Origin of the sequence: Marinitoga piezophila KA3 (assembly GCF_000255135.1) — a bacterium.
GTDB lineage: Bacteria > Thermotogota > Thermotogae > Petrotogales > Petrotogaceae > Marinitoga > Marinitoga piezophila.
In genome coordinates this window covers 807,401-922,743 of record NC_016751.1, presented here as the reverse complement: position 1 = coordinate 922,743, position 115,343 = coordinate 807,401, and the positions used below count along the sequence as shown (strand labels likewise).

Genomic DNA, 115,343 nt, shown 5'->3' with positions numbered 1-115,343 from the left:
TTTCTTTCCTCCTGATTATCAAATTCATTTCTAAATTTTTTCTTTGTTAAGAATAAGTGGTGTTAAGTATATTATTCCTATTATTAGTAATATTCCCAATAGTATGTAATACCATTCAGACATTATAAGTACTTCTTTTATTTTTTCGCCTTTAAAAGCAAAAAAATAAATTAATAAAAATAGTACTATTCTTATTATAAATGGATTATCCAGAATCATAAGACTAATTCCCATAATGGCACTTATTACTGTCATTCCTACAGGTATTGTAAGAATTAATGTAATTAAATCAGAAACTGTTGGATATATCCCTGCAGCAAATGGATTTATTATCATCCCTATTGCTATAAGTAAAATTTCTATACCTATTGTAAATATAAATAAAGCTATGATTTTACCTGCAAACACCTCTTTTATATCAAGTGGGGAAGATAATAAATATAAAAGATTCTTATTCTTTTTTTCCTCATTAAAAGCTATCCATCCAAATATATATGGAATAAAAAAAGAAACTAATACACATACAGTAAAATATGGATTGTATATATGTTTTTTTCCTGAATGTATTGTTACTGCCCATATTATCATTGCTATAAAAAATAAATTTCTTTCTTTCTTTTTACGAAAAAATGTTTTTAATTCTTTTTCAATTATAGCCCACATTTTCTTCATCCTCCCTGACAATTGAGATATACATGTCTTCAAGTGTTGTTTTTTCGTCTTCTATTCTTTTTACATCAATTCCTTCTTTTCTGAATATTTCCAATATTTTATCAAGCTTTTCTTCTGGTATAATTGTTGTTTTTTCATCAGATAGATTTATGTTGTTTTCTCTTATTATTCTTTCAGGTATTTTTTGACTAACTATAATTTTTACTTTATCTTCTATTTTTAATGCTTTTTTCATTTCTTTTAATGTTCCATCAACTATTACTTTCCCTTTCCTGAGAAATATTATTCTCGTACAGATCCTTTCTATATCAAATAAATCATGTGATGTTATTATCAATGATTTATCAGTTCCTTTAAAACCTTTCAAAAAATCCACTATATCTCTCCTGGCTTCAGGATCAAGGTTTGATGTGGGTTCATCCATTATTACTAATTCAGGATCATGCGATAATGAATTTAATATTGCAACCTTTTGCCTCATTCCTGCCGAAAGATTTTTTATCAATGTTTTTTTCTTTTCTGTTAATTTCCATCTATCAATTAAATTCCAAATTTCATTATTGTTCTTCTTATATACTTTTTGCCAGAATTTTATGTTCTCTTCTATTGTTAAATCATCATATAATCCCGGTGTATCAAGCACCATACCTATTTTATTCCTTTCTAATTTTTTTATGTTTTTTATGTTTTTTCCAAAGATTTCTATTTCGCCTTCTGTCGGTTTTAATAATCCAAGTATTAATTTTATTAATGTGGTTTTCCCGGCGCCATTGGGACCTATTATACCTATTATTTCTCCTCTTTTTACTGAAAAATGTATGTCTTTTAATGCCTCTGTCCCGCTATAATATCTCTTCTTTACTCCTTTGAATTTTATTATTTCCATATATATCCTCTCCTCTTATTTTAGTATTATCCAGAATAATGTTAATATAATTATAATAACTATAAAATGTTTCAACTGACTTTTTAAATAATATTTCAGTGTCCCTTCTTCATATTCCATTTTTATTCTGAAAATATAATATATTATCACAGCAGTAATAATGATAAGAAATACACTTAACTCCATTTAATCACCTTCTTTACATAATATTTTTCCATTTAATTTTTTAGTTATTTTTGTTTCTATTGCTCTACATTCAAAACAACCAAATCTATATATACATTCTTTACATTTATCTATTTTTCCAAGATGTAATTCCCAATATTTATCTATTTTGTTTTCTAAAAATATTTCTTTAAGAATATTTTCATTTTCTGTAATATCTCCAATTATTTCATTTTCCATTGATGGGCAGGGCAATATTTTTCCTTCTGCATTCAAGGTTATGGTTCCATTCAAACACGGATGATAATAATAATTATTCCAGAAAATTTCGGGAGTTATTCTCATAAATGAATGATTCATAAAACTCTTATTATTTTCATCTAAAAGTTCTGAAATATATATTTTTGTTTTATACTTATTTATTATAATTTCCAGCGTATCTTTAATTTCAAATTCGGGTATTTCATCACTATCCTGTACAAAAGTTAATTCAAAATTTTTCGTATATTTTTTTATATAATTTAACGTTTCCATAAATGAAGAAATATTTTTTTCGTTTTCTTTATCAAAGATATCACTTGTAGAAAATATGATATAGAAATTTATTTTTTTGTATATTTCTTTTTCTAATTCTAATATTTTATTATCTCTAATATGCATCCAATGAAGTAAAATCCAGATTTCTGGTCTTTTTTCATTATTTAAACATATATCTAATAAGTCTTCTGTATTTATATAAGGAAGAGGATTCCCTCCATAAAATATTATGTTATGAACATTTAAATTTAACAATTTATTTAGAAATGTTTTATATATTTTTGAATCAATAGAATTTATATTTGAACTTTTGGTACATACAAAACACGGATAACTTTTCAAGGAAAAACAAAATTTGCAATTTAAATCACAATCTGATGGTATTTGGATATAGCATTTTTGAATTATAGGTGGTAATTTCTGCATACCTTGTGGAGGTAAAATCGTACCTTTACGATTTTTCTCTTCATATATAAAATTATCATAAAATTCTCCCATTGTTTCTTCTTTGATTTTTTCTATGACTTCATATGTATAGGATGATTTTACATTTTCAACTTTAGTGCCATTTTCTAGCTGTACTAAAACGTCAGTCCAAGTTTTCTCTAATTCTATCATATTTCCATCTTTTAAGTCGTAAATTAAACCTTTATTTTCTTTTCCGACAACTAAAATATAATCTTTGTTTAATTTAAAATATTTATTCTTCATATATACACCCCACATTGTTTATATTTTGAAAACTTTATTAAATCAAATATATTAACTCCTTCCTCCAGTAAATTCCAAATCTCTTCGAAAGATTTTTTTATTCCTTCTTTGACATTTTCACAAATATCCGGTGGATCTTTTTTAAATTCTCCATTTCCAGCTAATAGTGCAAAACAAAGAGGACATAATCTTGACACAGGACATATTAAACATTCTGATTTTAACTTTTTATTGTATTTTTTCACGATTTCTTCTATTTTTGAATAATCCAACCAGTTTTCAACATTGCCAATAGGGAAATCATAATTAATTTTTTCACAGCAATGTAAATCTCCAGAAGGTGAAATTGCTATTTTTTCTCCTGGAACACATGTTCCTGTAAACGGAAGAAAAGAAGGTCTAATTTCATATAAATTTACATTTATATTTCTATTGAGTATCGCAAAATACGATAACCCAAATAATAAAGATAAAAATTTATCATTTTCATTTTTTTTAATTTTATGGAAGTATAAATTTTTGAGTTTTCTCATTTGAGAAAAGAATTTTTCTTTTTTTTCTTTTGAGTATTGGTTATACCAATTAGTATAAGAACTTCCTATCATATTAAGTCTGATAAGTCTTTCTGATAAATTACTATTGTCAAAAAAATCCTTCATTTTAAATAAATCTGTTCCATAATCATAACAGGCAATTATAGAACAATATTTTTTATAATAGAAAGGATACTTTTCTTTTATTTTTAATAAATTATTATACACAATTTCAAATGTTCCATTTTGATTTGAAAATACTCGTAATCTATCATGTTCTTCTTTAAAACCATTAAGACTAAAAGCAAGAGAAACTTCATTTTCAGCAAGAAACTTTATTATTTCATCGTTTAATATAGTTCCATTTGTTGTGATAGTAAAATGACATTTGTATTTTTTATTTTTTATATACATTATTGTTTTTTTTATCAAATCAAAATTAATTAAAGGTTCTCCACCATAAAAACCAATAGCTGGAATAAAATATGGGTTTATTTTTTGTGTATTCGAAATATCAGAAAAATATTTATCAATAGCTTTTTTAGCAATATTATAATCCATATATACATTATTATGTGTCCTCATGTTAGAATATTCTCCAGAATATGCACAATATTTACATCTAAGATTACAATCTTCAGTAACAATAAAAAATAATTCTTTACTTCCTTTGTTTTTGATATAATTTTTAATGTTTTTAACATTAATTTTTTTATTATCATAAAAATACTTTTTTCGATAATTACTTTGTAATTTTTTAATATCATTTTTTGACTTTACAAATATAACATTTCCTGTAATATCATCATAAAAATATTCATTTCCTTTTTTTGTTTTAAAAAAAAATCCTTTCATTATTTCACCTCTCGTGTATATTGTTTTCATATTATATGAATAATCAAATTGTTTTTTAAAAAGCCCCCAGGCAATATAAAATATTATTAAAATTTAGTATCTTAATCCATAGCAGCAATATTCCCAGAAATTCCCGCAGCTGCATCCATTACAGGAATTATTGGGGAATCAGTTTGGCATCCTATGCTGCAAATTACTCCACATCCTATAATACATAATAACCCTTCATCTTTGTTATTATCATTAATTATTTTCATAGAAATCAACTCCTCTTTTATAATGATGTTTGTTCTGCTTTAGCATATGTTGCTACACCCATCGCATCTAAAAGCGGTGTAAGAGTATCCAAAGTGCAAATAACAATACATGTACCAGAACAAACAACGAAACATTTTAAACTTTCATTTTTTTCATCATTAACTATTTTCATTATATCTCCTCCAATAAATTATTATTTAGCCCGGGGGATAAATAAAAAGATATACATAATTTATTAGATATGTAATATCAATTCATTCGATTTACTATTAACCTCAAACCTTTTCACTTAAAAATCTCAATTTGGATACGAAGATTGGTTAAATCTATTTTATATTCATCATATTTCCAGCAAAAACAATGTTAGCTGACATTAGTAGTAAAATAACAAATAAGGTTATTATTTTTTTGTTTCCTTACATGATTTTTTCTTATTTTTCTTTCCATTTTTTCTATTTTCTTCTTCTTTTTTCGGTTTTACTTCCTGTAATATTTTTATTTAATCTTTACTTTATTTTCTCTCTATTTTTGAAGAGATTAATAAAAATTATAGTGTCAATTATATAAATGTTTTGTTTACAGGATTTTCACAACATCTTATAAGTATTTTTCAATGTTTATTGATTTTATAATTTTTATAAAATCTGGCACGAGAAAAATTCAGCCGGCTGAGAAATGAAAATTTTTTGATTATAGAACTTGCTCAGTTATATTTAAATAATATTTCTAACTATCCACAAGTGTAATTCAAAATTATTTTTGAAATTTATTTAGGTATTATGTGATTTATTTAATAATACTAGAGATAATATTGTGAATTTTATAACTTAATAATTCAAGATAAAACCCAATAAATGGATAATTTTTATATTATATTATTGTATAATTAAAAGATATTATTTTCACTTATTTAATTCACAATAATTTTAGCAAAAAAAAAAAAAGATGTCAATATAAAATGTAAAATTCGAGTAAAATTACAATTAATTTTTATTTTGATAAATTCGATAAATTTACATAATTATTATATCATCTGATATATTTTTATTGTTATTTTTTTGTTTAATTCAAAGGACAATAATCATTAATTTATTTTATGATTTTTATAAAAAATGACCTGATTATTAGAAAATAAATTTTTTTCCGGGGTTCATTTCAAATTCCATTCTTTCACCTTATTTTTTTATTTTATCCTTTCTAACACGACTTGCAAGTGTTTTTTTAAAAATAAAATTCGCTATTTATCAATATTTTAGAAGGTTTATTTTATGCAAATAAAGTTATTTCGACAACAACAATGTTAAGAGAATTAGCAAGGGAGGATAAGATTATTAAATTCTTCTCTGCTAATTATGAGAAGATGTATTTTTTTTAATGTTATGATAAGTGATTTTGATTTGAAGAAAGCTGAAAGAAGATTATTGAATTCTGAAGATGTTGAAGATTCGGAATATAATATTTCACCATTTTATTTAGCAAGAAAAAACTCATCACTGAGCTTTTTAAGAAAACAAAGAACTTTAAGGAGTTTGTTTTTAATTATTTTAAGCTCAGTGATGAGGAAATGAGAATATTTGATGTGTTTTTAAGAAATTGCGTTCGATACGATATTAAATGGCCCATTACTCCTTATCCAAAAGGTAAGGTTCGTGATTTTGCAATTAAATATGGTCTCGGTCAAAAATGTGTTGCTCTTGGTTATTACTCTTTTGAAGATGATGAAAGAGTTTTGATTGATGATATTATTGAAAGGTTTTTAAAATAACCCTTTCAGAAATCTGGAAGAACTATTTTAATAGAATTATCTTAATTCACTTTCGATGGACTTTCAAAGTTCGTTTTTATAAACCATACATTGATTTTTACTCCATCTATTTCTTCTATTTCATGTTTGAAATCCTCTATTGCTTCTGAATATATCACAAGCCAGCCTTCTTTTAAGCCACTTCTTTTTAAATATTCTACTAATTGTTTTTTTGCCAGTTGAAATTTTCTCGGACCAGGATTCCTTTTTATTTCTATTAAATATTTTTCTTCTTTATATCTTACCAATAAGTCTATTCTTCCTCCTCCTACTTCTACCTCCGTTAATACTTCTCCTCCCAATTCTTCCATATATGTGCTCAAGAATATATCAAGATTATATTGATATACTCCTTCATATAGTTTCTTTCCTTTGAACATTACCGCTCCTCTTTTGTTTATGTATTCTATGTATTTTTTCATTAATTCGTTTATTTTTAATTTTCCTTCTTTTGTAAAGTATTTTGATAGATTTTCATATATGTTTATTATGTAATCTTTTTCTCCGTTTATTTTTGGCTTAAAATGATTATATAATTTTTTGTAGTATAACGGTACTTTTACACAACATTTCCCTTCACAATCATCTATTACTCCATGTAAATACAGAAATTTTATTCTTTCATCACTTATATCAAATTCAACGCTTTCTGGTTCAAATAGTATCTGCATTACTATTTCTTTTTCTTCGTGTGCTTTTGATATTATATTTTCCATATTTTTGTCTATGTATTTTTTTATATAGTCATATAATGTTTTTTCAAAATGCTTTTCTGTTATTATCTTTTTTCCTTTTGCTTTTTTTGCTACTAAATCATATGCAAGACCATTGGTTAGTCCAGGTTGCCCTGCTGCGTTATGCCATATTAATTCTTTTACTTTTTCATCGAATAATTGTCCTGTTTCTTTTTCGTGTTGTGAGAGTAAGTCATATACCTGTTCTTTTGTAAAGTATGGTACTTCCATATGTTCTGCTATATTAAATGGACTTGCGTTGTCTTCTAATATCCCGCTTAAATAGCTTACACTGATTAATACTACACTTCGGAGTTTATATATTTCCTTTTTATGATATACACTTCTTATTACATGTAAAAATTCATTTATTATCTCCTCATTTAATCTTTCAAATTCATCTATCATTAAAATTATCTCTCTTCCAAATTTTTTATATAATTCTTTTAGTAATATTCTTATATTATCTATATTTTTGGGGATTTGTAATTCTATTTTTTCATTATATCTATATTCAATATCATCAACTATATCCATCACTAATGTTTCAAGAAAATCTTCTTTATCTTTTTCTCCATAACTTTCAAATGAAATAAATATCGTTAGGTATTTATCTTTTATCTTTTCTACAATATCCCTCAACAACGTGGTTTTCCCACTCTGTCTTGGTGCAGATACTGTAAAGTATCTCCAGTTTTCTATATGATTAAGCGCTTCTTCCATTATATCCGGTCTTTCCACATAATAGCATGTTTTCTTATCAACTGGTCCTGATGTACAAAACATCCTCATCACTTCCACCTCCTACCCTTCAATTATACCATATCAAAAAAAATGAGGCTTTCGCCTCATTTGATTATTTTATGAAATTATTATTCTATAAAATTTTACAACTCTATTATTTTATCAAAAAAATTCGCTATACTTTTTCTGTGCGTTATCATTAATATTGTCATATCAGGATATGCTTTTATTATTTCCTGAAGTATTTCTTTTTCCATTTCTTCATCAACGGAAGAGAGAGTTTCGTCTAAAAGTAATATTTCTGGTTTTCTTAACAAAACCTGGGCAAGATTTATCCTTGTTTTTTCCCCACCTGATATCTTATCCTTATTTATTATTCCATTTTTTTCTTTTTCCAATTTTTCTAATTTCAATATTTTCAAAATCTTCTTATATTCATCTTCAGAAATATTATTCAATTCCATTAAAATATTTTCTTTTAACGTTCCATTAAATACATATCCTTCTTGATGAACAAGTTTTACCTTTTTTCTCAAATCCTCTATATCAATGTTTTTAATATCTTTATTTCCTATTTTTATCGTTCCATTATAATCTTTTAATATTCCAATTATTGCATTAAACATTGTGCTTTTCCCTCTTCCACTTTCACCAAGAATTAAAATCTTTTCTCCTTTATTTACTTTTATATCAGGGATTTTTACCTTTTTATTTCCATAATTATATTCAAAGTTATGAATTTCTAAATTTCCCTTATTTAACTTATTTTCACCGAGTTTTTCATCTTCCAAACTCAAATGTTCTTCAATTGTTTTTATATATGGCTTTACGCCATAGAAATCGAGAAATTTTTTGTATATTTTCTTGTATGAATTAAAGAATAATGGAGAGAAAATATATATTACAATTAATTCACCCTGAGTAAGCTTAAACGAAGACATATGTGTATTTCCATAATATATTATAATTAATGGTGATAATGCGGTTACTATTAATATTATATTTTCCCATAATGTAGTCAAAACATTGGTGCTTATTGCTGCGTTATTCATATCTTCATGATTCTTTTTAAATATATTTAAAAAATAATCGTCGTTATTATTGGTCTTTATTATTTTAGCCATTGATAATATATCCATTGCATTTCCCATCATCGCTCTATATGAATCAAGCATCTTCTGTTCGTATTTTCTTATTTTCTTTCCTGTATAATAACTTATCAAAATTAAAAAAGGAATAAATAATGAAAGTATTATACCACCGACAATACTTGCTTTATAGATTATATATGTATATACAAATGCTTCTACAATGTCAGCTGGTAAAAAAATTAATGATGTATAAAATATACCAACTCTATTAGGCGGTGTATAAATTTCTCCCCATATTTTTCCTGTTGGATTATTTACAAAATAATTATAATCGGTTTTCAAAACTTTCTTAAATATTTCCTTTCTTATTGCAAGCATTCCGTTATATAGAAATTTGACTGATTCATAGTTCTGTATCAAATTCAGGAAAAATAATCCTATATATAATCCCATAAGGAGAAAAATACTTTCTTTTATTATTGAAATATTGTTATTCACAAATCCTTCATCAAAGAAGATTTTTGTGTATTTTGAAACATACAGTGATACAAAAACCATCAACATTGTAATTACTGTTAGAATAATTATATTCCACTTGTTGTTTTTTACAAAAATTTTAAATCCTTTCATTATATCACCTTTTCCATTGGAGGTAAATATACTTTTTCTGAAATGAATTCTAAAAATGGAGCTTTATTCATAGTTTTATATTTGTATAAAAAATCCTCTTCAAAATTTGTATAAATTCCTTGATTTATATAATTATTTAATTTCTCACCTTTTAATTTAATAATACGATTTTTAAATCGATTAATTTCTTCCAGACAACGCTTTTTATTTTCTTCATTGTATTCAAATACAAACTCATATATTATTTTATCATTTGCTATATTATAATCAAAAAATATTCCAGAAAAATTCTCTTTAAATTCATTTAAATTATATATATTAGCCAAAAGATTATATATTCCATTATATATATCTCCTTGAAAAAATAACACACTAATAAATTTTTCAGAATAGTAATTTTGTTCTTTGATTTCAAACTTATTTATTGTAAATAAATTCTTTAATTCCTGGTATTGATCAAAAACATTATCTTTATAATAATAAGCTAGTTTTATATTGTTTTTTATTGCATAATATTTTACAATAAAATTTTCAAATGGAAAATTGGAAATAATCCTTTCTCTTTTCATTAAATACATATTTTTTATTTCATCTGGCACATCATTGTCAAACATTCTCTTTATTTCAAGAGGTATTTTATAAAAACATTCCATGTGTGAAATTTCTCTATATATATTTTCTGAAATATATATAGAATTATTTTTATATATAAACTCGATATTTTTTTTAGCTAAATAATTAATAATAGCTAAATCCAGAGATTGATTACCGCTATATAGTAATTTATAATTCATTTTTTATCCCTACTTTCTCAAATGATTCATAGATAATTTTTTTTATACAAATATTATTTTTATTATTTTTTTGTCCTTTTCTATATTTATATCTAGCATAAAAACACTGATTTTTATTATGGTAGTATATCCTATTGGCACAAAGATAATAATACTTACATTTATCACAACCTTTTTTTACTAATTCATTCATACTAATATTCAATATTTCTTTTTCAGAAAAATAGTCAAAATCATTATTTTTTGAAAAATAATCTCTTGTAAATGACTCTATTTCTTCAATTTGATTAAAATTATAGATATTAATCTTTTTAAAATCCTGTTTATCATCGGTTTCTGAAAAAAAATGACATGGTGTAATGTTACCTTCCGAAGAAATTGCTATAGCCATATTCTCTTTATCATAGCATGAATCTCTTGAAGCATATACAATTTTTTTTCCTGATTTCAAATGTTTTAAAAATTCATATTCACTCTTTATAATCCAAAAATTTATATTATTTTCTTTTTCACTAATTATATCTTCAACTATTATCTCTATTTCTTTTTTTAATATATCAAGATTAATTATAGAGAAATCAATATTCATATCAACATTCACTTCAACATCTAATCCTAATTTTTTAAAGTAAAAATAATCTCTTGATAAATATATGTAATTATTGATATCAAGAGTTTTTGCTATTTTAAGATTATTTTTATTAACTTTATTTAATAAATTTTTTAAATTTTTTTCTACAATCTCAAAAGTTGGATTATCAAATTTATCCTTTCTATTAATATCATGGGATTCTTTAATCCCATCTAAGCTTATCAAAAGGCTAAATTCATATTTGTTCAAAAAATTTATCATTTCACTATTTAATATTGTTAAATTAGTTGTTAATGAATACTTCTTAACACTATCTTTAGTATTAGAAACTATCTTTTTAATATTATCAAAATTTATTAAAGGTTCTCCCCCAAAAAATTGTACTACATCAGGTTTACTCAAATTTATCATTTCAATAACCCTTTGTGCAGTATATTTATTTAAATTTATACGTGTTTTATTAAAAGACTGATAACAATATCTACAATTTAAATTACAATTTTCAGTAATAGATATCCAAAAAATCTTCATACTATGTCCTCCTAAATGAAATGGGGAATATTTCATTCCCCATTTTTTTATCTGTTACATTGTGCAGTGAATGTTCCATGTTCTTCTATCATTATATAACATGCATCTGGAGTTATAATGACAACTTCCTTTGCTTCATTTTTGTTTTCATCAAAATACATTAAATTCACCTCTTTTTTTCATTTTTTATCAGCCGGCTGAAAAAATTTAAATTTTTGATATAATATCTACGTAGATATAAAATATAAAATAGATTTTAGTTGATTACTCAGAAAATTCAGTTTGAATTTGAGGATTGATTGAATCAGTAGAGTAAACATCATCATTATTTTCATCACTAAAAATACTTATAGAAAACAAAAATATTATTAATATTAATAATATAATTTTTTTCATCTGTTTCACCTCCACAATTTTCATTTTAGCAATAAAATTTTGTGATTTTATTAAGTAAATCCTGAAACCAAAATCCGTTGTTTATCAATATTTGAGATACTGCAAAAATCTTATTTTTAATTAATTTGTTTTTATTTACAAATGTGTAATATTTCTTGTATTGGGCTTATATTAATAATTTAAGTAATTTTATTTTGAATTTTTTACTTTCTATTTTTCTTTGATTTTTAGTTCCTACTTATTTTGAATTTTTATGAAACATTTATATTAAAATTTTTATACGTGGTGATTAAAATGAATGGAATTTCTTTAAAAAAAATTATTAATGTTGTTGAATTTGGTAGCTATTCTATTCCTATTCTTAATTATGTTAAAAAAAATATAGATAAAAATAGTATTTTAAACTTGTATATTAATTTGTTAAAAGCTAAATGGAAAAAGAAATACAATCTTGCTCTTGAATATGCAAATATTATTATTTCAACAACAACAACAACTCTAAAGGAGCTTGCAAGATTTGAAAAGATAAAAATTCTTATTATTCTGGACAAAAAGGATTGTGCAAAAAAAGAGTATTTTCATTTGAAAAAAATTTTTTCTCTTATTTCGGATTATGCCAGAAAGATTATCCTTCCTAGCTTAAAACATTTGAGTTCTATTTATAATGACAATTTAGAAGATATCAATATCTCCAGTAATAAATATAATGAAAGTTATGTTCAAATGTCTTTACTAAAATATTTCAAAGCAAGAAAGTTTTTAAATGAAAAGAAATATAATGAAACATATAAGAAAACTATTGAAGGATATATTTTAGCAAAAAAATTTCCTCATCCAACTATGATCTGTGCAGGTTTAAATAATGCTGCATGGTGGATGAGAAAAAAGGATAAAAATAAAAGTGTATATGCCGCTAATTTACTTGAATATTATCTTGGTTATTATTTTGAAGATTTACCAAAAATGTACAATCAATTTGATACTATTTTTGAGGTTTATTTTATGAATAATGATTCCAGAATTTTTGAAATTTCTGAGATCGTTTCTAAACTACATAATAAATATCTTGATTTTAATATTGATAATAAATTTAACAATTTTCTTTTTAATGATAATATAAAAAATTACGAATTAACAAAAAAATTAAATAATTTTATAGCAAAAAAATCCAAAAAGAAAATTATCATCCATCAAAAAAATCTTCCGAATTAAAAAAAATTATTAATGATTATAATCTTTCATTTAATTCTGATTATCCTTTTGCCATAAATAATGAAATTTATAAGATTCATATTAAAAATACTTTCAATAGTAATATTGAAAAATTCAAAAATATTGCAAAAAATAATATTCCTATATTATTTTTTTCCACATATACATCGTTAATTGAAAAACTGTTTTTTTCAAAAAATTATTTATTAAAGCTGATATTTAGCAAAGACAGAGATAAAATTATAACTTTTTTTTCAAGAGATTATAAGAAGATGTATTTTTTTAATGTTATGATGAGTGATTTTGATTTGAAGAAAGCTGAAAGAAGATTATTGAATTCTGAAGATGTTGAAGATGCGGAATATAATATTTCACCATTTTATTTAGCAAGAAAAAAACTCATCACTGAGCTTTTTAAGAAAACAAAGAACTTTAAGGAGTTTGTTTTTAATTATTTTAAGCTCAGTGATGAGGAAATGAGAATATTTGATGGTTTTTTAAGAAATTGTGTTCGATACGATATTAAATGGCCCATTACTCCTTATCCAAAAGGAAAGGTTAGGGATTTTGCTCTTAAATATGGTTTAGGCTATAAGCGTGTTGCTTTAGGATATTACTCTTTTGAAGATGATGAAAGAGTTTTGATTGATGATATTATTGAGGGATTTTTAAAATAGTTCTTCCAGAATTTCTGGAAGAACTATTTTAATTTATTTTCTATAAATTATATATTAAATTTACATAATTTCTGTTTTTAAATAGAATAATATAATTATAAATTATGATATAATGAAGATGCATAAAATTATGAGAGGAGACTGATAATGCAAGAGTTTGAAGGGCTTGAAAGTTTATTTCAAAATAATATTAGAGATTTAAAAGAAGTACCTGTTGATACATTTGCATATATTGGAGATGCTGTTTTAAATCTATATTTTATTAATTATATAATAGATAATGGAAGAAAAAAAGCAGGGCGTTTGCATAATGAAACTAAAAATTATATAAGCGCTTCTGCTCAATCAAAAATTGTAGATCAATTAAAAGACGTTTTTACTGAAGAAGAATTTGATATATATAAAAGAGGATTAAATTCAAAGGGTGCAAAAAAGAGAGGAAATGATCCTGAATACAGAAAAGCAACGGCTTTTGAAACCGTAATAGGCTATCTGTTCTTGAAAAAGGATTATATTAGATTAAACGATATACTTGAAAAATCAAAAAAATTATTAAAGGAGAGAGAATAAAATGTATGTTTATGGAAGAAATGTATTGAAGGAAATAATAAAAGCAAAGTATCCCGTTAAGAATATATTTTTTACTGATAGCAAAAAAGTGGATAAAACACTAAACGATTTAATTAATCTTGCAGAAAAAAACAAGTATCCTTATTCTTTTGCGCCTGATAAGGTATTGCAGAAAATGTCAGGAATATCAAAACATCAGGGCGTTGTTATAGATATTGGAAAAGAATTTAGATATGCGGATGAGGAGATACTTGAAACATTAAGAGAAGATGCCACAATAGTTATACTTGATCAATTACAGGATCCACACAATTTTGGAGCAATAATTAGATCTTCAATAGCGGCAGATGCTGATTTAATAGTAATTCCAAAGGATAATTCCGTTGAAGTTACTCCGACAGTTATAAAAGTATCTGTGGGATTGGCTTTTAGGATTCCAATATTGAAAGTAACCAATTTATCAAGGTTTATTGAGGAAATAAAAAAGCAGGGATATTGGGTTTATGGTGCAGATATGAGTAATAATGTATATTATAAAACCGATTTAACAGGAAAGGTTGCTCTTGTTATGGGAAATGAAGGAAGTGGAATAAGGGAAAAGGTAAAATCAAAATGTGATGCATTAATTTCAATTCCAATGGCAAATGATGTAGATTCCCTAAATGTTTCAGTAAGTGCTGGAATATTATTGTTTGAAATATATAAACAAAAGAGGGGCGAGTAATATGGCAATAATTAAATTGCCACAATCGGTAATAATGAAAATAGCTGCTGGAGAAGTAGTAACAGGTACCTTTGCAGTTGTAAAGGAATTATTTGAAAATTCAATTGATGCACATGCAGATGAAATTACTGTTGAAATACAGGATGGAGGAAAAACATATATAAAAATTTCAGATAATGGAATAGGAATGTCGGAAGATGAGATATTATTGGCAGTTCAACCACATACCACAAGCAAAATAAAGGATGTTGAAGATTTATATTCAATACATACATATGGGTTTAGAGGAGAAGCTCTGGCAGCAATATCAAGGGTTTCCAGAATGAAAATAACTTCAAGAAGAAAAAGTGATGAAATAGCTACAGCAGTAGAATTTGTTGGTTCTGAGCCTATTAATGTAAAAAAAGTAATGGCACCGTATGGTACAACAATAGAAGTAAAAGATCTCTTTTTTAATCTTCCAGCACGAAGAAAATTTTTAAAATCTTCTGCTGTTGAAGGAAGAATGGTAACTGAAATAATAGAAAAATTTATATTTGCCACAAATGTAGGAATTAAGTTTATAAAAGACAAAAAGAACATTTATAATATACAGAAAGATACACCGCTTATACAAAAAATAAATACTGTTTTTCCGGAAACAAAAGAGGAAGATTTTTTTGAATTAAATTTTGAAGAAAACTGGTATAAAATAAAAGGATATATATCACATCCAAGGGTTACAAGGAACAACAGAAGCGCACAAATATTCTTTGTCAATAATAGATATATACGTTCAGGAGAGTTGTTCGCAGTTTTTGAAGCAGGATATGGCGAAATGCTCGAATCAAGAAGACATCCATATGGAATTGTGTTTTTTGAGATTGATCCATCTGAAGTTGATGTCAATGTTCATCCTCAAAAATTAGAAGTAAAGATTTCAGAATCAAAGATATTATATAATGCATTTAAGCGGCTTGTAAGGCAAACACTTCTTAATGAAACAAAATTTAAAATGCAGATTTCTATTGAAAAGCATGAAGAAAATAACCTAAATTCAGATATTGAAAATAATCAAATAAATTTAAATCAGAATATAATTAATTATGAGAAGGAAAACAAAAATGAATACGCTTTAAAAGAAGAAACAATTGAATATAAGACATTTAATATAAAACGGGAAAATACCGAAAAACCAGGATTAAATATGAATTATGAAAGAACTAATCCAATTAAAAATTTAATATCACCTGAAAGGATAAAAAAAGAAAGCATAATTGAGCATAGCTCAAAAAATAATATTTCAGAAAATAGGAATTATGTAGAAGAAACAAAGGATTTTTCTCAGTATAGGATATTAGGATTGCTTGCTAATAGATATATTCTTTTGGAGGTTAAGGATGCCTTATATTTTATAGATTTTCATGCAGCACATGAAAGGGTTATTTATGAGGATTTAAAAAAAGAGTTTATTGAAAATGGAAATATAACAACGCAATTTATGATGATACCTATAAAATTGAATTTAGATGCTGTGAGAAAGGACATATTGGAAAATAATATTGAAAGGGTTAGAAAGCTTGGTTTTGAAATTTCAAAAATTAATGAAGATTACTATATAAAAGGAATGCCTTCTAACATTAAAATAAACGAGCCAGAAAAAACAGTTATAGAAATTCTTGATGAGTTAAGACTTGAAGGTATAGAAAATGAAAAAAAGATTTTTGATAATGTTATAGCAACTATGTCATGTAGAGCAGCAGTAAAAACGGGTGATGATCCTGTGGGTTTGGAAACATTAATTTCTAAAATAATAGAATACAACATTTTAACCTGTCCTCACGGAAGACCAATTGCAATGGAATTGAAAATAAAAAAAATAGACGATTTTTTTGAAAGAACATAATAAAAAAACAAATCTGCCTCAAATGGCAGATTTGTTTTTTAGGGACTATCCAAAATACTGTGTAAATTAATTATAGTTGGTTATAAGAGATTATTTGTGTTTAGGAATAAATATGATGTTTATTCTTAATAATTCAAGAAAATTCAATACTTTGTGAAATCAAAATATTAGAGTTATAATTTTTAATGAGATATTAAAAATTGTTTGAATAATTTTTTTAATAATCTTTTTGTTTTTTAAGAAGCTAATTTTTGAGTTTTCACTCCTTTTGCACAATTTAGTGCAATCTTTTAAGAAATATTCACTTTTCAAAGTTTAATATATACAGAATTTTGAATTTTCTTTTTAATCGTTTGTTCTGTAAATAGGCACTCTATCATCTCCAAAATATATTCTTAACTCATTTAATATTTGTCCCCAATCCCTAATTCTTGTAGTCCATTTTTCCGTTATTCTCATTGCTGCAAAATATATTGCTTTTATCAATGAGTCATCTGTTGGAAATACGCTTTTGTTTTTGGTTATTTTTCTAAATTGTCTATGAACATTTTCTATTGGATTGGTTGTGTATATCAGCCTTCTTATTGGTTCTGAATATTTAAAATAGGCTGATAATTTATCCCAATTATTTTTCCATATTTGTACTGCCAAGGGGTGAGTTTCGCCCCATTTTTTTTCGAAATCTTCAAGTGCAGCTTCAGCAGCTTCAAGACTTGGAGCTTGATATATAGGTTTTAAATCCTTAACAACAGCTTTTCTATGCTTATGAGGGACATATTTAAATGTATTTCTCAATTGATGGACAATACACATTTGAACTTCAGCATTAGGGAAAGCGGTATGGATTGCATCAACAAAACCATTTAACCCATCAACAGAAGCGATTAAAATATCTTTAACACCTCTGGCTTTTAAATCATTCAAGACATTCATCCAGAATCTTGAGGATTCAGTTTTTTCTATGTATATACCAAGGATATCCTTATATCCATCAAGATTAATACCTATGACGTTATATATAGCCTTTCTTTTAACAACACCATCTTCTTTTACTGAATAAAATGAAGCGTCCAGATATACAATAGCATATATCTCTTCCAAAGGTCTATTTCTCCAATCATTTATTAAAGGCATTACAGAATTAGTAATCATACTGATTTTCTCTGGAGAAACTTCCACATCATATATTTCTTTAATATGGTCTCTAATATCCCTGACACTTAATCCTTTTGAATATAGCGATAATACCAAATCCTCAATAACAGAAATATGTCTTTGTCTCTTTTTAACAATTTGTGGTTCAAATTCTCCATTCCTATCCCTTGGAACTGTTAATTCCATCTCACCATTTTTAGTTATTACAGTTTTTTTAGAATAACCATTTCGATAATTATCGTTATCCTCAGGTTTTCTGGAATACTTTTCATATCCAAGTTCATAATCCATTTCTGCTTTCAACATTTCTTCAAGCATTATTTTTACAAGCTTTTTGCTTATATCCTCAACATCATTCCAATCCTTAATTCCATTTTCTTTTATATATTGTTTTATGAAATTCCTATCCACATTGCCAAGAATCTGTTCATTTTCCTCTTTTCTTTTTCTCGGCATTACTATCCCCCCATGTAACCTTTTTTTCAAAATCCCCTTTCTCTTTCACCACACTACTGGGCTTCCTTTTTTCACATATTCATTCTTTTTATTTTTCTATTTTTTTATTTACACACTTTTTATTATACTACCGTTTTTTATTAAGAATGAAATTTTTCTTTTTGCAGTATCATCTATTTCCAATTTTGAAATATCTGTAATAGGTTTAGAAAGAACGATTTTTTCTGCAGTTTTTTTCCCTATTCCAGGAATTGCAGATAATTCATTTATATTTGCATTATTAATATCAAAAGGATACTTTAATGCTGTAATAGAACGCGCACCATGGTCTATTACAATGGCATCAGTTTTTTCGAAAATATTGAAGTTCCCAATAATACCTGTTTTAATAGGATAAGTTCCAATTTGCCTTCCAAATGAAATCTTTCCTCTTATTTCCTCTATAATTACATTTTTTAAAATACTACCCATAGGGAAAACCTTTTTCAACATCTCATGATTATATGATTCCATATATTCCTTGAATTTTCTAAATTCCTTTTTATGTTGTTTCGGTTTTTCTTTAAATAGTAAAGTGCCTGGAAAAGCCATTGCCTGGCGAACGTTGATTCTTCGTACAAGCAAATCTTCTTTCATTATGCGTTCAAGATATCTTTTATTTATTTCAAAGGTTTCTTTTGTCTCACCAATTAAACCAAATAACAGATTAATGCCCGGGAGAAGTTTAGGAATACCGTTTTCATCTCTAATTCCGCCCACTTCGTTAACAATTCTTATGGCTTCAATAGATTCCTCTGGAAAAATATCCACTCTATTTTTTCTTACCACATTTTCATCAAAAGATTCAACGCCAAAAGAAAGAATATCACCAGCAGTATTGTATTTAACTATAATCTCCAACAATTTTTTAATATCGTTTTTGTGTTTTATTATATAAGCGGGATTTGCATTATCTGTATGCAATATCTCAGCAAACTTAACAGCTTCGCTATATAATTCCTGGAATAATGGTATATTTGGTTTTCCATTATTAAGTTTTGAACCATATGCAAGAAAGTTTGCAGCCCTTCCAAACCTGAAGTTTTTAACACCAACATCTGCAATAGCCTTCATTTCAATTAATAAATCTTCAAGAGGCCTTTCCCTATATTTACCACTAATTAAAGGTTCTGTACAAAAAGAACAAAAACCATTAGTTCTTTCGCAACCACGTGAAAGATCCATTTCTGCAATAATGTCAGGATATCTTGGATGTTGTTTTAAAATTTGTGCCCCTAAAGGAGCTATTTTCGAGATTAAATCATAATCTGATTTATCGTTTAAATTATAATCATCGGAAACAGGATAAACATATAAAAACTTTTCTATATCACCATTTACAATAAAGTCAACATTATCAGGATTAACCGGGATAGCTGCTTTTCCGCCTTTTAATGTATAGCCTTTTACAATAGAGCCACCTAAAACCTTTAAAGGTTCTCTATTTTTCGAAAAAAGTTTGTCTATTTCAGTTAATGAAATGGGGGTTCCGCCCATATAATGTCCAGGAACAGTAACACCGCCTATTATTATTAAGTATTCATAGTGATTAAAAGATTGCCATAAATCTTTATCTCTTACCTGATCAATTGTGTAATAATCAACATCAATTTCGTGATAATATAATGCTCCAGCTGCATATCTAACATATGGAGAAACATATGGCGGAACACCTAAAATTGCTGGTTCATCAACATAACCGTCAATAATTACAGCTTTCAATTTAATTCCCCTTTCATAATCTTTGTGATTTTATTATACCAAAAATTATCTATAATTTTTAGTTAACATATCGAACCTTTTTATTTAACATATAAATGTTAATATTATTTCGTACAAAAATATTTCGCGTACGAAATAAATTGTTTTTTATAAATAGTGAGGTGATGAAATGGATGAAAGAAGCTCTGCTATAGAGGTAATAAAGCTTATCAAAGAAATAAAGGAGTTGCTGAGAAAAGCTATGACTACACAATTTGAAAACATGGAAATAACATCTTCCCAATGGATGATATTAGGGATACTAATGAAGAACGGGAGAATGAAAATAGGTGATTTGAGCAAAGAAGTTGGATTATCAAATAGTACGGTAACCGGTATTATAGACAGGTTGGAAAAACGAAATTTTGTCAAAAGAGTGAGGGATTCAAAGGATCGGCGGGTTATATATATTGAATTAACGGAAGAATTTGAAAAAAATAAAAAAGGATTAAATCTAAGTATGGATAATAAACTCAATGAATTTTTGGAAAATGTATCAGAAACTGAATTAAAAAAGGTTATAGACGGGCTTGGAATATTAAAAGATGTTTTAACAAAAAATTTGAAAGGAGATGATGAAAATAATTAAACTAATGAAATTTATGAAACCATATACTGTGTTATTAATATTATCTATAGGCTTGCTCTTTATTCAAGCTACAAGCGATCTTTCATTGCCTGATTATATGTCAAATATAGTTAATGTTGGTATTCAAAAAAGCGGCATTACAGAAACTATACCGGAAGTTATAAGAGCTACTGAAATGAAAAGATTATTTTTGTTTATGAATAAAGATGAGAAAAAAAGCATATTAAATGGTTATGAATATATAAAAACAGGCAGTGAAGAGGCAAAAAATTATATAGATGAATATCCAATACTTGAAAAAGAATCAGTTTATATTTTAAAGGAGAATGAAAATACAGAAGGATTTGAAAAAATATTTTCAAGGGCTTTTTTTGCAGTTCAGGCAATAGAAAAAGGTGAAACAGAAGGCCTTAAAATAAATAAAAATAGCAAAGTAGATATATTTAAATTACTTATATTTTTACCAGAAAAACAAAGAATAGATTTTGCTGATAATATATATGAAAAATTCAGTAAATTAGGGGATTCAATGATAAGTCAGTCATTGGCAATGGCCATAAAAAATGAATATGAAAAAGTTGGAATAGATTTATATCAGAGACAAAAAAGCTATATTTTAACAACAGGAAGCATAATGCTTTTAATAGCTTTGATAAGTGTAACAAGTGCAGTAATAGTTGGTTTTTTTGCATCTAAAACGGCAGCAGGAATGGCAAGGGATTTAAGAAAAGCCATATTTTCAAAGGTAGAAAACTTTGCAGGAGAGGAATTTGACAAGTTTTCCACTGCATCATTAATAACAAGGACAACAAATGATATAACACAAATACAAAATTTAATGGTTATTTTAATAAGAATAGTGTTTTACGCGCCTATACTTGGTATTGGTGGAGTATTTAGAGCACTTGATAAAAGTCCTTCCATGTCATGGATAATTGGTGTAGCAGTAGCCGGAATACTTACATTGATTATATCAATATTCAGCGTAGCATTTCCAAAATTCAAATTAATACAGAAATTAGTTGATAAAATAAATTTAATTGCCAGAGAAAACCTTTCAGGTATTATGGTTATAAGAGCATTTAACACACAGGAACATGAGAAAAAGAGATTTGATAAAGCAAATGTTGAACTTACAAAGACTTCATTATTTGTAAATAGATTAATGGCTGTAATGATGCCAGCAATGATGCTTGTTATGAATATTACAATGATACTTATAGTTTGGGTAGGAGCACATCAAATAGACAATTTCAATCTTCAAGTTGGAGATATGATGGCATTTATGCAGTATTCAATGCAGATAATCTTTTCATTCATAATGATGTCTATGATATTCATATTATTCCCAAGAGCTTCTGTATCCGCAAATAGAATAGCAGAAGTACTTGCAATGGAACCATCAATAACAGATCCAGAAAAACCAAAACACTTTAAAAAGCCATTTAAAGGAATTGTTGAATTTAAAAATGTATTCTTTAAATATCCTGGTGGTGAAGATTATGCTTTAAAGGATATATCTTTTAAAGCAGAACCTGGAAAGACAACTGCTATAATTGGTTCAACAGGTTCCGGTAAATCTACGCTGGTAAATTTAATTCCACGAATATATGATGTAACAAAGGGTGAAGTATTAATAGATGGAATAAACGTAAAAGAAGTTACACAAAAAGAATTACGAGAACACATAGGATATGTTCCACAAAAAACAACGTTATTTAGCGGCACCATAGAATCCAATATAAAATATGGAAATGAAAACCTTACTGATGAAGAAATGAAAAAGGTTGCCGATATAGCAGAAGCATTGGAGTTTATAGAAAAACTTCCAGAAGGTTTTAAAACAGATGTGTCACAGGCAGGTAAAAACTTTTCTGGCGGTCAGAAACAACGTTTATCCATTGCAAGGGCACTTGCAAAAAAGCCTGAAATATTTATATTTGACGATAGTTTTTCAGCGCTTGACTTTAAAACAGATTTATCAATAAGGAGAAAATTAAGAGAATACACCAAGGATAGTACAATAATCATAGTTGCCCAGAGAATTTCCACAATAATAAATGCTGATCAAATTATAGTTATAGATGAAGGAAAGATTGTTGGAATAGGAACTCATAATGAATTAATGAAGAGCTGTGAAACATATAGAGAAATAGCCTATTCACAGCTATCAGAGGAGGAATTGGCATGAGCGCACGAAGAGGAGGCCCAATGGGCGGTGGTCCTGGAATGAAAGGACCTGTTGAAAAAGCCAAGGACTTTAAAGGTACAATGAAGAGATTAATGCAATATTTAAAAGTATATAAATGGTCATTTATAACAGTTATTGTATTTGCAATGGCAAGTGCAACGTTTTCAATAGTTGGTCCTAAAATTCTTGGTAAAGCTACAACAAAGATATTTGAAGGTATAATTGGAAAAATAATGGGAAAAACCGAAGGAATAGACTTTGCATATATATCAAATATAATATTAATTTTAAGTGGATTGTATATTTTAAGTGCAATTTTTGGATATATTCAGGGTTGGATAATGTCCGGTATTTCAATGAAGGTTAGCTACAATTTAAGAAAAGAAATAATGGAAAAAATACACAGAATGCCATTAAAATACTTTGACGGGACAAATCACGGTGAAGTGCTTTCAAGAATAACCAATGACGTTGATACAGTAAGTAGAACATTAAATCAAAGTATTTCACAATTAATTATATCTTCCACCATGATAATTGGTGTTATTGTAATGATGCTTTCAATAAGCTGGATGATGACTTTAATTGCTTTATTTATACTTCCATTATCAGGATTTTTAATGATGACAGTAATAAAACATTCTCAGAAATTTTTCAAAAAAAGACAGGAATATCTTGGACATGTTAATGGACATGTTGAAGAAATGTATGGCGGTCATACAATAGTAAGGGTGTTTAATGGAGAAGAAAAAAGCATAAAAAAGTTTGAAAATTTAAGCGATCAATTATACGATTCTGATTGGAAATCCCAATTCCTCTCCAGTATGATGATGCCAATAATGAATTTTATAGGAAATCTTGGATATGTTGTAGTTGCAGTGGTTGGTGGATGGTTTGCTGCAAAAAGATTAATAGAAGTTGGGGATATACAGGCATTTATACAATATATGAGATCATTTACACAACCTATTGCACAATTGGCAAATATATCAAACATTTTCCAGCAAACTGCAGCAGCTGCAGAACGTGTATTTGAATTTTTAGATGAAGAAGAGGAAATAGAAGATGTTGAAAATCCAGTTGATGTTTCACAAATAAAAGGTAAGGTTGAATTTAGAAATGTGCGTTTTGGATATAATCCAGATAAAATAATTATTAAAAACTTCTCCGAAATAATTCAACCTGGACAAACAATAGCCATTGTTGGTCCAACTGGTGCAGGTAAAACAACGCTTGTAAAATTGTTAATGAGATTTTATGATGTAAATGACGGTGCAATATTAATAGACGATATAGATATAAGAAAATTTAAAAGAAATGATTTAAGATCATTATTTGGAATGGTATTACAGGACACATGGCTTTCAAATACAACTATAATGGAAAATATAAGATACGGAAGACTTGACGCAACAGATGAAGAAGTAATAGAAGCCGCAAAAATGGCACATGTGGATTCGTTTGTTCATGCATTGCCTGGTGGATATAACATGGTTATAAACGAAGAAATAAATAATATATCTCAAGGTGAAAAACAATTAATTACCATAGCAAGAGCCTTTTTAGCAAATCCTAAAATACTTATACTTGATGAAGCGACAAGTTCTGTTGATACAAGAACGGAATTAAAGGTTCAGCAGGCAATGGAAAAATTAATGAAAGGAAGAACGAGTTTTGTTATTGCGCATAGATTATCAACAATAAAAAATGCAGATCTTATAATAGTAATGAATGAAGGTGACGTTGTAGAACAGGGAACACATGAAGAATTACTAAAGAAAAATGGATTTTATGCAAATCTTTATAACTCTCAGTTTGAAGTTGTGGAAAATTAATAAAATCTAGAAAATCCCGGAATCTTACAAAGTAGGATTCCGGGATTTTGATTAATTATTTTTAATCTGAAATGGGTAAATTAACCATCTTCCTCGGGGTTTCCAAGCAATTAGTTTTTTTCTTGAAATCATTTTTCGAATATTTTCCTGTGTTTTTCCTGATAAATTTGAATATTCTTCAACAGTAACCAATTTTTCTTTATTTTCAGAACATATTAACTTATCATATGTTTCTATTATAGCATCTCTTATAATTTTTGAAAGTTTTTTGGTGTCCTCCTTTTTAAAATGATTATCAATTTGTTCAGGAGTAAAAGATGTGGGTGAACTTTTAAAAATTTCTCTTATTCCTTTTTCTGCAGATTCAAGAGCTAAAATATAATTATTTCTGTCCTTTTCCTTTTCACCTTTTAAAACAATATTTAAATATCCATTTGCTATAAGTAAAAAATTTAAAAGGATTCTGCCAATACGACCATTACCATCTTCAAAAGGATGTATAGATTCAAAAAAAACATGTACTCTTGCAGAGGCTTCTGCAATAGGATGATTAGAAAATGCATATTTTGAGTAATTACACCATAACCTTATCCAATCGGCTATATCATACATAGGAGGATTGATTTTTGCGCCGGTAATTTTTATAGGACCATTTCTAAAATTTCCCAGTTTATCATAATTTTTAATAATATTTTCAAATAACATTCTATGTGTGTTTTTTACGAAGGTTAAACATGGAATTTCTTCATTTGTTCGAGACAATTCAATAGCCATGTTGTAATAATATCTTGCTGTTCTAAAATAATTTGAAACTTCACTACCAGATTTGTATTTTCCTGAAATTGCTGAATCAAGTTCATCTTCGTCTACAAATATTCCTTCAATCATTATTGAATTTCTGGTTTCAGAACCAAGCATATATAACCATTCATTGTTTGGGATTTTAATTACTTGAAGTGAAAAAAGTTTTTTTCTAAATTCAATTAAGTTATCTTTTGCCATGTTACACCTCTGTTTTGTCCTGTTTTAAAAAGGGAGTTATTTTTATTATACACTATAATCTGCTTTTTTTCAATATTATAATGAAAAAAGAAAGTTGTCCTGTTTGATCAAAAAAATAAAAACAGGACAACTTTGATTTTTTTCAATTAACAAAGAGTTTTTTAACTTAAGTATGATATAATTCTTTGAGAATAATAACGAAGATAGGAGAAGGTTTTATGTCAGAAATAACAAAACGAGCATTAGCCGCATCATTAAAGAAATTAATGAAAGAAAAACCATTATCTAAAATTACAGTCAATGATATTGTAAAAGATTGTGGAGTAAACAGAAGAACTTTATATTATTATTTCCATGATATTTATGAATTACTTGAATGGATGTTTATTACAGAAGTAGGCGAAGCAATAGGAGAAAATAAAACTTATGAAACATGGCAAAAAGGATATTTAAGTATTTTAAACTATTTAAAGGAAAATAAGAAAATAGTATTAAATGCATATAATTCTATAGATAGAAATCGCCTTGAAGACCATCTTTATGATTATGTGGCGAAATTAATATATGATGTGGTAGAAGAGCTTTCAAAGGATATAAATGTTCCTGAAAATCTAAAAAAAGACATAGTAAAATTCTATGAAATAGCATTAACAGGTATTATTATAGACTGGATAAAAAACAAAATGGAAGAAGATCCACAAATTCTAACAGATAAAGTAAGCAAGATAATTGAAGGAGATATATCAAGATCGCTAAGAAAATTTGAAAAAAAAGCCCCTTAAAAGGGGCCATTATTTTATATCAATCCTTCTAAAGAGGTATCTTTAAGAAGTTTCTTTACAAAAAATTCTCCAGGTAATGGTTTATTTCCATAGAGAGTTTTTGTTGCGTTTATTACATGTCTAATATCGTATTTACTTGGATAAATTTCTGGAACTTCCTTATCAAGATTTAATAATTTATATACTGCAATAACAGCTGAACGAACTGAATATTCCACGGTAAATACACAGTCGTCTTTGATTTCAACAAATTGTCCGAGGAATGCAAGGTTAACACTACCTTCTGGAACAACTTCTGGTCTGTCACCTTTTACCCTTGGCATGAACTGACTTGTAATATGTGGCATCATTGCAGGAATAACAATAGCGCTGTCAACAATTTCTTCCATTAATTCTCCTTCTACACCAATGTGATACAACAATTCTCTTAATAATTCTTCACCTGTACATTCACTCATCTTTTTCTTTATATAATCTCCTTCATTATCTGCAAATAAACCATATGCCCACATTACCAATACATCGTCTGGCTGATTTGCAAAATGAGGTTGTCTACTAAATGTGAAACTCATACCCCAGTTTGAATCTTTTATAGTAATAATTCCTCCGGTTACAACCCTTCCTGAATAAGGATCTCTATTTGTAATTTCTTTAATTACATCAGCCATTTTTGAGTCTTTGAAAGTAACTGTAAATGATTCCCATTTTGTTTTATCTATATTTTCATAGAACACTTCTGGTCTTCCAAATGCAGGATCCTTTGCTGCGATATTTTTCCATAAACTCCAAACAGGTCCTAATTCTCTGTTTAGTTCAGGTGCTTTATCCATGCTACCCAAAGTGGAATTTTCTGTCATGGAACCGTTAATTACAAATACAAGATCATCTCTTGTTGTTTTTATAACCTGTTCTTTTCCATCTTTTACAATATGAATACCTGTAACAACCTTTTCCTTTTCATTGATTTCAATATCGAGGTCTGTAACTAAAGTATTGTTTTCAAATTTTACACCATGATCCTTTAACCATTTTACCAATGGTAAAACGAATGAATCATATTGATTGTATCTTGAGAATAAGATATTTCTTAATTCTGTCATTCCAGGTAATAAATGAATAAATCTTTCCATGTATCTTTTCATTTCAACAACGCTGTGCCATGGTTGGAATGCGAACATTGAACGCCATAATAACCACATATTTGTTTCAAGATAATCTGGTGTAAAGAATTGTTCAACAGTTAAATCTCCTAAATCTTCTTCTTTTGCTAAAAATAATTTTGTTAATTGTTTTATATGATGTTCCTTTAATCCAAGTGTGGAAGTATCAACTTTTTCACCGCGATTTTGAATAACTCTTTTAGCTGCTACGTTAGGATCCCAATCGTTGATTTCTTTCATATCATCAAGTACTGTTCTTTCAGGATCTTCAAGTGTTGGAATATCTCCAAATAAATCCCATGTACATTCGTAATGTTCTTCCATTTCTCTACCGCCACGAATAATATAACCGTCTTCGAAGTTTCCAGCTCCGTCTAATGCACCACCATTTACATTTTTTCTTTCAAAAATAGTAATATTCTTTCCATCCATATGTCCATCTCTTATTAAATAAAATGCTGCTGCTAAAGTTGCAATTCCTGAACCAACTAAATATGCTTTTTTGTTTTCAATACCTTCTGGTTTTTTAGGATGATACTTTAAATGATAACTGCCCATTTTACTCACTCCCTTTATCTAAAAATTCGATGCAATAAAAGTATATAACTTTTTATTTGATTTGTAAATTATCAAAATTCGCTATTTGTGCAAATTTGCAACAAATTTGGTGATTTGTGAAAAAACAAAATTATAAAAAACATAATAATTAATATTGTACATATATTAGACATAAAATATCATAATTATTAAAACTTTAAAAATAAAAAGTGTGTTTTTTACAAAGATGTAATTATTTATCAATAAATATGGATATATAAATGTAATATAATAATCTGCGAATATGAGAATGAGTTCATAATAAAATTTTAGAGTTAATTTTTGAGAGGTGAAATTCATGAATGGAAATATAATCTATACTGAACCAGAAAAATGTACGTTATGTTATAACTGCATTAGAGTGTGTCCAGTTCATGCAAATAAAGTATATGATGACTATGTAGAACCAGATTCCGATTTATGTATAAAATGTGGACAATGTATATTATCTTGTGAATCACAAGCACGTAGATATAGAAAGGATATTGATATATTTGAAGATTTTAAGAATAAAAACGAATATCTTGTTGCGATAATTGCACCTGCATATGTTGGTGATTTGGAAAATACCACACCTAATCAATATGCAGCAGCATTAAAAAAATTGGGTTTTAATGAAGTTCATGAAGTAGCGTTTGGTGCAGAATTAACAACATTGGAAGTGTTAAAAGAAATGGAAGAAAAGAAACCAGAATATGTTATTATGAGCCCATGTCCATCTTTAATAAATTATCTTGAGAAATGGCAACCAGATTTATTACAATATTTTTCAGAATCATATAGTCCAATGTTGAGTACCGCAGCATTTGTGAAAAAAGAAAAACCAAATGCTAAGGTTGTATTTATTAGTCCATGTACAGCTAAAAAAAGTGAAATTGAACATGAAAGCATAAAGGGATTAGTTGATATTGTATTAACTTTTGAAGAAATAAATGAATTATTTGAAAAAAACAATATAAAACCTTCAGTGTTAGAAGAAGAATTATTTGATGGATATCAACCAAATTATGCAACTTTATTCCCTGTAAGTGGTGGTTTGACAAAAACAGCTGCAAGTTATTTAAAAAACAAAAAAATTGATGATATAATGCTTGAAGAAGATGTTCTTGTAATTGAAGGAAAAGAACGTTCGATTCCGTTTTTTAAGGATTTTGAAAAGAATATAAAAGCCGGTAAAAAAGATGTAACGCCAAAATTTATCGATATACTTTTTTGCGAAGGATGTATAGACGGTCCAGCAACAAGAAAAGATATACCTTTATTTGAAAAAAGAGCGAAGATTATAAAATATACAAAAGACAGATTGGTGAAAAATAAGTTTTTAACCAAAGATGGAAAGCAAGTAGCTCAGAAAACAATTTCTTTAAAAGATACAAAGAAAATATATGAAGAAATGAATTTAAAAAGATATTTCAAAGCAAAACCTGTGAATTATAAAGAACCGCCAGAATCATTTATTGTGAAAATATTAGAAAAAACAAATAGACTTAATGATGAGAGAAATTGTACGGCTTGTGGATATGAAACATGTCGTGAAAGAGCAAAGGCAGTTTATAATGGATTAATGCCAGAAGATTTATGTATTATATACATAATGGAAGAAGCCGAAGAGTTATTAGATAAAATTAGAAAACAAAGAGCAAAAAGCAATGAAATGCTGGAAAGTGTATCTTCTATTTTAAGTGAAGTAAGTGTAGTTGTTGATGAAGTGACTGAACAAGCTGTTTCCTTAAATACAAAAGCTGAAGAAATTACAGAAATTAGTATTAAAGGAAAAGACGTTGTTTCAGAATTAGAAGGGAAAAATAATATTATAGAAAATAATATAGGAGATATAACCGAAAAACTTAATAGACTAACTGATAAAACAAAACAGCTTGTACCAATCCTTGATATGATAAATAAAATAGCAAATCAAACAGGTTTGTTGGCATTAAATGCATCAATAGAGGCTGCAAGAGTAGGTGAGGCTGGAAAAGGATTTTCGGTTATCGCTGTTGAAATAAGTGAGCTTGCAAATACTACAAAAGAATATTCCAATAATATTAATGAAACAATTAATGAAATGAAAGAAGTTGTAGAAATGGTAAATCAAGGAATTGGAAATATGATTGAACAAATAAAAGATGAAAGTTCTATGGTTCAAAATACAACAGACCAATTTGAAAAAATAAATGAAAAAATCAATATATTATCTGAAGATATACAAAAGGTATCAGCTTCTGCCGAGGAAATGAATGCAAGTGTAAATGAAATGGAAACGACTATAAAGAAAATCTTAAAATCTTCTGTGGAAGAATAAATATATAACAAATAAAGGGGCTGTTCATTCAAAAGCCCCTTTATTTGTTATAATTGAAGTGTATGTGATTTAAAGTTATATGGGGTGAAAATATGAAAGTAGGGATAATGGGAATAGGGACGTATATTCCTGAAAATTATATGACAGCAGAAGAAATAGCAGAAAAAAGTGGAATACCGGTTGATGTAATAAAAGAAAAATTTGGAGTGATAAAGAAACCAATACCAGGTCCAGAAGATACAACAAGTTATATGGGAATACAGGCAGCATTAAAAGCAATTAAAGATGCTGAGATTTCTCCAGAAGAAATAGACCTGGTAATCTGGAATGGAGGACAACATAAGGATTATCCAAATTGGTTAGCAGGACTAAAAGTAGCAAATGATATAGGGGCAGTTAATGCATGGTCATTTGATATGGAAGCAATGTGTGGTTCGATGATGGCAGGAATGGAAGTTGCGAAATCAATGATGATAGCAAATGAGGATATAAATACAGTACTTTTGGTGAGCGGATATAGAAATGGAGATTTAATAGATTATAGAGTAAAAGAGACATCATTCATGTTTGACCTTGGAGCCGGCGGAGCAGCAATGGTATTAAGGAAAGATTATAATCGCAATATAATACTCAGTACAGCATTTAAAGGTGATGGTTCATTTGCAGAGGATTGTGTAATAGAAGTCGGGGGAAGCAAAAAATGGCCAATGGAAAAAGAAGATGTAAAAAGAATGCATTTTGTAGTGAGAGATATAGAGAATTTTAAGGAAAAACTAAAAGAAAAAACAATGCCAAATTTTTATTATGTAATAGACAGATCGCTTGAAAAGGCAGAATTAACAAGAAAAGATATAAATTACCTTGCAATACTACATTTTAAAAGATCAGCACATTTAGGAGTATTGGAAGAATTAGGATTAAAAGAAGAACAGAGTACATATTTAGAAGAGTATGGACATATGGGGCAAAATGATCAGATATTATCAATAGAATTGGGATTGAAAACAGGAAAGATAAAGGAAGGGGATAATATAGTAATGGTAGGAGCTGGGCTTGGATTTGTCTGGGCTGCTGCTGTTGTGAAATGGGGAGAAGCTAATAAATAAAAAGTAGGCTGTAAAAATTTTTACAGCCTACTTTTTATTTATTATTTCTTTTTTAACTTTTTTCCTCTAAAAATCTTTAAGTATATAGGTAATGAGATTTCTCTACGTTTAAATAAAGATGGGTTAGATAGCAACCAGCTTTTATAACGTATAGGTTTTTCATATGCTTCAACATTTGTCAAATGCAGTAAAGCATAGATTCTCAATAAAAATCCGGCAAATATTAATAATTGTATTCCATGATATTTGTCGCCAAGTATATAAAATGTTTTATCCTTTAAAATATTTCCAAAAAAACCACCTATATTTGAAGCTATAATTGCTGTAACTCCTGAAGTTAAAGCATATGCAGCAACATAATTTTCAGCAGGTTCTGAAATGGTTTCAAGTAATAGATTGAAAAATGTAAGGTTTATAGCAGCCCACGCAAATGCTGAAAACACACTATCAAGCAATAATAAACTTCTATAATTATAATCTGTCATAACAAAATATAATAATGGTGCAATAGTTGCAAGAGAAATTCCAATCATAAGTATGCTCTTATTCCCATATCTATCGCTTAATTTTCCATAAAATGGATATAATACTAATGAAATTATTCCGGTTATAACACTCATTTTACCGAGAAATGTTGTATTAATGTGTAATATAGCAACCTGGAAATATGAAAAATATGGTCTTGTTAATTCTATTGCAAATGTCCATATTCCAACAAATACAAGAAACGTTTGAAATTTTTTATCCTGAAAGGCTTTTTTTATTTTTAATTCATTTTGTGAAGTTTCGCAGATTTCTGGAATCTTATGAAAGGCAAGGAGGATTATTGTTATTACAGCAAATAAGGCCATAATAGAGGTTACCAGCAAAATTCCCATTTTTTCATTTGGAAAATCAAGAAATTGGGAATAAAGGTAAGTGGCTAAGATACCTATTGCTGAGGCAAAAACATTTCGCATTCCAAAATATTTTCCTCTATCTTCGAAAGGTACTAACTCCCGCATAGCTGCTGTCCATATATTACTGATAAACGTTCCAAAAAAAGCATATAATATCATGATCATTACAAATATATGAGAATTTCTTATATTTAATAAAACTATTATAGGCAGCAATACAAGAGATCCTCTTCCTATTATGGAAACTATAATTAAACTCTTTTTTCGAGTTCCAAATAATTTATAGATTAAAGGTGTAAAAACCTGAAACATTTGTGCAAATACAGGGAAAGAAGATATTATCGAAATTTGAAAAGGTGAAGCGTTAAAATAAAGAGCTATGGAGATTATAATGAACGTTTGTGTTGCTACAAAGAAGGCATTAAATGCCATAGCCTCTAATACGGATAATTTCAAGGTTGTAGAAAGTTTTTTCATCCCCATCACCACCATGTATTATTTCTTATCTTGATTATAACATGATATTTCTTAAAGAAATATGTATTTCTTTGCAAAATGAAAACGAGAAAAATATATTTTTATTATAAGAAAATCTCCCGAATTTAATCGGGAGATTTAAAAAGATTTTATATTACCAGAAAAGGTTATTTTTTTATATAAATTTTTATAGAGTTAGGAGGATCATCTTGATTTTTTATAAATAAGTATGATTTGTTATTATATCTTTTTAAGAGATATTGTGTAGTTGGAAATGTTGAATTTAAAGGTGGAAGAATGTTATATGATTTTTCTTTTTTTGTATTTAAATTAATTTCAAAAAGTTTATATTCATTTGAATCTTTTAAAATTCCAAGAATATACATTTTATTGTCTAAAACAGAAATGAATTTTAAACTAAACCAATGATATTTTTTATCAGAATCGTTGGATTTGAACCAACCACTAGAATTAAATCTTTTTCCATCAATTGAATAAATCTTTTTTAAAGAATCGTTTTTTATTTGGTATAAATTATATTTTTCTGAATATATATCATGGCAAAAAATATAAACTTCATCATTATTTTTAATTATGTTTAAAGGTACATCTTCGATTTTTATTGTTTTTTCAGATATAAGAACATCATTTTTTTTGGTATATTTATAGATACCATATTTTTTACCTATACGATAAATTGGTTTGCTAATTATCCAGAAAGAATTTTTGAAATATACAAAACCACCATTTGCATAGTCAAATTCAATTTTGTTTAAGAAAGGTAAAAATTCAACTTTATTATTTTCTATTTTCCAAATTCCTTTGCTACCTTTATAGTATAAAATATTATTATCAAAAGTTAGTGATCCAAGGATAATTCCATGGTTTTCTGTAGTTTCAAAAGTTTTAGTATCTAAATATATATAATCAATATTTTTTGATAGAATATTTAATTTTGAGACTAGCAATTGTTCCTTATTTTTTTCTGAATTAAAGATTGGTGTGACATAATATAAATAACCATTTTCATCAGCGGTAAAATTGCCTTTGTTTAAGTAAACAATATTTTTATTTTCAGGGTAAATAGGGAATTGAACATCAATTTTTTTATAGGTATTATTTAATGGTGTTTTGAATATAAAGTAAAAAAATAATATTCCAACTAAAACCAATCCTACTAAAAAAAGAAAAGTTTTTTTCATATTTATACCCCCTTATATTTGAATTACTTATTATAATATTCTTTAAACTTCATGCTATACCATTTGTCATCTTCAATTACATTATCATTTAAACCAAGTTTGCTATATTCTTTCATTTTCTGTTTATTATCAATGATTTCATATGCCAATATTAAATTTAATAATGAATTATTATAATGGTCCCTTAAAAGAAAAGTTTCCGGTGAATTTATTTTTTCAGCTGGAAGATTAAATAAAGCATTTTTGTCTTTTTCAAAAATTGATTTTAATTTTTCAATAAGTGAAGATGTTTCATTTTTAAGGTCAAGTTCTTTATAGAATTTTATAAGATCTATTATATCCCAACCTGATAATTTTCTATTTTTAATAAATGATTTTATATATGAAATGGCTTTTTGGTTTGACCATTCTTTGTTTTTGTATTTGTCAATAAATAAATTTTTTGTTATCCATAAATAGTCTGGAGAATAATCAATATAATCAATATATTGTATGATTTTCTTATCATATTTAAAGTGAAAAAATCTTCCGGCGGAAGCATATATTCCGTCATTGGCTGCAACGTAAAATTCAGAACTAATTGGAAGAAATACTATACTATGAACAGTTTCATATTTACATATAGGTTCATCATTTTCATTATTTGCTATAAGGTCTCTTAATATTTCAATAATATTTTTTACTGTGAGATAATTATAAGATTTTATGTAATTTTCTGCTTTATTTTTTCTTGAAATTGATCCTTTGTAAATTCCATTTTTGTTTTTTAGTAAAACAAAATGATTTGTAGAAACAATATAATTATCATTTTTTCTTACTTTTAAGTTATTGCTATCAAATTCAAAAACTACAGCTTCTTTGTCATGTTTACTTCCTATCATCAAATTGTTTCCAATAGTTCGTTTATTGTTTTTTAATATGACTTCAACATCTTTGATATCTTTTGCATTTTCCATAATCATTCTATATAATATACCAGTAGGTATTCCGGAGGAACTTTGATATTTTGATTCTGATGTCATTGAACCAAGTGAAATCCCTCTTTCGTTCATTCCGGATAATACACCAATTAGTCCTGGCCACGTGAGAGAAATAAAATTATATCCGTTTTGTGGCTGATATACAAATAAAACATTTTTATCCCATAGTTTATCTGATAAAAAATAATCCAGGTTTCTTCCATGCAATATTTCCCCATTTTTTGTTTTTTTGCCAAAAACAGCAATATTTGTGCATCCATATAGATTAAAAAGTTCATCATATATATTCATTAAGAATATTGAATCCAGTGAAGTATTACTTCCTTTTGCAATTGCAGCCATTTCTGTTTTATATTCTTTTGGTATCTTTCTAAAATAATTTTTCATTGTATATCGTATAATAAGTTTTTCAAATATCGTTTTATTTTTCAATTCATTTTCAAGAAGCTTTTCCATATTATTAATTTCATTTCGTAGAGCTAAACCATGTTGGTAACCAATATCTTGAGGTTCTCCTGATAAATATAAAATTTTCAAATTTCCAATTTTTTCTGTTTTATACTCTGCAGTAGTTATATTTTTTATTGGATATTTCAAAGGTGTGAAAATATACACAATATATAGCAAAGTAATAAAAAATACAATAAATAATGAATACAAAAATTTTTTCATATAAAAACTCCTCCAAACAAAAAGTTTATGTTCAGATTAATTATATCATTATTTTATTTTTTTCAAAAATAAAATTTTTATTAATATAAGCCTCCTAATATGACTTATTAGGAGGCTTATAATACATATCACAAAACAATATCTTTTACTTTTTTTATAACCTCTGTTGGCGTTCTACCAAAAACCCTTATCATAGCTTCTTTTCCGAAAAATCCATCATCCCATACAAAATCTATAGGAGAATTAGTTTCATTATATATATTTGATAAACCATAAGGTATAGAATGTCCTTCTTTTGACTGTATTTCAACAGGTTCATTATTTCTATCAAGGTAATAAGTTTTATATCCAAGTTCTTTTGCTTTTTCTATATATATTTTTTCATAGCGTATATTCATGGCAGATCTTATCCATGGGAAGTATTTCATTGTTGCAATTACTGCCCTTGCCATATGGCTTTTTCCAAAAAAAGCAGGTTCATGAATGAAATTAATCTCATTTTCCAGTTTGTGTATTCTTCCAGGAAATTTCCCAACTTCATTTTCATTTGAAGCAAATGGAAGTGCATAAACAATATTTTGACCTACTTCTGGAATAGTATACTTTCCAAGTTCTATTATTTGTGGTTTTATCTTCCATAATTCCTCTATTATATATCCTTTATGTGCTTCGTATAATAAATTTTCCGTTTGAACAAATTTGATTGAATTTAAAACAAGTTTATCCATATAATTTAAAGAAGCAATAATGGCTTCTTCAACACTATATTTCATATATATATGAGCGGAAATTAATGATGAGAAAACACAGCCTGTTCCATGTAAGGATTTTTCATATCTTTTTGAAAAGAAAGTTTTATTTTTATAAATAACCTCGATTTTCTCAGAATTTTTATGTCCGCCTGTTATAATTGTTTCGCATAATGGATTTGTTAATTGAAATTCTTCTGAATTCATAATTATTAAATCCACATATTTTGAACCTTCATTTACTTCTTCTGGAGAAATGATGTTGAAGTTTGTAGAGGTTTTGATTATGGGATTCCATATAATTTTAGCTTCTGGATATTTTTCTCTTAGTAATTTTATTTGTTCTGCATTTGCCATTCCTGCTTTAATTATAGAAATATTTTTGAATAATTCAAATTCTTCAAAAGAACTTCTAAATTCGATTTTTTTAAATATCTCTGTGTTTTGGATTGTATAAGCGGATATAACAGAAATAGGATTTATCTTAAATAATTTCATTATAGATATATCTTGAGTTATTCCGGCACCACCTGATGGATCGAAAGCTGAGAAAATAAGCATTATAACGCCTCCTATTCTATAAAAATACTTTCTTCTTTTTCTAAAAACTCTTCTGTAATTCTCATTGCACATAGCGGACCACACATTGAACACATATTATTTTCCATTCCCTTTCTTGAACTATAGAAATTCAAAGCTTTTTCCTTATCAATTGCTATTTCAAATTGCTTTTCCCAGTTAAATTCTTTTCTTGCATGACTCATTTGATTATCTATGTTCATATGTTTTCTATTTTTTGCTATATCAGCGGAATGTGCAGCGATTTTTGTTGCAATAACACCTTCTTTTATATCTTCAAGAGTGGGGAGTCTTAAATGTTCAGCTGGAGTTACAGCGCAGAGAAAATCTGCGCCTTTAGCTGCAGCAATAGCGCCGCCAATTGCAGAGGTTATATGATCATATCCAGGTGCAATATCTGTAGTAATTGGGCCAAGAACATAAAAAGGTGCTCTATCACAAATCTTTTTTTGAAGAATAACATTTGCTTCAATTTCATCAATAGGCATATGCCCCGGTCCTTCAACCATTACCTGTACCCCGGCATTTCGAGCTCTTTTTACCAGTTCTCCAAGTCTTAATAATTCTTCAAATTGCAAATCATCAGTAGCATCATGAAGAGAACCCGGCCTCATTCCATCGCCGAGACTAATAGTAACATCATATTCCCTACATATCTCAAGTACTTCATCAAAATACTCATAAAATGGATTTTCTTTGTGATTTTTAATCATCCAGCCAACTATTATTGAACCGCCACGCGATACTATTTTTGTTATTCTTCTGGAGTTTCTCAACTTTTCTATGGTAGTTCTTGTAATACCGGCATGAATAGTCATAAAATCAACACCGGCTTTTGCGTGATCTCGAACCATCTGTATAAAATCATCTGCATCAAAATCTATTACACGTTTTTTATTCTGGACAGCTTTTGTTGCTGCGTCATAAACAGGAACAGTTCCAACCATAATATTTGAATTACGTATTATTTCATCACGAATATATGAAAGATTACCCCATGTAGACAGATCCATTATAGAATCTGCGCCAAATTTCTCAGCAATTTTCAATTTTTCAATTTCTTCTTTGACGCTTGAATATCCCTGAGAAGTTCCGAGGTTAATATTAACCTTGGTTTTTAAACCTTCTCCTATAGCTCTAATATTATCAAATTTATGATTCTTATTAACCGGTAAAACCGCATATCCTTTTTCAATTTTATTTCGTAATTCTTCTGGTGAAATTCCTTCATATTCTGCCGCGATAACCATTTCTTCTGTAATAATTCCAGCTTTTGCAAATTCCAATTGTGTCATTTAAATTCCTCCTTAAAACCAATTTACCGTTGTTGGATTATAATTTCTTGTTTTGATATAATTCATAAATTCTTTTACTGTTCTGGTATCTTCAATTTCAAATTGTTTTGTTGAATCTTTGTATAATGTATATCCTCCAACATTTGTTGTTGATCCTGCTGACATTTTTGTGGCAATGCCCAGTATTGCATTTCTAAATTTTATGCTTTCTCGAGTGGAGATATTTATATGTACTCGAGGGAAAATTAATTTTAAAGCAAGAATATAATGGATAAGTTTTTTATCAGAAATACTATAAAATTTATCTTTTACATTAAAAGCTGTTCTAATTCTTGGAAAAGATATCGAATATTCTACATTAGGATAATTCTTTAAAAGATAATCCATATGGTATGCCATCATTATAATTTCAAACTCCGGTTCATAAAGCCCTAATAAAGCTCCTATATTTATTTCTCTTACCCCAGCTTTTATGGCTTCTTCAACAGTATTAAGCCTTTTTTTGAAATCTTTTTTTGGACCAAATAAATGAACTTCTCTATATTTTTCCGGAGAATAGGTTTCCTGATACAATGTAACCCCTACAAGACCTGCTGTGACTAATTTCTCGTATTTTTCCCGGGTTAAAGAATATGTTTCTATAGAAATTTCTTTGAAAAAGTTTTTCAATATTTTTATGGTATTATATAAATACTCAAAATTAGAATTTACAGGATCTTCTCCAGTTAATATTAGAACGTGGTCAATTCCCTCGTGGTTTAAGTATAAGGCTTCCTGTTCTATTTCTTTATATGATAATTTCAATCGATGTATTTTATTAGAAGCCTTAAATCCACAATATGTGCAACCATTTATACAATAATTTGAAATGTAAAGTGGAGCATATAAAAATATAACATCACCAAAGAATTTTCTATTATTTTTTATTACTTTCTTCGCCATTGTTCGAAGATCATTATTTTGAAGCAATCCATATATGTCATTTACAGAAAAAAATTCTTTATTTAGATTAATATTATATTTGTTCTTTCTGGCTGAATTAACATAAGCAATGATTTTTTCTATGTTTTCTGAAAACATAGTTAATCTCTTCCTATATAATCGAACAATGGCGAAGATGCTTCTGCCACTTCTTTTTCTTCTGGAATTCCGGCCAGATAAGCCAGTCTTCCAGCCTGAGCTGCTAAAGAAAAGGCTTTTACCATTTTTACAGGATCTTCCGCAATTGAAACAGCAGTATTTGCAAGTACAGCATGACATCCAATTTCCATTGCTTCAGAAACATGAGATGGTTTTCCAATTCCAGCGTCAATAATAATTTTCGCATCAAATTCATTTAGAAGAATTTTTACAAGTTCTTTTGTAGTAAAGCCTTTATTTGTTCCTATAGGAGAACCAAGAGGCATTAAAACCTCAGCGCCATTTTCAATCATTTTTCTTGCATCATATAAATCAGGACACATATAAGGGAAAACCTTAAAACCTTTTTCTGTTAATAATTTACAGGCTTTTATAGTTTCCTGATTATCAGGCATTAAATACTTTGAATCATTTATAATTTCAATCTTTATCCAGTCTGTATTCATTAATTCTTTACCAGCCTGTGCAATTAAAAGAGCTTCTTCAGCGTTCCTTGCACCTGAAGTGTTTACCATAATTTTTTTTGCACTAATATAATCCAGAATACTTTCATTTAAACTTCCGTATGATGCTCTTCTCATTGCAACAGTGACAACCTCAATTTTTGCTTCTTCAATAGCTTTTTTCATAATAGAATAATCCTTAAATTTTCCTGTGCCCATAAAAAATAGATTATTTATTTCCTCATTATAAAATTTAATATCAACCACCTCCTACAACAGTAATAATTTCAATTTTATCCTTTTCCGAAATTTGAGAATCAGGATAACTTTTTTTTGAAACAATGGCTCCGTTTTTAATTACGACAATTGGTTTGTTATGAAGGGATAATTCTTCAACTAAATCTTTTATATTGGTGCTTTTACAGACCTTTTCTTTTCCATTTATAAATACCTTCAAAAAATCACCTCCTGATATAAAAAAATCTCCTGCACGAAGCAGGAGATTGATTTTTTATACTCTCTGCTCCGCTCCTTTCGCCGGTATTATCCGGATCAAGTTATGAGGGTCAGAGGTTTCCACCTCACTCTCAGCTGCGGTATCAGCAGCTCCCCTGCGGATCATAAATATTCACTTTTCATTTTGATTATATCATTAATTTTTTTAATTTTCAAGAATTTATTCAGTATAATCATAATTATGTTTAATGAGAGCAATATGAATATGATATAATAAATAAAACCAATTTTGAGGTGATTATATGTCAATAGAAATTGAAAGAAAATATATTATTTCTAATGATGAAAGTGAAGAATTAATAAAAAAGGCTATAAAGAAAATAGGTATTGTTCAATGGTATATTCGTGATGATATTAATGAAATAGAAAGATATAGGCTTTCAATAATAAAAAATAATAAAGATTATGATTACAAATGGACATACGCATATAAAGCAAATACAAAAATTGCACATGAAAAAATAGAAAAAGAAAGAGTAGAAAAACCACAGGAATTGGAAAATCTGATAAAATATAAAATGGTAGCAAAAATAAGATATATGATAAATGATAATCCAGAAATTGTTGTTGATGAATTTGTTGATTTTAATAAAATAAGGTATAATATAGAGGAAAAATTTTTACTTGAAATAGAAATGAAAGAAGAAAAAAAATATAAAAAAGAAGATTTTGAAGAAGTACTAAAAAAATTTGATATTGAAACGATAAAAGATGTTACTGAGGACTTTAAATATTATAATAATAGAATAGCAGTAGTTGCAAAAAATATTATCCTCAATGAGATTATTGAAAAAATAAAAGAAAAGTTATAATGTTATCGTACACACAAAACCGTGGATAGTACTGTAACAAAATACATAAAACTTTTTAGTTTTTGTAACTTCACAAAAAAATCACAACATTTTAATTGAAAATTAAAAAGACCTGAGGTAAAATACACTTGGTATTTTTAAAAATTCTGAAAGGAGGAATACAAATTATATGCCAACGATAAATCAACTTGTTAGACATGGAAGAAAACAACTAAAGAAAAAGTCAAAATCTCCAGCATTACAGAGCAATCCTCAAAAAAGAGGTGTATGTGTAAGGGTTTCAACAATGACACCTAAGAAACCTAACTCAGCTTTGAGAAAAATTGCAAGGGTTAGACTTTCAAACGGAATTGAAGTTACAGCATATATTCCAGGTGAAGGTCATAACTTACAGGAACACTCCAATGTATTAATAAGAGGCGGAAGGGTTAAAGACTTGCCAGGTGTTAGATATAAGATTATCAGAGGTACATTGGATGCAGCTGGTGTTGAAGGAAGAAAACAGAGCAGAAGTAAATACGGCGCAAAAAGACCTAAGAAGTAAGGAGGTAAGTAAATGAGAAGAAGAAGAGCACCAAAGAGACCGGTTACACCAGATCCAATATATAATGATGTATTGGTATCAAAATTGGTTGTTAGGGTAATGAAAGATGGTAAAAAAACAGTTGCACAGTCTATAGTATACGGTGCATTTGATATAATAAAAGAAAAATTGGAAAAAGATCCTTTAGAAGTATATCATCAAGCAGTACAAAATGTAAGACCATTAATTGAAGTAAGACCAAGAAGGGTTGGAGGAGCTACATATCAAGTTCCATTTGAAGTACCAGAGGAAAGGGCTATCTCTTTAGCTTTAAGATGGATTGTTAAAGCTGCAAGAGATAAATCAGGAAGACCAATGAAAGAAAAATTAGCTCAAGAATTAATAGATGCTTATAATGGTGTTGGAGCAGCAGTTAAGAAGAGAGACGACGTACACAAAATGGCTGAAGCTAATAAAGCATTTGCTCATTACCGCTGGTAATTTATTGAGGAGGGATTGTTTTGAAAGAGCGGTTATATGCCTTAAATAAAACAAGAAATATTGGAATTATTGCACATATTGATGCTGGTAAAACAACAACAACAGAAAGAATATTGTTTTATACAGGTAAAAAACATAAAATAGGGTCCGTTGATGACGGTACAGCAACAATGGACTGGATGGAACAGGAAAAAGAAAGAGGTATCACAATTACCTCAGCAGCTACAACATGTTTCTGGAGAGATCACAGGATTAACATCATTGATACACCCGGACACGTGGACTTTACAGTTGAAGTTGAAAGGGCATTAAGGGTATTAGATGGTGCTGTTGTTATATTTGACGCACAGGTTGGTGTTGAACCTCAGTCAGAAACAGTTTGGAGACAGGCTGATAGATATAATGTTCCAAGGGTTGCATACATGAACAAAATGGATAAACTTGGGGCAGATTTTTATAATGCAGTTCAAACAATGATTGACAAATTAGGAACAAACCCATTACCTTTACAGATTCCTATAGGAGCAGAATCTGATTTTGAAGGTGTTGTTGATCTTGTAAAAATGAAAGCAATATATTGGGTTAGTGAAGATGGATCAAAATTTGAATACAGAGATATTCCAGAGGATTTAGTTGCTAAAGCAGATCAATACAGAGAAGATTTAATAACAGCTATTTCAGAATATGATGAAGAAATAATGGAATTATTCTTTGAAGGAGAAGATATTCCAGAAGATAAAATAAAAGCTGCAATAAGAAAAGGAACAATTGAAGGTGCATTTGTTCCAGTAGTATGTGGAACATCATTTAAAAACAAAGGTGTTCAACCTGTATTAGATGCAATTGTTGATTACTTACCTTCACCGCTTGATTTACCGCCTGTAAAAGCATATGATGCAAGAACAGGTGAATTTGTAAGAGAACTTGAACCAGATGAAAATGGACCATTTGTTGCTCTTGCATTTAAAATCATGGTGGATCCATATGTTGGTAAGCTCACATTTGCAAGGGTATATTCAGGAAAATTACAAAAAGGAAGCTATGTTTTAAATACAACAAAGGGTAAGAAAGAAAGAGTTTCAAGATTAATGTTCATGCATTCAGATCAAAGAGAAGAAGTAGATTACATCAGAGCTGGTGATATTGTAGCTATAATAGGTTTAAAGAATACAATTACAGGTGATACATTAACAGAAGAAGGACAGGATATTGTATTGGAAAAATTGGAATTCCCAGAACCAGTTATCTCATTGGCAATTGAACCAGAAACAAAAAATGATGAAGCTAAATTAACTAAAGCATTACAAGCATTAACAGAAGAAGATCCAAGTTTAAATGTTAAACTTGATCACGAAACAGGTGAAACAATACTTTCAGGTATGGGTGAATTACACCTTGAAATTATAGTAGATAGGTTAAAGAGAGAATTTAAAGTTGGAGTTAAAGTTGGTCAACCACAGGTTGCATATAGAGAAACAATTAGAGGAACAGCTGATGTTGAAACTAAATACATCAGACAATCTGGTGGTAGAGGTCAATACGGTCACGTTAAAATTAAAATTGAACCTATTGAAAATACAAAAGTATTGGAATTTGAAGATAAAATCGTTGGAGGTATTATTCCAAAAGAATATATTCCAGCAGTTGAAGCGGGTATAAAAGAAGCTATGCAATCAGGTGTGTTAGCTGGATACCCAATGGTTGGTATAAAGGCTACATTGTACGATGGTTCATACCACGAAGTTGACTCTTCAGAAATGGCATTTAAGATTGCAGGTTCTATGGCATTAAAAGATGCTGCTAAAAAAGCAAATCCTGTATTATTAGAACCAATCATGAAAGTTGATATTACAACACCTGAAGAATACATGGGTGACATTATAGCTGACTTAAACTCAAGAAGAGGAAGAATTGAAGGTTTTGAAAATGTGGGAAATACAAGCACAAGATTAATTCACGCTTTAGTTCCACTTTCAGAATTATTCGGTTATGCAACAGTATTGAGATCATTGTCTCAGGGAAGAGCAACACAATCAATTCAATTCTCACATTATGATGAAGTTCCAGCTTCAGTAGCTGAAAAAATAATGAATAAATAATCTTATTAAATAGCATCACAAAACATAGAGGAGGGACAAAAAATGGCAAAAGAAAAGTTCGTCAGAAGCAAACCACATATGAATATTGGTACAATCGGACATATCGACCACGGTAAAACAACATTAACAGCAGCTATTACAAAATCATTAGCTTTAAAAGGATACGCAGACTTCACACCATTTGAACAAATCGATAAAGCTCCAGAAGAAAAACAGAGAGGTATTACAATCAATATTGCACACGTTGAATACGAAACAGATCACAGACACTATGCACATATCGACTGTCCAGGTCACGCTGACTACATCAAAAATATGATCACAGGTGCTGCACAGATGGATGGTGCTATCTTAGTTGTAGCAGCAACAGACGGTGTTATGCCACAAACAAGAGAACACGTTCTCTTATCAAGACAGGTTAACGTTCCAGCTATCGTTGTATTCATCAACAAAACAGATATGGTTGATGACGAAGAAATCATCGAATTAGTTGAAATGGAAGTAAGAGAATTATTAAATCAGTACGAATTCCCAGGAGACGAAGTTCCTGTAATCAAAGGTTCAGCTTTAAAAGCATTAGAAGCAGATTCACAGGACGATCCATGGGTACAGAAAATCTACGAATTAATGGATGCAGTAGACAGCTACTTCCCAGAACCACAGAGACCAGTAGATCAGCCATTCCTTATGCCTGTTGAAGACGTATTCTCAATCACAGGTAGGGGTACAGTTGTTACAGGAAGAATCGAAAGAGGAGCTATTCACCCAGGTGACGAAGTAGAAATCGTTGGTATGACAGATGAAATTAAGAAAACAGTTGTAACTGGTGTTGAAATGTTCAGAAAATTATTAGACGAAGGTATCGCTGGTGACAACGTAGGATGTTTGTTAAGAGGTATTGACAAAGACGAAGTATGGAGAGGTCAGGTATTAGCAAAACCAGGTTCAATCACACCTCATAAGAAATTCAAAGCACAAATCTACGTATTAAAGAAAGAAGAAGGAGGAAGACACACTCCATTCAAGAAAGGTTACAGACCACAATTCTACATCAGAACAGCTGACGTTACAGGTACATTGTTAGAATTCGAAGGCGGAGCAGAAATGGTTATGCCAGGAGATAACATTGTAACAACAGTAGAATTAATCTACCCTGTAGCATTAGAAAAGAACATGAGATTTGCTGTTCGTGAAGGTGGAAGAACAGTTGGAGCAGGTGTTGTTACAGAAATAGTAGAATAATAAAATCTTTTTGCAAAGTTTTTATTATAAAATATAAAATCGGGGAGCTTCCACGCTCCCTTTGCTAAATGCTTAAAGGAGGGTCAGTATGGCAAAAAAGTTGATTAAAATAAGATTAAAATCATATGATCATAGATTATTAGATGAATCAGCACAAAAAATAATAGATGCAGTTAAAAATAGCAGTGCAAAGGTTTCAGGACCTATTCCACTACCAACAGAAAAAACAATTTACAGTGTTATAAGATCACCACATAAATACAACTATTCAAGAGAACAATTTGAAAAAAGAGTACATAAAAGAGTTATTTACATCTACGATGCAACACAGGAAACAGTAACAGAATTATTAAAAATTCAGTTACCATCAGGTGTATCAGTAGATATGAAGGCTTAATTTTAATGATCGGGCTCTGGAGGTGAAGTTAGCATGAAAGGTATTTTAGGAAGAAAAGTAGGTATGACAAGAGTTTATAAAGATGGTAAAGCCATCCCGGTCACAGTTATAAAAGCTGGACCATGTGTAGTAGTGCAGAAAAAAACAGAAGAAAAAGATGGTTATAAAGCTATTCAGGTTGGTTTTGAAGAAGTAAAAGAATACAAAGTAAACAAACCAAAGCTTGGAATCTTCAAAAAAGCAGGCGTAAAACCAATGAGAGTTCTTAAAGAATTCAAAGTTGATGACGTAGATGCATATGAAATTGGTCAGACAATTGATGTATCAATTTTTGAAGAAGGAGAAAAAGTAGATGTAACAGGTTGGTCAAAAGGTAGAGGTTACGCTGGTGTAATTAAAAGATGGAATTTTGGTGGAGGAAGAAAAACACACGGTTCTAAATTCCATAGAGCTTTAGGTTCAACAGGTAACCACACAGAACCAGCAAAAGTATTCAAAGGTAAAAAGATGTTCGGACATTACGGAAATGAAAGAATTACAGTATTAAACTCAGAAGTCGTAAAAATAGATAAAGAAAACAACCTTATAGCAGTTAAAGGTGGAGTTCCAGGTGCGAGGGGTGGATTGTTAATAATCAGAGAAGCAATCAAAAAGTAAGCCCCGAAAATGAAGAACGAGGAGGTAAGAAGAAATGGCTCAGTTAGACCTTTATTCAGTTAAAGGTGAAAAGATAGGTACAATTGATGTAAAAGATTCAATATTTGCAATTGAACCAAACACAGACTTGTTATACAGATATGTAGATATGCAGTTAGCAAATAGAAGAAGAGGAACCGCTTCAACAAAAACAAGAGCAGAAGTTAGAGGTGGCGGAAGAAAACCTTGGTCACAGAAACATACAGGAAGAGCAAGGGCAGGATCAATAAGGTCACCATTATGGAGACACGGTGGAGTTACATTTGGACCAAAACCAAGAGATTGGTCAAAAAAATTAACAAAGAAAATGAAAAGATTAGCATTAAAATCAGCATTAAGTGTAAGGGTAAAAGAAAATAATCTTATTGTAATAGATGACTTGACATTTGAAAAACCAAGAACAAAATCTATGAAAGAAGTATTAAAGAACTTCGGATTTGAAAACACAAAAACATTAGTAGTATTACCTTGGAAAAAAGATGGATATATTAATGTAAAATTATCAGCAAAAAATATTCCAACAGTAAAGGTTATAATTGCTGATAATCCAAATCAGGGTAAAGATGGTAAAAAAGTGAATGTAGATGGATTAAATGTATTCGACATAATAAACAACGAAAAAGTAATCCTTACAAAAGATACAGTAGCAAAGATCGAGGAGGTGCTCGGCTGATGGTTAAAAAAGAATTTAATTATGACGTTGTTATAAGGCCGGTCCTCACAGAAAAAACATACTTATTAATGGGCGAGGGCAAATATACATTTGAAGTAGCTAAAGATGCAACAAAGCCTGAAATAAAAAAAGCTGTTGAGGAATTATTTAATGTAAAGGTTGAAAAGGTTTATACAATGAATGTAAAACCAAAACCAAAGAGATTGGGAAGATTTGAAGGTAAAACAAGATCATGGAAAAAAGCTATTGTTAAGTTAGCTGAAGGATATGTAATAAAAGAGCTTCAAGGTAATTTATAAGGAGAGGTGAGCTGAAATGGGTCTTAAAAAGTTTAAGCCAATAACTCCTTCCAGGAGATTTATGATAATCACAGATTTCTCAGAAATTACAAAGGATACCCCAGAAAAATCATTGATAAAGCCTCTCAAAAAAACTGGTGGTAGAAACTCTTATGGAAGAGTTACCATGAGACATAGAGGTGGCGGACACAAAAGAAGATACAGGGTTATTGACTTCAAAAGAGATAAATTTGGGGTACCTGCAAAAGTTGTATCTATAGAATACGATCCAAACAGAAGCGCAAGAATTGCATTATTAGTATATGCAGATGGTGAAAAGAGATATATTCTTGCTCCAAAAGGAGTTAAGGTTGGAGAAACATTAGTTTCAGGACCAGATGCAGAAATTAAGCCAGGTAATGCATTGCCATTAGAAAATATTCCTGTGGGTACAATAGTTCATAATATAGAATTTGAACCTGGAAAAGGTGCAAAGATTGCAAGATCAGCAGGAACATATGCACAATTAATGGCAAAAGAAGGAAAATACGCATTATTAAGAATGCCTTCAAGTGAATTAAGAAAAGTTCACATTAAAGGTATGGCAACAATAGGTATGGTTGGAAATGAAGATCATATAAACGAAGTATTCGGTAAAGCAGGTAGAACAAGATGGTTAGGAAGAAGACCACACGTTAGAGGTATGGCTATGAACCCAGTTGATCACCCAATGGGTGGTGGTGAAGGTGCAAGTAAAGGTCATATTCCAAGAAGTCCTTGGGGAACACCTGCAAAAGGATACAAAACAAGACGTGGAAAGAGAAAATCAGATAAATTTATTGTAAGAAGAAGAAAAAAGTAACCTAGGGGGTGCTGTTAGTGAGTAGATCTTTAAAGAAAGGGCCTTATGTACACCCAAGTCTGTTGAAAAAGATAAGAGAAATGAATGAAAAAGGAGAAAAGAAAGTAATAAAGACTTGGAGCAGAGCTTCAATGATATTACCAGAAATGATAGGACATACAATTGCTGTACATAATGGAATGAAACATATACCTGTTTATATAACAGAACACATGATTGGACATAGATTAGGTGAATTTGCACCAACAAGAAGATTTGGTGGTCACGCTGATAAAAAGGCTAAAAAAGGCAAGGTGAAATGAGGAGGGACGTAATCATGGCTGTATCAAGAGTTCAAGATGGTAAAAGGTTAAAAAGGTCAGTTTATCATAGATTAAGAAAAGAAGCTGAAGCAGCACAGCCAAAAATTGAAGCAAAAGCAACAGCAAAATACTTAAGAATATCTCCTAAAAAAGCAAGATCAGTAATAAATGCAATAAGAGGAAAAAATGTTGATGAAGCATTACAGATATTAATGTTCAGCCCTAAAAAAGCTGCAAGATTAACATATAAAGTATTAGTATCTGCTATTGCTAATGCAGAAAACAATTTTGGCTTAAATGCAGACGATTTATATGTTGCAGAAGTATATGTAAATGATGGTCCAAGAATGAAAAGACTTTGGCCAAGAGGAAGAGGAAGAGCTGATATTCTTTTAAAGAGAATGTCACACATTACCGTTGTTGTTAGAGACAGACAAAAAGAAAAAGAGTTAAAATCTCAGAAGTGAGGTGGAATATCCGTGGGTCAAAAAGTACATCCATATGGTTTCAGGTTAGGAATATCAAAACCATGGAAAGCAAACTGGTTTAGTGAAGATAATTATGCAGAATATTTAAAAGAAGATTTAAAAATAAGAGATTACATAAAACAAAAATATTATGAAGCAGGAATTGGAGATATATTAATTGAAAGACCTTCTTCAACACAAATAAACATAACAATAAAAGCAGTAAGAGTTGGAATAATTATTGGAAGAAAAGGTGCAGAAATTCAGGCATTGAAAAAAGAAATTGAAGGCATGGTAAATGATAGAAACGTAAGAATTAACATAGACGAAATTAGAAATCCTCAAACAAACGCTGTATTAATTGCAGAAAACATTGCTGGCCAGATTGTTAAAAGGGCATCATATAAGAGAGCAATGAAAAGAGCAATTTCAGCAGCATTAAAAAGAGGAGCAAAAGGAATTAAAATAATGGTTTCAGGAAGATTAAACGGTGCTGAAATCGCAAGAACTGAATGGTATATGGAAGGAAGATTACCTTTACAAACATTGAGATCAGACATTGATTACGGAACTGCTGAAGCACAAACATTATCTGGAACTATCGGAATAAAAGTTTGGGTTTATAAAGGCGACACTCAGTTATGAACTAAAGGAGGGCGTGATGTAAATGTTAATGCCAAAAAGATATAAATATAGAAAAATACAAAGAGGTACAATGAAAGGTAAAGCCAAAGGCGGAACATTAGTTGACTTTGGCGAATGGGGTTTAAAAGCATTAGAACCAGCAATGATTACTTCACAACAAATAGAAGCATGTAGGTTAGCAATGGTTAGAACATTAAAAAGAAACGGTAAAATATGGATTAAAATATTCCCTGATAAACCAATTACATCAAAAGGAATTGGAACAAGAATGGGAAAAGGTAAAGGTGACGTAGAAGGATGGGTAGCAGTAGTAAAACCAGGAAAGGTTTTATTTGAAATTGCTGGAACATCTGAAGAATTAGCAAAAGAAGCATTAGAATACGCAGCAACAAAATTACCAATCAAGACAAAAATAGTACCCAGGTACCATATAAGGGGGGAAGCAAAATGAAGAAACAAGTAGCTGAATTAATCAACTTAACAGATGAAGAATTAAAAACAAAATTAGAAGAAGCAAAGAAAAAATTATTTGAAATGAGATTCCAACACGAATTAGGTCAGATAAAAAATACTGCTTCCATAAAAATGGTAAGAAGAGACATAGCAAGAATAAAAACAATTCTCAGACAAAGGGAATTGGGTATAAGGAGGTAATGAGTAATGCCTAAAAAAACATTAATAGGCGAAGTTGTTAGCGACAAAATGGATAAAACAGTTGTTGTTAAAGTTGAAAGAAGAATAAAACATCCTATATATAAAAAGTTCGTTAAGAAATCAAAGAAATTCCATGCTCATGATGAAAACAATGAATGTGGTATTGGAGATATAGTAGAAATAGAAGAATCAAGACCATATTCAAAAACAAAAACATGGAAAGTTGTAAGAATTGTTGAAAAGAACATTTTTGCGGAAAAAAATAATGAAACACCCGAAACAGTGGAAGAAGTTGGGGGTGACGCATAATGATACAGACTGAGTCATATTTAAGAGCTGCAGATAATTCTGGAGCAAAAGTATTAAGAGTAATAAGAGTATTAGGTGGATTTCATAAATCAGTAGGAACAGTAGGCGACGTTGTAGTATGTTCAGTAAGAGAAGCTATTCCTCACACAGACATAAAAAAAGGTCAGGTTGTAAAAGCTGTAATAGTTAGAACAAAAAAAGAAATCAGAAGAAAAGATGGTTCACATATTAGATTCGATGAAAATGCAGCTGTTTTAATAGATAAAAACAATATGCCTGTTGGAACACGTGTGTTTGGACCAATTGCTAGAGAAGTAAGAGAAGCAGGTTACACAAAAATAGCATCTCTTGCACAAGAAGTATGGTGAGGTGAGAGCATGAAAGTAAAAAAAGGCGATTTAGTAAGAGTAATATCTGGTAAAGATAAAGGTAAAGAAGGTAAAGTTTTAAGAGTAATGCCTAAATTAAATAAAATTATTGTAGAAAATGTAAATATTGTAAAGAAACATCAGAGACCAACACAGCAGTTAAGAGAAGGTGGAATTATCGAACAACCAGCACCAATATATGCAAATAAAGTAATGGTTGTTTGTCCAAACTGCGGAAAACCAACAAGAGTTGGTTACAGGGTTCTCGAAGAAGGCAAAAAGGTTAGAGTTTGCAGAAAATGTAACGAAATCATAGATAAGGTTTAATGAGGGAGGAATAGATAATGAGATACGAATTTATACCTTTAAAAGATAAATATGAAAAAGAAGTAGTTCCAGCCCTCATGAAAGAATTTGGATACAAAAACATTCATGAAGTACCAAAAATCGTAAAAATTGTTGTGAATATGGGTATTGGTGAGGGCTCAAGAAACGCTGATGTAGTTGAAAAACACGCTCAGGAATTATCAATAATTACAGGCCAAAAAGCTGTAGTTACAAGAGCAAAAAAGAGTGTTGCTAACTTCAAATTAAGAGAAGGAATGCCTATTGGTGCAAAAGTAACATTAAGAAGCATGAAAATGTACAACTTCCTCTACAAATTAATTAATATAATTTTCCCAAAATTAAGGGACTTCAGAGGTATGAATCCAAATAGCTTTGATGGAAGAGGAAATTACACATTTGGGTTAACAGAACAATTAGTTTTCCCAGAATTAAAACCAGACCAGGTAAAAAGAGTACAGGGTATGGATATTACTATTGTTACAACTGCAAAGACAGATGAGGAAGCAAGAAAACTCCTTCAATTAATGGGCTTCCCTTTCAAGAGAGATTAAGGAGGAGGTAAATAATGGCAAAAAAATCAATGGTTGCAAGATGGAAAAAACCAAAAAAATATAAGACAAGAGAATATTCAAGATGTATAGTTTGTGGAAGACCAAGAGCTGTATATAGAGAATTCGGTTTATGTAGAGTATGTTTCAGAAAATTAGCCTTGGAAGGAAAATTACCAGGCGTTAAAAAGGCAAGTTGGTAAGGAGGGAATCTTAATGTGGAGTGATCCCGTAGCAGATATGCTTACAAGAATAAGAAATGCAAACCTTGTTATGAAAGAAAGTGTAGAAGTTCCAGCATCAAACTTAAAGAGAAATATAGCTGAAATATTAAAAAGAGAAGGTTATATTGCAGATTATAAATTTATCGAAGATGGAAAACAGGGTATATTAAAAATACAGTTAAAATACAAAGGTGACAGAAAGAACAGACAAAGAGTAATTCAGAGCATAATAAGAGTATCAAAACCAGGTAGAAGAGTATATGTATCAAAAGATAAAATTCCAGTTGTAAAAGGTGGAATGGGAATATCAATAATCTCAACTTCAAAAGGTGTTCTTACCGACAAAGAAGCAAGAGAACTCGGAGTCGGTGGAGAATTAATTTGTTACGTTTGGTAGGAGGTGCTGAATAAATGTCACGTATATCAAAAAATCCAATAGATATACCAAATGGGGTAGAAGTGACAGTAAACGAAAAAGAAATTAAAGTAAAAGGCCCTAAAGGTGAATTAACACAGGAATATTTACCATATGTAAAATTCGTAATTGAAGATAATAAAATAAAAGTAGAAGGTAATGAATCAGCAATGAAAAGAAAAAGTGATGCAAAGAAAATCAATATGTTCCAGGGTACATATGCATCACTTGTTAAAAATATGATTAAAGGTGTAACAGAAGGATTCACAAAAGAATTAGAAATTATTGGTATTGGATACAGAGCAAAATTACAGGGTTCAACATTAGTATTAGAACTTGGTTACTCACATCCAATAGAATATATTCCACCAGAAGGAATAACAATTGAAGTACCAGCACCAAATAAAGTAATTGTAAAAGGAATTGACAAATACTTAGTTGGTGAAGTTGCAGCAAAAATTAAGAGATTTAGAAAACCAAATGTATACTCTGGAAAAGGTATCAAATATGTTGGCGAGGTAATCATTAGAAAACAAGGTAAGAAAGTTTAAGGGAGGCTGACCAGATGATTAAACCCACACCAAGAAAAAAATTAAGAAGAAAAAGACATTTAAGGGTTAGAAGAAAAGTTTTTGGAACTCCTGAAAGACCAAGAATGGTAGTTTTCAAAAGCAATAAACATATTTATGTTCAAATTATAGATGATACAAAAGGACATACATTGGCAGCTGCTTCTACTTTAGATAAAGAATTAAATCTTGAAAAGACATGGAACATTGATGCAGCAAAAGAAGTAGGAAAATTAGTTGCTAAAAGAGCAAAAGAAAAAGGTATTGCTAAAGTAGCATTTGACAGAGGCGGCTTCAAATATCACGGAAAAGTAAAAGCATTAGCAGATGCTGCACGTGAAGCAGGTCTCGAGTTTTAAGGAGGTGTTGACAGATAATGGCCTTAGATAAAAATTTAATGGCTTCAGCAGCTGCTGAAGAATTTGAAGAAAGAATAATAGAAATTAGAAGAGTTACAAAAGTTACAACTGGTGGTAAAAATATATCATTCAGGGTTGTAGCTGTAGTAGGTAACAGAAATGGTAAAGTTGGAGTAGGAAGTGGAAATGCAAGAGAAGTTCCACAAGCAATAAGAAAAGCAATTCAAAATGCAAAGAAAAATATGATAGAAGTTCCTGTAAAAAATGGAACAATCCCACATGAAGTATTTGGAAGACAGGATGCTTCAAAAGTGCTTTTAAAACCAGCTGGACCTGGTACAGGTATTATTGCTTCTGCAGCAGTTCGTGCAGTTGTTGAATTAGCAGGAGTACACAATATCCTTTCAAAAGCATTGGGTTCAACAACATCAATTAATTTAGCAAAAGCTACATTAAACGGATTGAAAGAATTAAAATCACCAAAAGAATATGCAGAACTCAGAGATTTGAGTGTAACAAAGGTATTCCAGGGTGCCCATAAGGAGGGATAATAAATGGCTAAGTTAAAAATAAAATTAGTAAGAGGAAGAGCGGGTAAGAATTACAGACAACTCGCCACCTTAGATGCCTTAGGATTGAGAAAGACAAATCAGGTAGTAGTAAAAGAAGATAGACCAGAAATAAGAGGAATGATAAGAAAAGTTCAACATCTTGTAACAGTTGAAGAAATTGAAGAATGAGGGGGTAGCAAAGATGTCTCTTAAAATATCTGATTTAAGACCCGCCGAAGGATCAAGAAAAGTAGCAAAGAGAACCGGAAGAGGATGGAGCTCTGGGTTAGGAAAAACTGGAGGTAAAGGACACAAAGGTCAAAAATCAAGAGGTAAAGGTAAAGTAAGACCAAGTTTTGAAGGTGGTCAAACACCATTATTCAGAAGAATTCCAAAATACGGATTTACAAATGCACCTTTCAAAAAGGTATATGCAATAGTAAATGTATCAGTTTTAGAAAACAGATTTGAAGCAAATGAAGAAGTTACACCAGAAAAATTACTTGAAAAAGGAATATTAAAGAAGTTAAATGATGGTGTAAAAATTCTCGGAAATGGAGAATTAACAAAACCATTAACAGTAAAAGCACATGCATTTAGTAAAAAAGCACAGGAAAAAATAGTATCAGCCGGCGGTAAGGTCGAGGTGATCGAATAATGAAAGATGCATTTAAAAATATGTGGAAGATCCCGGAACTCCGGGATCGTATTATATTTACATTGTTAGCACTTATTGCATTCAGGGTTGGTATTTATATACCTATTCCTGGAATAGATTTAGCAAGATGGGAAAGCTTTTTAGCTGGACTTGGAACATCATCACAGGGATTAATAAGTTTTTTTGATATATTTGCTGGTGGTGCTTTAAAACAATTTTCTATATTTGTTTTAAGTGTTACACCATATATTAATGCATCGATTATATTACAGTTATTGTCATCTGTAATACCAAGTTTGAAAGAAATGTTGAAAGAAGGGGAAGAGGGAAGGAAAAAGTTTGGAAAGTTAACAAGACAGGTAACATTAGGTCTTGCTATCCTTCAAGGTTTATTCCTCTCTATGGGTGTTTCTGCTTATAGAGCAGCAAATTTAAATTATTTTGTATTCTTAATTGTTTCAACAATTTCTATTGTTGCAGGTACAATGTTCTTATTATGGTTAGGTGAAATGATAACAGAAAAAGGTATAGGTAATGGTATTTCTGTATTGATCTTTGCAGGTATTGTTGCAAGATATCCACAGTACATAGCAAGTGGTTTTGTTGGAAGATTAAGCGTATTTGAATGGATAGTACTTATAATTATTGCAATTGCAGTTGTAATTGGTACAATTTACTTACAGACATCAGAAAGAAGAATAAACGTTCAATATGCAAAAAGAGTTGTAGGAAACAAGATTTATGGTGGAGCATCAACATACATACCAATAAAGGTTAATGGTGGAGGAGTTTTACCAATTATCTTTGCTTCAGCAATTATGACATTACCATCAATGCTTGCAACAGCAACAGGTGCAGGTTGGGTAAGCAAATGGTTTGGTTATGGAACACCATTATATCTTGTATTATATGCAATTTTAATATTCTTCTTTGCATATTTCTATAATTCAGTTGTTATTGATCCAAACGACATTTCAGAAAACATCAAAAAATATGGTGGATTTATACCAGGAATTAGACCTGGAAAACCAACATCAGATTACATAACAAAAACAATGATGAGAGTTACATTTATTGGTGCAGTATTCCTTGTAATTATCTCATTATTACCATACTTAATCAGAAGTGCAGCAGGTGTAAATATCTGGATTGGTGGAACTTCAGCACTTATTTCAGTTGGGGTTGCCCTTGATATAATGCAGCAGATTGAAGCACACATGATCACAAGACAGTATGAAGGATTTATGAAGAAGGGGAAACTCCGCGGGAGGAGATAATAATGTCTAAATTAAACCTTTTATTCTTTGGACCTCCGGGAGCTGGAAAAGGAACCATAGCTAAAGAGGTTTCAAAAAAATATGGAATTCCCCACATATCCACTGGAGATATGTTAAGAGCAGAAGTTGCTTCTGGTAGCGAGCTTGGTAATAAAGTAAAAGAAATTCTTGAAAAAGGCCAGCTTGTATCAGATGAAATAATGCTCGAAGTAATTAAAAACAGATTACAGCAAAAAGATGTAGAAAAGGGATTTATTCTTGATGGATTTCCGCGAACATTACCGCAGGCAGAAGGATTGGAAAAATTACTTGAAGAAATAAAAAATCCAATTACTGCATCATTATATTTCGAAGTAGATGTAGAAACAGTTGTAAAAAGGATTACAAACAGAAGAATCTGTCCAAAATGCGGTAAAATCTACAATCTTATCACATTAAAACCTAAAGTTGATAATATCTGTGATGAATGTGGAACGCAGTTAATCCAGAGAGATGATGATAAAGAAGATGTAGTAAGAGATAGATACAAAGTTTATATGGAAAAAACATATCCTGTAATACAATTTTATATGAAAAATAACAATTTCTTTACGATTGACGGCAGTGGTACGGTAGAAATAGTTACAAAAAAAGTGTTTAATATATTGGAAGGGATAGTATGATATTAATAAAAACTAATTCAGAAGTAGATAAAATGAGGCGAGCTGGAAGGCAGCTCGCTATCCTCTTTGAGAAAATAAAGGATTTAGTTGTTGAGGGATCCAGCGCATATGAGGTAGAAAAATTTGTAAATAGCTATATGAAAGAAAAAGGATTTATTCCTACATTTAAAGGTTATGCAGGTTTTCCATATGCAACATGTATTTCTGTAAATGAAGAAATCGTTCACGGATTCCCTACAAAAGAAAAAGTATTTAAAAATGGAGATATAGTTTCAATTGATATGGGACTTACATTAGACGGATACATAGCAGATGCCGCAAGAACGTTTATAATCGGAGAAGTTCCAGAAGAAGTGAGAAAGCTCGTTGAAGTTACAGAAAAATCATTCTGGCTTGGAATTGAGCAGGCAAGACCTGGAAACAGGATAGGCGATATAGGTAACGCGATACAAACATATGTAGAGTCTCAGGGATTTTCAATAATAAAAGAGTATGTAGGACATGGTGTAGGTCGAAAATTACATGAAGATCCACAAATTCCTAATTATGGTGTAAAAGGAAAAGGACCATTAATTAGAAAAAACATGACATTTGCTATTGAACCTATGGTTTCTATGGGAGATTGGCGAGTAAAAGTGCTTGATGATGGTTGGACAGCAGTAACAGCAGATGGCTCATTATCTGCACATTATGAAAACAGTCTTGTAGTAACAGAAAATGGTCCTGAAGTATTAACAAAATTAGATTAAGGCCCGAGAGGTGATTATCGTGGCAAAAAAAGATGATGTTATTGTAATGGAAGGTCATATTGTTGAGTCATTACCAAATGCTACTTTTAGAGTGGAATTGGATAATGGTCATAAAATATTGGCACATATTTCTGGAAAAATGAGAAAAAACTTTATAAGATTAGTTCCAGGAGATAGAGTGATAGTTGAAGTATCAATATATGATTTAAACAGAGGAAGAATAATAAGAAGAGAAAGAATAAAGAAAAATCCAAGCAGCGAGGAGGAATGAGCAAATGAAGGTAAGAGCCTCAGTTAAAAAAAGATGTGAACACTGTAGAGTTATCAGAAGAAAAGGAAGAGTTTGGGTAATTTGTTCAAAGAATCCTAAACACAACCAAAGACAGGGATAATTTTTAAAGGAGGGAAAGTTGAATGCCACGTATTTTGGGTGTTGAAGTACCAAACAACAAGAAGTTATTCATTGCTCTTACATATATTTATGGTATAGGAAGACACAGAGCAATGGAAATATTAGAATCAACAGGAATTGATCCTGACAAAAGAGCAAAAGAATTAACAGATGATGAAATCAGTAAAATTACACATTTCATCAACGAACATTACCTTGTTGAAGGTGAATTAAGACAGGAAATTCAGAAAAATATTTCAAGATTAATTGAAATCGGATCATACAGAGGTTACAGACATAAGAATGGATTACCAGTAAGAGGACAAAAAACACATTCAAATGCAAGAACCAGAAAAGGTCCAAGACCTTCAAAAATCGGTAAGAAAAAGTAATAAGGAGGTTTAGCAATGGCTAGAAGATCAGCACAAAAGAAAAAGAAGATATCTCTTGAAAAAGCAGTTGTGCATATTCAATCAACATTCAATAACACAATTATCACTTTAACAGATCCAGCAGGAAATACATTATTCTGGGCAAGTGGAGGAACAGCTGGTTTTTCAGGAACAAAGAAAGGAACACCATATGCATCACAGTTAGCAGCAGATAAAGTTGCAAAAGAAGCTTTAAAATATGGTGTAAAAAGACTTGATGTATATGTAAAAGGACCAGGAGCTGGAAGAGAATCAGCAATAAGAACCTTACAAGCAGCAGGATTGGCAATTGAAAATATAAAAGATAAAACTCCAATACCTCATAACGGTTGTAGACCAAAGAAAAGAAAAAGAATGTAAGGCCAAAGAGGAGGGAATGTAATGGCAAGATATATAGGATCTCTTTGTAAACTTTGTAGAAGAGAAGGATTTAAATTATACTTAAAAGGCGAAAGATGTTATACAGATAAATGTGCAATTGCAAAAAGACCATACGCACCAGGTCAGCACGGAAAACAGGCTAAAAAACCAACACAATATGGAATGCAATTAAGATCAAAGCAGGCTTTAAAAAGAATTTATGGTGTATTAGAAAGACAATTCAGAAGATACTTTGAGGAAGCATCAAGAAAAGAAGGTAACACAGGAGAAAACTTAATGAGAGTTTTAGAAACAAGACTTGACAATGTTGTATATCAAATGGGTTTTGCAGTAAACAGAAGAACAGCAAGACAATTAGTAAGACATGGTCACTTCCTTGTAAATGGTAAAAAAGTTGATATACCATCATACAGAGTTAGACCAGGAGATGTAATTGAAGTAAAAGAAAAGAGCAGATCAGCATTACCAATTAAACAGGGAATCGAATTAGCTCAAAAGGCAAACAGAAAGTTAGACTGGATAGAAGTAGATTACAATGCATTTAAAGGAACATTCTTAAGATTACCAACATTAGACGAAATGGATGTACCAGTAGACTTACAGGCTATTATCGAGCTTTACTCAAAATAATAGTTGTTTGTATGATGATCGCAACAACGCGCCTAACAAAAAGAAAGGGGGTGCACTCCAATTTAGGAAAGCTAAATTGGGGGTAATGAATGGAATTTGTAAAACCGGAAAAGATGATATTAGAAACATTAGAAGAATCAGAAGAATTAGAATACAAATATGGAAGATTTGTCCTGTCGCCTCTTGAAAGAGGATATGCGGTTACCATAGGTAACGCATTAAGAAGAGTATTATTATCCTCAATACCAGGGCTTGCAATAACAAGCATAAGAATTCCTGGTAAATTACACGAATTTGATGTAATTGAAGGCGTACAGGAAGATATACTTGAAATAACAGTTAACCTTAAAAAAGTTGAATTAAAAGTTGTAGATTTTGATAACATTGGAAATTTAAAAGAACCAATAGTTTTAAGAATAGAAAAAATGGGACCAGCAGAAATTAAAGCAGGAGACATAATTACACCACCAGGTATTGAAATTGCAAATCCTGATTTTAAAATTGCAACAATGAATGCAAACAAAAAATTTGAAATGGAATTATATGCAACAGTAGGAAAAGGATTTGTATCAACATCAGAAATGGATCTTTCAAAGGACATTGAAATGATTTATATAGATGGTGTATATAGTCCTGTAATTAGAGTTAATTATCTCACAGAAAAAGTTCGTGTTGGAAAAAGAACAGACTATGATAAATTAATACTTGAAGTATGGACAAAAAAATCTATAGATCCGAAAGAAGCATTGGTAAAAGCCACAAAAATATTAATTGAACACTTTAATATAATCTACTCATCATGGAGAGAAGAGATAGATTTAACAGAAGCTGAAGCTATTCCAGAATCAATGGAAACAAATGTTTCAGAAGAAATTGCTGGTCAGGAAGTAGAAGAAGAATTTAAAAATGTAAGTCTTGAAGTTCTTGAAACAAGAATAGACGAGCTCGATTTAAGCAAAAGAGCAAAAAATTGTTTAAAGAGAGAAAAAATCAATACAGTAAGAGACATATTAAAGAAGGATCCAGATGAATTAATGAAAATCAAAAACTTCGGTAAAAAATCTTTAGATGAAATTAGAAAGGAATTAAAAGAGAAATTCCAGTTGGATTATGACGAGATCCAGAAGGGAGGAGCCTAATAACCATGAGACATAGAGTAAAGGTAAATAAATTAAGCAGATACGCTTCACATAGGAAAGCATTATTAAAAAACTTAGCAAGAGAAGTATTTGAACACGGTAGCATCATTACTACAACAGCAAAAGCAAAGGCAGTAAGACCATTAGTAGAAAAAATCTTAACAAAAGCAAAAGAAGCAAAAACAACAGATAACAAAGATAGAAGTGTTGCATTAAGAAGACAGATTAACAGATACTTCAACGACAGAAGATTCACAAACAAAGTTGTTGATGAAATCGCTCCAAAATTCGAAAATAGAAATGGCGGATACACAAGAATCTTAAAGATTGGATACAGAAGAGGAGATGCAGCAGAATTATCATTATTACAATTAGTAGAAAGCATTGAAAATAAAGAAGAAGAAAAAGCAGAATAATATAAAAAATACCGGGCAGTTACTGCCCGGTATTTTTTATTAAATTATAGTTTTCTTACCATTATTGAAAAGATAAAAACTATTAGAAGACCGGTAATAGGAATTAAGTAACTATATAAAATAGAAAAATCTCCCACGAAACCCATAAGAGTTGTAATAATAGACGCACCAATTCCTATACTTAAAGAAACAATTCCGGAAACAAGGCCGACTTCCCTATGAGATAAGTGAGAATTCAAAAATTTTTGTGTAACAGGAAAAATTGGTCCAAGCATAATTCCTAATATTGAAAAAGCATATGGAGAAAAAGACTTTATTGAAATCATAATAATTAAAGTAATTGCTGAAAACAATGAAAAAATAGTTGTAAGAGTAAAATTAAATTTCTTATACAATGTATCAGTTAGTAATCTTCCAATTGTAAAAAATACCCAGAATAAGCTAATAAAAATCGAAGCTGAATCCTTTGGGATATTAAATTGATCAGTAAAAAGATTACCAGCCCATGTGACAGCTCCAATTTCCACACCGGAATACATAATAAAAATTACCAGGATATATATGATAAATTTATTTTTTAAGACTGAAAGAGCTTCAGTAAATTTAAAAGCTTTATATTTTACGTTTTCTGGAACCTTTTTCAAAATAATAAAAAAGAAAATAAATAGAAATACAAATTCATAAATATAAAAAGGAAATTTATAATTAATATTATTTCTTAAAATAAAAGATATAATCAAAGGACCTGTTATTCCGCCGAAACCAAAAAAAGCATGTAACAATCCATATTTTTGAAATTCTTCAGGCAAATGATCAAACATAGAAATTAAAGATAAAATAGTTTGTCCCATAGAAGCACCTATAAAAAACATAGAAAAAATCAATGTATAAATATCTTTTGAAATAATAAATAAAAAAACACCGAGAATTTCAAAAATAATGCCTAAAAGGAGACTATTTCTTAAACCTAATATTGCTATTATAAAAGCTCCTATAATAGAAACACTCATATTTCCTATAGTTCTCGCCAGAGGTAAAAAAGAAGAAAACCCTATTGTTAAAGAATAATTATCCTGCAAAGTAGTCATTAATGGGGGTATGGAATTTACAATAATAGCAAGAAAAAATATATTAAAAAAAATAAAAAATTGTAGTTTTTTATCTGACATAAAATCCTCCTTTGAAATTGTTGATATTTTAAGGTATAATTAAACAGGATAAGGTTTTATAATAGAAACCAATATTAATTATATCAAAAAACGGAGGAAAAGTATGAAAAAAACATATAGTATATTAATTATAATAATACTTGTGATGTTATCAGGTTGTTCTCTTTTTGATTTTAATAAAGAAAAAGCGCAACAAGATAAAATTGCAAAAATAATAGAAAAAGAACAAAAACTCAATATAATTATAGAAAAGAATAAATATATAGCTTTTAAAGAAAAACAAATTCCGATAAATCTAGAAATAAAGGATTTAAAGAATTTAAATCCTGAAAATTACGTTGATAAAATTGAAATAAATTCTGATTCTACTAATGCAACAGCAACATTGGAAGGTAGTTTATTGCATCTAAAAAATTTTACAAAGGCTGGAACATATACATTAACCTTTTATCATAGTGATATATCAACAGATTTAAATATAGAAATACTTCCAGCAACACCCATAAATTTAAAAGTAGAATTGGATAAAAAAATATTTATTGCCAATAAAAAAGTTGAAATACCATTAAAAATTTATTTTATAGATAAATATGGAAATAGCATAGTAAAAAAAATAAAGGAAATAAAATTATATCCAGTAGTAAAATACGATATTGAACATATCTCTGAGGGATCTTATATGTTAAATTTGTATAATTTAACCAGACCAGGAAAATATATATTTTCCATGTTCATTAATGGGAATAAAAAGGACATAGAATTTTCCGTAATTCCAGATATAATAAAACAAATTAGCTTTGACAATAGCATCGTTAAAGTTGCCACATATTCAGAAAATAAAAAAGATTTTATAATACAAAAAATAAAATATAAGTTATACGACAGATACGGAAATTTAATACCTGGAATAAAAAATTTAGGATATAAAATAATTTCTGACAATATATATACTCCAAAAATAAAAATAAATTACGATGAAAATTATATAGAAGTAATAGGTGGTGTATATCCTGGAATATATAAAGTAGAATTTTACAATGGTAATTACAAATTAAACGGTGAATTAAAAATAGAAGTAAAACCATTTCCGAGAAAAATTATAATATTAAATAAAAAAATAGGAAAAAATTTCTCGGTGGAATTTTCTGTATACGATGGAAATTCAAATTTTGCACAAAATATAAAAATTGAAAAAATAAAAGTATTTTATTCAAATACTATAAAAGAAAAAGAATTTTCCAGTAGTGAACTAAAAAAACACCTGCGGTTAAAAGGGAATATATATACTTTTAATACTATACTTGATGATTATCCAACAAAAATTGAATTATACATAAAATCCAAAGATTTTAATACTATAAATATATTCACAATTTCTTTAAAATAAGGAGGGATTCTTTTATGAAAAAAGGTTTAATAACGGGAATGATTTTATTATTGATGATTTCAGTTTTCTCAGCAACGTTTTATAACCCATTGGGGCCAACATTATTACCAGCAGCAGGATTGTATATAGATGGAGTACCGGGTTTAAAAACAGATTATTGGAGAACAATAGATCAAGCTCAAACATTAATGTTAAAGCAACAGGCAGATTTCATCATATTACCTGTTGCACTTGGAATTGAGATGGTGAATAAAGGCGCAAAATATAAACTTGCAGGAGTATCGTTATGGAAAACATTTTATCTAATTTCCTCAGAAAAGATTACAAATGTTGATGAATTAAAAGGAAAAAGAATAGTTACATTGCATGGCCCAGGCCAAACAGCAGATGTGATATTGAAAATATTAAAAAAAAGCAAAAACATGGACTTTGAAATTGTATATGTTACAAGTAGTCCGGAAATAATACAAATGCTTGCAGCTGGAAAAGAAAAGATAGCTGTTCTTCCAGAACCATTTGTATCACTTGCAGAAATAAAAACAAAAGGCAAGGTTAAGGCGCAGCTTGACTTTCAAAAAGTATATGCTGACATATTCAATTTAAAAGAAGAAAAATTACCAATAGCGGGAATATTTGTATCCGAAAAAATAATAAATAACGATATGAAGATGGTAAAAAAAGTATTAAATGAATACGAATGTTCAGCAAATGTATTCTATAAAAACAGCTTTGATGAAGCAATAAAATTCGTTTTTGATACAATGAAAACAATGCCGGAACCAGTATTAAGAAAAGCAGCAACAAGATCAGAAATATATTACTCAAAAAATATAAAAGAAATAACAGACTTATACATGAAAAATCTCTTTGAATATGGGGCAATATCAAAAATACCAGAAGACTTATATTTAATATATTAGGTGAAATATATGGATAAAAAATTTCTGGAAGAATTTAAAAAATTATATGACATTGTTCAAAGAAATATAGAAAAATGTCCATGGATAAGTTCTATAAATACAGAATATATGCTTAACGAAACGGAATCTGAAATTAATGAAATAAGAGAAGCCATAAAAAATGAAGATATTGAAAATCTTGAAGAAGAAATTGGAGATCTCATATATGATGCATTTCTCGTTTTAAAAATTGCAGAACGTGATTATAATGTTTCATCTGAAAAAATCATAAATGGAGTAGTAAATAAAATATCCAATAGAAAACCCTGGTTATTCTGGGATAAACCAATAACAAAAGAAGAAGCGTCAAAAATCTGGAAAGAACGAAAAGAAGCAGAAAAAAGAGAAAAAAATAAAAAACTTTAACACCAGATTGTTACAAAAGTTATGATATAATATTTATTGAAAACGTTATATAAACGGAGGAAAAGAATGAAAATAGGAATAATTGGTTCAGGAAGTTGGGGAACAGCTATTTCTAAAGTATTATTAAACAATGGACATGAAGTTTTAATATGGACAAGAGAAGAAAACGTCTTTAATGCTTTAAAAAACGGAGAAAATCCTTATTATCTTCCAGGAATTTCAATACCAAAAAACATAAAGCCTTCTATGGATTTAAAAGAAGTTATAGAAAATTCGGAAATTATTGTAATGGCAGTGCCAACGCAGGCAGTAAGAGAAGTAGCAAATAACTTCAAAAGTTATTATAACGGACAAATCATAGTAAATCTTGCAAAGGGATTAGAAATAAAAACACAGGAAAGAATAAGCGAAATTTTAAAGGATATACTTACAGATTTAAAATACGTAGTTTTAAGTGGCCCAAGTCATGCTGAAGAAGTAGCAAGAGATGTTCCAACAAGCGTTGTAGCTGCTTCTGAAAATCTGGAATATGCTGAAAAGGTTCAAGAAATATTTAGCAATGCATCATTCAGAGTATATTCTCAAACAGATGTAATAGGTGTTGAACTTGGTGGTTCTATAAAAAACGTAATAGCAATAGCAGCAGGGGTTATTGATGGCATAGGTGGTTGGGATAATGCAAAAGCTGCATTAATAACAAGAGGGCTTACAGAAATAATCCGTTATGGTGAAAAAAAAGGTGCTAAAAAAGAAACCTTTATGGGACTTGCTGGCCTTGGAGATTTGATAGTTACATGTAATAGTCAGCATAGTAGAAATAGATATGTCGGCGAAATGATAGGAAGAGGCAAAAAATTAAATGAAATCATTGAAAACATGAATATGGTTGCTGAAGGTGTATATACCTGTAAAGCGTTATATGAAGAAATAAAAGAATTACAAATAGAAATGCCAATAGTGGAAAAAACATATGAAGTATTATATCTAAACAAAAATCCACAAAAGGCAATACATGAATTAATGAGAAGGGAATTAAAAAGAGAAGAATTCTGATTTTGAATTTTTCGTAAATTTTCTTTCGATAAGGAGGGAGAAACACATGGAAAAGATGGTATATTTTTACGGTGGAGGAATTGCAGAAGGTAGCGCAAAAATGAAAAACTTACTTGGAGGTAAAGGTGCTAACCTTGCTGAAATGGCAAGATTAGGATTACCAGTACCTGCAGGTTTTACAATTACAACAGAAGTTTGTGACTATTACTGGAAACACGATAGAAAATTCCCTGAAACACTTGAAGCAGAAGTAGATAAAGCAATGAAAAAATTAGAAGAAGTTTCAGGAAAGAAATTTGGTGACAAAGATAATCCATTATTAGTATCTGTTAGATCAGGTGCTGCAGTTTCAATGCCAGGTATGATGGATACAATCTTAAATTTAGGTTTAAACGATGAAACAGTAGAAGCATTAGCAAAAAATACAGGTAACCCAAGATTTGCATATGATGCATACAGAAGATTCATGCAAATGTTTGGTGATGTTGCTTTAGGAATTCCACATCACGATTTTGAAGAAGCATTAAACAAAGTAAAAGAAGAAAAAGGTGTAAAATTAGACATCGAATTAGAAGCAGAAGACTTCAAAAAAGTTGTAGAATTATACAAAGAAATCTATAGAAAAGCAGGAAAAGAATTCCCACAAGATCCTAAAAAACAATTATGGATTGCTATAGAAGCTGTATTTGGTAGCTGGATGAATGAAAGGGCAATAAAATATAGAGCTATCAATGGAATTAAAGAAGGAGAATTATTAGGAACAGCTGTTAACGTTGTTATGATGGTATTTGGTAACATGGGTGAAGATAGTGGAACAGGAGTATGTTTCACAAGAGATCCTAACACAGGTGAAAAAGTAAAATACGGTGAATACTTGCCAAATGCACAGGGTGAAGACGTTGTTGCTGGTATCAGAACACCATACCCACTTGAAAAATTAAACGAAATGATGCCTGATGTATATAAACAATTAACAGAAATAATGGACAAATTAGAACTTCACTATAAAGACATGCAGGATATCGAATTTACAGTAGAAAAAGGAAAATTATACTTCTTACAGACAAGAACTGGTAAAAGAACAGCTAAAGCAGCAGTAAAAATCGCTGTTGACTTAGTAAAAGAAGGATTAATTGATAAAGCTACAGCAGTTATGAGAGTAGCTCCTGATCAAATCGACAAATTATTACATCCTGCATTTGATGAAGAAGAAATCAAAAAAGCACAGGAAATTGGAGAAGGATTACCAGCATCACCAGGAGCAGCAACAGGTAAAGTTGTATTCAGCGCTGATGATGCAGAAAAATTAGCAAAAGAAGGAACACCAGTTATCCTTGTAAGACCTGAAACAAGTCCAGAAGATGTTGGAGGTATGAACGCAGCTGAAGGTATCTTAACAGCAACAGGTGGTATGACATCACACGCAGCAGTTGTTGCAAGAGGTATGGGTAAACCAGCTATCGTTGGTGCTGGAGAAATTGTAATCGATGAAGAAGCAAAAGAATTTGAAGCAAGAGGAGTTAAAGTAAAAGAAGGAGACTGGATCTCAATTGATGGTACAACAGGTAAAGTTTACCTCGGTAAAGTAAAAACAATAAAACCAAAAGGATTAGAAGGAGAAGTTGCTGAATTATTAGAATTCGCAGATGAAATAAGAGTATTAGGAGTAAGAGCTAATGCTGATATTCCAAGAGATGCAACAGTTGCAAGAAACTTCGGAGCGGAAGGTATTGGATTATGTAGAACAGAACACATGTTCTTTGAAGGCGACAGAATCCAGAAAATGAGAAGAATGATCGTATCAAAAACAGTAGAACAAAGAGAAGCAGCATTAGAAGAATTATTACCATTACAGAAAGAAGACTTCAAGGGATTATTTGAAGCTATGGAAGGATTCCCTGTTACAATCAGATTATTGGATCCACCACTTCACGAATTCCTTCCAAACGACGAAGAACAGATGAAAGAATTAGCTCCACAATTAGGAGTAAGTGTAGAAGAATTAAAAGAAATCGTAGAAAACTTACACGAATTCAACCCAATGATGGGACACAGAGGTGTAAGATTAGCTATAACATATCCTGAAATTGCAGTAATGCAAACAAAAGCTATAATCCTTGCTGCAATTGAAATGGTAAAAGAAGGTAAAAAAGTTAAACCAGAAATCATGATTCCATTAGTAGGAACAGTAAAAGAATTAGAATACCTTGACAAAATCGTAAGAGAAACAGCAGACAAATTAATCGAAGAAGCAGGAGTAGATCTTGAATACAAAGTTGGTACAATGATCGAAGTTCCAAGAGGAGCTGTAACAGCAGACGAAATTGCTAAAGTTGCTGAATTCTTCAGCTTTGGTACAAACGACTTAACACAGATGACATTAGGTTTCTCAAGAGACGATTACGGAAAATACATCAACGATTACATCGAAAAAGGAATCTACGAAAAAGATCCATTCAAACACGTTGATCAAACAGGTGTAGGTAGAATGGTTAAAATTGCAAAAGATTACGGTAGATCAGTAAATCCAGAATTAAAATTAGGTGTTTGTGGTGAACACGGAGGAGATCCAGAATCAATCGAATTCTTCCACAAAACACAGCTTGACTATGTAAGTTGTTCACCATACAGAGTTCCAATTGCAAGATTAGCAGCAGCACAGGCAGCTGTTAAATTCAAGAGAGGAAAATTCGTAAACTACGCTGACTAATAAAAAATCAACACCGGGAGAGATTAAATTCTCCCGGTGTTTTTTAATTTTTATCCAACAAATTCTTCCAATTGTTTTGCAGCTATCATACCCTCTCTTATAGCATGCCAGGCCCCCATTGCATTATAAAGTTGCATTCTTATCATAATAAATATAGTTGTCATAGAATACAATTTTCCTACATCATTTAATTTAATTCCTCTATAAACAATATAAAAATAAAACAATGTTGAAATAAAACGTCTTGAAGTATTTGAATATAATAAATCGATTATATATAGCTTTCTTAATCTTTTCCAGTAATCTTTTACATAATTATTATAAGAAACCATTTCATGATCTATAGCATTAAAAAGAGCACTTTCAAATTTTCCTGCAAACATATCTGAAACATATTCCTTTACTTCCAATTCCAGATCATTTAATTTTTTGCTTCTTGGATAATAATAGGCATTTGAACCCAATAATAATAAAATTAATATTATAGAAAATAAAATGGAAGCCAGACCCGAATAATAATCAAGAACAAAAATAGTGCTCATATAAATAAACAACTTGAAAAAATAAACAAGGCCACCCATAGTTGCATAATTAGAAAGTGTATTTGCAACCTTTTCTACTGTTCTTAACGAAAGTTCTGCATATTGTGCAGGCGTTTTTTTAATAAAATCCTGAAAATTCTTATTAATAATAGTTTTATACGTATATATTCCTGCATCGTGCATATATCCTCCCTTAAAATACGAAACATATGCTTTGCTTATACCAAATGTAATATGTCCTATAATAACCAGAAAGAAAAATATAATTGAATAAAAATAAAATTTATCATTCTTTTCAATGGCAAAATTTATAATATCCTTACTGATTACAGCAGAATAAGAAATTGCAATTGAAGATAAAATACCGCAAATATTAAGTATAGTTATTTCCACATAACGTTTTTTATTGGACTTCATAATCCATTTTATCAGCGTTCCCATTCTCCTTCCCCCTTCTGAATTTTTCAGTAAGCTCATTTTCCGCCTTGAAAAATTTCTTTAAAAGACTATTTTCAGAAAAATTATGGAATTTATCCTTTTCCACAATCTTACCATCCTGTAAAACAGCAAATTCTTCAGTTAAGGATAAAATGCTGAATCTATGAGAAATTAAAAGCAAAGTCTTATCTTTTATAAAATTCCTGATATTTTCTATAACCTCTTTTTCCACTAATTTATCAACACCTTCAAGCGGTTCATCGAGAATAAGAAATTCTGGATCTTTTAATAACAATCGTGTAAGCGCTATTCTTGTTCTTTCTCCTCCTGAAATGGCAACACCTTTACTGCCAAGTTGCGTTTCAAGACCATTTCTTTTTTCAAGAAACTTCTTTAAGCCTGATCTTTCAAGTGCTTCTAATAATTCTTTATCAGTTGCTGATGGTTTTGCTATTAAAAGATTTTCCCTTAATGTTCTGTTGAAAATATGCGCATTCTGACTCAATACACCAATTCTTCTATACCATTCCTCATCTGGAATATCTTTTAAATCATTATTCTCTATTAATATTCTCCCTTTTTGTGGTGTTAAAAATTTCAACAACAATCGTATAATAGTAGTTTTTCCTTCACCACTTGAACCTACAAGAGCAATTTTTTCTCCTTTATTTATTTGAATATTAAAATTATCAAGAATCACTGTCTCATTATATTTATATTCAACATTTTCAAAAGATATAAACATATTATGCAACCTCCTTTAAATATTTATTATAAGCAGTTTTTGCCTTTTCAACCATCCAGGATATATAATCCATATCATCTAAATAAAGAGAAAAATAATCATTAAAATAGTCGATATACATCATTATAGCTAAAGCATTTCCTGCCTGCATATTTCCTGAAAAAATCATAAAACCTAAATATAATAACGAAATGGGTTTTAATAAAACACTTATTATTTCATAGGTAACAGCATATTTTAATTCCACATTTCCATATGCAATATAAGAACGTTTTAAATTTTTATAAGCATCAATTACCCATTTTAAAGGTATTTCAAAACTTCTAAAACTCTTTATCTCCTGATATCCATTTAAAACATCTTCCACAACAGCGGCAACATTATATTCACTATCATTCATAAATTTAGAAGCCTTTGACGCTTCTTTCATCTTCTTATTTGCACTGAAAGTTAAAAAAATTGCGCCTATAATCGTTAAAACTCCTATAACTATATTTTGAACGAAAATAATAACAGTAAATGCTACAAGCAACAAAGGCAATAATGCAAATAAAAGAGTGAATGAATCATAAAAAAACCTATATGCATATCTAAAATCAAAAATCTTATCCATCTCTTTTGCAGGAGAAATATTATCTTTTTTCTTAAGAACATTTTTAATAGAAACCTGATAAAAATAAGCAGGTATAGAAACATCATTTAAAGATGTTCGGAACAATCCTTCTCCTTCACCTATTAAATCCCTTAGTATATAAACAATTATAAACAATTTCAGGTTAATCCATACTGTTTCACTTCCAAGAGAATTTACCAATTTACCAAAAATCATCGGTATAAAAAGATTTATAATTTCTCTTGAAACATATAAAAGATCAAGAAATACTTTTTGATAAAAAAGCTTTTTTGGTAATAATCTGTGAAAATCAAAAAAATACTTATAAAATTCTTTCATAAACTTATCACCCCCGAAAGTTAAATTGGCAACAAAAAAAACCCCGACAACGCGGGGTTAAAAATTGACAAAAAAATCACATACCTTTTTTCAAAAACAAAGGCAAAGTTCTCCCGTTGTCGTATTTATTTTTATTAACTTTTAAATTGATAATATCTCTCTTCTTCTCATCTGTGGATACCTCCTGTAAAAAAGTTTTCTAAAATATTCACATAAATGAATTAACCTGAAATTAACAAATAGAATATACCAGAAAAAAATGAAGATTTTTTTTCTGGATTGTAAAAAATCATCTCAAGCGCTGTCTTAAAATCAATAAATCAATTCTTCTGTATAGATGTCTTAGTCTATCAAGATCATTTTTGTATTTTTCATCTAATTCTTTTTCTTTTGTTTTCAAGGTTGCAATATCTATTATACCTTTTTCAAATTCCTCTTTTAATTTCATCTTTTCTGCTTCGGTGTTTGATTTTAATTTTTGTATATCTTTTAATATGTCTTTATCTCCTTCTGAGATTGGATAGAATCTTTCAGGATTATAGTAATAATCAGGATCAAATTTCCCGGCTTTTACTTCTGCCAATCTTTCAAGTGTTCTTTTCTTTTTCATTTCTTCTGTAAAGAATTTTGCCACACTTGCTGCACGCGCGGCTCCTAAATGCCAGTTTGATGGATATATTAATTGTTCTTTTGGCGGTCTGTCATCTGTAAATCCATATATTTCTATTGCATTGTTTGAATGTTCTATTAGAATTATACCCAATTTATATAACAACTCTTTTGCATCTTTGGTTAATTGAGCGCTACCAGGCTCGAAAAATGCCATGTCCTGCATTTTTATTATTGTTCCTTTGTCATTTTCTTCTATTGTTATTCTTCCTTTATACTTTGGATTGTCCTGTAGTCTGAAAAGTTCAACTCTAATTCCAGGATTTGATGTAATTAAGCTTTCTTCTGATAGACTTTTTCCACCCGTCAAAACACTTGGTGGCGTTCCGCTAAAGGGACTTCTAAAACTTACTGCTGCCTGCTGGAATTTACCGGGTGAAATTGTTGCCATGGAGAACAACATAACAAAGAATGTCATAAGCAACGAATTTAAATCACTGAATGTTGCCAGCCAACCAGGTGGTGGTGGTGGCCCTTCATCTTTTTTACATTTATCTGCCATTTATATCACCCTTCTTTTTCTGATTCATATTTTTTCTTTTCATCAGGGCTTAAAAATGCTTTTAGTTTTTCTTCCATTAATCTTGGGTTTTCACCTGAAACTATTGATAATATTCCTTCAGTTATCATCCTTAAAAGATTTACCTGTATTGATGTTCTTCTTCCTATTTTTTCGGCTATCGGTAAGGTGAATATATTTGCAACAAGAGCACCGTATAACGTTGTAATAAGAGCAATAGCCATATTAGGACCTATAGTAGATGGATCGTTCAAACTACCAAGCATCAAAACGAGACCTATCAGCGTTCCAATCATTCCGTATGCCGGAGCTAATGTGCCCCAGGTATTTAAAAGACCTGACCATTTTCCCTGTTCTGCTTCAAATAACTCCATTTTTATTTCAAGGATTTTCCTTATTTCTTCTGGATCAGTACCATCAACTGCAGCCCTTAAACCTTCTTTCATAAATTCGTTATCAAGGCCTTCAAGATCTGCTTCAAGGGATATTAAACCTTCTCTTCTTGCTTTTTCTGCAAATGAATATAATGTTTTTAAAATTTCGACCGAATCAATTTTAGGTTCTTTTATTCCCATCATTATTGCTGTTACAAATTTAAAAGATATATCTTTTGGCGCAGCAATCATCATACCACCAACTGAACCTAAAACAGTAATAAAGAAGGAGTTTGTATCCCATAATTGTCCTAATCCTGAATATCCACCAATTAATATAGCAACAAAAGCCAAACCCAATCCTATTAAAGTAGAAAGATCCAACTTTATACCTCCTCCTCGATATTTTTTAGTTCAAAAATTCACAAAAAATTTTATATTCAATATCATTTAATACAATGGCACCAGCTTTTTCTGGAGAAAGAAGCAAAACTTTATCTTTTTTTCTATATTGTAAAATATCCTCAGGTAATTTAATTATTTGAGGAATTTTCATAAAATACCTCCTTTAATTATGTTGATAATATATTTTGGAAATTCTATGCAAATAGAAATGAACATAAATATTAAACAACTTAAAACGAAATTAGTGAAAATAATAACTTTTAATAAAAAAGAACTTTGTTCTATTAAGAATTTTATATAAAAATAAAAAAATTGTCAACAAAATAAGTAAAATGAATGTAAAAATAATTTTATTAATGGATTAATAAAAAAATAAAAGTGAATTGGGAATTATTATGATATAATCATAATATAGGGAGGTGGAAAGCAGTGAAGAAGTTACCAGTAGGGATAGAAGATTATAAGGAAATAATAACAGGAGATTATATATATGTAGATAAAACAAAATATATATTGGAAATGGTATATTCAGGAATACCAACATTCTTATCAAGGCCACGAAGATTTGGAAAAAGTTTAACAGTATCAACATTATATTATTTATTCAAAATTATATTATTTATTCAAAGGAGAAAAAGAGTTATTCAAAGGGACATATATATATGACAAATGGGATTTCAAAGAGTATCCAATAATAAGATTAAACCTGTTTAAATCATCAACGGAGAGCGAAGAAAAATTCAAAAAAAGTCTGGTAAAGATGATAGAGCAGGAAGGTGAAAGAAACGGAATAGAGATAACTGAAACAGATTATACATTTGCATTTGATGAATTAATAATGAAACTTTCAAAAAAAGAAAAAGTGGTAATTTTAATAGACGAATATATAACAGAAAAAGAATTGCTTGAAGAAATGAAGAGATATTATAATGGATTTTCATTTGACGGAGAACATACAGTATATAATCCATATTCAATATTGAGATTTTTTTCAGAAAAAGAATTCCAAAACTTCTGGTTTGAAAGTGGCTCACCAAGTTTTTTGTATGAATATATAAAAGGCAAAAAGATAGAGTATGAAGATTTAGTAAAAACACCAGTAAGTGCAGAAGATTTCTCAACAAGAGAAATAGAAGATGCAAAAGCAAATATCTTCTTTACGCAGGCAGGGTATTTAACCTTTAAAGGAATAAAAAAATATGGATTAAAGAAAAAATATATACTGGACTATCCAAATTTTGAAGTGAAAGAAAGTCTTCTTAAAATACTTGAAGAGATAAATAAAAATAATAATAAAGCGAGGGAGTTTGCCCTCGCTTTTATTTCAACCATTTGGTTTCATATGGCTTAAGAATAATATGAAGTTTATTATCGGAAATATCAACAGAAGTGTTATTTAAAAAGTCATAAGGATTTTTAGAAAGCGGATTATCAATATCAAGAGTAATTTCTCTATTAGCAACATTGGTTAAAACAAGAACTCTTTCATCTTTAAATTCTCGCATAAATGCAAAAACAGAATCATCATAAAACATAACCATTTGTTTTCCTTTTGGATTAAATGCTTTGTGTTTCTTCCTAATATCCAGCATATGTTTGAAGGTATTAAATATCTTAAACCTTAAAGAACTTTTATCGTTTAATTCTGAAATTAAGGTATCATAATTCAATTTTTCTCTATTAATAGTTCTGTTCATTCCGGTGATTTTAACACCTTCAAGATAATTTCGTGATCCCAATAAACTGTGAATATAAATACCTGGAATACCTTTCATTGCAGCAGCAATTGCATAAGCGGAAATAAATTTTCTTATATTCAATTCCATTGATTCGTTTTCATCGTACAAAGCATCAAAATAATTAATATTCAACTCATACGGTGATTTTGTCCCATCAGGATTGCTTTTATAAGAAACAAGTCCGTTATTTCTTAAAGTATGTTCAACAAGAAAATCAATATCTTCATCTTTTAAAATTCCTTTTGCTGGCATTAATCCAATGCCGTCATGTGAAGCGAGAAAATTGAAAAAAGTAGTCTTATCAGATGGTGTTTCTAATGTATAAGCCCATTTTGATATAACAGTCGCATCATGAAATAAAAAAGAATATAAAACAAGGGGAGGAAGTGAAAAATTATAAACCATTTGAGCTTCATTATATCCATTTCCAAAATAAGAAATATTTTCATGATGCGGGACATTTGTTTCTGTAATCAGAATAACGTCTTTGGCTGTGAGATTTAAAATATCTCTAAACAACTGAATCATTACATGTGTTTGTTTTAAGTGGATACATGATGTTCCAATTTCTTTCCATAAATATCCAATAGCATCAAGTCTTATTAATTTAGCTCCCATTTTTGCGTAGAAAAGCAATATTTCAACAATTTCAAGGAACAAATCTGTAGATTTATAATTTAAATCAATTTGATCTTCACTAAATGTAGTCCAGATATGTTTTTCTTCGCCTGAAGCAGTTTTATATACATGTAATAAAGGTAGTGCCCTTGGACGAGTTACATTCTTTAATTCCTCCACAGGCTCCTGTTCAATAAAATAATTTTTGTATTTTTTATTTCCCTTTAAATATTCCTGAAACCATTTGCTTTCTTTGGAAATATGATTTATAACTGCATCAAACATTAGTTTGTAATCTTTTGAGAGCGATTGAATATCTTCCCAACTGCCCAATTCTGGATTAACCTGTTTATAATCAATTACAGAAAAGCCATCATCAGATGAATAAGGGAAAAATGGAAGTATATGTACAGTATTAATACTATCCTTTACATATTCATTTAAGAAATGATGTAAAGTATTTAAAGGCTTTTCATTATTTTTCTTTATAGAATCACCATAAGTAATTAAAATAACGTCCTTTTCCGAAAAATCAAAATCCTTATCAGAAATTTTATATTTTTCAATAATATTCATAAGTTTTTGATATACACCTTTTGCTTCATCGCCATATAAAAATTCTAATTTATCGTATATATTCTTATGCATAAAATACACCTCTTTTACTGGAACTTTTTTGGCTCAATAACATTTTTCAACTTATTAAAATGTTTATCTGTAAATTTCTTTGAAACCACGAGGTTATAAAGTATTTCTATCATATACATTTCGCCTATTCTATCATGGGTAAACTCATTCTCAGAAGGATCGCTTGGTGTAGTATATATAACAATATCTGAAATCTTACTTAAAGGTGAATTTACACCTGATGTAATAGCAATGGTAAAAGCTCCAGCGTCCTTTGCAACTTGAGTTGATTTAAACACATCACGTATAAATCCTGAATGGCTTATTGAAATAACAGTATCTTCAGAGGTTAATCCAGCGCCAACAATAACCTGCATATGAGGATCGCTGTATGCCATTGCAGAAAAACCTAAAGCAGCAAATTTTAGTGAACTATCAAGAGCAACAGGAAAAGATCTTCCAACACCAAAAAATATAAGTTTTTTAGATGCAAGAATTCTTTCAGCTACTCTATTCAACAAATCTTTATCGAGATTCTGGTTTATAAGACTTAAACTTTTACAAATCTTATTATATAGATTTGAAAAAATATCCTGCTCAGTTTCAACTGTTTCAAAAACAGGCTCGGATAATTCTTTGGCAAGAGAAATTTTAAAATCCTGATAACCGTTAAATCCCAGTTTCTTAATCACTCTATAAACAGTTGTTTCACTTACTTCAGCCCAATTTGCCAATTCAGTAATACTATAATGAATTACATCATCAGCCCTTTCAATAATATAATCAGCTACTTTTTTTTCTCTTTTTGTAAGAGAGTTATATATACCTTTTATTTGGTTTATAATCATAAATGGTCACCTCTTTTATTCTTTTACACCACCGGCAGTTAATCCACCTGTTAAATATTTTTCCATCATCATAAACATAATAACAACAGGTACTGCAGTAACAACAGATGCTGCCATCATTTTTGCCCATATTGCATGTTCAGAATTAAATATTTCATTTAAACCAAGAGGTAGAGTATAAAATTCCGGGAATGGTCTTACAAAAATTGAAGCAAATAAGAACTCATTCCAGGCTATCATAAACGCATATATATATACAGTAATTATAGCAGGTAAAGATAAAGGAATTATTATCTTTGTGATAACGCCCATTCTTGAAGAACCATCAATAATAGCAGCTTCTTCAATAGATCTTGGAATTGTTCTAAAATAATTACCAAGCATATACAAAGAAACAGGTATAGTTTGAACAATATATATAATGAATAAAGCGATAGCGGAAGAAATCCCTGATGATGTCAATCCAATTTTTACAAAAATTTGATATAGAGGTACTGCAAGTATAGTGCCTCCAAAGAGATAAACTACAAGAACACCTCTTTGAATAGTTCCTCGCCCCTTAAACTCAATCCTACTAAATGCATATGCTCCGAAAACCGATAAAATTAAACTTACCAGAGCACTCAAACCTGCAAGAAGCAAAGAATTTCTAAAAAATCTTAAAAATGGGAATGACTCCTTTTTTCTTTGTGCATTTATTTGAGCAAGAACAGCTTCTTGCTGGTCTTTAGGCAAAGTTTTTATAAGATCCAACAATTGTTGTTGCTCATTACTCAATTCCTCTCTTATGGACTTTTTAAATCCAAGTAATATAGCATAAGTATCAAGTGTAGGGCGTTTAGGTATTATACCAGGATCAAAAGCATCTGTATCATATCTAAAAGATACAGAAAGCATCCATGCAAATGGATAAGTAATAAATATTACCAATAATATAATCAAAGTCCAGAAACCAATTATTTTCAAAGGGCTTTTTCTTTTTACCATTTTAACACCTTCTTTACATATATACCGATTAATGCAATCATTATTACGAATAATATAGTTGCAATAGCGGCAGCAACACCCTGTTCCGGTAATCCAGCAAATGCTTTTTCATAAATATAAATAGGTAAAGTATTAGCGAATTTTGACATAAGATAAACTTCATCAAACTTGTAAAAATTCCAGATACCTCTTAGCAAGGCAACAGAACCTATAACAAAATACAATTCTGGTAATGTAATATGAACAAACTTCTGCCAATCGCTTGCACCATCTATTTCAGCTGCTTCATAATAATCTGTAGGAATAGATTGAAGCCTTGATAAAATCATCAAATAAACAAATGGGAAATTTCTCCATATATTAAAAATCGAAACAACCCAGAAAGCATTATTGGGATTATTTAAAAAGTCATTTCCTGGATTCATGCCAAAATTAGCAAGGAATTTCATTAAAGGTCCATCAATAGGTAAAAATATATATTTCCAGGCAAAAACAATTGCAATTAATGGAGTTACATAAGGCAATAACAATAAAGCTCTAACAATATTCCTTCCAGGAAACTCCCTATTTAGCAATAATGCCACTCCAAGTCCCAACAAAATACTTCCTACAACAGTTGTAACAGTAAACAGAACAGTAATTCCAAATGATTTCCAAAATGAAGGATCTGATAATATCTCTCTATAATTCTGCAACCCAACAAACTTATTTGGGGCATCTGAAATTGACACCTCAAAAAAACTAAGATAAATATTATAAAATACAGGATATAAAATCAACAAAGCAATTAAAATTACAGTTGGCATAACCAATTTCCAGCCAAATCTCGCTTCACGTTCCTTTAACGACATCACAGCCATATTTCAAACCTCCTTTTTAAAAAAAGGGGGACAGAATTCCCCCTTTTTCATGAAAAAGAATTATTTTCCAAGAATCTTTTCTGCTTCTTTTTGTGCCCACATTGCAGTTTGCTGTGGTGTCCAATCATTTGCAAACATATAATTAATAGCCTTACCTATAACAAAATTAGCGCTTAATTTACTCATATCTGTAATAACCTTACCGTTAATAAATTCAAATCTTTCTACAGAATCAAGTGCTGCAACGATTTCTGCGATTTTAGCCTTTCCATATCTTTCAAGAACAGGATTATCAAGGAATTCATCACTTTCAGCTACAGATTTTCTTGTTGGATTCATTCCGCCTGGTGCCATATGTACCCAGTAAACATAGTTTTTATCTGTCATAAGGAATTTAACAAATTTTTCTACTTCGCTTGCGTTTGCATTCTTTGTAATACCAAGGGCTACAACCTGTCCATAAGATGTTGGTCTTACATTAATCATTTTATTTGCAAAACCAGTATTAACAACTAATTGAGGATTAAAGTTATCAATTCTTCCTCTTTGTACCTCTTCAACAGCAATATCGTCCATAATATAAGTTGAATAGAAAATCATTGCTGTTTCGCCTCTTAAATAACCCTTTAAAGCGTCAAGAACATCTGTAAAACCAGGTTTTGAATATTTACCCAATTCCTTATAGAATCTGAAAGCTTCAATCATTTCTGGTGTATTAAAGGTTACATTTCCATTTTCATCTATAGGTCTTGCACCATTTGCAAGAGCAATTTCTGTAAATACCTGTTCTGCATAAGCATTTGCCTTTTTAGGTAAAATAATACCATAAACACCTTTCTTTGGATTATTCAATACCTTTGCAGCTAAAGCGATATTATACCATGTTATTGGATCGCCAAGATCCTGTGCTTTAAACCAATCTTTTCTATACCATATACCCTGTACCCATGCGTGGAAAGGAATTGCATAATATTTACCTTCGCCATTACTTAATAATCTTGCTGCACCATTATAAACATCACCAAAATCATTTATAATCTTTGTTGCAAGGTCAACATTCATGAAATTTTCTGAACCTAACAACAACATTGGTTCAATACCACTTTCAATTAGATCAGGTAATGTTCCAGCATTTTTTGCAATAGGAATCTGTTTCAATAAATCATTTTCTTCAACAGGAACAACTTCAACATCAATACCTGTTTGAGCTTTAAAAATTGTTGCAAGAGCTCTAATTCTCTGCATTCTGTTAGATTCAACCTCTGTTGTCCAGAAAGTAATCTTTGCGAATACAGCAGATACCAATAAAACTACCATTATCAAAACCAATAATCTCTTCATCACAATACCCCCTTTAATAGAATTTCTTTTTTATTTCAAAAATAAAAAAGAAAATTTTCATTTTAATTATACAATAAAAAATTTTTTTTCAAAAATCCATTATTGACAATTAAAAAGGATGATATGAAAATATAGCATATTAAAAGATAAAAACAAATGAAATCGAAATTATGTTAATAAAAGGTTAAAAATATTTTTTTGAAAATAAGATTTTATTTTATAATATTTTTTTCTTAGGTTCTATTGAATAATGATTATTAATATATAAAATACAACATGAAAAACAAAACTTTGATGAACATGATAAAATAAGTTACTTTTTTGTAACTAAAATGACAAAAAAAAAAATAAAAAGTTATAATTATATTACATATAGTCTAAATATATACATTATAAAATGTTAGGAGGGAAAATATGAATAGTGTGATGAACAAATTAATGATTTTTTCCCTGGTATTTATAATTTTAATTGTGTTGATTTCGCTAATTACATTTTATAGCCTAAGTTCTATTTCTAAATCATATGGAGTGATATCCTCTTTTTCGGATGTTGTAACCGATTTCATGAAATATGATAAAAGTATTAGTTCAGGTAATATTCAAGTTGAAAAGATTTCAAAGAAGTTTACACTTTTATATAAAAAATTAGAAGAATTGCTTTTAGATTTTAATAGCAAGAATAAAGATATATTAAAAAAAGATTTTGATAATATGATTTTTGTTTTGAAAGATAAAGATTTTAATCAATATAAATTAATCTCACAAAAGATTTTTGAAGATTTTGACAATATATTGTCTGATCTGGAAAATATAATATCGTCCAAAACATCAAAACTGAAGATTAATTTAATTTTATCGGTAACGTTATCAATAATAATTGGAATATTTATTTCAATAATTCTTTCAAAAAATCTTGTTAAACCAATTAAATCAATTTCTTCAACAATTGCAGATATTGAAAAAGGAAGATTAAATATAGAAATGGATAAAATAAATTCTAATGATGAAATCGGGAAGGCAGCTAAATCATTGGAAGAGTTAAGAAAAAAATTAATGGAAATTATAAGCTCAATTTCTTCAGCATCTTCAGAGACATCGGCAATCTCTGAGGAGTTAGCGGCTAATACAACAGAGGTTTCTAATAGTTTAAATGATTTAAGTATTACTTTTGATAAGATAAATAGCGAAGCACAGGAAAATTCAGCATCTTTACAAGAATTAACAGCAAGTATAGAAGAGATGTCTGCATCTGCAGATGAAAATTCAAGGGTTGCAATGAAATTGCTTGAAAAAAGTGAAAATTCAGCAAAATTAATAAATGACAATAAAAAAAGCATAATAGAAACATTAGAAGAAGTAAAAAAGACAAAAGAAAAAAGTCATAATACAAAAATTGTTCTTGATAAATTAGCACGTTTCACTGAAAATATAAATGAAATAATAATAACTATTAATAATATAACAGAACAAACAAATCTTCTTGCATTAAATGCAGCAATAGAGGCAGCAAGGGCAGGAGAAGCAGGAAAGGGATTTGCTGTAGTTGCTGATGAAATAAGAAAGCTCGCAGAACAGAGCAAAACTTCGACAGAACAGATAAGTGAAATTCTTGAGAGTCTTGTAATTGAGGTAAAAAGCTCAGTTGAAAATGTAGATGAAACAGAACAAGCTATAGATATATTAGCAGAAAATGTTCTTAATATAGAAAAAGATTTTGATGAATTGAATACGGCAATGCTTGATATACAGGAAATGATACAATCCATCACAGCATCATCAGAAGAGCAAAATGCAACTTTACAGGAAATGGCTTCAGCAATTTCAAGATTAAATTCATTGGTTGAAGAAACAACAAATAGTACCAATTCTATATTTGGAATATTACAAAATGTAAATGCTTCATTGGAAGAAACGAATGCGGTTTCCAATAATCTTTCTGAATTATCACAGGAATTACAGAAGAGAATTAGTTTTTTCAGCATATAGTCATTTTAATTTGATAATATGCTGGAGGTGACACAATGGAATATCCGGGTTTTTCTTCCAATAATTTTAGAAGTGTGGATATGCGAGATTTAATTCTTGTTTTAAATGATTTTTCATATGGAGAATTGAAGTTTTTTATAGACTACTCTTTATTTTCAGCAAAAATTAGTGGAATTCTTTCAAAAAAGTTAAATCTCAATGATGGTGGAAAGAACTATATAAAAGGATTAATGATAGGATTTGGATATATATTTCTTTCTAAGTTTTTAGATATAAATGATTTCTTAATACTATTTGAGAATAAAGACACTCAAGAAGCAGCATTGTTTATTTCTCATGTGTTTTATACCTCGATAATGAAAATGGAAAGCTTAGAAAATGAAAGTGAAATTTTATATATATTAAAGGAGAATAATCTGAATAAATCATATTTTGAATTGGAAACAATTAATATATTAACTGTTTCTCATGAATTATCAAAAATGTATGTATTTGATAAATATTTAAAAAGAGAAGCATATGAAAAGACTTTAGAAAATATTATTGATTACACAAGAAAATTTAATATTGATAACGAGGTAAAAATAGCTTTACTTGATATATTCAGGGATCCATGGGAAATGTCTATAATTTTTTCTGATGATCCATATCCTGAATTGTTTATTGATAGAGAGATTGCATTATTACGTGGTGAAGAATTAATGAATGCAATGAAATTGCTTACATTTCTTGTGGATTATAGATCCAGATTTACACGAAAACACTCATTTCGCGTGTCAAATATTGCAAGAGATATTGGAAAAGAAATACTTGGTGAATATGAAGGGTTTAAATTAATGATTAGTGGTTTATTACATGATATAGGAAAGATCTATGTTCCATTGAAAATTCTTGAAAAACCAGGATTTTTTAATGATTTTGAAAGGAAAATAATGAATACGCATTCAGTTAGAACATACTTGATGTTAAAGAAAATAAATGGATTAAACGAATTTGCAGAAGTATCCTTATTACATCATGAAAAACTTGACGGTTCTGGATATCCACATAGATATAAGAGTAATGAAATTCCTATGGAGGTAAGAATTTTAACCTTTGCAGATATTTTATCAGCTTTAACAGAAGAAAGACCATATAAAAATCCATATACAATAAAAGAGGCTATGTCTATTTTATACCAAGAAACAAAGGAGGGTAAATTAGATACAATAGTATATAAAAAAGTTGATAATATGGTAAAAAATGGATATAGGATTATAGATGAAGATATAATAGAATCACTATTAAAAGAAGAAAAATATAATATAATCAAAGAAAAAATCAATATCTTAAAAGAAAAGATATATTAAGAAAATGCCTGATTTTGAACAGGCATTTTCTTATTTATTACACAACTTCTCTGCAAGTTCCAATATCATATCTTTCTTTGCAAGCTTTAAAAGCCAGACCTTTGGAATATTCTCTAATCCATAAAGAGCACCAGACATTTGTCCAACAATAGCACCTAATGTATCTGTATCTCCGCCAAATCTAACAGCTGTTAGAACAGCATCTTTAAATGAATTAGTATTATGAATAGTCCATAATGCTATTTCAAGTGAATTTATGGCTTTTCCGTCGTTTATTAAATCATTTATATCTTTATATGTAACATCAACAATTTTAAGTTTTACATCATAAATTAAGTCCATATGTCTATGAACTTCTTCTAATAAAACGCGTTTTGTAGCGCCATTAATTGCCTGTTGTATAAATCCACCGATGAATTTGCATGAATGAATTGAATAGATATTATTATGAGTGGTATATGCGCTTTGTCCTGAATAAAAAACAGCATCATTAAAAGAATTTTTAAAGTACATAGGAATTGGAGCAAGTCTTGCTAAAGGTTTATGTGAATCTTTATCTATTATCTTTGGCAAAGAAGCGTCTTTTTCATATTGAATTAATGCATCCATTGTTTGGTTATCAATTCCAAAAGCCGTTTTTTTACAGGAATAGAGACCTTCATCAATCCATTTTAAATATTTTTTCATTTGACTATCAAAATCAAAACCGTCTTCTATTAAACTTTCTGCAAGGCAAAGAGCCATAGAAACATCATCTGTCCATTCGCCGGCATTTAAATTATATATTCCACCGCTATGAAAATCATTTATTTCAGGAAGCTTTTCCATATCTATATATTCAAAAGGTGCTCCTAATGCATTTCCAATTGCTAATCCAATTAAAGCACCTAAACATCTATTTTTTGTTTCTTTCATTGTACCATCCCCTTGACTGATTTTTATATTTTAATTATATCATAGATTTTGACACAATTGTATTAGCGTGTTATAATATAAAAAATAGAGATAAATAAAATATTGTGATTTGGGAGGGAAAAGTATGGAATGGATATATATAAAAGATATGAAAAAACATATAGGTGAAAAAGTTGAATTTAGAGGCTGGCTCTGGAATAAAAGAGTTAGTGGTAAAATAGGATTTTTACAATTAAGAGATGGAACAGGTTTTGTTCAGGGAGTTGTTGAAAAATCAACACTTGGTGAAGAAAAATACAAAGAAGTAAAAAAATTAAAAATGGAAAGCTCATTAATTGTTAGAGGAACAGTTGTTGAAGATCAAAGATCACCAGTTGGATTTGAATTACACATTGATGAAGTTGAAATAGTACATAATCCATCAGAAGATTATCCTATTTCAAAGAAAGAACACGGAATTGATTTCTTAATGGAACACAGACATTTATGGTTAAGATCAAGAAGACAATTCCATATATTAAAGGTAAGACATGAAATAATAAAAGCTATAAGAGAATTTTATAACAACGAAGGTTTTGTATTAATTGATACTCCAATATTTACAGGTTCAATTGGTGAAAGTGCAGGAAATACATTTGAAATAGACTATTTTGATTATGGAAAAGTATATCTTGCACAGACAGGTCAGTTATATCTTGAAGCAGCAGCTATGGCTTTAGGTAAAGTATACAATCTTGGTCCAACATTCAGGGCTGAAAAGTCAAAAACGAGAAGACATCTTATAGAATTCTGGATGAATGAGGCAGAAGTTGCTTATTATACACATGAAGACAATATGAGATTACAGGAAAATCTTGTATCATATGTGGTTAAGAAAGTCCTTGAAAATGCTTCTGAAAATTTAGTTGCTCTTGGAAGGGATATAAGTAAACTCGAAAAAATAGAAGCGCCATTCCCAAGAATTACATATACAGAAGCAATAAAATTATTAAATAAAAAGGGTTCGGATATACAATGGGGTGAAGACCTCGGAGCAGATGATGAAACATTAATCTCTGAAGAATTTGATAAACCTGTTATTATAGAAAAATATCCAAAATCAGTAAAGGCATTCTATATGCAACCAGATCCAGAAAATCCAGATGTAGTATTATGTGATGATATGATTGCACCTGAAGGATATGGTGAAATAATTGGTGCATCTGAAAGAATCTGGCAGGAAGATGTATTAATTGAAAGATTAAAAGAAAACAACTTACCAGTAGAAGAATATCAATGGTATCTTGATTTAAGAAAATTTGGTTCAGTTCCTCACAGTGGATTTGGTCTTGGAATTGAAAGAACAGTAGCCTGGATATGCGGCCTTAAACATATAAGAGAAGCAATACCATTTGCAAGAACATTATATAGAGTGTATCCATAATAATAAAACCCGCTCGATTTGAGCGGGTTTTTTATTTATTCTGAGTCACATATAAATTAAAGGTAGCATAATCATTTTCATCATCATTATCTGGTTGTTCATCACCGCCACGTGCATTATCAATAACAAAAACATAACTTCCTTCTGGAATTTCTCCGGAGAATGTATAATTATTTTCAGTATAAAAAATCTTATGAAGTACATAGTTAAAACTTTTATCATAATATAAATTATCGAAATCATCTTCTGTAAGAACATAAAATTCAAGGCCATAATCGCCATCCCAATGAGTAAGTTCAAAATTGAAATTTAAAATAGCTGTGGAATCAAAGGTAAAAACCTTTAAAGGAGATAAGTAATGTCCTTCTGCAACAGACCAATCCTTCCAATCCAATAAAACGATATCATCAGTATTAGTGTCATTTTCATTATTCAAGATTTGAGTTCTATCGAGACAGGAAGAAAAAATAAATAATAAAGATAAAATAAAAATACTAAAAAAACCTATTTTTTTCATAAAAACACCTCCGAATTAAAAAGTTTTAAACTTAATTATAACATATTTTTTAAAAATAAAAAATCGTATCCATGTCAAGCAAAAAAATCAGAAAAAATAAATAAAAATAAAAAATCTAAAAACATTATAAATAAAGGTTTATAGAAGATAAAAAGAATGAATTCACGTACGTTTAACGAAATTAACGAAACTGTAAGTTGACAAAAGAGGAAGAAGGTGGTAATATATATACTCGGACGCGGGTGAGAGCGTCTGGAAGAAAAAGAGAGAAGGAAGAGAAGCTCCTTGACAAGTGAACAGAGACACCCAGCGGAAGTAGATTCAAAGAGTTAAGATCGAACTCGAAATCTTGGATGGAGGGTTTGATCCTGGCTCAGGGCGAACGCTGGCGGCGTGCTTAACACATGCAAGTCGAACGAGGAGGCAGCCTTCGGGCTGTAGTACTAGTGGCGAACGGGTGAGTAACGCGTAGGAAGGTGTCCTCCAGACCGGGACAACCACTGGAAACGGTGGCTAATACCGGATGAGCCCGAGAGGGGAAAGCGAGCTAAGGCTTGGCTGGAGGAGCTGCCTGCGACCCATCAGGTAGTTGGTAGGGTAAAGGCCTACCAAGCCGACGACGGGTAGCCGGCGTGAGAGCGTGGCCGGCCACAGGGGCACTGAGACACGGGTCCCACTCCTACGGGAGGCAGCAGTGGGGAATATTGGACAATGGGGGGAACCCTGATCCAGCGACGCCGCGTGGAGGAAGAAGTCCTTCGGGACGTAAACTCCTGAACTTACCGAACAATAAGGATGGTAGGGAATGGCCATCTGATGAGGGTAGGTAAGGAAAAGCCCCGGCTAACTACGTGCCAGCAGCCGCGGTAATACGTAGGGGGCGAGCGTTGCCCGGAATCACTGGGCGTAAAGGGGGTGTAGGCGGTCTAATAAGTCAGATGTAAAAGGCCCTGGCTCAACCAGGGAAATGCGTCTGAAACTGTTAGACTTGAGGTTGCTAGAGGGAGACGGAATTACCTGTGTAGCGGTGAAATGCGTAGATACAGGTAAGAAGGCCGGTGGTGAAGACGGTCTCCTGGGGCAAACCTGACGCTGAGGCCCGAAAGCTAGGGGAGCAAACCGGATTAGATACCCGGGTAGTCCTAGCCGTAAACGATGCCCACTAGGTGTGAGCGGTAGTACCGTTCGTGCTGAAGCTAAGGCGATAAGTGGGCCGCCTGGGGAGTACGTCCGCAAGGATGAAACTCAAAGGAATTGACGGGGACCCGCACAAGCGGTGGAGCGTGTGGTTTAATTCGAAGCTAAGCGAAGGACCTTACCAGGGCTTGACATATAGGTGGTACTCTGCAGAGATGCAGGGGACCCGGTACTTCGGTACCGGGAGCCTATACAGGTGGTGCACGGCCGTCGTCAGCTCGTGCCGTGAGGTGTTGGGTTAAGTCCCGCAACGAGCGCAACCCTTGCCGTTAGTTGCCAGCACTTAGGGTGGGAACGCTAACGGGACAGCCGCCGACGAGGCGGAGGAAGGAGGGGATGACGTCAGGTAATCGTGCCCCTTATGTCCTGGGCGACACACGCGCTACAATGGTAGGGACAGAGGGCAGCGAGGCCGAGAGGTGGAGCGAATCCCAGAAACCCTACCCCAGTTCAGATTGCAGTCTGAAACCCGACTGCATGAAGCCGGAATCGCTAGTAATCGCAGGTCAGCCACACTGCGGTGAATACGTTCCCGGGTCTTGTACACACCGCCCGTCAAGCCACCCGAGTTGGAAACGCCCGAAGATGGTGAGGCTAACCGAAAGGAGGCCAGCTATCGAGGGTGGAGTCAGCGAGGGGGGCTAAGTCGTAACAAGGTAGGTGTACCGGAAGGTGCGCCTGGATCACCTCCTTTCTAAGGAGAAAAAAGGAATGGGTGTCTCTGTTCAGTAGTGAAGGAGTAGGGGTAGTAGCTCAACTGGGAGAGCGTCTGCCTTGCACGCAGAAGGTTAGGGGTTCAAGTCCCCTCTACTCCACCAGCTCATTGACAAGTGCATAGTGAAAGATAAGGTCAAGGTAAAAAGGGCTTACGGCGGATGCCTAGGCGACGGGAGGCGAAGAAGGACGTGGCAAGCTGCGAAAAGCCACGGGGAGCTGCAAGCGAGCGTAGATCCGTGGATGTCCGAATGGGGGAACCCAAAAGATCCCGAAAGGGAGGCGAACCCGGGGAAGGGAAACATCTTAGTACCCGGAGGAAAAGAAATCAAGAGAGATTCCCTGAGTAGTGGCGAGCGAAAGGGGAGGAGCCCAAACCATACTGGTGTAAAAGGGTGCTGCCGTTGCCAGTATGGGGTAGCGGGACATAATCGGAGCCGACAGCACGAGGCTCGGTCACGAAGCATGTATAGCCGAAATACCTGGGAAGGTATGCCGGAGAGGGTGAAAGCCCCGTAGGCGAAATACATGTGAGTGGCTGGATTATGATCCCAAGTAGCGTGGGACACGAGGAATCCTGCGTGAATCAGGGTGGACCACCATCCAAGGCTAAATACTACCCGTCGACCGATAGCGTAGAAGTACCGTGAGGGAAAGGTGAAAAGGACCCCGGGAGGGGAGTGAAAGAGAACCTGAAACCGTAAGCCTACAAGAAGTGGGAGCTCATAGGAGTGACCGCGTGCCTTTTGATTAATGTGCCCACGAATTGCATGTACTGGCGAGGTTAAGCCGGGAGAGGCGAAGCCGAAGTGAAAGCGAGCCTGAAGAGGGCGGATAGTCAGTATATGCAGACCCGAAGCCAGGTGAGCTATCCATGGGCAGGGTGAAGTTGCGGTGAAACGCAATGGAGGCCCGAACCGGTATGCAGTGAAACGCATTCGGATGACCTGTGGATAGGGGTGAAAAGCCAACCGAACCTGGTGATAGCTGGATCTCCCCGAAACGTGTGTAGGCACGGCCTCGTACAAGACTAACGGGGGTAGAGCACTGATAGGCGTAGGGGGGTAACCTCCGAAACTTGTCAAACTCCGAATACCGTTAGTTGATGTACGGGAGACAGACTGTGGGGGAAAAGCTCCATGGTCGAGAGGGAAACAGCCCAGACCGCCAGCTAAGGTCTCGAAGAGACGGCTAAGTGTGAAAGGTAGTGGACTGCCAGAGACAGCCGGGATGTTGGCTTAGAAGCAGCCATCATTAAAAGAGTGCGTAACAGCTCACCGGTTGAGGCGGACTGCGCCGAAAATGTAAGGAGGCTGAAGCCGTACGCCGAAGCTGCGGAATCTGCGGATTGGTAGGGGAGCATTGTGCAGTAGGGAGAAGGTAATTCGTGAGGATTACTGGACGAAGCACAAGAGCGGATGTGGGCATGAGTAACGAGAGGAGGGTGAGAATCCCTCCCCCCGAAAGCCCAAGGGTACCTGGGGAAGGGTCGTCCGCCCAGGGTAAGCCGGGACCTAAGGTGAATCCGAAAGGAGTAACCGATGGGAAACTGGTAAAGAATCCAGTGCCATGTATATACGAGATAAGAGGGGGGACGCAGAAGGCGAAGCCTCGTGAGCAAGTGGCACGCTCATCCAAGCGCAAAGGACAGAGAAAGTAGTAGGTAAATCCGCTACTGGAGTCTGAAGCGTGAAGGGGAGGACATAAGTCCAACGAGGTGGTAGCCCGGCTGCCAAGAAAAGCCTCGCTTATCGTTGAGTATATACATGCCCGTTCCGAAAACCGACACAGGTGGGTGAGCTGAGAAGGCTAAGGGGAGCAGGCTAACCTCCGCTAAGGAACTCGGCAAAATAGCCCCGTAACTTCGGGAGAAGGGGTGCTCCTTGGTGTGGGCAACTGCACCGGGGAGTCGCAGTGACAAGGCCCAGGCGACTGTTTACCAAAAACACAGGACTCTGCGAACTCGGAAAGAGGAAGTATAGGGTCTGACGCCTGCCCAGTGCCGGAAGGTTAAGGGGAGTTGTGAGAGCAACGAACCGAAGCCCCGGTAAACGGCGGCCGTAACTATAACGGTCCTAAGGTAGCGAAATTCCTTGTCGGGTAAGTTCCGACCTGCATGAATGGCGTAACGATTTGGGCACTGTCTCAGCGGAGGGCCTGGTGAAATTACAGACTGGGTGAAGATGCCCAGTACCCGCAGTTAGACGGAAAGACCCCGTGGAGTTTTACTGTAGCCTGACATTGTAACTTGTCATGTTGTGTACAGGATAGGTGGGAGGCAGAGAAACCTGCTCGCCAGGGTAGGTGGAGCCGCCGGTGGGATACCACCCTCAGCATGATGGGTTACTAACCATTGAGTGTGAAGAGCACTGATGGGACAGTGTTAGGTGGGCAGTTTGACTGGGGCGGTCGCCTCCTAAAGAGTAACGGAGGTGCGCGAAGGTAGGCTCATGTGGGTTGGAAATCCACAGGAGAGTGTAAAGGCAAAAGCCTGCCTGACTGCGAGACTGACAGGTCGAGCAGGGTGGAAACACGGTCTTAGTGACCCGGCGGATCCGAGTGGAAGGGCCGTCGATCAACGGATAAAAGTTACCCCGGGGATAACAGGCTTATCGCGCTCAAGAGTTCATATCGACGGCGCGGATTGGCACCTCGATGTCGACTCATCGCATCCTGGGGCTGAAGTAGGTCCCAAGGGTTGGGCTGTTCGCCCATTAAAGCGGTACGTGAGTTGGGTTCAGAACGTCGTGAGACAGTTCGGTCCCTATCTGCTGCGGGCGTAGGAAACTTGAGGGGGGTCACACCTAGTACGAGAGGACCGGTGTGAGGGTACCACTGGTAAATCAGCTGTTCCGCCAGGAGCAGGAGCTGAGTAGCCACGTACCTGACCGATAACCGCTGAAAGCATCTAAGCGGGAAACGGGCCCCGAGATGAGGTTTCCCACTCCATATGGAGGTAAGGGCAGTTCGAGACTAGGACGTAGATAGGCCGGAGGTGTAAGTACAGTGATGTATTGAGCCGACCGGTACTAATAGCCCGAGGCCTTGACCTTATTGAGTAACTATGCACATGTGAATGAGAGATTGAGGGGTGCAGATACCGGATATGGGAACACGCGGACCCATCCCGAACCCGACCGTTAAGCATATCCGGGCCGATGGTAGTATGGCTTGTCCATGCGAGAGTAGGTAGCGCCCCTCTTTTTATTTTTCCCCCAGTCAAAAGACTGGGGGTTTTTGTTTATGTTATTAATAATTTATTATTAATAAATAGTTTATACAAAATTAAATATATTTTTTTATATTTTTTGATATAATTATTTTTGATATATTTAATTTGGAGGGATTAAAATGAAAAAATTTATAATTAATTATATTATTTTTATTTTTTTGATCTTTGTTTTAAGTTCATGCTCTTCTAATTATTTTAATGGATTATTTAATTTTGATATTTCCAGTATCTTTAAAAATCCTTTTATTGCGTCTTCTTCGAATACTACTTCAAAATCCAATAACGCTGCATTAAGTAGTCAGACTTTTAATATAAAGACTATTGATATTAATACCAAAATTAGAGGTTCTTTCATTACATATAAAGATTATATTGCTTTTCATGATCTTGATACTTTATATGTTTTTAAAGATTTTAAGATGATTTTTTCTAAAAAATTTGAATCTTCTTTGTTTAGCAACTTTCTCATTTCCAATAAATCTGAGCTTGTTTTTTCTAACGGCAATACACTTTATTTTTATAATTTTTCCAATAATAATCTCTTTAATTTTAAATTTGAGGATAATATTAAATCCATTGCTTTAACTCCATTTGATGAATATTATATTTTAACTGTGAATGGTAATATTATTAAATTTGTTGATTTTAAAAAGGTCTGGATAAATAGTTTAAATACTTCAGTTACTTCAAAATTGCTTGTTACCTATAATAATAATGTTGTTTTTGGAGATATTCAGGGGAATATTTATATTTTTAATTCTTTAGGTGATAAAATTGCTACTTCTAAGGTTAATGGAAGTGTTATTGGTAATTTTGCATCAGATAATTTGGGGAATATATATGTTATTACAAGTACAAAATGGCTATATGTTATTTCTACTAATGGAAAAACTATTTGGAAAAAGCATTTTGATAACGATAGAATATTATTAAATATATTAGTCGATAAAAATAGAAATATTTATCTTACCACTACAGGCAATATTTATATGTACAATTCTAATTTTAAACTTGTTAAAAAAGTATCTGTAAACAATTTAATTGCTAAATCTATTCTTACTAATAAAGGAATTGTTACCGGAGCAATTGATGGAACTATTTTTATTTTTGATTTTAATAAAAAGAATTTATCAAGATATGAAATTAAGAAAAAAATTACCAATACCAATATCTTTTTAGATGATGGAAAAATTTATTTTGTATCTGAAAATAGTATTGTTTCTATTGATATTGAGAATCTAAGAAAAGAAGAATTGTATTGGACATATTCATATGGTTTATTAAATAGGCAATATGTTAATTTGCCACCTGTAAATGTTCGAATTATCTATCCAGCTAATAATTCAAATACTTTAATTAAAGATAAAATCAAAGTTGTCTGGGATTCTAAAGATTTAAATGGAGAGAATTTAAAATATGATTTATATTTTGGAACATCAAAGAATAATTTAAAATTAATTGCTGGGAATTTATCAGCAAAGAGCTATTATTTAGAAAATTTAGACGGAAATGTATCATATTTCCTAAAATTAGCAGCAAAAGATAGCAATTTTTCTATTTTTAGTAATACAATTCAATTTAAGGTAAATTATGCACCGGATAAACCTGTTGAAAAAAATCCGGTTAATCATTATACCAATGTCTCATTATCTCCTGTATTAAAATGGATTGCGAGAGATAAAGATAGTAAAAAGCTATTATTTAATCTTTATTTTGGACAATCTATTGATAGTCTGGAAAAAATAGCTGAAGGATTAGATGTACCGGAATTTTCTTTAAATCAAAAACTTGAACCTGGAAAGCAATATTACTGGAAAGTTGAGGTTTTTGATGAGCTTGGAAATAGAAATGAAAGCGATGTTTTTGATTTTGTTACATCACATGCTCCGGAGAAGCCTGAAATTATTTTTCCAGATATAAGTGAGGCTATTTCAAAAGATTCAACAATTGTTTTTGCTTCAAAAGATATTGATAATGATCCTCTGTTATATGATATTTATTTTGGAAATAATATAGATTCTTTAAAGAAAGTAGTAGAAAATTATAGTGAAAATAAAATAAGAATTTCAGAATTTTCTCCTGGTAAAAGATATAAATTAAAAATAGCAGTAAAAGATGGAAAAGGAAATTATGTCGAAAGTAAGATATATGATATAAAGATTAAATATGAACCAAAATTAAATTGGAAATATTATACCAGAAATAGAATTAAAGGTAATGGGGTACTGGATGATGAAGGTAATATTTACATTGGAAATGATAGTGGATATTTTTATAAATTGGATTCAAAAGGATCTATAATCTGGAGGTTTAAAACAGAAAATAAAATATGGTCAACGCCATTATATGCTGATAATCTTATTTATTTCGGAAATAATGAAGGATACTTATATGCTTTAAATAAAAATGGAGATTTAAAGTGGAAATTTAAAAGTGAAGATATTATAACTGCTTCACCTGTAATTGATAATAAAGGAATAATATATATAGGAAGCTGGGATGGTTATCTATATGCAGTTAATCCAGATGGAACATTAAAGTGGAAGTTTAAGACTAATAATTCAATTAGCGGAAGTCCAGTTATCGGAAGAAGCGGAACATTGTATATAGGAAGTTGGGATGGCTATTTATATGCAATTAATAGAGATGGAACGTTAAGATGGAAGTATAAAACTGAAAATAGAATTTCTCAAACTCCAGCTTTGGATAACAATGAAAATATATATATAGGCAGTGAAGATGGATATGTATATTCTCTTGATTATAACGGCAATTTAAGATGGAGTTTTAAAACAGAAAGTTATATTAAATCATCTCCAGTAGTTGATGAAAATGGCACAATATATATAGGTGGTTGGGATAATTATTTATACGCAATAAATTCTGATGGAACCTTGAAGTGGAAGTTTAAAACTCAATATATAATAACTGGATCAGCTGTATTGGGAGATAAAGGAAATATATATATTTCCAGTTATGACCACAATATATATTGTCTCGATACAAGAGGAAGATTAAATTGGAAATTTAAAGTAGAAGATATAATAGATTCTAATCTACTTTTAGATAATAATAATTTGATTTTTAGCGATGTTAGTGGAAATTTATATTCTATTATCGTAGAAGATAAGGGTTTAAATGAAAAGGCTCAATGGCCAGCATTTAAAAAGAATAATTATAATGTTGGAAAGATAAAAATAGTTAAGAATTTGTTGCCTCTTGGTCCGGATAATCCTGAACCATCCAATGGAGAGGTAAATGTTCCTACGGATATAACTTTAAGCTGGATGGCTTATGATATGGATGGAGATAAACTGGAGTATACAGTCTTTTTTGGAGAAGATAAAGATAATTTAAAAGTAGTATTGAGAAATGTTGACACATTAACCTATACTCCTGAAAAATTAAAACCAAAAACTACATATTATTGGAAGGTTATAGTTAAAGATTCCAGAAACGCTGTAAAAGAAGGGCCTATATGGAGTTTTAAAACTGTAAATCCATATGGTAAGATTAAATGGAATTATAAAACTAAAGGATGGATAGAAAATACACCTTTAGTATTAAATAGTGGAATATATTTTGGTAGCTACGATAGATATTTCTATGCAGTATCTTTTGAAGGTGTTTTAAAATGGAGATTTTTAACAAATTCTGAAATTATTGCGTCTCCAAATACCGATGATGGAAGAAATATATATTTTGGAGACAGCTCAGGAAGGTTGTATTCAATAACAAATGATGGTACTTTAAACTGGAAATTGAATTTGAGAGGTAAAATACTTTCAACTCCATTAATAGCAAATAACAGAATTTATGTTGGCACATCAAAAGGTGTATTATATTCAATAGATTTAAATGGAAATATTTTATGGACCTTTAAAACAAATGATTATATATTATCAATGCCTGCATTTTATAATGGAAATATAATTTTTGGTGGTTCAGATTCATATGTTTATTCTCTTAATGAAAGAGGTGAATTAAACTGGAAATTTAAAACTGGAGGATCTGTAAAATCATCTCCAGCTATAGATAAAGAAGGAAATATTTATATAGGCAGCGATGATAATTATTTGTATAAAATATCAAAATTTGGAAAGTTAATATTTAAATTTAGAACCAATAGTTCTATACAAACAAAGGTTAGCATAGATGAAAATGGAAATATATATTTTGGAAGTCTCGATTATTATCTTTATGTTTTAAATCCAAAAGGAGAATTAATAAATAAATTTAAAACTGATGGTGAAATTTATTCGACACCTACCTTTGATGATAAAGGTTATATATACTTTGCAAGTTTAGATTCTAAAGTTTATGCATTAAATAAAGATTATAGCATCGATTGGATATTTAATAGTGGATATGGTATTGTTTCAAGTCCAATTATAAAAGATGGAATTTTATATATTACAAGCAGGGATGGAAATTTATATGCTATAAAAATTGAAGGACATAACACACCTGAAAAATCCATAATAAAAAATTATTATAATAAATGAGGAGGTTGTGGTTGATGAAAAAAGTCTATTTATTTATTGCAATTTTAGTGGTTTCTACAATGATGTTTTCAGGAAATCTTTTCTTTGAATTTGGATTATATAATCCAGGAAATAATGCTATATCAGTTTTAAATAATAATTTTGTTGCTGGATATAATATGGGAATGTTTGAAACATATATAACATTATCAGGAGTTTCAGGAAGTTTAAATGCTAAAATGGAAACTACTAAACTTGGAGCAGAAAAAGATGTTAATTTTTCAATTGGAGTAAATTTAGGTTATGGTGGAATTGGAGGAGCATTTTATTTAATTAAAGAACCAAAAACCGAGTTAGCTCTTTATGGTGGATATAATATGGTTTTTTATAAAAAGTTTAATATTAAGGGAAGCGGAGATATAGGTATTGGTGAAGGAAATACAACTTCTGAAGATAATAATACTTCTTCCGCTGATGAAACAAATTTTATAGATAGTTTAAATGAACAATTGAAAAAGATAAATATAAATATAATAGATGCAGGACTTAAAATAAAATACAGGTATGATAATAATCTTTCATTATTTGCAAAATATGGATTATCATTAAACATTTTTGCATATAAAGATGAAATGGATTTTGAAGATGTAAAATTACCATATACAATAAGTTTAAATTTTGGTACTATATCATTTATAACATTTGGTGTTGAATTTGATTTTGGAAAAGAAGAAGTAGATTGGGACTTATAAATATAAATTATTATTAATGAAAAAGAGAAATTCAGAAAGAATACTGTAACGAAAAAAGTATTGACAAAAAAGGAAAAAGATGGTAGAATAATCATGGTTTTTCAACCAGAAAGGTTGCCGAGGTGGCGGAATTGGCAGACGCTGCGGACTTAAAATCCGTTGGGTGGAGACACCCGTGAGGGTTCAAGTCCCTCCCTCGGCACCATTTTATTTATAGAGAAGGAAATTACGTGGTGCGGGGTGGAGCAGCCTGGTAGCTCGTCGGGCTCATAACCCGAAGGTCGTAGGTTCAAATCCTACCCCCGCTACCATTTTTTATATGGCGGCGTAGCTCAGTTGGCTAGAGCATGCGGTTCATACCCGCAGTGTCAAGAGTTCGAGTCTCTTCGCCGCCACCAGAAAAAGCGCAGGATTAAAATCCTGCGCTTTTTTGTTGTATAATAGAAGTAATAAAACTAACCAGAACGAAGAATTTTTACAACAGGCATTATAGGACAGTTGTAAAAAATGAAAACAACTGGTGAAGAAAATAGTACGAATAATGTTCGCTCAAACGGTAGAAAATTCGAATCCTCAAAAATTCTCGTTCCCGCCGGCCGTTGCAGACTCACGTCCATGTTCGTCTTCACTCAAAATCACACGGATGTGATTTTTAGCGAAGCAGCGCAGGAGGTGATGTCTGAGTGAATATTATTTTTCTACTTTCAAAGAGATTTTTCGAAGATTAGCACTCAAGTCGTATGAGGAAGTTTTTATTTTTCTCAATCAACACCAAAAAGACGAACAAAATTTTTATTATTTAATGAAAAAAGGCGTATTTTACCTTTTATTCCATTTAATTTGTTATATTGAATTCTTATTACCTTTCAACAGGTTTTTATTTTAAAACAATAATGACTATAATTATAGTCAAGGAGGAATCTTTGTGGATATAGAAAATTTAAAATTTTATAGTGTCGCTGAAGCAAAATCAAAATTTTCCCGAGTTACTGAAGAATCCAAAAAAAACTTTATCGTTATAACAAAAAATGGAAAACCTGAATTTGTTGTAATTGGTTTTGATAAGTTTAAAAAACTTATGAATTTTATAGATGAAATAAGGGATCTTTATTTGCTTGAAATAGGAGATCCTTCGAAATATGAAGATATAAAGGATATTTTTAAAGAAATAGAAGATATTGAATAAATCGGAGGTGTTTTAAATGGCACAGGTTGTATTGGAAAATATTGATAAGATTTACCCTAATGGATTTCATGCTGTTAAACAGGCAAATTTTACTATTGAAGACAAGGAATTTTGCGTTTTATTAGGTCCATCAGGTTGTGGTAAAACAACAACATTGAGAATGATTGCAGGACTTGAAGAAATTTCAGGTGGAAGATTATTAATAGATGGTAAGGTTGTTAATGATGTTGAACCTAAGGATAGAGATATTGCATTTGTTTTCCAGAATTATGCTTTGTATCCACATATGACAGTATATGATAATATGGCATTTGGATTAAAATTAAGAAAATTTCCAAAAGATGAAATTGATAGAAGAGTTAAAGATGCAGCAAAAATTTTGGATATTGCACATCTTTTAGATAGAAAGCCAAAACAATTATCAGGTGGTCAAAGACAAAGGGTTGCTGTTGGTAGAGCTATTGTTAGAGATCCAAAGGTATTCTTATTTGACGAACCTTTATCAAACCTTGATGCTAAATTAAGGGTACAGATGAGAAGTGAATTGAAAAAATTACATCATAGATTAAATGCTACTATAGTTTATGTTACACATGATCAGGTTGAAGCTATGACAATGGCTGATAAGATTGTTATCATGAAAGACGGTGTTATTCAGCAAATAGGTTCACCACATGAAGTATACTTTAAACCAGCAAATAAATTTGTTGCAGGATTTATTGGAACACCACCTATGAACTTTATTGAATCAAAGATTATAAGAGGCGATGGAGGATTATGGGTAACTGCAGAAGGATTTAAGGTTAAGGTTCCAAAAGATTATGAAGATATGCTCGCTGATTATATTGATAAGGATGTTGTATTTGGTATTAGACCAGAAAATATTCACGATAAAGAATTATTTAAAGGTGAAATTGAAGGTGATGCAATAATTAAAGGTATTGTTGATGTTGTAGAACCTCTTGGTAGTGAAACATTATTACATGTAAATGTTGGAGGACAATCACTTGTTGCAAAAGTTGATCCAATAACAAAAGCAAAAGAAGGACAGGAAATAGAATTGCTTCTTGAAATGCATACTATGCACGCATTTGATAAGGAAACAGAAAAAGCAATTTTAAAAAAATAATATAAATTAATCCCCCGTTTTCGGGGGATTTTTCAACATATATGGAAAAATAAAATGATAAAATAAAAAGATGGAGGGATAAAAATGGCAAATGTTTTTGAGATAGAAAAATATTTAAATGAATTATTAGAAGTTGAAAAATTTAATGATTTTTGTTTTAATGGAATTCAAATTGAAGGAAAAAGTGAAGTAAAAAAGGTTGCAATAGGTGTTTCGTTTAATCTTGAATTTATAGAAAAAGCTATTGAAGAAAATGCGGATATGATGTTTGTACATCATGGTATATTTGGAAAAAACTTTTTTAAGTTAAGAGGATATTTGAAAAAACGTGTTGAATGGGTTATAAAAAACGATATGACTTTAATGGGATATCATTTACCTCTTGATTCGCATATTGAATATGGAAATAATGGACAAATTGCTAAAAGATTGAATTTGAAAAATATAATTCCATTTGATTATGGAGTTATAGGCGAGTATGAAAAAGAAATACCATTTTCAGAATTCAAAGAAAAAATGGAGGAAGTATTTCAAAGAAAAGATTTATTTATTTATAAAAATAAGGAATATGTAAGAAAAATAGCTATTATTTCCGGTGGAGCATCATATATTATAGATGCACTTGAAAACACAGAGGTTGATACATTTATTACAGGAGAGGTAAAAGAACATATCAGAGATATAGCAAAAGAAATAGGGATAAACTATATAAATGCCGGTCATTATACAACAGAAACATTTGGTGTAAAAGCAATTGGAGAAATTTTAGAAAAAAAATTCGGATTAGAAACAATTTTTATTGATGTATATAATGAAATTTAATTTTATTATGATATAATATAATTCGAAATAGTATGTTTATGGGAGGCAATTAAATGAGAAGGTATGTTATTTTAATAATAATGATAATTTTTTCTATACTCTCTTTTTCGATTACCTTTATGAAAAGTAATGAAGGGTATTATGAACTTCCGTCGTATAAAAATTTTTATAATATAACCTTTAATGAAAACCTTTTTGATTATAATATGCCATTGTTAGTGGCTAATTTGATATATAAAGATAAAGAATATTATATGCCATACACTAAATATCTCTATAATAATAATGAGGTATTTGTTATGGGGATAATAAATACAGAACGTGAAATACAAAAGGATGGTTTTGTAATACAGAAAACAGATGACGTTTTGAAAAAATATTCGAAAGAAATAAGAAATTCCAATATTTCCATATTGATTTTATATGAAAATATTTCTGTACATGGAGAAATAATTTCTTCAGAAAGTACAGATATGTCAGGATTTAATGATTTTTCATTTATAATAAGAGACACAAATCCAAGGGATTTTTATGCTATAGATGAAAATGTTTTTGAAAAATACTATCAAAAACCAATTTTAAAAGATGATTATATATACTATAAAATTAAAGAAGGAGATACGTTATATAAAATTTCAAGAATTTTTGGAGTTTCTGTAGATTATTTGTTGAAAGTAAATAATCTAAAAAAACCAGAACTTATTAAAAAGGATATGTATATAATTGTGGGGAATGCCAATAATATAAAATTAAAAGGGGAATAGTTATGATTGAGAATGTATTAAAAGAGTTAAATCAGATTATTGCCAAAATAACCTTAAAAGATTTTAGATTTATTCTCGGAATCAAATTATCTGATAATTTATTTAAAATTATCTCATATTATGATTCTAAATTAAAGAATTATGATATTGCAATGGAAAATATGTATTTTTCGGTTGAGGATAAATTTAAAGAATCGCATTTTAATATAGTAAAGTATGAGGAGAGTATTAATAAACACTTTTTTGAAGGAATTGAAAATTATTTTGCTATTGGAGAATTAATAAAGTTTAGAAATAAAGATCTGGGCTTTATTTATTTTATAGTTGATCAGGCAGAAGGCAAAAATGCCATTATGAATGTAAAAAAAATAATAAATGAAAATGCAAAACAGATTTTATCTATATTATTGGATATTAAAGATGATTATTTAAAAGAATATGCTGTTGAACAAAATATAAATTCTTTATTGTATATTTTAAAAGCGCATGATGCATATACATATTATCATTCTTTGAGGATTTCTGAATTATCCCTGTTAATAGCTGAAAATTTAAAGCTTGATCAAAAAGATGTTGAAAAATTATTTTATGCATCTTTAATACATGATTTTGGTGAAATCTGGATACCTAAAAGCATATTACAAAAATCCGGGAAATTAACTCCATCTGAAATTGAAGAGGTAAAAAAACATACATATAAACTTGATTTTCTTTTTGCTGGTAATGACTATTTTTCTGAATATGTTGAGATAGCCAAATTTCACCACGAATTTCTTGATGGAAGTGGTTATAATAAAAGAATGAATAATGAAATTCCATTTTTGTCAAGAATTCTTGCTGTGGCGGAGGTTACAGATGCTTTGTTATCAAATAGGCCGTGGCGTAAAGCGCTAAGTATGGAAGAAGCAATAAAGGTATTAAGTAATATGGCGAAAATAGGAAAACTTGATAAAGACGTTGTTGATATAGTTATAAAGATAATACCGGAGTTTTATGGAGGATTATATCAAACACATACATTAAAATATAAAGATATTTATTTAAGTCTTGATGTAAATAATCAAAAAACTCTTGTAGAAGCAAAGGTAATAGATGCAAAAAAAGATTATATTACTTTATATGTTGCAACAGAAGAAGTAGAAGTTAACGGTAATATAATAAATATCTCCAATGAATATTTAACAATAGACAAATACTTTGATCTTGAGTATTATGTAAATAATATGCCTATAAATACAAAGTGTAAGGTTGTTGGAAGAAATAAATTGGGTTATATTGCAAAAATAGATAGAAGTGTTAAAGATGATGAAAATGTTTCTATAAAATGGAATTTAACAGGTATTGGAATACCTTTAAAGAAAGTAATATTTGTAAATAAATATGTCTGGAGACTTGATAATGAAAAAGCTTTTAAAGCCCATATAGAGACAATTTCAAATAAAAATATAGTTTTTTATGCATTAAAGGAAAAGATAGACTCAATGGCTGAAACAAAAATGGTAATTAATTTTGAGGCTTTTAGCGTAAAAGTAAATTTAATAGGAGAAATTATAAATAAACAGGAAATTTTTACAGGATATTATCATTGTGATTTTAGAGTTGGAGAAATCACCGATGAAGAATATTATAAATTACTTCAGGTAATTGAATTAAGGATGCAACAGATAAAAAGTATTAAATAAAACACAAAATTATTATATGATTTAGAATTTTTTCTTAAAAAAAAAGGAATTGTAACTTTGTTTATTGACATAAAAAGCATTTAAAAGGTATAATAATTGAAGGTATAATATCAAAAAAATATATAAGGAGGCATGAAGATGAAAAGAACATATCAACCTTCCAGAAGAAAAAGAAAGAACACACATGGATTTCTCGTAAGATCAAGAACTCCAGGTGGAAGAGCTGTATTAAGAAGAAGAAGAGCTAAAGGAAGAAAAAGATTAGCTGTTTAATATGGGAGAGACATTTAAGAAATTTGAAAGAATCTATCTCAGAAGAGACTTTGACAAACTTTTTTCTTGTGGAAAGAGACATGTAAACAAATATTTTGTGGTTGTTTATTTAAAAAATGAATTGGGTTATTCCAGAATTGGAATAACGATAAAAAGGAAATTTGGAAAAGCACATAAAAGAAATAAATTAAAAAGATATATCAGAGAGATATATCGCAGAAATAAAAGTCTCTTTCCACAAGAATTTGATATTATATTCCTTCCACGAAAGACACTTTCAAAAGAATTTGATAATTTAACATTTGAGGAGATAAAAAATATTTTATTAGATATAGCGGAGAATTTAAAATGAAAAGAATATTTTTAGGGCTGATTAAAATATATAAAAAATATATCTCGCCTTATAAACCGGCAAAATGTATATATTACCCAACATGTTCAACATATACATATGAAGCAATTGAGAGGTTTGGAGCATTAAAAGGATTATATCTTGGAATATTGAGAATATTGAGGTGTAATCCTTTTCACCAGGGCGGGATAGATCCAGTTCCTGAAAAATTTGTATTTATACCACATAATAAAAATAAACAAAGGGGTGCAAAAAATTGAAAAAAGCATTATTAATTATAGGACTCTTGGTCCTAAGTATTTTTGTATTTACACAAATGCCAGAATATACAATAACAACAAAAGCTACAGAGATTTCACTGCAAATGAGATTATATGAAGTAAATTTTGATTTAAACGGACATATGAAGGATTTTAGTATTTTACAGAATAGAAGCAATACAATTTTTTTAAATATCTATAAATATTATAATGACAGTTTTGATATTTTAGATGAAAATGGTAATGAAATATTACCGGAGTCATATAAAATTACAGAAGGAAAAGACAAAGAATATGTTGAAATTACATTTTTATTTAAAAATGGTGGAGAAAAAAGTTATAAGTTCTATAATTCACCATATTATGATTTTGATGTATCGTTTAAAAATATAAATGGAAAGGTTATAATTCCTACTATCTCTTATCCAAATACAGTGGCTGTAGATAATGAATTATTGATCTCATATCTTGCGAAACCAATAAAATCCATTTTCATTTTTGATTCAAAGGATATACCAATAGAAAATAATTCCATAATGATTTCTGGTTCCAAAACATTTAAAGCATATATGGGACCAAGGAAATATGTATTTATAAAACAGGTATTTCCTGAAAAATACGATAGAATAAAGGAATTATCAAAACAGGTTGGAGCAATTAACTGGTTATGGTATATAAATTATGGTTTTGTTACATTCTTATGGTGGCTATACAAATTTACAGGAAACTTTGGTTGGGCTATAATGATCTTTACATTTGTTATAAGGTTATTGTTATACCCGCTTTATCATAGACAGACAAAATCTATGATAGAAATGAGAAGATTACAACCAGAAGTTGAAAAGATAAAGAAAAAATATAAAGATCCTCAAAGACAGCAACAGGCTTTGATGGAATTGTATAAAGAGCACAAAATTAATCCAGCAGATGGTTGTTTAACAGCGTTTATACAATTACCAATATTCTGGATATTATACGGTGCAATTAATTATTATCAGGGGACATTTGCATATAATCCACAGTTCTTAATATGGTCAGATCTTTCTCAGGGTGGATTCAAACAAAATATTTTGCTTGTTTTAATTAGTGTTGCAGCATACTTCTTTAATGCATTGCAATCAGCTACAGATAGAAAAACAGCCTGGAACACAGCATTTATGATGATAATATTCCCATTCTTATTTATAGGATTGCCAACAGGAATATTCATTTACTGGGTAACAAATGCTATATTACAGGTATTCATTACATATTACGTAAATAAAAAGAACAATATAAAAGGCTTAACCGTAAGGGAATTTTTTGGGCTTGGGCCAAAGCCATATAAAGCAAAATAGTTTTAGCATTAGGAGGTGCTCTTTAAAAATGAATATTAAGATTCGAGAAAAGGACTTTGAGGGGAAAAGTATCGATGCAGCATTTGAAGAAGCGGTAAAATTTTTTGGTGTTACACCTGAAGAAATTAACTTTGAAGTGATTCAACAACCAAAAAAAGGTTTTCTTGGGATAGGAAACAAACCAGCTATTATTAACGCTTTTTTGAATGAAAAGTATATGATTAATAGGTTAAACGAGTTTTTGGGTGATATTCTCGAAAACTTTGACGGCGATTTTGATTATTCAATTAACTTTCAGGGAAAAAATATTCTTGTAAGGCTTGAAGGAGATGGACTCGGTAAATTAATTGGAAAGTATGGAAGAACTATAGGAGCTATGCAACATATATTATCTATTTTTGTGAATAGATTATCCTCAACCAAGATAGATGTAAATCTTGATGTTGGTGAATATAGGAGAAAAAAGAAAGAGAAAATATATGAAATAGTTGATAATGCAGTAAAAAGATTAAATGAAACAAATGACAAAATAGAATTAGCTCCGATGTTTTCATATGAAAGAAGAATTGTTCATGAATATGTAAGAAGTAAATATCCTCATTTAGAAACAGAATCTATTGGATTGGAGCCATATAGAAAAGTAATAATAAAAAGCGTTAAGTCAAAAATAAAAGCATAATAAAGTTATGAAATTCAATAAAGGGGGCGTTGTCCCCCTTTATTGAATTATTATTAGTTTTTAAATTAATCTTTTTACTTATTAGACAACTTAATATGGTATAATAATGTGTAAAGGGGGAGGTGGCTGTTATGTTTATAAACCCCATGTCAGGAAGTTCTGCTCAAAAATCCGAAAATAGCAAGGTAAAAAATAAAAAATCATCTAAAAAAAGTAAAGCGTCTCGAAAAAGAAAGACAACTTTTTCTGAAATTCTTGATTTAAATGAAGCGGATATAATAAAAAAGGATCTTGAAAAATTGCTTGAAAAAATAGAAGAATATGGTGCAGAGTTTAAAAGGTCTCCAGTTGAAAGGAATCTTGAAAAATATAAAAAAAGCGTCAAAGACTTTTTGAAAAAGATAGAAAAAAATTTATATAAATTAGAATCGAAGTTAAATTTTAGAGAGAAAAATTTTTATGTTGTTGCGGATCAGGTAAATAAGGAATTAAAGGAATTAACAGATAAAATTTTAAAAAATGAGAGTGGAGCTTTTGTATATGCTAAAAAAATAGATGCCATTAATGGATTATTACTTGATTTATATAAATGAGGTGATACACATTAAAATAAAGTCACTTAATACATTTTCAGGAAGTTCTTTGTGTTTTGTCAATGGTGATATTAATTACTTATATAAAATAGTAAATGAAGTAAAAAAAGAGATTAACATAAACGATGTATATGAAATATTTCCTGAAAAAGGAAATATAAAGATTGATGATATAAGGAAAATGCAGGAATTTCTTGAATATAAACCAAATTTTTCTTCATATAAATTAGTTGTTATACATGAAATTGACAAAATGAATCAACAGGCAGCAAATGCGATATTAAAAATTCTCGAAGAACCGCCAACATTTGCAGTGATGCTTTCAACAACAACAAAATGGTATAATTTATTACCAACAATTAGAAGTAGATTATATAAAATACTCATTCCAAATTCAGATATAGGAAAAAAAATAAAAGAAAAAAATGAAAAAATATATATAGAATTTTCTTATTCTATAAATAGTAATTATAAATTGGCGAAATATATTTTTGATAATATAGATAATGAAAGTAAATTAATTGAAATGATAAACTCTTTGAAGGGATTAAAAAATCTTGAACTTGTTGAAATAATTCTTAGTGAAGATGAAGATACAGAAAAGGAATTATTAAAATACGAAGCTTTTTTTGAATTGATAAAAAGATTTGAAAATCTGGACTTAATAGAAATTCAAAGTGTAATTGATAAAATAATATCAAAAAAGAATTCTATAGCAAATAAATTAGATACAATAAAACTATTTGCCAGATTATTTCTTTCACTATATCATGATGCATATGTATATAGACTTTCCAGCTATTGGAAAGAATTTTCTTCGTTAAAAATGTATGAGTTTTTTGGATTTTCAAATTTCAAACTAAACTTTGAAAACATATATGAAAACATTAAATGGTGTGATAACCTTACTCGTTTAAATATATCAAATTTAAACTTTGATTTAGTTATAACAACGATGTTTTTCAGGTTTTTGCATGCTTTCTTTTCAGATAAGGAGGAATAGATAATGATAAATTTAAAGGCTTTAGTATATGGGGTTGAAATAACAAAATTATCACCTATTTTATATTATGCAAGTAACGGAGAAGATATAAAAATAGGTGATTTAGTATTGGTAAATACTTCAATGGGGCTTGATGTTGGAAAGGTAATTTTAGGTCCTAAAGAATTAACCTTTGAAGAAATTGGATATGAAGTTACCACTATTTTAAGAAGATTAAATGATGAAGATATGGAAATATATGAAGAAAATAAAAAACTTGCAAGAAAGGTAAAAGAGGTTACTGAAATAAAGGTAAAAGAATTGCAGCTCCCAATGAGGGTATTATCTGCGAGATATATATTTGACCGTTCAAAAGTAATTGTATATTTTGGTTCAGATACGAGAGTGGATTTTAGAGAATTGGTAAAAGAACTTGCAAAGGAATTTAGGGCAAGGATAGAGTTAAGGCAGATAGGTATAAGAGATGAAGTAAAAATGGTTGGATCAATGGGTTTATGTGGTCAAATGACATGTTGTTCGAGGTTTTTAAGGAAATTCGATTCAATAAAAATGGAAATGGCAAAGACCCAGCAGATGTTAATAAACACAGCAAAAATTTCCGGACGATGCGGAAGATTAATGTGCTGTCTTGCATATGAAAATGATTTTTATGAAGAATCATTAAAATGTATTCCTAATGAAGGAACAACAATTGAATATGACAATGTTCCTGCAAGGGTAATTACAGTAAATATATTCTTGAAACAGGTAACCCTCCAGATTATTGAAAATAATCAGCCGGTAATGGTAAAACTTCCATTTGATTATTTTAAGAAAAACTGCAATACGGAGGAATAAAATGAAAATAATTGGCAATATATTTATTGAAATGGGTATATTGCTTATAGTTATAGGTATTATAATTATTGTTATTGGAAAATCTGGTATAAAATTAGGGCATTTGCCCGGGGATATTATCATAAAAAAAGAAAATTTTGTATTTTATTTTCCCATAACTACAATGTTGGTTATAAGTGCAGTATTAAATATAATATTTATCCTGATAAGGAGATTAAAATAAGTTAAGGAGGAAGATAAGATGAAAAAATCATTGAAAGAATTAAAAGAACTTGCAAAAATATGTAGAGCAGATATTTTGAAAATGACAACAGTTGCAAAATCAGGACATCCAGGAGGTTCAATGTCCTCTATAGATCTATATTTAAGCGTATTTAACGTTGCAAATATAGATCCAGAAAATCCATATGATCCAAAAAGAGATAGAGTTGTAATCAGTCACGGTCATACATCACCAGGTGTATATTCAGCACTTGCAAGACTTGGATTCTTTAATCCAGATGATGTATTAGCAGGGTTCAGACATCCAGGTTCAATATTTGAAGGCCATATAACAAGAGGTATCCCTGGAGTAGAATGGACAACAGGAAACCTTGGACAGGGATTATCTGCAGGAGTAGGTATGGCTTTAGCATCAAAGATAACAGGTGCAGATTATAGAGTATTTGTATTACACAGTGATGGTGAATCACCAAAGGGGCAGATAGCAGAAGCAAGAAGAACGGCTGTAAAGGAAAAATTAAGCAATCTTACAGTATTGGTTGATTATAACGATATACAAATCTCTGGAAGAGCAAGAGACGTATTATTTGTTGATATTGCAAAGGAATATGAAGCTGACGGTTGGAAAGTATTGGAAGTTGATGGGCATGATTTTGAGCAGATATTAAATGCTATTGAAGAAGCAAAAAATTATAAACTCGGTCCAACAGTAATTATTGCCAAAACAATAATTGGTAAAGGCGTTTCCTTTATGGAAAACAGACATGAATATCATGGAGCACCATTAAAAGAAGATGCTCTTGAAAAAGCATTAAAAGAACTTGGTGTTGAAAATGATATAGAAAAATATAAAGAAATGAGAAGCAAATTACCATTAATTAGAGAAAAATTAGAATTTGAAGATAATACAGTAGTAGCAGAACCTGAAACACCTATTGTTTATACAAAAAAAGATAAGATTGATAACAGAGGAGCCTTTGGTAATGCAATAGCAGATCTTGCAAAAGCAAATAAAGGTAAAGTACCTGTTGTTGCAGTAGATTGTGATTTAAAACCATCAGTAAAACTTGAAAAGTTTGAAAAGGTTGCACCAGAAAACTATGTTCAAATAGGTATTCAGGAACATAACGCAGCAACAATTGCAGGTGCAATGTCAGTTTGTGGAGTAGTTCCATTCTTTGTAGACTTCGGTGTATTTGGTCTTGATGAAACATTTAACCAACAAAGATTAAACGATATAAACCATACAAACTTAAAAACAGCAGTAACTCACTGTGGTATTGATATAGGTGAAGATGGAAAAACACATCATGAAATTAATTATGTAGGTATAGTAAGAAGTTTCTTTGATACAAAATTAATTGTTCCAGCTGATCCTAACCAGACAGATAAAGCTGTAAGATACGCAGCTTCAACACCTGGTAATGTAGTAATTGCAATGGGTAGATCAAAGATTCCTGTAATCTTAAATGAAGCTGGAGAACCATTCTTTGGTGAAGGTTATACATTTGAATATGGTAAAATGGATATCTTAAGAAAAGGTGAAAAAGTAACAATATTAACTCATGGAAGTGTTGCACATAAGGCTGTTAATGTAGCAGATAAATTAAAAGAAGAAGGAATAAAGATTACAGTAATAAACGTGTCAGCACCACTTGAATTTGATGCAGCAAAAATAAAAGAATATATTGAAAATACAGAAGTAATAATCTACGAAGACCATAATAAATACAACGGATTATTTGTAGAATTTTCAAAATCTGTAGTGGAAAATGGAATAAAACCAGCTGGTATAGAGGTATTAGGTGTAGACAATTATTCACCATCAGGAAGCAATGCATTATTATTCAAGATCTTTAAATTAGATGAAGAATCCCTTTATGAAATAGTAAAGGAGAAAATAAGTAAATGATAATTAATGATCATGAGAAAAAGATAGTAAAAGCAGTAAAAAAGATAATTGGTATTGAAAATATAGACGAAGAGCTTCTATTTGAGGCTCTTTGTCATTCTTCTTATGCTAATGATTATAAATCAAGAGGGAGAGATATCAATTCAAATGAAAGAATGGAATTTCTTGGGGATTCTGTATTAAATCTTATAATAGCAGAGCATTTATTCAAAAATTACAATCTCAATGAAGGAGATATGGCAAGAGTTAGAGCCACAGTAGGGAGTGAATTAATACTTTTTGAAGCAGCTAAGAAACTCAATCTTGGCGATTATATATTACTCAGCAAAAATGAGGCAAAGTTTGGTGGAAGAGAAAAACATTCCATTGTTTCAGACCTATTTGAGGCTATAATTGCTGCGATATATCTTTCATTGGGTTTTGAAAAAGCAAAGGAATTTGCATTAAAGAACCTAAACGAATATATTCAACAGTCAATTGAGGGGAAACTCTTTCTTGATTATAAAACAAGATTGCAGGAATTAACCCAGAAAGATTTAAAAATAAGGCCAGAATACAATCTTGTGAGACAGGATGGCCCACCCCACAATAGAACATTTGTTGTTGAGGTTAAGATAAACGGCAAAGTATATGGCAAGGGGATTGGAAAATCTAAAAAAGTTGCAGAACAACTTGCGGCAAAAGAAGCATGTGAAAGATTTAAAGGAGATCAGCAATGAAAAAGATACATTTTGTAAAAATGCAGAATACAAAATCCATATCTCTAACTGGAAATTATTGTTATCTCAATTGCAAACATTGTAATAAGCATTATTTAGAACATATGGCAACAATTAACGAAATAGATAATTTTTCAAATATGACATCTTTATTATTAAGTGGAGGGATGAATTCAGAGATAAAGGTGCCTGTATATAATTTTGTGGAACGTTTAAAAGAATACAAAGAAAAGTATGGATTTAAATACAATTTACATACAGGATTTATGGATAAAAAAGAATTGAAAAAAATAAAAGAAATTAGCGATGCAATATCCTTTGATCTTGTTGGAAATGCTGAAACAATGTTGGAAGTATATGGCGTTGATAAATTTGAAGATATGTGGGATACATTTGATAACCTTATAAATATGAAATTTAACGTAAAACCACATATAACAATAGGTCTTAACGGTGGAAAAACAACCCATGAGATTGAAGCTATAGACAGATTATCAAAGTATAATGTTTCAGATATAGTATTCCTTGTTTTTATACCAACTCCGGGATCATATTTTGAAGATAGAGAACCGCCAGAAATAGAAGAAGTAATTAAAATTTTTGAGTATGCTAAAGAAAAAATTTCAGGAATTAAATTAACCTTAGGGTGTATGCATCCAAAAGGAAGGTACAGGAGGGAATTACAGGAAAAATTGCTATATATTGCAGACAAAATAGTGCAACCAGTTCAAAATACCATAAAGATTGCCCAGGAAGAGAACTTTGAAATTACGTGGAGCTATGAATGCTGCGTATTTTAAAATAGGAGGAGTATGAAATGGTGAAGAAAAATATTTTAGACTATAGTTATGAGGAATTAATAGAAGAATTTAAAAAGATAAATTTGCAAAAGTTTAGAGTGGATCAGGTATTGGATTGGATATTTAAAAAACATGTTTTTGATTTCTATGAAATGACAAATCTTTCTAAAGAAATGAGAAAGCAATTGGACGATTATTTTTATATATACATTCCAGAACCTGTAGATATACAGAGATCTAAAAAGGATAAAACAACAAAATTCCTATGGAAATTGGAAGATGGCAGAACAATTGAATCTGTTTTACTTTTTTATCCTAACAGGGTGTCAGCATGTATATCCTCACAGGTTGGTTGTGCATTAAAATGTAAGTTCTGCTCAACTGGAGCAAGCGGATTTGAAAGAGATTTATCCACAGGTGAAATTATAGCTCAGGTACTTGCAATAGAAAAATTGGAAAATGTAAATATAAACAATATAGTTTTAATGGGCATGGGAGAACCATTATTAAATTATGATAATGTAATAAAAGCCATTAGAAATTGGAATAATAAAAAAATGAAAAATCTTGGCGCAAGACATATCACTATATCAACAGCAGGAATTGCCGATAAAATAGAAGAACTTGCAGATTTTGAGCTTGATATAAGACTTTCAATATCTTTACATGCAGTATCAAATTATCAGAGAGATCAGATTATGCCAATTAATTCAAAATATCCTATAGAACAGGTATTACAGGCAGCTAAGGTATATCAGCAAAAGACGAAAAATAGGGTAACTATAGAATATATAGCCATAAAAGGATTTAACGATACAGAAGAAGATGCGATAAAACTTGCAGAAATATTAAAAGGATTAAAGGTAATGGTAAATATAATTCCAGTTAATCCAAATCCGGCAGGGTTTGAAAGACCTTCAAAAAAATTCCTTACAAATTTTGTGAAAAAACTCAAGGAAAATGGTATAGAGGCAACATTAAGAATTGAAAAAGGAACAGATATTGACGCTGCATGTGGCCAATTAAAAATGAGAAAAAAGGGTATTAATTTAAAATGAAAAATGTCTTTAGATATATAAAAAAAGGTATAAAAAATTTAATACTTTTTATTCTTGGATTAATAACAGGTGGAACAATATTTTTCCTGTTAATATTTGCTTTTGTTAATGCAAATACATATGTGAGTATTCCTTCATTAATGGGTGAAGACAAAGAAACAGCAATAAATGCTCTAAAAGAAAAAGGACTTATTCCAATTGTAAAAGGGGTTGGGGATAGCGTATTATATACAGATCCTCCAGCCAATACAAAAGTAAAAAAAGGAAGACATGTATTTATTCAATTAGGGCGTATTGAAAAATTAAAAGTGCCTGATTTAATAGGAATTCCTGTTGAGGTTGCCGAAGAATTTTTGACTGAATATAAATTAAAATATAAGATTATTAAAATTTATTATCCAGACGAAAAAATTGAGACGGTAATTGATATGACGCCGAAACCAAATACACCTGTAATGGAAGGCGATACGATAATTTTAAAGGTAGCATCTTCGGAGGTGAATAAGTGAAAATAAAAAAAGGAATAGTGACTCGATTTCATTCCAATACATTGGAACTTTTAGATCTTGAAACAAATGAAAAGATAACAGCATATTTAAGGGGAAAATTCAAACTTCAAAAAATAAAACCTATTGTAGGGGATTATGTTGAATACTCAATTGATGGGGTTGGCGGTGCAAAAATAGAGAATATATTGCCAAGAAAAAATATGCTGTATAGACCTAAAATAGCAAATGTTGATCAAACAATATTGGTAACCTGTTTAAAAAGCCCAAAAGTTGATTATTTGATAATAGATAAGTTTCTTGTACAGGTTGAAAAAAATAATCTTGATTGTGTTATTGTATTAAATAAAGTAGATCTGCTTGAACAAAACGAAATAGATGAATTTATGAAAATATATTCACCATTATATCCTGTAGTTCTTGCAAGTGCAAAAAAGAATATAGGTATAGATGAAATAAAAGAGTATCTAAAAAATAAAGTTTCTACATTTGCAGGAATGTCTGGAGTTGGAAAATCCTCATTATTAAATGCTATAAATCCAGGATTACAATTGAGAGTTGGAGAGATTTCAGAAAAACTTCAACGCGGAAAACACACAACTACATATACAGAACTGTTAAGCTTTGATTTTGGAGGATTTGTTGCTGATACTCCGGGTTTTGCAGCACTTGAAGTATATGATTTTGAACCGGAAAAACTAAAAGAATTCTTTATAGAATTTGATGAACATTCAATGTATTGTGGTTTTAATGACTGTGTTCATATAAATGAACCAAATTGCGGTGTAAAAGATGCTGTTAAAAATGGAGAAATCTCTGAAATAAGATACAAAAATTATTTGAAAATATATAACGAAGTGGAAGAATATAACAGAAGAATAAGGAGGAAAAGATGGAAATGAAGATATACCCTTCAATATTAGCTGCTGATTTTTTAAAATTGGGAGAGGAAATAAAAAAAGTAGAAAACAATGTTGATGGTATTCATATTGATGTTATGGATGGAATGTTTGTTCCTAATATATCCTTTGGAACCCCTATCGTTAAAGCAGTAAAAAAAGTAACAGATCTATATCTTGATGCACATTTAATGATAGTGGATCCAGATAGATATATTGAAGATTATGCGAAAATGGGAGTTCATGGTATTACCGTACATTATGAAGCAACAACACATTTACATAGAACAGTATCAAAAATAAAAGAATTGGGTTGTGATGCAGGTGTTTCATTAAACCCACATACTCCTGTATTTCTCCTCGAAGAAATATTGCCATATTTAGATAGAGTACTTATAATGAGTGTAAATCCAGGTTTTACAGGACAGAAGTTTATTCCTTCATCTTTAGAGAAAATAAGAAAATTAAAATCTATGATAGATGAAAAGAACCTTAATGTTACCATAGAGGTTGATGGTGGTGTTGGATTGAAAAATATAAGAGACTTATATCTTGCAGGAGTTAGAGAATTTGTTGTTGGTGCTGGAGTGTTTCATCAGGAAGATTCTGCAAAAGCAGCAGAAGAATTGAAGAAGGTTGGTTTGGGAGAATGACGATATATCTTGCCACTGGAAATAAACATAAAGTAAAAGAAATAAATGAGATAAAGCCAAAAAATATTGAGTTAAGAGGAATTTTTGAAATAATAAAGGGTTTTTCTGTTAATGAAGACGGAAAAACCTTTATAGAAAATTCAATAAAAAAAGCAATAGAGGCAGCAACACTTTTAAGAATGCCGGTAATTGCTGATGATTCGGGATTGGAAATAGATATATTAAATGGATTTCCTGGCATATATTCTGCAAGGTTTATGGAAGGGAAAAGCTAT

The 115,343-nt window shown here is 30.4% G+C and carries 119 protein-coding genes, 4 tRNA genes, 3 rRNA genes, 2 pseudogenes and 1 riboswitch (2 of these 129 running past the window's edge); of the genes and pseudogenes, 88 read left to right on the top strand and 40 right to left on the bottom strand.

Annotated features, from left to right (window positions below):
* The 8 genes from MARPI_RS04530 to MARPI_RS11090 all read right to left on the bottom strand — a co-directional run.
* Position 1, bottom strand: partial view of an ABC transporter ATP-binding protein gene (locus MARPI_RS04530; RefSeq protein ID WP_014296409.1) — a 1-nt sliver only. The gene continues 1,655 nt to the left of window position 1, outside the view; only 1 of the gene's 1,656 nt is visible here; its start codon straddles the left edge of the window (only 1 of its three bases is visible, at position 1); the stop codon falls past the left edge of the window.
* Between the two features lie 29 nt (positions 2–30).
* Entirely contained in the window at positions 31–663 is a 633-nt protein-coding gene (locus tag MARPI_RS04525; protein ID WP_014296408.1) for an ABC transporter permease, read from the bottom strand.
* On the bottom strand, positions 647–1,558 hold the full coding sequence (locus MARPI_RS04520) for an ABC transporter ATP-binding protein (RefSeq protein ID WP_014296407.1): 912 nt from the start codon (positions 1,556–1,558) through the stop codon (positions 647–649). Before MARPI_RS04520 ends, MARPI_RS04525 begins: the two co-directional genes overlap by 17 nt.
* A 15-nt stretch (positions 1,559–1,573) precedes the next feature.
* Positions 1,574–1,744 (bottom strand): hypothetical protein, encoded by a 171-nt coding sequence (locus MARPI_RS11100; protein WP_014296406.1) that lies wholly within the window; start codon positions 1,742–1,744, stop codon positions 1,574–1,576.
* Entirely contained in the window at positions 1,745–2,971 is a 1,227-nt protein-coding gene (locus tag MARPI_RS04515; RefSeq protein WP_014296405.1) for a 4Fe-4S cluster-binding domain-containing protein, read from the bottom strand.
* Entirely contained in the window at positions 2,968–4,359 is a 1,392-nt protein-coding gene (locus MARPI_RS04510) for a radical SAM protein (protein WP_014296404.1), read from the bottom strand. Before MARPI_RS04510 ends, MARPI_RS04515 begins: the two co-directional genes overlap by 4 nt.
* A 101-nt stretch (positions 4,360–4,460) precedes the next feature.
* Positions 4,461–4,616 (bottom strand): hypothetical protein, encoded by a 156-nt coding sequence (locus MARPI_RS11095; RefSeq protein WP_014296403.1) that lies wholly within the window; start codon positions 4,614–4,616, stop codon positions 4,461–4,463.
* 17 nt (positions 4,617–4,633) lie between these two features.
* Positions 4,634–4,789, bottom strand: a complete 156-nt coding sequence (locus tag MARPI_RS11090) for a huazacin family RiPP peptide (protein WP_014296402.1) — start codon at positions 4,787–4,789, stop codon at positions 4,634–4,636.
* 1,146 nt (positions 4,790–5,935) lie between these two features.
* Between MARPI_RS11090 and MARPI_RS11385 the strand changes: the two are divergent.
* Positions 5,936–6,382 (top strand): annotated as a pseudogene (locus MARPI_RS11385) (hypothetical protein); the annotation flags it as partial.
* A gap of 41 nt (positions 6,383–6,423) precedes the next feature.
* On the opposite strand, the gene MARPI_RS04495 reads toward MARPI_RS11385, so the two are convergent.
* From MARPI_RS04495 to MARPI_RS11290, 6 genes are all read right to left on the bottom strand, one after another.
* Complete coding sequence (locus MARPI_RS04495; protein WP_014296401.1) at positions 6,424–7,947, bottom strand: AAA-like domain-containing protein; 1,524 nt, start codon at positions 7,945–7,947, stop codon at positions 6,424–6,426.
* Between the two features lie 95 nt (positions 7,948–8,042).
* The gene (locus MARPI_RS04490; RefSeq protein WP_014296400.1) at positions 8,043–9,620 is read right to left on the bottom strand and encodes an ATP-binding cassette domain-containing protein; all 1,578 of its coding nucleotides are present in this window, start codon (positions 9,618–9,620) and stop codon (positions 8,043–8,045) included.
* Complete coding sequence (locus MARPI_RS04485; RefSeq protein WP_014296399.1) at positions 9,620–10,414, bottom strand: hypothetical protein; 795 nt, start codon at positions 10,412–10,414, stop codon at positions 9,620–9,622. The genes MARPI_RS04490 and MARPI_RS04485 overlap by 1 nt, the downstream gene beginning before the upstream one ends.
* Positions 10,404–11,537, bottom strand: a complete 1,134-nt coding sequence (locus MARPI_RS04480) for a radical SAM protein (RefSeq protein WP_014296398.1) — start codon at positions 11,535–11,537, stop codon at positions 10,404–10,406. The genes MARPI_RS04485 and MARPI_RS04480 overlap by 11 nt, the downstream gene beginning before the upstream one ends.
* Positions 11,538–11,584: 47 nt before the next feature.
* Entirely contained in the window at positions 11,585–11,707 is a 123-nt protein-coding gene (locus tag MARPI_RS11295) for a hypothetical protein (protein WP_255370591.1), read from the bottom strand.
* 94 nt (positions 11,708–11,801) lie between these two features.
* A complete protein-coding gene (locus tag MARPI_RS11290) occupies positions 11,802–11,933 on the bottom strand; it encodes a hypothetical protein (protein ID WP_014296396.1) in 132 nt (43 codons plus the stop codon).
* Between the two features lie 294 nt (positions 11,934–12,227).
* Between MARPI_RS11290 and MARPI_RS04475 the strand changes: the two genes are divergently transcribed.
* From MARPI_RS04475 to mutL, 5 genes are all read left to right on the top strand, one after another.
* Complete coding sequence (locus MARPI_RS04475) at positions 12,228–13,145, top strand: hypothetical protein (protein WP_041638496.1); 918 nt, start codon at positions 12,228–12,230, stop codon at positions 13,143–13,145.
* 272 nt (positions 13,146–13,417) lie between these two features.
* Complete coding sequence (locus MARPI_RS04470; RefSeq protein WP_041638494.1) at positions 13,418–13,822, top strand: hypothetical protein; 405 nt, start codon at positions 13,418–13,420, stop codon at positions 13,820–13,822.
* A 147-nt stretch (positions 13,823–13,969) separates the two neighbouring features.
* Positions 13,970–14,392 carry a Mini-ribonuclease 3 gene (locus MARPI_RS04465; protein ID WP_014296395.1) on the top strand — a complete coding sequence of 141 codons (423 nt, stop codon included), beginning with the start codon at positions 13,970–13,972 and terminating at the stop codon, positions 14,390–14,392.
* A 1-nt stretch (position 14,393) separates the two neighbouring features.
* Positions 14,394–15,116 carry a 23S rRNA (guanosine(2251)-2'-O)-methyltransferase RlmB gene (gene rlmB / locus MARPI_RS04460; protein ID WP_014296394.1) on the top strand — a complete coding sequence of 241 codons (723 nt, stop codon included), beginning with the start codon at positions 14,394–14,396 and terminating at the stop codon, positions 15,114–15,116.
* A 1-nt stretch (position 15,117) separates the two neighbouring features.
* The gene (gene mutL / locus MARPI_RS04455) at positions 15,118–17,001 is read left to right on the top strand and encodes a DNA mismatch repair endonuclease MutL (protein WP_014296393.1); all 1,884 of its coding nucleotides are present in this window, start codon (positions 15,118–15,120) and stop codon (positions 16,999–17,001) included.
* 345 nt (positions 17,002–17,346) lie between these two features.
* Here mutL and MARPI_RS04450 read toward each other — a convergent pair whose 3' ends face one another.
* Together MARPI_RS04450 and MARPI_RS04445 are read right to left on the bottom strand one after the other, a co-directional pair.
* The gene (locus MARPI_RS04450; protein WP_014296392.1) at positions 17,347–18,612 is read right to left on the bottom strand and encodes an IS256 family transposase; all 1,266 of its coding nucleotides are present in this window, start codon (positions 18,610–18,612) and stop codon (positions 17,347–17,349) included.
* 108 nt (positions 18,613–18,720) lie between these two features.
* Positions 18,721–20,373, bottom strand: a complete 1,653-nt coding sequence (locus MARPI_RS04445; RefSeq protein WP_014296391.1) for a radical SAM protein — start codon at positions 20,371–20,373, stop codon at positions 18,721–18,723.
* Positions 20,374–20,542: 169 nt separating this feature from the next.
* On the opposite strand from MARPI_RS04445, the gene MARPI_RS04440 reads away from it, so the two are divergent.
* The 3 genes from MARPI_RS04440 to MARPI_RS04430 are packed head-to-tail and all read left to right on the top strand — an operon-like array spanning position 20,543 to position 25,027.
* Entirely contained in the window at positions 20,543–21,001 is a 459-nt protein-coding gene (locus tag MARPI_RS04440; protein ID WP_014296390.1) for a MarR family winged helix-turn-helix transcriptional regulator, read from the top strand.
* On the top strand, positions 20,994–23,192 hold the full coding sequence (locus tag MARPI_RS04435; protein WP_041638854.1) for an ABC transporter ATP-binding protein: 2,199 nt from the start codon (positions 20,994–20,996) through the stop codon (positions 23,190–23,192). Before MARPI_RS04440 ends, MARPI_RS04435 begins: the two co-directional genes overlap by 8 nt.
* Entirely contained in the window at positions 23,189–25,027 is a 1,839-nt protein-coding gene (locus MARPI_RS04430) for an ABC transporter ATP-binding protein (RefSeq protein WP_014296388.1), read from the top strand. The genes MARPI_RS04435 and MARPI_RS04430 overlap by 4 nt, the downstream gene beginning before the upstream one ends.
* A gap of 51 nt (positions 25,028–25,078) precedes the next feature.
* On the opposite strand, the gene MARPI_RS04425 is transcribed toward MARPI_RS04430, so the two are convergent.
* The gene (locus MARPI_RS04425; protein WP_014296387.1) at positions 25,079–26,029 is read right to left on the bottom strand and encodes a Fic family protein; all 951 of its coding nucleotides are present in this window, start codon (positions 26,027–26,029) and stop codon (positions 25,079–25,081) included.
* 218 nt (positions 26,030–26,247) lie between these two features.
* Here MARPI_RS04425 and MARPI_RS04420 point away from each other — a divergent pair, with 218 nt between their 5' ends.
* Positions 26,248–26,811 carry a TetR/AcrR family transcriptional regulator C-terminal domain-containing protein gene (locus MARPI_RS04420; protein WP_014296386.1) on the top strand — a complete coding sequence of 188 codons (564 nt, stop codon included), beginning with the start codon at positions 26,248–26,250 and terminating at the stop codon, positions 26,809–26,811.
* 14 nt (positions 26,812–26,825) lie between these two features.
* Here the strand turns inward: MARPI_RS04420 and MARPI_RS04415 are convergent, their stop codons facing one another.
* Positions 26,826–28,529 carry an oleate hydratase gene (locus tag MARPI_RS04415; protein ID WP_014296385.1) on the bottom strand — a complete coding sequence of 568 codons (1,704 nt, stop codon included), beginning with the start codon at positions 28,527–28,529 and terminating at the stop codon, positions 26,826–26,828.
* Positions 28,530–28,866: 337 nt separating this feature from the next.
* On the opposite strand from MARPI_RS04415, the gene MARPI_RS04410 reads away from it, so the two are divergent.
* Positions 28,867–30,870, top strand: a complete 2,004-nt coding sequence (locus tag MARPI_RS04410) for a [Fe-Fe] hydrogenase large subunit C-terminal domain-containing protein (protein WP_014296384.1) — start codon at positions 28,867–28,869, stop codon at positions 30,868–30,870.
* A gap of 92 nt (positions 30,871–30,962) precedes the next feature.
* Positions 30,963–31,976 (top strand): 3-oxoacyl-ACP synthase, encoded by a 1,014-nt coding sequence (locus MARPI_RS04405; RefSeq protein WP_014296383.1) that lies wholly within the window; start codon positions 30,963–30,965, stop codon positions 31,974–31,976.
* Between the two features lie 41 nt (positions 31,977–32,017).
* Here MARPI_RS04405 and MARPI_RS04400 read toward each other — a convergent pair whose 3' ends face one another.
* The 8 genes from MARPI_RS04400 to thiS form a co-directional block, all read right to left on the bottom strand.
* Positions 32,018–33,352, bottom strand: a complete 1,335-nt coding sequence (locus MARPI_RS04400; RefSeq protein ID WP_014296382.1) for an MFS transporter — start codon at positions 33,350–33,352, stop codon at positions 32,018–32,020.
* A gap of 167 nt (positions 33,353–33,519) precedes the next feature.
* Positions 33,520–34,554, bottom strand: a complete 1,035-nt coding sequence (locus MARPI_RS04395; protein WP_014296381.1) for a hypothetical protein — start codon at positions 34,552–34,554, stop codon at positions 33,520–33,522.
* Positions 34,555–34,577: 23 nt separating this feature from the next.
* Entirely contained in the window at positions 34,578–36,206 is a 1,629-nt protein-coding gene (locus tag MARPI_RS04390) for a C45 family autoproteolytic acyltransferase/hydrolase (protein WP_014296380.1), read from the bottom strand.
* A gap of 128 nt (positions 36,207–36,334) precedes the next feature.
* Positions 36,335–37,516 carry a thiamine-phosphate synthase family protein gene (locus tag MARPI_RS04385; protein ID WP_014296379.1) on the bottom strand — a complete coding sequence of 394 codons (1,182 nt, stop codon included), beginning with the start codon at positions 37,514–37,516 and terminating at the stop codon, positions 36,335–36,337.
* A gap of 11 nt (positions 37,517–37,527) precedes the next feature.
* Positions 37,528–38,829: a phosphomethylpyrimidine synthase ThiC gene (gene thiC / locus MARPI_RS04380; RefSeq protein ID WP_014296378.1), complete on the bottom strand. Its 1,302-nt coding sequence runs from the start codon at positions 38,827–38,829 to the stop codon at positions 37,528–37,530.
* Between the two features lie 12 nt (positions 38,830–38,841).
* A complete protein-coding gene (gene thiH / locus MARPI_RS04375; RefSeq protein WP_014296377.1) occupies positions 38,842–39,909 on the bottom strand; it encodes a 2-iminoacetate synthase ThiH in 1,068 nt (355 codons plus the stop codon).
* A gap of 2 nt (positions 39,910–39,911) precedes the next feature.
* A complete protein-coding gene (locus tag MARPI_RS04370; RefSeq protein WP_014296376.1) occupies positions 39,912–40,679 on the bottom strand; it encodes a thiazole synthase in 768 nt (255 codons plus the stop codon).
* On the bottom strand, positions 40,672–40,869 hold the full coding sequence (gene thiS / locus MARPI_RS04365) for a sulfur carrier protein ThiS (RefSeq protein WP_014296375.1): 198 nt from the start codon (positions 40,867–40,869) through the stop codon (positions 40,672–40,674). Before thiS ends, MARPI_RS04370 begins: the two co-directional genes overlap by 8 nt.
* 55 nt (positions 40,870–40,924) lie before the next feature.
* Positions 40,925–41,035, bottom strand: a riboswitch (TPP riboswitch).
* A gap of 135 nt (positions 41,036–41,170) precedes the next feature.
* Between thiS and MARPI_RS04360 the strand changes: the two genes are divergently transcribed.
* From MARPI_RS04360 to rplQ, 36 genes are all read left to right on the top strand, one after another.
* Positions 41,171–41,740, top strand: coding sequence for a hypothetical protein (locus MARPI_RS04360; protein ID WP_014296374.1), 570 nt, complete (start codon positions 41,171–41,173; stop codon positions 41,738–41,740).
* A 169-nt stretch (positions 41,741–41,909) separates the two neighbouring features.
* The gene (rpsL, locus tag MARPI_RS04355; RefSeq protein ID WP_014296373.1) at positions 41,910–42,284 is read left to right on the top strand and encodes a 30S ribosomal protein S12; all 375 of its coding nucleotides are present in this window, start codon (positions 41,910–41,912) and stop codon (positions 42,282–42,284) included.
* A 12-nt stretch (positions 42,285–42,296) separates the two neighbouring features.
* The gene (rpsG, locus tag MARPI_RS04350; RefSeq protein WP_014296372.1) at positions 42,297–42,764 is read left to right on the top strand and encodes a 30S ribosomal protein S7; all 468 of its coding nucleotides are present in this window, start codon (positions 42,297–42,299) and stop codon (positions 42,762–42,764) included.
* A gap of 20 nt (positions 42,765–42,784) precedes the next feature.
* Positions 42,785–44,863 carry an elongation factor G gene (gene fusA / locus MARPI_RS04345; RefSeq protein ID WP_014296371.1) on the top strand — a complete coding sequence of 693 codons (2,079 nt, stop codon included), beginning with the start codon at positions 42,785–42,787 and terminating at the stop codon, positions 44,861–44,863.
* Positions 44,864–44,905: 42 nt separating this feature from the next.
* Positions 44,906–46,105: an elongation factor Tu gene (gene tuf, locus MARPI_RS04340; protein ID WP_014296370.1), complete on the top strand. Its 1,200-nt coding sequence runs from the start codon at positions 44,906–44,908 to the stop codon at positions 46,103–46,105.
* A gap of 88 nt (positions 46,106–46,193) precedes the next feature.
* Complete coding sequence (rpsJ, locus tag MARPI_RS04335) at positions 46,194–46,502, top strand: 30S ribosomal protein S10 (protein ID WP_014296369.1); 309 nt, start codon at positions 46,194–46,196, stop codon at positions 46,500–46,502.
* A gap of 33 nt (positions 46,503–46,535) precedes the next feature.
* Positions 46,536–47,159 carry a 50S ribosomal protein L3 gene (gene rplC / locus MARPI_RS04330; RefSeq protein WP_014296368.1) on the top strand — a complete coding sequence of 208 codons (624 nt, stop codon included), beginning with the start codon at positions 46,536–46,538 and terminating at the stop codon, positions 47,157–47,159.
* Positions 47,160–47,193: 34 nt separating this feature from the next.
* Positions 47,194–47,871 carry a 50S ribosomal protein L4 gene (gene rplD, locus MARPI_RS04325; RefSeq protein WP_014296367.1) on the top strand — a complete coding sequence of 226 codons (678 nt, stop codon included), beginning with the start codon at positions 47,194–47,196 and terminating at the stop codon, positions 47,869–47,871.
* The gene (gene rplW, locus MARPI_RS04320) at positions 47,871–48,170 is read left to right on the top strand and encodes a 50S ribosomal protein L23 (RefSeq protein WP_014296366.1); all 300 of its coding nucleotides are present in this window, start codon (positions 47,871–47,873) and stop codon (positions 48,168–48,170) included. Before rplD ends, rplW begins: the two co-directional genes overlap by 1 nt.
* Before the next feature lie 16 nt (positions 48,171–48,186).
* Positions 48,187–49,011, top strand: coding sequence for a 50S ribosomal protein L2 (gene rplB, locus MARPI_RS04315; protein ID WP_014296365.1), 825 nt, complete (start codon positions 48,187–48,189; stop codon positions 49,009–49,011).
* A 17-nt stretch (positions 49,012–49,028) separates the two neighbouring features.
* Positions 49,029–49,313 (top strand): 30S ribosomal protein S19, encoded by a 285-nt coding sequence (gene rpsS, locus MARPI_RS04310; RefSeq protein ID WP_014296364.1) that lies wholly within the window; start codon positions 49,029–49,031, stop codon positions 49,311–49,313.
* Positions 49,314–49,327: 14 nt separating this feature from the next.
* Complete coding sequence (rplV, locus tag MARPI_RS04305; protein WP_014296363.1) at positions 49,328–49,780, top strand: 50S ribosomal protein L22; 453 nt, start codon at positions 49,328–49,330, stop codon at positions 49,778–49,780.
* Between the two features lie 12 nt (positions 49,781–49,792).
* Positions 49,793–50,425 (top strand): 30S ribosomal protein S3, encoded by a 633-nt coding sequence (gene rpsC / locus MARPI_RS04300; RefSeq protein ID WP_014296362.1) that lies wholly within the window; start codon positions 49,793–49,795, stop codon positions 50,423–50,425.
* Between the two features lie 22 nt (positions 50,426–50,447).
* Positions 50,448–50,876, top strand: coding sequence for a 50S ribosomal protein L16 (gene rplP / locus MARPI_RS04295; RefSeq protein WP_014296361.1), 429 nt, complete (start codon positions 50,448–50,450; stop codon positions 50,874–50,876).
* Positions 50,873–51,079: a 50S ribosomal protein L29 gene (rpmC, locus tag MARPI_RS04290; protein ID WP_014296360.1), complete on the top strand. Its 207-nt coding sequence runs from the start codon at positions 50,873–50,875 to the stop codon at positions 51,077–51,079. Before rplP ends, rpmC begins: the two co-directional genes overlap by 4 nt.
* Positions 51,080–51,085: 6 nt before the next feature.
* On the top strand, positions 51,086–51,388 hold the full coding sequence (rpsQ, locus tag MARPI_RS04285) for a 30S ribosomal protein S17 (protein WP_014296359.1): 303 nt from the start codon (positions 51,086–51,088) through the stop codon (positions 51,386–51,388).
* Positions 51,388–51,756: a 50S ribosomal protein L14 gene (gene rplN / locus MARPI_RS04280; RefSeq protein WP_014296358.1), complete on the top strand. Its 369-nt coding sequence runs from the start codon at positions 51,388–51,390 to the stop codon at positions 51,754–51,756. The genes rpsQ and rplN overlap by 1 nt, the downstream gene beginning before the upstream one ends.
* Before the next feature lie 9 nt (positions 51,757–51,765).
* Positions 51,766–52,083, top strand: coding sequence for a 50S ribosomal protein L24 (gene rplX / locus MARPI_RS04275; RefSeq protein WP_014296357.1), 318 nt, complete (start codon positions 51,766–51,768; stop codon positions 52,081–52,083).
* Between the two features lie 17 nt (positions 52,084–52,100).
* Positions 52,101–52,655, top strand: coding sequence for a 50S ribosomal protein L5 (gene rplE, locus MARPI_RS04270; RefSeq protein WP_014296356.1), 555 nt, complete (start codon positions 52,101–52,103; stop codon positions 52,653–52,655).
* Positions 52,656–52,669: 14 nt separating this feature from the next.
* The gene (locus MARPI_RS04265) at positions 52,670–52,855 is read left to right on the top strand and encodes a type Z 30S ribosomal protein S14 (RefSeq protein ID WP_014296355.1); all 186 of its coding nucleotides are present in this window, start codon (positions 52,670–52,672) and stop codon (positions 52,853–52,855) included.
* A gap of 13 nt (positions 52,856–52,868) precedes the next feature.
* Entirely contained in the window at positions 52,869–53,273 is a 405-nt protein-coding gene (gene rpsH, locus MARPI_RS04260) for a 30S ribosomal protein S8 (RefSeq protein WP_014296354.1), read from the top strand.
* 14 nt (positions 53,274–53,287) lie between these two features.
* The gene (gene rplF, locus MARPI_RS04255; RefSeq protein WP_014296353.1) at positions 53,288–53,842 is read left to right on the top strand and encodes a 50S ribosomal protein L6; all 555 of its coding nucleotides are present in this window, start codon (positions 53,288–53,290) and stop codon (positions 53,840–53,842) included.
* Between the two features lie 14 nt (positions 53,843–53,856).
* A complete protein-coding gene (gene rplR / locus MARPI_RS04250) occupies positions 53,857–54,219 on the top strand; it encodes a 50S ribosomal protein L18 (protein WP_014296352.1) in 363 nt (120 codons plus the stop codon).
* A gap of 38 nt (positions 54,220–54,257) precedes the next feature.
* Entirely contained in the window at positions 54,258–54,770 is a 513-nt protein-coding gene (gene rpsE, locus MARPI_RS04245) for a 30S ribosomal protein S5 (protein WP_041638849.1), read from the top strand.
* Positions 54,771–54,773: 3 nt separating this feature from the next.
* Positions 54,774–54,959 carry a 50S ribosomal protein L30 gene (gene rpmD, locus MARPI_RS04240; RefSeq protein WP_014296350.1) on the top strand — a complete coding sequence of 62 codons (186 nt, stop codon included), beginning with the start codon at positions 54,774–54,776 and terminating at the stop codon, positions 54,957–54,959.
* Between the two features lie 13 nt (positions 54,960–54,972).
* A complete protein-coding gene (gene rplO / locus MARPI_RS04235) occupies positions 54,973–55,428 on the top strand; it encodes a 50S ribosomal protein L15 (protein ID WP_014296349.1) in 456 nt (151 codons plus the stop codon).
* Positions 55,428–56,705: a preprotein translocase subunit SecY gene (gene secY / locus MARPI_RS04230; RefSeq protein WP_014296348.1), complete on the top strand. Its 1,278-nt coding sequence runs from the start codon at positions 55,428–55,430 to the stop codon at positions 56,703–56,705. Before rplO ends, secY begins: the two co-directional genes overlap by 1 nt.
* Before the next feature lie 2 nt (positions 56,706–56,707).
* Positions 56,708–57,367 carry an adenylate kinase gene (locus MARPI_RS04225; protein WP_014296347.1) on the top strand — a complete coding sequence of 220 codons (660 nt, stop codon included), beginning with the start codon at positions 56,708–56,710 and terminating at the stop codon, positions 57,365–57,367.
* Positions 57,364–58,116, top strand: coding sequence for a type I methionyl aminopeptidase (gene map / locus MARPI_RS04220; RefSeq protein ID WP_014296346.1), 753 nt, complete (start codon positions 57,364–57,366; stop codon positions 58,114–58,116). The genes MARPI_RS04225 and map overlap by 4 nt, the downstream gene beginning before the upstream one ends.
* 19 nt (positions 58,117–58,135) lie before the next feature.
* The gene (gene infA, locus MARPI_RS04215) at positions 58,136–58,387 is read left to right on the top strand and encodes a translation initiation factor IF-1 (protein WP_014296345.1); all 252 of its coding nucleotides are present in this window, start codon (positions 58,136–58,138) and stop codon (positions 58,385–58,387) included.
* Positions 58,388–58,391: 4 nt separating this feature from the next.
* On the top strand, positions 58,392–58,508 hold the full coding sequence (gene rpmJ / locus MARPI_RS04210; RefSeq protein ID WP_014296344.1) for a 50S ribosomal protein L36: 117 nt from the start codon (positions 58,392–58,394) through the stop codon (positions 58,506–58,508).
* 22 nt (positions 58,509–58,530) lie between these two features.
* Positions 58,531–58,899: a 30S ribosomal protein S13 gene (rpsM, locus tag MARPI_RS04205; RefSeq protein WP_014296343.1), complete on the top strand. Its 369-nt coding sequence runs from the start codon at positions 58,531–58,533 to the stop codon at positions 58,897–58,899.
* A gap of 15 nt (positions 58,900–58,914) precedes the next feature.
* Positions 58,915–59,298 (top strand): 30S ribosomal protein S11, encoded by a 384-nt coding sequence (rpsK, locus tag MARPI_RS04200; RefSeq protein ID WP_014296342.1) that lies wholly within the window; start codon positions 58,915–58,917, stop codon positions 59,296–59,298.
* Positions 59,299–59,319: 21 nt separating this feature from the next.
* Positions 59,320–59,949, top strand: coding sequence for a 30S ribosomal protein S4 (gene rpsD / locus MARPI_RS04195; protein ID WP_014296341.1), 630 nt, complete (start codon positions 59,320–59,322; stop codon positions 59,947–59,949).
* Between the two features lie 89 nt (positions 59,950–60,038).
* Positions 60,039–61,088, top strand: coding sequence for a DNA-directed RNA polymerase subunit alpha (locus MARPI_RS04190; protein ID WP_014296340.1), 1,050 nt, complete (start codon positions 60,039–60,041; stop codon positions 61,086–61,088).
* Positions 61,089–61,093: 5 nt separating this feature from the next.
* Positions 61,094–61,504 carry a 50S ribosomal protein L17 gene (rplQ, locus tag MARPI_RS04185; protein ID WP_014296339.1) on the top strand — a complete coding sequence of 137 codons (411 nt, stop codon included), beginning with the start codon at positions 61,094–61,096 and terminating at the stop codon, positions 61,502–61,504.
* A gap of 44 nt (positions 61,505–61,548) precedes the next feature.
* On the opposite strand, the gene MARPI_RS04180 is transcribed toward rplQ, so the two are convergent.
* Positions 61,549–62,673 carry an MFS transporter gene (locus MARPI_RS04180; protein WP_014296338.1) on the bottom strand — a complete coding sequence of 375 codons (1,125 nt, stop codon included), beginning with the start codon at positions 62,671–62,673 and terminating at the stop codon, positions 61,549–61,551.
* Positions 62,674–62,776: 103 nt separating this feature from the next.
* Here MARPI_RS04180 and MARPI_RS04175 point away from each other — a divergent pair, with 103 nt between their 5' ends.
* The 5 genes from MARPI_RS04175 to ppdK are packed head-to-tail and all read left to right on the top strand — an operon-like array spanning position 62,777 to position 69,148.
* Complete coding sequence (locus MARPI_RS04175) at positions 62,777–64,060, top strand: hypothetical protein (RefSeq protein ID WP_014296337.1); 1,284 nt, start codon at positions 62,777–62,779, stop codon at positions 64,058–64,060.
* Positions 64,061–64,074: 14 nt separating this feature from the next.
* The gene (locus MARPI_RS04170) at positions 64,075–64,980 is read left to right on the top strand and encodes an ABC transporter substrate-binding protein (RefSeq protein WP_014296336.1); all 906 of its coding nucleotides are present in this window, start codon (positions 64,075–64,077) and stop codon (positions 64,978–64,980) included.
* A 9-nt stretch (positions 64,981–64,989) separates the two neighbouring features.
* Positions 64,990–65,385 carry a MazG nucleotide pyrophosphohydrolase domain-containing protein gene (locus tag MARPI_RS04165; RefSeq protein WP_014296335.1) on the top strand — a complete coding sequence of 132 codons (396 nt, stop codon included), beginning with the start codon at positions 64,990–64,992 and terminating at the stop codon, positions 65,383–65,385.
* Between the two features lie 36 nt (positions 65,386–65,421).
* The gene (locus MARPI_RS04160; RefSeq protein WP_255370590.1) at positions 65,422–66,438 is read left to right on the top strand and encodes an NAD(P)H-dependent glycerol-3-phosphate dehydrogenase; all 1,017 of its coding nucleotides are present in this window, start codon (positions 65,422–65,424) and stop codon (positions 66,436–66,438) included.
* Positions 66,439–66,484: 46 nt separating this feature from the next.
* The gene (gene ppdK, locus MARPI_RS04155) at positions 66,485–69,148 is read left to right on the top strand and encodes a pyruvate, phosphate dikinase (protein WP_014296333.1); all 2,664 of its coding nucleotides are present in this window, start codon (positions 66,485–66,487) and stop codon (positions 69,146–69,148) included.
* A gap of 50 nt (positions 69,149–69,198) precedes the next feature.
* Here the strand turns inward: ppdK and MARPI_RS04150 are convergent, their stop codons facing one another.
* The 6 genes from MARPI_RS04150 to MARPI_RS11085 all read right to left on the bottom strand — a co-directional run bounded on the left by MARPI_RS04150 (position 69,199) and on the right by MARPI_RS11085 (position 73,944).
* Positions 69,199–70,131 (bottom strand): hypothetical protein, encoded by a 933-nt coding sequence (locus MARPI_RS04150; RefSeq protein ID WP_014296332.1) that lies wholly within the window; start codon positions 70,129–70,131, stop codon positions 69,199–69,201.
* On the bottom strand, positions 70,094–70,873 hold the full coding sequence (locus MARPI_RS04145; protein ID WP_014296331.1) for an ATP-binding cassette domain-containing protein: 780 nt from the start codon (positions 70,871–70,873) through the stop codon (positions 70,094–70,096). Before MARPI_RS04145 ends, MARPI_RS04150 begins: the two co-directional genes overlap by 38 nt.
* A gap of 1 nt (position 70,874) precedes the next feature.
* Positions 70,875–71,825: an ABC transporter transmembrane domain-containing protein gene (locus MARPI_RS04140; protein WP_014296330.1), complete on the bottom strand. Its 951-nt coding sequence runs from the start codon at positions 71,823–71,825 to the stop codon at positions 70,875–70,877.
* A gap of 289 nt (positions 71,826–72,114) precedes the next feature.
* Positions 72,115–72,996, bottom strand: coding sequence for an OmpA/MotB family protein (locus MARPI_RS04135; RefSeq protein ID WP_014296329.1), 882 nt, complete (start codon positions 72,994–72,996; stop codon positions 72,115–72,117).
* 5 nt (positions 72,997–73,001) lie between these two features.
* On the bottom strand, positions 73,002–73,772 hold the full coding sequence (locus tag MARPI_RS04130; RefSeq protein WP_014296328.1) for a motility protein A: 771 nt from the start codon (positions 73,770–73,772) through the stop codon (positions 73,002–73,004).
* A gap of 25 nt (positions 73,773–73,797) precedes the next feature.
* Entirely contained in the window at positions 73,798–73,944 is a 147-nt protein-coding gene (locus MARPI_RS11085; RefSeq protein WP_014296327.1) for a hypothetical protein, read from the bottom strand.
* Between the two features lie 278 nt (positions 73,945–74,222).
* Between MARPI_RS11085 and MARPI_RS11225 the strand changes: the two are divergent.
* Positions 74,223–75,087, top strand: a pseudogene (locus MARPI_RS11225) (AAA family ATPase); the annotation flags it as partial.
* A 25-nt stretch (positions 75,088–75,112) separates the two neighbouring features.
* Here MARPI_RS11225 and MARPI_RS04120 read toward each other — a convergent pair.
* The 5 genes from MARPI_RS04120 to MARPI_RS04100 are packed head-to-tail and all read right to left on the bottom strand — an operon-like array spanning position 75,113 to position 80,813.
* Positions 75,113–76,798: an alpha-amylase family glycosyl hydrolase gene (locus MARPI_RS04120; protein ID WP_014296326.1), complete on the bottom strand. Its 1,686-nt coding sequence runs from the start codon at positions 76,796–76,798 to the stop codon at positions 75,113–75,115.
* 14 nt (positions 76,799–76,812) lie between these two features.
* A complete protein-coding gene (locus tag MARPI_RS04115) occupies positions 76,813–77,625 on the bottom strand; it encodes a MurR/RpiR family transcriptional regulator (RefSeq protein WP_014296325.1) in 813 nt (270 codons plus the stop codon).
* 15 nt (positions 77,626–77,640) lie between these two features.
* Positions 77,641–78,612, bottom strand: coding sequence for a carbohydrate ABC transporter permease (locus tag MARPI_RS04110; protein ID WP_014296324.1), 972 nt, complete (start codon positions 78,610–78,612; stop codon positions 77,641–77,643).
* A complete protein-coding gene (locus MARPI_RS04105) occupies positions 78,606–79,472 on the bottom strand; it encodes a carbohydrate ABC transporter permease (protein ID WP_014296323.1) in 867 nt (288 codons plus the stop codon). Before MARPI_RS04105 ends, MARPI_RS04110 begins: the two co-directional genes overlap by 7 nt.
* Positions 79,473–79,532: 60 nt before the next feature.
* On the bottom strand, positions 79,533–80,813 hold the full coding sequence (locus MARPI_RS04100) for an ABC transporter substrate-binding protein (protein WP_014296322.1): 1,281 nt from the start codon (positions 80,811–80,813) through the stop codon (positions 79,533–79,535).
* A gap of 414 nt (positions 80,814–81,227) precedes the next feature.
* Between MARPI_RS04100 and MARPI_RS04095 the strand changes: the two genes are divergently transcribed.
* Entirely contained in the window at positions 81,228–82,799 is a 1,572-nt protein-coding gene (locus MARPI_RS04095) for a methyl-accepting chemotaxis protein (RefSeq protein ID WP_014296321.1), read from the top strand.
* Positions 82,800–82,834: 35 nt separating this feature from the next.
* Complete coding sequence (locus MARPI_RS10695) at positions 82,835–84,148, top strand: HD-GYP domain-containing protein (RefSeq protein WP_014296320.1); 1,314 nt, start codon at positions 82,835–82,837, stop codon at positions 84,146–84,148.
* A 30-nt stretch (positions 84,149–84,178) separates the two neighbouring features.
* Here MARPI_RS10695 and MARPI_RS04085 read toward each other — a convergent pair whose 3' ends face one another.
* Positions 84,179–85,063 (bottom strand): ADP-ribosylglycohydrolase family protein, encoded by an 885-nt coding sequence (locus MARPI_RS04085; RefSeq protein WP_014296319.1) that lies wholly within the window; start codon positions 85,061–85,063, stop codon positions 84,179–84,181.
* Between the two features lie 124 nt (positions 85,064–85,187).
* Between MARPI_RS04085 and asnS the strand changes: the two genes are divergently transcribed.
* Entirely contained in the window at positions 85,188–86,486 is a 1,299-nt protein-coding gene (gene asnS / locus MARPI_RS04080; RefSeq protein WP_014296318.1) for an asparagine--tRNA ligase, read from the top strand.
* 31 nt (positions 86,487–86,517) lie between these two features.
* On the opposite strand, the gene MARPI_RS04075 is transcribed toward asnS, so the two are convergent.
* Positions 86,518–87,003 carry a hypothetical protein gene (locus MARPI_RS04075; RefSeq protein ID WP_014296317.1) on the bottom strand — a complete coding sequence of 162 codons (486 nt, stop codon included), beginning with the start codon at positions 87,001–87,003 and terminating at the stop codon, positions 86,518–86,520.
* A 350-nt stretch (positions 87,004–87,353) separates the two neighbouring features.
* On the opposite strand from MARPI_RS04075, the gene MARPI_RS04070 reads away from it, so the two are divergent.
* From MARPI_RS04070 to rdgB, 31 genes are all read left to right on the top strand, one after another.
* Positions 87,354–88,894, top strand: a 16S ribosomal RNA gene (locus tag MARPI_RS04070).
* 48 nt (positions 88,895–88,942) lie between these two features.
* Positions 88,943–89,018, top strand: a tRNA-Ala gene (locus MARPI_RS04065).
* Positions 89,019–89,048: 30 nt separating this feature from the next.
* Positions 89,049–91,967, top strand: a 23S ribosomal RNA gene (locus MARPI_RS04060).
* A 34-nt stretch (positions 91,968–92,001) separates the two neighbouring features.
* A 5S ribosomal RNA gene (rrf, locus tag MARPI_RS04055) occupies positions 92,002–92,115 on the top strand.
* The 16S, 23S and 5S rRNA genes sit together here with 1 tRNA gene alongside, the layout of an rRNA operon.
* A gap of 150 nt (positions 92,116–92,265) precedes the next feature.
* Entirely contained in the window at positions 92,266–96,651 is a 4,386-nt protein-coding gene (locus tag MARPI_RS10690; RefSeq protein ID WP_014296316.1) for a beta-alanine-activating enzyme beta-propeller domain-containing protein, read from the top strand.
* Positions 96,652–96,665: 14 nt separating this feature from the next.
* Positions 96,666–97,382, top strand: coding sequence for a hypothetical protein (locus MARPI_RS04045; RefSeq protein WP_014296315.1), 717 nt, complete (start codon positions 96,666–96,668; stop codon positions 97,380–97,382).
* Positions 97,383–97,498: 116 nt separating this feature from the next.
* Positions 97,499–97,587 (top strand) — tRNA-Leu (locus MARPI_RS04040).
* A 29-nt stretch (positions 97,588–97,616) separates the two neighbouring features.
* A tRNA-Met gene (locus MARPI_RS04035) sits at positions 97,617–97,693 on the top strand.
* A 10-nt stretch (positions 97,694–97,703) separates the two neighbouring features.
* Positions 97,704–97,780: transfer RNA gene (locus MARPI_RS04030), tRNA-Met, on the top strand.
* Between the two features lie 527 nt (positions 97,781–98,307).
* On the top strand, positions 98,308–98,568 hold the full coding sequence (locus MARPI_RS04025) for a type II toxin-antitoxin system Phd/YefM family antitoxin (RefSeq protein ID WP_014296314.1): 261 nt from the start codon (positions 98,308–98,310) through the stop codon (positions 98,566–98,568).
* 16 nt (positions 98,569–98,584) lie between these two features.
* Entirely contained in the window at positions 98,585–99,697 is a 1,113-nt protein-coding gene (locus MARPI_RS04020; protein ID WP_014296313.1) for an ABC transporter ATP-binding protein, read from the top strand.
* An 84-nt stretch (positions 99,698–99,781) separates the two neighbouring features.
* Complete coding sequence (locus MARPI_RS04015) at positions 99,782–100,519, top strand: Nif3-like dinuclear metal center hexameric protein (protein WP_014296312.1); 738 nt, start codon at positions 99,782–99,784, stop codon at positions 100,517–100,519.
* A 53-nt stretch (positions 100,520–100,572) separates the two neighbouring features.
* Positions 100,573–101,283 carry a LysM peptidoglycan-binding domain-containing protein gene (locus MARPI_RS11180; RefSeq protein ID WP_014296311.1) on the top strand — a complete coding sequence of 237 codons (711 nt, stop codon included), beginning with the start codon at positions 100,573–100,575 and terminating at the stop codon, positions 101,281–101,283.
* Positions 101,284–101,285: 2 nt separating this feature from the next.
* Complete coding sequence (locus tag MARPI_RS10685; protein WP_014296310.1) at positions 101,286–102,965, top strand: HD-GYP domain-containing protein; 1,680 nt, start codon at positions 101,286–101,288, stop codon at positions 102,963–102,965.
* Positions 102,966–103,103: 138 nt separating this feature from the next.
* Positions 103,104–103,238, top strand: coding sequence for a 50S ribosomal protein L34 (gene rpmH / locus MARPI_RS04000; protein ID WP_014296309.1), 135 nt, complete (start codon positions 103,104–103,106; stop codon positions 103,236–103,238).
* 1 nt (position 103,239) lies between these two features.
* Complete coding sequence (gene rnpA, locus MARPI_RS03995) at positions 103,240–103,590, top strand: ribonuclease P protein component (protein WP_014296308.1); 351 nt, start codon at positions 103,240–103,242, stop codon at positions 103,588–103,590.
* Complete coding sequence (gene yidD, locus MARPI_RS03990; RefSeq protein ID WP_014296307.1) at positions 103,587–103,850, top strand: membrane protein insertion efficiency factor YidD; 264 nt, start codon at positions 103,587–103,589, stop codon at positions 103,848–103,850. The genes rnpA and yidD overlap by 4 nt, the downstream gene beginning before the upstream one ends.
* Positions 103,847–105,187, top strand: coding sequence for a membrane protein insertase YidC (gene yidC / locus MARPI_RS03985; RefSeq protein ID WP_014296306.1), 1,341 nt, complete (start codon positions 103,847–103,849; stop codon positions 105,185–105,187). The genes yidD and yidC overlap by 4 nt, the downstream gene beginning before the upstream one ends.
* Before the next feature lie 28 nt (positions 105,188–105,215).
* Positions 105,216–105,866, top strand: coding sequence for an RNA-binding cell elongation regulator Jag/EloR (gene jag, locus MARPI_RS03980; protein ID WP_014296305.1), 651 nt, complete (start codon positions 105,216–105,218; stop codon positions 105,864–105,866).
* Between the two features lie 131 nt (positions 105,867–105,997).
* A complete protein-coding gene (locus MARPI_RS03975; protein WP_014296304.1) occupies positions 105,998–106,459 on the top strand; it encodes a YaaR family protein in 462 nt (153 codons plus the stop codon).
* On the top strand, positions 106,431–107,462 hold the full coding sequence (locus tag MARPI_RS03970) for a hypothetical protein (RefSeq protein WP_041638487.1): 1,032 nt from the start codon (positions 106,431–106,433) through the stop codon (positions 107,460–107,462). The genes MARPI_RS03975 and MARPI_RS03970 overlap by 29 nt, the downstream gene beginning before the upstream one ends.
* Positions 107,463–107,465: 3 nt before the next feature.
* Positions 107,466–108,299: a PSP1 domain-containing protein gene (locus tag MARPI_RS03965; RefSeq protein ID WP_014296302.1), complete on the top strand. Its 834-nt coding sequence runs from the start codon at positions 107,466–107,468 to the stop codon at positions 108,297–108,299.
* 1 nt (position 108,300) lies between these two features.
* Entirely contained in the window at positions 108,301–108,522 is a 222-nt protein-coding gene (locus MARPI_RS03960; protein WP_014296301.1) for a DUF2905 domain-containing protein, read from the top strand.
* An 18-nt stretch (positions 108,523–108,540) separates the two neighbouring features.
* Positions 108,541–110,433 carry a transketolase gene (locus tag MARPI_RS03955; protein WP_014296300.1) on the top strand — a complete coding sequence of 631 codons (1,893 nt, stop codon included), beginning with the start codon at positions 108,541–108,543 and terminating at the stop codon, positions 110,431–110,433.
* Entirely contained in the window at positions 110,430–111,152 is a 723-nt protein-coding gene (gene rnc, locus MARPI_RS03950; protein ID WP_014296299.1) for a ribonuclease III, read from the top strand. The genes MARPI_RS03955 and rnc overlap by 4 nt, the downstream gene beginning before the upstream one ends.
* Positions 111,149–111,952, top strand: a complete 804-nt coding sequence (locus tag MARPI_RS03945) for a LipS1 family lipoyl synthase (protein WP_014296298.1) — start codon at positions 111,149–111,151, stop codon at positions 111,950–111,952. The genes rnc and MARPI_RS03945 overlap by 4 nt, the downstream gene beginning before the upstream one ends.
* A gap of 17 nt (positions 111,953–111,969) precedes the next feature.
* Positions 111,970–113,010, top strand: coding sequence for a dual-specificity RNA methyltransferase RlmN (rlmN, locus tag MARPI_RS03940; RefSeq protein WP_014296297.1), 1,041 nt, complete (start codon positions 111,970–111,972; stop codon positions 113,008–113,010).
* Entirely contained in the window at positions 113,007–113,519 is a 513-nt protein-coding gene (locus MARPI_RS03935; protein ID WP_014296296.1) for a PASTA domain-containing protein, read from the top strand. The genes rlmN and MARPI_RS03935 overlap by 4 nt, the downstream gene beginning before the upstream one ends.
* A complete protein-coding gene (gene rsgA / locus MARPI_RS03930; protein ID WP_014296295.1) occupies positions 113,516–114,418 on the top strand; it encodes a ribosome small subunit-dependent GTPase A in 903 nt (300 codons plus the stop codon). Before MARPI_RS03935 ends, rsgA begins: the two co-directional genes overlap by 4 nt.
* A complete protein-coding gene (gene rpe / locus MARPI_RS03925; RefSeq protein ID WP_014296294.1) occupies positions 114,409–115,068 on the top strand; it encodes a ribulose-phosphate 3-epimerase in 660 nt (219 codons plus the stop codon). Before rsgA ends, rpe begins: the two co-directional genes overlap by 10 nt.
* Positions 115,065–115,343: the start of an RdgB/HAM1 family non-canonical purine NTP pyrophosphatase gene (gene rdgB / locus MARPI_RS03920; protein WP_014296293.1), read on the top strand. The gene runs 327 nt beyond the window's last position; the window shows 279 of its 606 coding nt (coding positions 1–279); its start codon is at positions 115,065–115,067; its stop codon lies beyond the right edge, outside the window. Before rpe ends, rdgB begins: the two co-directional genes overlap by 4 nt.

Excerpts from the sequence above, each read along its gene's own strand:
- MARPI_RS04525 (WP_014296408.1), bottom strand. The coding sequence starts at position 663 with ATGTGGGCTATAATTGAAAAAGAATTAAAAACATTTTTTCGTAAAAAG.
- MARPI_RS04520 (WP_014296407.1), bottom strand. The coding sequence starts at position 1,558 with ATGGAAATAATAAAATTCAAAGGAGTAAAGAAGAGATATTATAGCGGG.
- MARPI_RS11100 (WP_014296406.1), bottom strand. The coding sequence starts at position 1,744 with ATGGAGTTAAGTGTATTTCTTATCATTATTACTGCTGTGATAATATAT.
- MARPI_RS04515 (WP_014296405.1), bottom strand. The coding sequence starts at position 2,971 with ATGAAGAATAAATATTTTAAATTAAACAAAGATTATATTTTAGTTGTC.
- MARPI_RS04510 (WP_014296404.1), bottom strand. The coding sequence starts at position 4,359 with ATGAAAGGATTTTTTTTTAAAACAAAAAAAGGAAATGAATATTTTTAT.
- MARPI_RS11095 (WP_014296403.1), bottom strand. The coding sequence starts at position 4,616 with ATGAAAATAATTAATGATAATAACAAAGATGAAGGGTTATTATGTATT.
- MARPI_RS11090 (WP_014296402.1), bottom strand. The coding sequence starts at position 4,789 with ATGAAAATAGTTAATGATGAAAAAAATGAAAGTTTAAAATGTTTCGTT.
- MARPI_RS04495 (WP_014296401.1), bottom strand. The coding sequence starts at position 7,947 with ATGAGGATGTTTTGTACATCAGGACCAGTTGATAAGAAAACATGCTAT.
- MARPI_RS04490 (WP_014296400.1), bottom strand. The coding sequence starts at position 9,620 with ATGAAAGGATTTAAAATTTTTGTAAAAAACAACAAGTGGAATATAATT.
- MARPI_RS04485 (WP_014296399.1), bottom strand. The coding sequence starts at position 10,414 with ATGAATTATAAATTACTATATAGCGGTAATCAATCTCTGGATTTAGCT.
- MARPI_RS04480 (WP_014296398.1), bottom strand. The coding sequence starts at position 11,537 with ATGAAGATTTTTTGGATATCTATTACTGAAAATTGTAATTTAAATTGT.
- MARPI_RS11290 (WP_014296396.1), bottom strand. The coding sequence starts at position 11,933 with ATGAAAAAAATTATATTATTAATATTAATAATATTTTTGTTTTCTATA.
- MARPI_RS04475 (WP_041638496.1), top strand. The coding sequence starts at position 12,228 with ATGAATGGAATTTCTTTAAAAAAAATTATTAATGTTGTTGAATTTGGT.
- MARPI_RS04470 (WP_041638494.1), top strand. The coding sequence starts at position 13,418 with ATGTATTTTTTTAATGTTATGATGAGTGATTTTGATTTGAAGAAAGCT.
- MARPI_RS04465 (WP_014296395.1), top strand. The coding sequence starts at position 13,970 with ATGCAAGAGTTTGAAGGGCTTGAAAGTTTATTTCAAAATAATATTAGA.
- rlmB (WP_014296394.1), top strand. The coding sequence starts at position 14,394 with ATGTATGTTTATGGAAGAAATGTATTGAAGGAAATAATAAAAGCAAAG.
- mutL (WP_014296393.1), top strand. The coding sequence starts at position 15,118 with ATGGCAATAATTAAATTGCCACAATCGGTAATAATGAAAATAGCTGCT.
- MARPI_RS04450 (WP_014296392.1), bottom strand. The coding sequence starts at position 18,612 with ATGCCGAGAAAAAGAAAAGAGGAAAATGAACAGATTCTTGGCAATGTG.
- MARPI_RS04440 (WP_014296390.1), top strand. The coding sequence starts at position 20,543 with ATGGATGAAAGAAGCTCTGCTATAGAGGTAATAAAGCTTATCAAAGAA.
- MARPI_RS04430 (WP_014296388.1), top strand. The coding sequence starts at position 23,189 with ATGAGCGCACGAAGAGGAGGCCCAATGGGCGGTGGTCCTGGAATGAAA.
- MARPI_RS04425 (WP_014296387.1), bottom strand. The coding sequence starts at position 26,029 with ATGGCAAAAGATAACTTAATTGAATTTAGAAAAAAACTTTTTTCACTT.
- MARPI_RS04420 (WP_014296386.1), top strand. The coding sequence starts at position 26,248 with ATGTCAGAAATAACAAAACGAGCATTAGCCGCATCATTAAAGAAATTA.
- MARPI_RS04415 (WP_014296385.1), bottom strand. The coding sequence starts at position 28,529 with ATGGGCAGTTATCATTTAAAGTATCATCCTAAAAAACCAGAAGGTATT.
- MARPI_RS04410 (WP_014296384.1), top strand. The coding sequence starts at position 28,867 with ATGAATGGAAATATAATCTATACTGAACCAGAAAAATGTACGTTATGT.
- MARPI_RS04405 (WP_014296383.1), top strand. The coding sequence starts at position 30,963 with ATGAAAGTAGGGATAATGGGAATAGGGACGTATATTCCTGAAAATTAT.
- MARPI_RS04400 (WP_014296382.1), bottom strand. The coding sequence starts at position 33,352 with ATGAAAAAACTTTCTACAACCTTGAAATTATCCGTATTAGAGGCTATG.
- MARPI_RS04395 (WP_014296381.1), bottom strand. The coding sequence starts at position 34,554 with ATGAAAAAAACTTTTCTTTTTTTAGTAGGATTGGTTTTAGTTGGAATA.
- MARPI_RS04390 (WP_014296380.1), bottom strand. The coding sequence starts at position 36,206 with ATGAAAAAATTTTTGTATTCATTATTTATTGTATTTTTTATTACTTTG.
- MARPI_RS04385 (WP_014296379.1), bottom strand. The coding sequence starts at position 37,516 with ATGCTTATTTTCTCAGCTTTCGATCCATCAGGTGGTGCCGGAATAACT.
- thiC (WP_014296378.1), bottom strand. The coding sequence starts at position 38,829 with ATGACACAATTGGAATTTGCAAAAGCTGGAATTATTACAGAAGAAATG.
- thiH (WP_014296377.1), bottom strand. The coding sequence starts at position 39,909 with ATGTTTTCAGAAAACATAGAAAAAATCATTGCTTATGTTAATTCAGCC.
- MARPI_RS04360 (WP_014296374.1), top strand. The coding sequence starts at position 41,171 with ATGTCAATAGAAATTGAAAGAAAATATATTATTTCTAATGATGAAAGT.
- rpsL (WP_014296373.1), top strand. The coding sequence starts at position 41,910 with ATGCCAACGATAAATCAACTTGTTAGACATGGAAGAAAACAACTAAAG.
- rpsG (WP_014296372.1), top strand. The coding sequence starts at position 42,297 with ATGAGAAGAAGAAGAGCACCAAAGAGACCGGTTACACCAGATCCAATA.
- tuf (WP_014296370.1), top strand. The coding sequence starts at position 44,906 with ATGGCAAAAGAAAAGTTCGTCAGAAGCAAACCACATATGAATATTGGT.
- rpsJ (WP_014296369.1), top strand. The coding sequence starts at position 46,194 with ATGGCAAAAAAGTTGATTAAAATAAGATTAAAATCATATGATCATAGA.
- rplC (WP_014296368.1), top strand. The coding sequence starts at position 46,536 with ATGAAAGGTATTTTAGGAAGAAAAGTAGGTATGACAAGAGTTTATAAA.
- rplD (WP_014296367.1), top strand. The coding sequence starts at position 47,194 with ATGGCTCAGTTAGACCTTTATTCAGTTAAAGGTGAAAAGATAGGTACA.
- rplW (WP_014296366.1), top strand. The coding sequence starts at position 47,871 with ATGGTTAAAAAAGAATTTAATTATGACGTTGTTATAAGGCCGGTCCTC.
- rplB (WP_014296365.1), top strand. The coding sequence starts at position 48,187 with ATGGGTCTTAAAAAGTTTAAGCCAATAACTCCTTCCAGGAGATTTATG.
- rplV (WP_014296363.1), top strand. The coding sequence starts at position 49,328 with ATGGCTGTATCAAGAGTTCAAGATGGTAAAAGGTTAAAAAGGTCAGTT.
- rplP (WP_014296361.1), top strand. The coding sequence starts at position 50,448 with ATGTTAATGCCAAAAAGATATAAATATAGAAAAATACAAAGAGGTACA.
- rpmC (WP_014296360.1), top strand. The coding sequence starts at position 50,873 with ATGAAGAAACAAGTAGCTGAATTAATCAACTTAACAGATGAAGAATTA.
- rpsQ (WP_014296359.1), top strand. The coding sequence starts at position 51,086 with ATGCCTAAAAAAACATTAATAGGCGAAGTTGTTAGCGACAAAATGGAT.
- rplN (WP_014296358.1), top strand. The coding sequence starts at position 51,388 with ATGATACAGACTGAGTCATATTTAAGAGCTGCAGATAATTCTGGAGCA.
- rplX (WP_014296357.1), top strand. The coding sequence starts at position 51,766 with ATGAAAGTAAAAAAAGGCGATTTAGTAAGAGTAATATCTGGTAAAGAT.
- rplE (WP_014296356.1), top strand. The coding sequence starts at position 52,101 with ATGAGATACGAATTTATACCTTTAAAAGATAAATATGAAAAAGAAGTA.
- MARPI_RS04265 (WP_014296355.1), top strand. The coding sequence starts at position 52,670 with ATGGCAAAAAAATCAATGGTTGCAAGATGGAAAAAACCAAAAAAATAT.
- rpsH (WP_014296354.1), top strand. The coding sequence starts at position 52,869 with ATGTGGAGTGATCCCGTAGCAGATATGCTTACAAGAATAAGAAATGCA.
- rplF (WP_014296353.1), top strand. The coding sequence starts at position 53,288 with ATGTCACGTATATCAAAAAATCCAATAGATATACCAAATGGGGTAGAA.
- rplR (WP_014296352.1), top strand. The coding sequence starts at position 53,857 with ATGATTAAACCCACACCAAGAAAAAAATTAAGAAGAAAAAGACATTTA.
- rpsE (WP_041638849.1), top strand. The coding sequence starts at position 54,258 with ATGGCTTCAGCAGCTGCTGAAGAATTTGAAGAAAGAATAATAGAAATT.
- rpmD (WP_014296350.1), top strand. The coding sequence starts at position 54,774 with ATGGCTAAGTTAAAAATAAAATTAGTAAGAGGAAGAGCGGGTAAGAAT.
- rplO (WP_014296349.1), top strand. The coding sequence starts at position 54,973 with ATGTCTCTTAAAATATCTGATTTAAGACCCGCCGAAGGATCAAGAAAA.
- secY (WP_014296348.1), top strand. The coding sequence starts at position 55,428 with ATGAAAGATGCATTTAAAAATATGTGGAAGATCCCGGAACTCCGGGAT.
- MARPI_RS04225 (WP_014296347.1), top strand. The coding sequence starts at position 56,708 with ATGTCTAAATTAAACCTTTTATTCTTTGGACCTCCGGGAGCTGGAAAA.
- map (WP_014296346.1), top strand. The coding sequence starts at position 57,364 with ATGATATTAATAAAAACTAATTCAGAAGTAGATAAAATGAGGCGAGCT.
- rpmJ (WP_014296344.1), top strand. The coding sequence starts at position 58,392 with ATGAAGGTAAGAGCCTCAGTTAAAAAAAGATGTGAACACTGTAGAGTT.
- rpsM (WP_014296343.1), top strand. The coding sequence starts at position 58,531 with ATGCCACGTATTTTGGGTGTTGAAGTACCAAACAACAAGAAGTTATTC.
- rpsK (WP_014296342.1), top strand. The coding sequence starts at position 58,915 with ATGGCTAGAAGATCAGCACAAAAGAAAAAGAAGATATCTCTTGAAAAA.
- rpsD (WP_014296341.1), top strand. The coding sequence starts at position 59,320 with ATGGCAAGATATATAGGATCTCTTTGTAAACTTTGTAGAAGAGAAGGA.
- MARPI_RS04190 (WP_014296340.1), top strand. The coding sequence starts at position 60,039 with ATGGAATTTGTAAAACCGGAAAAGATGATATTAGAAACATTAGAAGAA.
- rplQ (WP_014296339.1), top strand. The coding sequence starts at position 61,094 with ATGAGACATAGAGTAAAGGTAAATAAATTAAGCAGATACGCTTCACAT.
- MARPI_RS04180 (WP_014296338.1), bottom strand. The coding sequence starts at position 62,673 with ATGTCAGATAAAAAACTACAATTTTTTATTTTTTTTAATATATTTTTT.
- MARPI_RS04175 (WP_014296337.1), top strand. The coding sequence starts at position 62,777 with ATGAAAAAAACATATAGTATATTAATTATAATAATACTTGTGATGTTA.
- MARPI_RS04170 (WP_014296336.1), top strand. The coding sequence starts at position 64,075 with ATGAAAAAAGGTTTAATAACGGGAATGATTTTATTATTGATGATTTCA.
- MARPI_RS04165 (WP_014296335.1), top strand. The coding sequence starts at position 64,990 with ATGGATAAAAAATTTCTGGAAGAATTTAAAAAATTATATGACATTGTT.
- ppdK (WP_014296333.1), top strand. The coding sequence starts at position 66,485 with ATGGAAAAGATGGTATATTTTTACGGTGGAGGAATTGCAGAAGGTAGC.
- MARPI_RS04150 (WP_014296332.1), bottom strand. The coding sequence starts at position 70,131 with ATGGGAACGCTGATAAAATGGATTATGAAGTCCAATAAAAAACGTTAT.
- MARPI_RS04145 (WP_014296331.1), bottom strand. The coding sequence starts at position 70,873 with ATGTTTATATCTTTTGAAAATGTTGAATATAAATATAATGAGACAGTG.
- MARPI_RS04140 (WP_014296330.1), bottom strand. The coding sequence starts at position 71,825 with ATGAAAGAATTTTATAAGTATTTTTTTGATTTTCACAGATTATTACCA.
- MARPI_RS04135 (WP_014296329.1), bottom strand. The coding sequence starts at position 72,996 with ATGGCAGATAAATGTAAAAAAGATGAAGGGCCACCACCACCACCTGGT.
- MARPI_RS11085 (WP_014296327.1), bottom strand. The coding sequence starts at position 73,944 with ATGAAAATTCCTCAAATAATTAAATTACCTGAGGATATTTTACAATAT.
- MARPI_RS04120 (WP_014296326.1), bottom strand. The coding sequence starts at position 76,798 with ATGCATAAGAATATATACGATAAATTAGAATTTTTATATGGCGATGAA.
- MARPI_RS04115 (WP_014296325.1), bottom strand. The coding sequence starts at position 77,625 with ATGATTATAAACCAAATAAAAGGTATATATAACTCTCTTACAAAAAGA.
- MARPI_RS04110 (WP_014296324.1), bottom strand. The coding sequence starts at position 78,612 with ATGGTAAAAAGAAAAAGCCCTTTGAAAATAATTGGTTTCTGGACTTTG.
- MARPI_RS04105 (WP_014296323.1), bottom strand. The coding sequence starts at position 79,472 with ATGGCTGTGATGTCGTTAAAGGAACGTGAAGCGAGATTTGGCTGGAAA.
- MARPI_RS04100 (WP_014296322.1), bottom strand. The coding sequence starts at position 80,813 with ATGAAGAGATTATTGGTTTTGATAATGGTAGTTTTATTGGTATCTGCT.
- MARPI_RS04095 (WP_014296321.1), top strand. The coding sequence starts at position 81,228 with ATGAATAGTGTGATGAACAAATTAATGATTTTTTCCCTGGTATTTATA.
- MARPI_RS10695 (WP_014296320.1), top strand. The coding sequence starts at position 82,835 with ATGGAATATCCGGGTTTTTCTTCCAATAATTTTAGAAGTGTGGATATG.
- MARPI_RS04085 (WP_014296319.1), bottom strand. The coding sequence starts at position 85,063 with ATGAAAGAAACAAAAAATAGATGTTTAGGTGCTTTAATTGGATTAGCA.
- asnS (WP_014296318.1), top strand. The coding sequence starts at position 85,188 with ATGGAATGGATATATATAAAAGATATGAAAAAACATATAGGTGAAAAA.
- MARPI_RS04075 (WP_014296317.1), bottom strand. The coding sequence starts at position 87,003 with ATGAAAAAAATAGGTTTTTTTAGTATTTTTATTTTATCTTTATTATTT.
- MARPI_RS10690 (WP_014296316.1), top strand. The coding sequence starts at position 92,266 with ATGAAAAAATTTATAATTAATTATATTATTTTTATTTTTTTGATCTTT.
- MARPI_RS04045 (WP_014296315.1), top strand. The coding sequence starts at position 96,666 with ATGAAAAAAGTCTATTTATTTATTGCAATTTTAGTGGTTTCTACAATG.
- MARPI_RS04020 (WP_014296313.1), top strand. The coding sequence starts at position 98,585 with ATGGCACAGGTTGTATTGGAAAATATTGATAAGATTTACCCTAATGGA.
- MARPI_RS04015 (WP_014296312.1), top strand. The coding sequence starts at position 99,782 with ATGGCAAATGTTTTTGAGATAGAAAAATATTTAAATGAATTATTAGAA.
- MARPI_RS11180 (WP_014296311.1), top strand. The coding sequence starts at position 100,573 with ATGAGAAGGTATGTTATTTTAATAATAATGATAATTTTTTCTATACTC.
- MARPI_RS10685 (WP_014296310.1), top strand. The coding sequence starts at position 101,286 with ATGATTGAGAATGTATTAAAAGAGTTAAATCAGATTATTGCCAAAATA.
- rpmH (WP_014296309.1), top strand. The coding sequence starts at position 103,104 with ATGAAAAGAACATATCAACCTTCCAGAAGAAAAAGAAAGAACACACAT.
- rnpA (WP_014296308.1), top strand. The coding sequence starts at position 103,240 with ATGGGAGAGACATTTAAGAAATTTGAAAGAATCTATCTCAGAAGAGAC.
- yidD (WP_014296307.1), top strand. The coding sequence starts at position 103,587 with ATGAAAAGAATATTTTTAGGGCTGATTAAAATATATAAAAAATATATC.
- jag (WP_014296305.1), top strand. The coding sequence starts at position 105,216 with ATGAATATTAAGATTCGAGAAAAGGACTTTGAGGGGAAAAGTATCGAT.
- MARPI_RS03975 (WP_014296304.1), top strand. The coding sequence starts at position 105,998 with ATGTTTATAAACCCCATGTCAGGAAGTTCTGCTCAAAAATCCGAAAAT.
- MARPI_RS03970 (WP_041638487.1), top strand. The coding sequence starts at position 106,431 with ATGGATTATTACTTGATTTATATAAATGAGGTGATACACATTAAAATA.
- MARPI_RS03965 (WP_014296302.1), top strand. The coding sequence starts at position 107,466 with ATGATAAATTTAAAGGCTTTAGTATATGGGGTTGAAATAACAAAATTA.
- MARPI_RS03960 (WP_014296301.1), top strand. The coding sequence starts at position 108,301 with ATGAAAATAATTGGCAATATATTTATTGAAATGGGTATATTGCTTATA.
- MARPI_RS03955 (WP_014296300.1), top strand. The coding sequence starts at position 108,541 with ATGAAAAAATCATTGAAAGAATTAAAAGAACTTGCAAAAATATGTAGA.
- rnc (WP_014296299.1), top strand. The coding sequence starts at position 110,430 with ATGATAATTAATGATCATGAGAAAAAGATAGTAAAAGCAGTAAAAAAG.
- MARPI_RS03945 (WP_014296298.1), top strand. The coding sequence starts at position 111,149 with ATGAAAAAGATACATTTTGTAAAAATGCAGAATACAAAATCCATATCT.
- rlmN (WP_014296297.1), top strand. The coding sequence starts at position 111,970 with ATGGTGAAGAAAAATATTTTAGACTATAGTTATGAGGAATTAATAGAA.
- MARPI_RS03935 (WP_014296296.1), top strand. The coding sequence starts at position 113,007 with ATGAAAAATGTCTTTAGATATATAAAAAAAGGTATAAAAAATTTAATA.
- rpe (WP_014296294.1), top strand. The coding sequence starts at position 114,409 with ATGGAAATGAAGATATACCCTTCAATATTAGCTGCTGATTTTTTAAAA.